Source organism: Kribbella sp. NPDC050470 (assembly GCF_044458365.1).
In the GTDB taxonomy this organism is placed as follows: domain Bacteria; phylum Actinomycetota; class Actinomycetes; order Propionibacteriales; family Kribbellaceae; genus Kribbella.
Map to the genome: position 1 here is coordinate 733,935 of NZ_JBITHV010000001.1, position 110,128 is coordinate 844,062.

At 68.9% G+C, this 110,128-nt stretch carries 110 protein-coding genes (1 of these 110 running past the window's edge); 53 read left to right on the forward strand and 57 right to left on the reverse strand.

Annotation, left to right across the window (positions count from 1 at the left end; translation table 11 throughout):
- Window positions 1-80: 80 nt before the first annotated feature.
- Window positions 81-452, forward strand: coding sequence for a hypothetical protein (locus tag ACIBGM_RS03440; RefSeq protein WP_360516978.1), 372 nt, complete (start codon window positions 81-83; stop codon window positions 450-452).
- Between the two features lie 76 nt (window positions 453-528).
- Window positions 529-1,713: an acyltransferase gene (locus ACIBGM_RS03445; RefSeq protein ID WP_360516981.1), complete on the forward strand. Its 1,185-nt coding sequence runs from the start codon at window positions 529-531 to the stop codon at window positions 1,711-1,713.
- Window positions 1,714-1,749: 36 nt separating this feature from the next.
- Here the strand turns inward: ACIBGM_RS03445 and ACIBGM_RS03450 are convergent, their stop codons facing one another.
- Window positions 1,750-2,166, reverse strand: a complete 417-nt coding sequence (locus ACIBGM_RS03450; RefSeq protein WP_396384354.1) for a hypothetical protein — start codon at window positions 2,164-2,166, stop codon at window positions 1,750-1,752.
- 146 nt (window positions 2,167-2,312) lie between these two features.
- Between ACIBGM_RS03450 and ACIBGM_RS03455 the strand changes: the two genes are divergently transcribed.
- The 11 genes from ACIBGM_RS03455 (at window position 2,313) to ACIBGM_RS03505 (ending at window position 10,933) form a co-directional block, all read left to right on the forward strand.
- Entirely contained in the window at window positions 2,313-2,876 is a 564-nt protein-coding gene (locus ACIBGM_RS03455; protein ID WP_360516987.1) for a hypothetical protein, read from the forward strand.
- Between the two features lie 124 nt (window positions 2,877-3,000).
- The gene (locus ACIBGM_RS03460) at window positions 3,001-3,447 is read left to right on the forward strand and encodes a hypothetical protein (RefSeq protein WP_396384355.1); all 447 of its coding nucleotides are present in this window, start codon (window positions 3,001-3,003) and stop codon (window positions 3,445-3,447) included.
- Window positions 3,447-4,373, forward strand: coding sequence for a hypothetical protein (locus ACIBGM_RS03465; RefSeq protein WP_360516993.1), 927 nt, complete (start codon window positions 3,447-3,449; stop codon window positions 4,371-4,373). Before ACIBGM_RS03460 ends, ACIBGM_RS03465 begins: the two co-directional genes overlap by 1 nt.
- Entirely contained in the window at window positions 4,360-5,679 is a 1,320-nt protein-coding gene (locus tag ACIBGM_RS03470; RefSeq protein ID WP_396384356.1) for a V-type ATPase 116kDa subunit family protein, read from the forward strand. Before ACIBGM_RS03465 ends, ACIBGM_RS03470 begins: the two co-directional genes overlap by 14 nt.
- Window positions 5,676-6,062, forward strand: coding sequence for an ATP synthase subunit C (locus ACIBGM_RS03475; protein ID WP_360516999.1), 387 nt, complete (start codon window positions 5,676-5,678; stop codon window positions 6,060-6,062). The genes ACIBGM_RS03470 and ACIBGM_RS03475 overlap by 4 nt, the downstream gene beginning before the upstream one ends.
- Window positions 6,059-6,280 (forward strand): hypothetical protein, encoded by a 222-nt coding sequence (locus ACIBGM_RS03480; protein ID WP_396384357.1) that lies wholly within the window; start codon window positions 6,059-6,061, stop codon window positions 6,278-6,280. The genes ACIBGM_RS03475 and ACIBGM_RS03480 overlap by 4 nt, the downstream gene beginning before the upstream one ends.
- A complete protein-coding gene (locus tag ACIBGM_RS03485) occupies window positions 6,277-6,804 on the forward strand; it encodes a hypothetical protein (protein WP_396384358.1) in 528 nt (175 codons plus the stop codon). The genes ACIBGM_RS03480 and ACIBGM_RS03485 overlap by 4 nt, the downstream gene beginning before the upstream one ends.
- Window positions 6,801-8,522 carry a V-type ATP synthase subunit A gene (locus ACIBGM_RS03490; protein ID WP_396384487.1) on the forward strand — a complete coding sequence of 574 codons (1,722 nt, stop codon included), beginning with the start codon at window positions 6,801-6,803 and terminating at the stop codon, window positions 8,520-8,522. Before ACIBGM_RS03485 ends, ACIBGM_RS03490 begins: the two co-directional genes overlap by 4 nt.
- A 16-nt stretch (window positions 8,523-8,538) precedes the next feature.
- Window positions 8,539-9,918, forward strand: coding sequence for a V-type ATP synthase subunit B (locus ACIBGM_RS03495; protein ID WP_396384359.1), 1,380 nt, complete (start codon window positions 8,539-8,541; stop codon window positions 9,916-9,918).
- The gene (locus ACIBGM_RS03500; RefSeq protein ID WP_396384360.1) at window positions 9,915-10,526 is read left to right on the forward strand and encodes a V-type ATP synthase subunit D; all 612 of its coding nucleotides are present in this window, start codon (window positions 9,915-9,917) and stop codon (window positions 10,524-10,526) included. The genes ACIBGM_RS03495 and ACIBGM_RS03500 overlap by 4 nt, the downstream gene beginning before the upstream one ends.
- Window positions 10,523-10,933, forward strand: a complete 411-nt coding sequence (locus tag ACIBGM_RS03505) for a universal stress protein (RefSeq protein WP_396384361.1) — start codon at window positions 10,523-10,525, stop codon at window positions 10,931-10,933. The genes ACIBGM_RS03500 and ACIBGM_RS03505 overlap by 4 nt, the downstream gene beginning before the upstream one ends.
- A gap of 24 nt (window positions 10,934-10,957) precedes the next feature.
- Here ACIBGM_RS03505 and ACIBGM_RS03510 read toward each other — a convergent pair whose 3' ends face one another.
- From ACIBGM_RS03510 to ACIBGM_RS03550, 9 genes are all read right to left on the reverse strand, one after another.
- Window positions 10,958-11,482 (reverse strand): DUF1579 family protein, encoded by a 525-nt coding sequence (locus ACIBGM_RS03510; RefSeq protein ID WP_396384362.1) that lies wholly within the window; start codon window positions 11,480-11,482, stop codon window positions 10,958-10,960.
- Window positions 11,483-11,487: 5 nt separating this feature from the next.
- Window positions 11,488-12,189 carry a hypothetical protein gene (locus tag ACIBGM_RS03515; RefSeq protein WP_396384363.1) on the reverse strand — a complete coding sequence of 234 codons (702 nt, stop codon included), beginning with the start codon at window positions 12,187-12,189 and terminating at the stop codon, window positions 11,488-11,490.
- Between the two features lie 23 nt (window positions 12,190-12,212).
- Window positions 12,213-12,974 carry an ABC transporter permease gene (locus tag ACIBGM_RS03520; protein ID WP_396384364.1) on the reverse strand — a complete coding sequence of 254 codons (762 nt, stop codon included), beginning with the start codon at window positions 12,972-12,974 and terminating at the stop codon, window positions 12,213-12,215.
- Window positions 12,971-13,879: an ABC transporter ATP-binding protein gene (locus ACIBGM_RS03525; RefSeq protein ID WP_396384365.1), complete on the reverse strand. Its 909-nt coding sequence runs from the start codon at window positions 13,877-13,879 to the stop codon at window positions 12,971-12,973. Before ACIBGM_RS03525 ends, ACIBGM_RS03520 begins: the two co-directional genes overlap by 4 nt.
- Window positions 13,880-13,957: 78 nt before the next feature.
- Entirely contained in the window at window positions 13,958-16,663 is a 2,706-nt protein-coding gene (fdhF, locus tag ACIBGM_RS03530) for a formate dehydrogenase subunit alpha (protein ID WP_396384366.1), read from the reverse strand.
- A complete protein-coding gene (locus ACIBGM_RS03535) occupies window positions 16,660-18,342 on the reverse strand; it encodes an NAD(P)H-dependent oxidoreductase subunit E (protein ID WP_396384367.1) in 1,683 nt (560 codons plus the stop codon). Before ACIBGM_RS03535 ends, fdhF begins: the two co-directional genes overlap by 4 nt.
- Complete coding sequence (locus ACIBGM_RS03540; protein ID WP_396384368.1) at window positions 18,287-20,962, reverse strand: cation-translocating P-type ATPase; 2,676 nt, start codon at window positions 20,960-20,962, stop codon at window positions 18,287-18,289. Before ACIBGM_RS03540 ends, ACIBGM_RS03535 begins: the two co-directional genes overlap by 56 nt.
- Window positions 20,959-21,837: a universal stress protein gene (locus ACIBGM_RS03545; RefSeq protein WP_396384369.1), complete on the reverse strand. Its 879-nt coding sequence runs from the start codon at window positions 21,835-21,837 to the stop codon at window positions 20,959-20,961. Before ACIBGM_RS03545 ends, ACIBGM_RS03540 begins: the two co-directional genes overlap by 4 nt.
- An 11-nt stretch (window positions 21,838-21,848) precedes the next feature.
- Window positions 21,849-22,724 (reverse strand): universal stress protein, encoded by an 876-nt coding sequence (locus tag ACIBGM_RS03550; RefSeq protein WP_396384370.1) that lies wholly within the window; start codon window positions 22,722-22,724, stop codon window positions 21,849-21,851.
- Window positions 22,725-22,904: 180 nt separating this feature from the next.
- On the opposite strand from ACIBGM_RS03550, the gene ACIBGM_RS03555 reads away from it, so the two are divergent.
- Complete coding sequence (locus tag ACIBGM_RS03555) at window positions 22,905-23,990, forward strand: DUF2157 domain-containing protein (protein ID WP_396384371.1); 1,086 nt, start codon at window positions 22,905-22,907, stop codon at window positions 23,988-23,990.
- A 34-nt stretch (window positions 23,991-24,024) separates the two neighbouring features.
- Here ACIBGM_RS03555 and ACIBGM_RS03560 read toward each other — a convergent pair whose 3' ends face one another.
- A complete protein-coding gene (locus ACIBGM_RS03560; protein WP_396384372.1) occupies window positions 24,025-26,127 on the reverse strand; it encodes an MMPL family transporter in 2,103 nt (700 codons plus the stop codon).
- Between the two features lie 243 nt (window positions 26,128-26,370).
- Here ACIBGM_RS03560 and ACIBGM_RS03565 point away from each other — a divergent pair, with 243 nt between their 5' ends.
- From ACIBGM_RS03565 to ACIBGM_RS03595, 7 genes are all read left to right on the forward strand, one after another.
- The gene (locus tag ACIBGM_RS03565; protein WP_360517050.1) at window positions 26,371-27,510 is read left to right on the forward strand and encodes a histidine kinase; all 1,140 of its coding nucleotides are present in this window, start codon (window positions 26,371-26,373) and stop codon (window positions 27,508-27,510) included.
- On the forward strand, window positions 27,507-28,163 hold the full coding sequence (locus tag ACIBGM_RS03570; RefSeq protein ID WP_360517053.1) for a response regulator transcription factor: 657 nt from the start codon (window positions 27,507-27,509) through the stop codon (window positions 28,161-28,163). Before ACIBGM_RS03565 ends, ACIBGM_RS03570 begins: the two co-directional genes overlap by 4 nt.
- A 106-nt stretch (window positions 28,164-28,269) precedes the next feature.
- Window positions 28,270-28,968 carry an ArsR family transcriptional regulator gene (locus ACIBGM_RS03575; protein WP_360517056.1) on the forward strand — a complete coding sequence of 233 codons (699 nt, stop codon included), beginning with the start codon at window positions 28,270-28,272 and terminating at the stop codon, window positions 28,966-28,968.
- On the forward strand, window positions 28,965-29,633 hold the full coding sequence (locus ACIBGM_RS03580; protein WP_360517059.1) for an arsenate reductase ArsC: 669 nt from the start codon (window positions 28,965-28,967) through the stop codon (window positions 29,631-29,633). The genes ACIBGM_RS03575 and ACIBGM_RS03580 overlap by 4 nt, the downstream gene beginning before the upstream one ends.
- Window positions 29,630-30,379 carry an MIP/aquaporin family protein gene (locus tag ACIBGM_RS03585; RefSeq protein ID WP_360517062.1) on the forward strand — a complete coding sequence of 250 codons (750 nt, stop codon included), beginning with the start codon at window positions 29,630-29,632 and terminating at the stop codon, window positions 30,377-30,379. Before ACIBGM_RS03580 ends, ACIBGM_RS03585 begins: the two co-directional genes overlap by 4 nt.
- On the forward strand, window positions 30,376-30,777 hold the full coding sequence (locus ACIBGM_RS03590; RefSeq protein ID WP_360517065.1) for an arsenate reductase ArsC: 402 nt from the start codon (window positions 30,376-30,378) through the stop codon (window positions 30,775-30,777). Before ACIBGM_RS03585 ends, ACIBGM_RS03590 begins: the two co-directional genes overlap by 4 nt.
- 52 nt (window positions 30,778-30,829) lie before the next feature.
- The gene (locus ACIBGM_RS03595) at window positions 30,830-31,813 is read left to right on the forward strand and encodes a three-helix bundle dimerization domain-containing protein (protein WP_360517068.1); all 984 of its coding nucleotides are present in this window, start codon (window positions 30,830-30,832) and stop codon (window positions 31,811-31,813) included.
- Between the two features lie 36 nt (window positions 31,814-31,849).
- Here the strand turns inward: ACIBGM_RS03595 and ACIBGM_RS03600 are convergent, their stop codons facing one another.
- A complete protein-coding gene (locus ACIBGM_RS03600) occupies window positions 31,850-32,203 on the reverse strand; it encodes a metalloregulator ArsR/SmtB family transcription factor (RefSeq protein ID WP_360517071.1) in 354 nt (117 codons plus the stop codon).
- A 72-nt stretch (window positions 32,204-32,275) separates the two neighbouring features.
- Between ACIBGM_RS03600 and ACIBGM_RS03605 the strand changes: the two genes are divergently transcribed.
- Window positions 32,276-33,673: an FAD-dependent oxidoreductase gene (locus tag ACIBGM_RS03605; RefSeq protein WP_360517074.1), complete on the forward strand. Its 1,398-nt coding sequence runs from the start codon at window positions 32,276-32,278 to the stop codon at window positions 33,671-33,673.
- 15 nt (window positions 33,674-33,688) lie between these two features.
- On the opposite strand, the gene phoU is transcribed toward ACIBGM_RS03605, so the two are convergent.
- Genes phoU through ACIBGM_RS03635 form a run of 6 tightly spaced genes read right to left on the reverse strand, consistent with a single transcriptional unit; the run spans window position 33,689 to window position 39,196 of the window.
- Window positions 33,689-34,621 (reverse strand): phosphate signaling complex protein PhoU, encoded by a 933-nt coding sequence (phoU, locus tag ACIBGM_RS03610; protein WP_360517077.1) that lies wholly within the window; start codon window positions 34,619-34,621, stop codon window positions 33,689-33,691.
- Window positions 34,618-35,406 (reverse strand): response regulator transcription factor, encoded by a 789-nt coding sequence (locus tag ACIBGM_RS03615; protein ID WP_360517080.1) that lies wholly within the window; start codon window positions 35,404-35,406, stop codon window positions 34,618-34,620. The genes phoU and ACIBGM_RS03615 overlap by 4 nt, the downstream gene beginning before the upstream one ends.
- 5 nt (window positions 35,407-35,411) lie before the next feature.
- Window positions 35,412-36,311 carry a phosphate ABC transporter ATP-binding protein PstB gene (gene pstB, locus ACIBGM_RS03620; protein ID WP_360517083.1) on the reverse strand — a complete coding sequence of 300 codons (900 nt, stop codon included), beginning with the start codon at window positions 36,309-36,311 and terminating at the stop codon, window positions 35,412-35,414.
- A gap of 25 nt (window positions 36,312-36,336) precedes the next feature.
- A complete protein-coding gene (gene pstA / locus ACIBGM_RS03625; protein WP_360517086.1) occupies window positions 36,337-37,233 on the reverse strand; it encodes a phosphate ABC transporter permease PstA in 897 nt (298 codons plus the stop codon).
- Window positions 37,233-38,225 carry a phosphate ABC transporter permease subunit PstC gene (gene pstC, locus ACIBGM_RS03630; protein WP_360517089.1) on the reverse strand — a complete coding sequence of 331 codons (993 nt, stop codon included), beginning with the start codon at window positions 38,223-38,225 and terminating at the stop codon, window positions 37,233-37,235. The genes pstA and pstC overlap by 1 nt, the downstream gene beginning before the upstream one ends.
- A 2-nt stretch (window positions 38,226-38,227) precedes the next feature.
- Window positions 38,228-39,196 (reverse strand): PstS family phosphate ABC transporter substrate-binding protein, encoded by a 969-nt coding sequence (locus ACIBGM_RS03635; RefSeq protein WP_360517092.1) that lies wholly within the window; start codon window positions 39,194-39,196, stop codon window positions 38,228-38,230.
- A gap of 277 nt (window positions 39,197-39,473) precedes the next feature.
- Here ACIBGM_RS03635 and ACIBGM_RS03640 point away from each other — a divergent pair, with 277 nt between their 5' ends.
- Together ACIBGM_RS03640 and ACIBGM_RS03645 are read left to right on the forward strand one after the other, a co-directional pair.
- Entirely contained in the window at window positions 39,474-39,851 is a 378-nt protein-coding gene (locus ACIBGM_RS03640; protein ID WP_360517095.1) for a metalloregulator ArsR/SmtB family transcription factor, read from the forward strand.
- A gap of 72 nt (window positions 39,852-39,923) precedes the next feature.
- The gene (locus ACIBGM_RS03645; RefSeq protein WP_360517098.1) at window positions 39,924-40,361 is read left to right on the forward strand and encodes a ribonuclease H; all 438 of its coding nucleotides are present in this window, start codon (window positions 39,924-39,926) and stop codon (window positions 40,359-40,361) included.
- Window positions 40,362-40,368: 7 nt separating this feature from the next.
- On the opposite strand, the gene ACIBGM_RS03650 is transcribed toward ACIBGM_RS03645, so the two are convergent.
- From ACIBGM_RS03650 to ACIBGM_RS03665, 4 genes are all read right to left on the reverse strand, one after another.
- Window positions 40,369-41,565, reverse strand: coding sequence for an NAD(P)/FAD-dependent oxidoreductase (locus ACIBGM_RS03650; RefSeq protein ID WP_360517101.1), 1,197 nt, complete (start codon window positions 41,563-41,565; stop codon window positions 40,369-40,371).
- A 73-nt stretch (window positions 41,566-41,638) separates the two neighbouring features.
- Window positions 41,639-43,246, reverse strand: coding sequence for a LuxR C-terminal-related transcriptional regulator (locus ACIBGM_RS03655; RefSeq protein ID WP_360517104.1), 1,608 nt, complete (start codon window positions 43,244-43,246; stop codon window positions 41,639-41,641).
- Between the two features lie 139 nt (window positions 43,247-43,385).
- Window positions 43,386-44,195, reverse strand: coding sequence for a rod shape-determining protein (locus tag ACIBGM_RS03660; protein ID WP_360517107.1), 810 nt, complete (start codon window positions 44,193-44,195; stop codon window positions 43,386-43,388).
- A 27-nt stretch (window positions 44,196-44,222) separates the two neighbouring features.
- Window positions 44,223-44,537: a TraR/DksA family transcriptional regulator gene (locus tag ACIBGM_RS03665; protein WP_360517110.1), complete on the reverse strand. Its 315-nt coding sequence runs from the start codon at window positions 44,535-44,537 to the stop codon at window positions 44,223-44,225.
- Window positions 44,538-44,836: 299 nt separating this feature from the next.
- On the opposite strand from ACIBGM_RS03665, the gene ACIBGM_RS03670 reads away from it, so the two are divergent.
- Both ACIBGM_RS03670 and ACIBGM_RS03675 read left to right on the forward strand, forming a co-directional pair.
- A complete protein-coding gene (locus ACIBGM_RS03670; protein ID WP_396384373.1) occupies window positions 44,837-45,820 on the forward strand; it encodes a sensor histidine kinase in 984 nt (327 codons plus the stop codon).
- Entirely contained in the window at window positions 45,813-46,481 is a 669-nt protein-coding gene (locus ACIBGM_RS03675) for a response regulator transcription factor (RefSeq protein ID WP_360517116.1), read from the forward strand. Before ACIBGM_RS03670 ends, ACIBGM_RS03675 begins: the two co-directional genes overlap by 8 nt.
- A 28-nt stretch (window positions 46,482-46,509) precedes the next feature.
- On the opposite strand, the gene ACIBGM_RS03680 is transcribed toward ACIBGM_RS03675, so the two are convergent.
- A complete protein-coding gene (locus ACIBGM_RS03680) occupies window positions 46,510-47,196 on the reverse strand; it encodes a helix-turn-helix domain-containing protein (protein ID WP_360517119.1) in 687 nt (228 codons plus the stop codon).
- Window positions 47,197-47,285: 89 nt separating this feature from the next.
- Between ACIBGM_RS03680 and ACIBGM_RS03685 the strand changes: the two genes are divergently transcribed.
- Window positions 47,286-47,714, forward strand: coding sequence for a hypothetical protein (locus tag ACIBGM_RS03685; RefSeq protein WP_360517122.1), 429 nt, complete (start codon window positions 47,286-47,288; stop codon window positions 47,712-47,714).
- Between the two features lie 3 nt (window positions 47,715-47,717).
- Here the strand turns inward: ACIBGM_RS03685 and ACIBGM_RS03690 are convergent, their stop codons facing one another.
- Both ACIBGM_RS03690 and ACIBGM_RS03695 read right to left on the reverse strand, forming a co-directional pair.
- Window positions 47,718-48,146 carry a hypothetical protein gene (locus tag ACIBGM_RS03690; RefSeq protein ID WP_360517125.1) on the reverse strand — a complete coding sequence of 143 codons (429 nt, stop codon included), beginning with the start codon at window positions 48,144-48,146 and terminating at the stop codon, window positions 47,718-47,720.
- Window positions 48,143-48,808 carry a helix-turn-helix domain-containing protein gene (locus tag ACIBGM_RS03695; RefSeq protein WP_360517128.1) on the reverse strand — a complete coding sequence of 222 codons (666 nt, stop codon included), beginning with the start codon at window positions 48,806-48,808 and terminating at the stop codon, window positions 48,143-48,145. The genes ACIBGM_RS03690 and ACIBGM_RS03695 overlap by 4 nt, the downstream gene beginning before the upstream one ends.
- 55 nt (window positions 48,809-48,863) lie before the next feature.
- Here ACIBGM_RS03695 and ACIBGM_RS03700 point away from each other — a divergent pair, with 55 nt between their 5' ends.
- Window positions 48,864-49,232, forward strand: a complete 369-nt coding sequence (locus tag ACIBGM_RS03700) for a hypothetical protein (protein ID WP_396384374.1) — start codon at window positions 48,864-48,866, stop codon at window positions 49,230-49,232.
- A gap of 144 nt (window positions 49,233-49,376) precedes the next feature.
- Here the strand turns inward: ACIBGM_RS03700 and ACIBGM_RS03705 are convergent, their stop codons facing one another.
- Complete coding sequence (locus tag ACIBGM_RS03705; RefSeq protein ID WP_360517133.1) at window positions 49,377-49,601, reverse strand: Atu4866 domain-containing protein; 225 nt, start codon at window positions 49,599-49,601, stop codon at window positions 49,377-49,379.
- Between ACIBGM_RS03705 and ACIBGM_RS03710 the strand changes: the two genes are divergently transcribed.
- From ACIBGM_RS03710 to glgX, 6 genes are all read left to right on the forward strand, one after another.
- Window positions 49,600-49,752, forward strand: coding sequence for a hypothetical protein (locus ACIBGM_RS03710; RefSeq protein ID WP_360517136.1), 153 nt, complete (start codon window positions 49,600-49,602; stop codon window positions 49,750-49,752). The two genes, ACIBGM_RS03705 and ACIBGM_RS03710, sit on opposite strands and share 2 nt — an antisense overlap.
- A 98-nt stretch (window positions 49,753-49,850) precedes the next feature.
- The gene (locus ACIBGM_RS03715; RefSeq protein WP_396384375.1) at window positions 49,851-50,714 is read left to right on the forward strand and encodes a helix-turn-helix domain-containing protein; all 864 of its coding nucleotides are present in this window, start codon (window positions 49,851-49,853) and stop codon (window positions 50,712-50,714) included.
- A 19-nt stretch (window positions 50,715-50,733) separates the two neighbouring features.
- Window positions 50,734-51,081 carry a GntR family transcriptional regulator gene (locus ACIBGM_RS03720; RefSeq protein ID WP_396384376.1) on the forward strand — a complete coding sequence of 116 codons (348 nt, stop codon included), beginning with the start codon at window positions 50,734-50,736 and terminating at the stop codon, window positions 51,079-51,081.
- Window positions 51,078-51,245: a hypothetical protein gene (locus ACIBGM_RS03725; protein WP_360517145.1), complete on the forward strand. Its 168-nt coding sequence runs from the start codon at window positions 51,078-51,080 to the stop codon at window positions 51,243-51,245. Before ACIBGM_RS03720 ends, ACIBGM_RS03725 begins: the two co-directional genes overlap by 4 nt.
- An 86-nt stretch (window positions 51,246-51,331) precedes the next feature.
- Entirely contained in the window at window positions 51,332-54,043 is a 2,712-nt protein-coding gene (locus ACIBGM_RS03730) for an MGH1-like glycoside hydrolase domain-containing protein (protein WP_396384377.1), read from the forward strand.
- Entirely contained in the window at window positions 54,040-56,157 is a 2,118-nt protein-coding gene (gene glgX / locus ACIBGM_RS03735) for a glycogen debranching protein GlgX (protein ID WP_396384378.1), read from the forward strand. The genes ACIBGM_RS03730 and glgX overlap by 4 nt, the downstream gene beginning before the upstream one ends.
- A 228-nt stretch (window positions 56,158-56,385) precedes the next feature.
- On the opposite strand, the gene ACIBGM_RS03740 is transcribed toward glgX, so the two are convergent.
- Entirely contained in the window at window positions 56,386-56,661 is a 276-nt protein-coding gene (locus ACIBGM_RS03740) for a DUF167 domain-containing protein (RefSeq protein ID WP_396384379.1), read from the reverse strand.
- Window positions 56,662-56,756: 95 nt separating this feature from the next.
- On the opposite strand from ACIBGM_RS03740, the gene ACIBGM_RS03745 reads away from it, so the two are divergent.
- Window positions 56,757-57,749 (forward strand): TolB family protein, encoded by a 993-nt coding sequence (locus ACIBGM_RS03745; protein WP_396384380.1) that lies wholly within the window; start codon window positions 56,757-56,759, stop codon window positions 57,747-57,749.
- 144 nt (window positions 57,750-57,893) lie between these two features.
- Window positions 57,894-58,670, forward strand: a complete 777-nt coding sequence (locus ACIBGM_RS03750) for a phytanoyl-CoA dioxygenase family protein (RefSeq protein WP_360517160.1) — start codon at window positions 57,894-57,896, stop codon at window positions 58,668-58,670.
- A gap of 34 nt (window positions 58,671-58,704) precedes the next feature.
- On the opposite strand, the gene recD is transcribed toward ACIBGM_RS03750, so the two are convergent.
- Genes recD through ACIBGM_RS03770 form a run of 4 tightly spaced genes read right to left on the reverse strand, consistent with a single transcriptional unit; the run spans window position 58,705 to window position 68,321 of the window.
- Window positions 58,705-60,471 (reverse strand): exodeoxyribonuclease V subunit alpha, encoded by a 1,767-nt coding sequence (recD, locus tag ACIBGM_RS03755; protein ID WP_360517162.1) that lies wholly within the window; start codon window positions 60,469-60,471, stop codon window positions 58,705-58,707.
- Entirely contained in the window at window positions 60,468-63,767 is a 3,300-nt protein-coding gene (locus ACIBGM_RS03760) for a UvrD-helicase domain-containing protein (protein WP_396384381.1), read from the reverse strand. The genes recD and ACIBGM_RS03760 overlap by 4 nt, the downstream gene beginning before the upstream one ends.
- The gene (recC, locus tag ACIBGM_RS03765; RefSeq protein WP_360517168.1) at window positions 63,764-67,078 is read right to left on the reverse strand and encodes an exodeoxyribonuclease V subunit gamma; all 3,315 of its coding nucleotides are present in this window, start codon (window positions 67,076-67,078) and stop codon (window positions 63,764-63,766) included. Before recC ends, ACIBGM_RS03760 begins: the two co-directional genes overlap by 4 nt.
- A gap of 43 nt (window positions 67,079-67,121) precedes the next feature.
- Window positions 67,122-68,321, reverse strand: a complete 1,200-nt coding sequence (locus ACIBGM_RS03770) for a heparan-alpha-glucosaminide N-acetyltransferase domain-containing protein (RefSeq protein WP_396384382.1) — start codon at window positions 68,319-68,321, stop codon at window positions 67,122-67,124.
- Between the two features lie 83 nt (window positions 68,322-68,404).
- On the opposite strand from ACIBGM_RS03770, the gene ACIBGM_RS03775 reads away from it, so the two are divergent.
- Window positions 68,405-68,602, forward strand: a complete 198-nt coding sequence (locus ACIBGM_RS03775) for a hypothetical protein (RefSeq protein WP_396384383.1) — start codon at window positions 68,405-68,407, stop codon at window positions 68,600-68,602.
- A gap of 112 nt (window positions 68,603-68,714) precedes the next feature.
- Here the strand turns inward: ACIBGM_RS03775 and ACIBGM_RS03780 are convergent, their stop codons facing one another.
- The gene (locus ACIBGM_RS03780) at window positions 68,715-69,239 is read right to left on the reverse strand and encodes a cyclophilin-like fold protein (RefSeq protein WP_396384384.1); all 525 of its coding nucleotides are present in this window, start codon (window positions 69,237-69,239) and stop codon (window positions 68,715-68,717) included.
- Window positions 69,240-69,784: 545 nt separating this feature from the next.
- Between ACIBGM_RS03780 and ACIBGM_RS03785 the strand changes: the two genes are divergently transcribed.
- Window positions 69,785-70,564, forward strand: a complete 780-nt coding sequence (locus tag ACIBGM_RS03785; protein ID WP_396384385.1) for a class I SAM-dependent methyltransferase — start codon at window positions 69,785-69,787, stop codon at window positions 70,562-70,564.
- A 549-nt stretch (window positions 70,565-71,113) separates the two neighbouring features.
- Here the strand turns inward: ACIBGM_RS03785 and ACIBGM_RS03790 are convergent.
- Entirely contained in the window at window positions 71,114-71,926 is an 813-nt protein-coding gene (locus ACIBGM_RS03790; RefSeq protein ID WP_396384386.1) for an antibiotic biosynthesis monooxygenase, read from the reverse strand.
- Between the two features lie 49 nt (window positions 71,927-71,975).
- A complete protein-coding gene (locus tag ACIBGM_RS03795; protein WP_360517189.1) occupies window positions 71,976-72,269 on the reverse strand; it encodes a putative quinol monooxygenase in 294 nt (97 codons plus the stop codon).
- Between the two features lie 169 nt (window positions 72,270-72,438).
- Between ACIBGM_RS03795 and ACIBGM_RS03800 the strand changes: the two genes are divergently transcribed.
- The 3 genes from ACIBGM_RS03800 to ACIBGM_RS03810 all read left to right on the forward strand — a co-directional run bounded on the left by ACIBGM_RS03800 (window position 72,439) and on the right by ACIBGM_RS03810 (window position 74,298).
- The gene (locus tag ACIBGM_RS03800; protein WP_396384387.1) at window positions 72,439-73,314 is read left to right on the forward strand and encodes a helix-turn-helix transcriptional regulator; all 876 of its coding nucleotides are present in this window, start codon (window positions 72,439-72,441) and stop codon (window positions 73,312-73,314) included.
- 327 nt (window positions 73,315-73,641) lie between these two features.
- The gene (locus tag ACIBGM_RS03805; protein WP_396384388.1) at window positions 73,642-74,007 is read left to right on the forward strand and encodes a hypothetical protein; all 366 of its coding nucleotides are present in this window, start codon (window positions 73,642-73,644) and stop codon (window positions 74,005-74,007) included.
- A gap of 141 nt (window positions 74,008-74,148) precedes the next feature.
- Entirely contained in the window at window positions 74,149-74,298 is a 150-nt protein-coding gene (locus ACIBGM_RS03810; RefSeq protein ID WP_360517198.1) for a hypothetical protein, read from the forward strand.
- A 25-nt stretch (window positions 74,299-74,323) separates the two neighbouring features.
- On the opposite strand, the gene ACIBGM_RS03815 is transcribed toward ACIBGM_RS03810, so the two are convergent.
- From ACIBGM_RS03815 to ACIBGM_RS03825, 3 genes are all read right to left on the reverse strand, one after another.
- Window positions 74,324-74,539, reverse strand: coding sequence for a hypothetical protein (locus ACIBGM_RS03815; protein ID WP_360517201.1), 216 nt, complete (start codon window positions 74,537-74,539; stop codon window positions 74,324-74,326).
- Window positions 74,540-74,941: 402 nt separating this feature from the next.
- Window positions 74,942-75,196: a hypothetical protein gene (locus ACIBGM_RS03820; RefSeq protein ID WP_396384389.1), complete on the reverse strand. Its 255-nt coding sequence runs from the start codon at window positions 75,194-75,196 to the stop codon at window positions 74,942-74,944.
- A 436-nt stretch (window positions 75,197-75,632) separates the two neighbouring features.
- A complete protein-coding gene (locus ACIBGM_RS03825; protein WP_396384390.1) occupies window positions 75,633-76,007 on the reverse strand; it encodes a VOC family protein in 375 nt (124 codons plus the stop codon).
- A gap of 136 nt (window positions 76,008-76,143) precedes the next feature.
- Between ACIBGM_RS03825 and ACIBGM_RS03830 the strand changes: the two genes are divergently transcribed.
- Both ACIBGM_RS03830 and ACIBGM_RS03835 read left to right on the forward strand, forming a co-directional pair.
- Complete coding sequence (locus ACIBGM_RS03830; protein ID WP_396384391.1) at window positions 76,144-77,163, forward strand: Lrp/AsnC family transcriptional regulator; 1,020 nt, start codon at window positions 76,144-76,146, stop codon at window positions 77,161-77,163.
- A 56-nt stretch (window positions 77,164-77,219) separates the two neighbouring features.
- Complete coding sequence (locus ACIBGM_RS03835) at window positions 77,220-78,083, forward strand: SDR family NAD(P)-dependent oxidoreductase (protein WP_396384392.1); 864 nt, start codon at window positions 77,220-77,222, stop codon at window positions 78,081-78,083.
- Here the strand turns inward: ACIBGM_RS03835 and ACIBGM_RS03840 are convergent.
- A complete protein-coding gene (locus tag ACIBGM_RS03840; RefSeq protein WP_396384393.1) occupies window positions 78,080-78,289 on the reverse strand; it encodes a three-helix bundle dimerization domain-containing protein in 210 nt (69 codons plus the stop codon). The two genes, ACIBGM_RS03835 and ACIBGM_RS03840, sit on opposite strands and share 4 nt — an antisense overlap.
- Window positions 78,290-78,477: 188 nt before the next feature.
- Between ACIBGM_RS03840 and ACIBGM_RS03845 the strand changes: the two genes are divergently transcribed.
- Window positions 78,478-78,843, forward strand: coding sequence for a hypothetical protein (locus ACIBGM_RS03845; RefSeq protein ID WP_396384394.1), 366 nt, complete (start codon window positions 78,478-78,480; stop codon window positions 78,841-78,843).
- A gap of 46 nt (window positions 78,844-78,889) precedes the next feature.
- Here ACIBGM_RS03845 and ACIBGM_RS03850 read toward each other — a convergent pair whose 3' ends face one another.
- The 6 genes from ACIBGM_RS03850 to ACIBGM_RS03875 all read right to left on the reverse strand — a co-directional run bounded on the left by ACIBGM_RS03850 (window position 78,890) and on the right by ACIBGM_RS03875 (window position 85,798).
- Entirely contained in the window at window positions 78,890-79,765 is an 876-nt protein-coding gene (locus tag ACIBGM_RS03850) for a universal stress protein (protein ID WP_396384395.1), read from the reverse strand.
- A gap of 48 nt (window positions 79,766-79,813) precedes the next feature.
- Complete coding sequence (locus tag ACIBGM_RS03855) at window positions 79,814-79,969, reverse strand: hypothetical protein (protein WP_360517225.1); 156 nt, start codon at window positions 79,967-79,969, stop codon at window positions 79,814-79,816.
- Between the two features lie 84 nt (window positions 79,970-80,053).
- On the reverse strand, window positions 80,054-80,695 hold the full coding sequence (locus ACIBGM_RS03860) for a sigma-70 family RNA polymerase sigma factor (RefSeq protein ID WP_396384396.1): 642 nt from the start codon (window positions 80,693-80,695) through the stop codon (window positions 80,054-80,056).
- A 205-nt stretch (window positions 80,696-80,900) separates the two neighbouring features.
- On the reverse strand, window positions 80,901-83,651 hold the full coding sequence (locus ACIBGM_RS03865; RefSeq protein ID WP_396384397.1) for an AAA family ATPase: 2,751 nt from the start codon (window positions 83,649-83,651) through the stop codon (window positions 80,901-80,903).
- Between the two features lie 74 nt (window positions 83,652-83,725).
- Window positions 83,726-84,421, reverse strand: coding sequence for an alpha/beta fold hydrolase (locus ACIBGM_RS03870; protein WP_396384398.1), 696 nt, complete (start codon window positions 84,419-84,421; stop codon window positions 83,726-83,728).
- 585 nt (window positions 84,422-85,006) lie between these two features.
- The gene (locus ACIBGM_RS03875; protein WP_396384399.1) at window positions 85,007-85,798 is read right to left on the reverse strand and encodes a class I SAM-dependent methyltransferase; all 792 of its coding nucleotides are present in this window, start codon (window positions 85,796-85,798) and stop codon (window positions 85,007-85,009) included.
- Between the two features lie 414 nt (window positions 85,799-86,212).
- Between ACIBGM_RS03875 and ppgK the strand changes: the two genes are divergently transcribed.
- Both ppgK and ACIBGM_RS03885 read left to right on the forward strand, forming a co-directional pair.
- A complete protein-coding gene (gene ppgK, locus ACIBGM_RS03880; RefSeq protein WP_396384400.1) occupies window positions 86,213-86,965 on the forward strand; it encodes a polyphosphate--glucose phosphotransferase in 753 nt (250 codons plus the stop codon).
- 700 nt (window positions 86,966-87,665) lie between these two features.
- Window positions 87,666-88,217, forward strand: coding sequence for a hypothetical protein (locus ACIBGM_RS03885; RefSeq protein WP_396384401.1), 552 nt, complete (start codon window positions 87,666-87,668; stop codon window positions 88,215-88,217).
- A gap of 57 nt (window positions 88,218-88,274) precedes the next feature.
- On the opposite strand, the gene ACIBGM_RS03890 is transcribed toward ACIBGM_RS03885, so the two are convergent.
- The 6 genes from ACIBGM_RS03890 to ACIBGM_RS03915 are packed head-to-tail and all read right to left on the reverse strand — an operon-like array spanning window position 88,275 to window position 93,225.
- On the reverse strand, window positions 88,275-89,285 hold the full coding sequence (locus ACIBGM_RS03890) for a cyclase family protein (RefSeq protein WP_396384402.1): 1,011 nt from the start codon (window positions 89,283-89,285) through the stop codon (window positions 88,275-88,277).
- Window positions 89,279-89,608: a hypothetical protein gene (locus tag ACIBGM_RS03895; protein ID WP_396384403.1), complete on the reverse strand. Its 330-nt coding sequence runs from the start codon at window positions 89,606-89,608 to the stop codon at window positions 89,279-89,281. The genes ACIBGM_RS03890 and ACIBGM_RS03895 overlap by 7 nt, the downstream gene beginning before the upstream one ends.
- Entirely contained in the window at window positions 89,605-90,423 is an 819-nt protein-coding gene (locus ACIBGM_RS03900) for an ABC transporter permease (RefSeq protein WP_360517264.1), read from the reverse strand. Before ACIBGM_RS03900 ends, ACIBGM_RS03895 begins: the two co-directional genes overlap by 4 nt.
- Before the next feature lie 14 nt (window positions 90,424-90,437).
- On the reverse strand, window positions 90,438-91,268 hold the full coding sequence (locus ACIBGM_RS03905) for an ABC transporter permease (protein ID WP_360517267.1): 831 nt from the start codon (window positions 91,266-91,268) through the stop codon (window positions 90,438-90,440).
- Window positions 91,265-92,134 carry an ABC transporter ATP-binding protein gene (locus ACIBGM_RS03910; protein WP_360517576.1) on the reverse strand — a complete coding sequence of 290 codons (870 nt, stop codon included), beginning with the start codon at window positions 92,132-92,134 and terminating at the stop codon, window positions 91,265-91,267. Before ACIBGM_RS03910 ends, ACIBGM_RS03905 begins: the two co-directional genes overlap by 4 nt.
- Entirely contained in the window at window positions 92,131-93,225 is a 1,095-nt protein-coding gene (locus ACIBGM_RS03915) for an ABC transporter substrate-binding protein (protein ID WP_396384404.1), read from the reverse strand. The genes ACIBGM_RS03910 and ACIBGM_RS03915 overlap by 4 nt, the downstream gene beginning before the upstream one ends.
- A 167-nt stretch (window positions 93,226-93,392) precedes the next feature.
- On the opposite strand from ACIBGM_RS03915, the gene ACIBGM_RS03920 reads away from it, so the two are divergent.
- The 4 genes from ACIBGM_RS03920 to ACIBGM_RS03935 all read left to right on the forward strand — a co-directional run bounded on the left by ACIBGM_RS03920 (window position 93,393) and on the right by ACIBGM_RS03935 (window position 98,995).
- Window positions 93,393-94,247: a fumarylacetoacetate hydrolase family protein gene (locus ACIBGM_RS03920; protein WP_396384405.1), complete on the forward strand. Its 855-nt coding sequence runs from the start codon at window positions 93,393-93,395 to the stop codon at window positions 94,245-94,247.
- A 107-nt stretch (window positions 94,248-94,354) separates the two neighbouring features.
- Window positions 94,355-95,248 carry a 3-keto-5-aminohexanoate cleavage protein gene (locus ACIBGM_RS03925; protein WP_396384406.1) on the forward strand — a complete coding sequence of 298 codons (894 nt, stop codon included), beginning with the start codon at window positions 94,355-94,357 and terminating at the stop codon, window positions 95,246-95,248.
- Between the two features lie 85 nt (window positions 95,249-95,333).
- Window positions 95,334-96,122 carry an IclR family transcriptional regulator gene (locus ACIBGM_RS03930; RefSeq protein WP_396384407.1) on the forward strand — a complete coding sequence of 263 codons (789 nt, stop codon included), beginning with the start codon at window positions 95,334-95,336 and terminating at the stop codon, window positions 96,120-96,122.
- A gap of 35 nt (window positions 96,123-96,157) precedes the next feature.
- Window positions 96,158-98,995 carry an FAD-binding and (Fe-S)-binding domain-containing protein gene (locus ACIBGM_RS03935; protein WP_396384408.1) on the forward strand — a complete coding sequence of 946 codons (2,838 nt, stop codon included), beginning with the start codon at window positions 96,158-96,160 and terminating at the stop codon, window positions 98,993-98,995.
- Here the strand turns inward: ACIBGM_RS03935 and ACIBGM_RS03940 are convergent.
- Both ACIBGM_RS03940 and ACIBGM_RS03945 read right to left on the reverse strand, forming a co-directional pair.
- The gene (locus ACIBGM_RS03940; protein ID WP_396384409.1) at window positions 98,982-100,034 is read right to left on the reverse strand and encodes an SDR family oxidoreductase; all 1,053 of its coding nucleotides are present in this window, start codon (window positions 100,032-100,034) and stop codon (window positions 98,982-98,984) included. The genes ACIBGM_RS03935 and ACIBGM_RS03940 overlap by 14 nt on opposite strands.
- Window positions 100,035-100,095: 61 nt before the next feature.
- Window positions 100,096-100,989, reverse strand: a complete 894-nt coding sequence (locus tag ACIBGM_RS03945) for a carboxymuconolactone decarboxylase family protein (RefSeq protein WP_396384410.1) — start codon at window positions 100,987-100,989, stop codon at window positions 100,096-100,098.
- 123 nt (window positions 100,990-101,112) lie between these two features.
- On the opposite strand from ACIBGM_RS03945, the gene ACIBGM_RS03950 reads away from it, so the two are divergent.
- The gene (locus ACIBGM_RS03950; RefSeq protein WP_396384411.1) at window positions 101,113-102,537 is read left to right on the forward strand and encodes an amidohydrolase family protein; all 1,425 of its coding nucleotides are present in this window, start codon (window positions 101,113-101,115) and stop codon (window positions 102,535-102,537) included.
- A 44-nt stretch (window positions 102,538-102,581) separates the two neighbouring features.
- On the opposite strand, the gene ACIBGM_RS03955 is transcribed toward ACIBGM_RS03950, so the two are convergent.
- The 5 genes from ACIBGM_RS03955 to ACIBGM_RS03975 form a co-directional block, all read right to left on the reverse strand.
- Window positions 102,582-103,457 carry an NAD(P)-dependent oxidoreductase gene (locus ACIBGM_RS03955; protein ID WP_396384412.1) on the reverse strand — a complete coding sequence of 292 codons (876 nt, stop codon included), beginning with the start codon at window positions 103,455-103,457 and terminating at the stop codon, window positions 102,582-102,584.
- Window positions 103,458-103,518: 61 nt separating this feature from the next.
- Window positions 103,519-104,940, reverse strand: a complete 1,422-nt coding sequence (locus tag ACIBGM_RS03960; RefSeq protein WP_360517297.1) for a four-carbon acid sugar kinase family protein — start codon at window positions 104,938-104,940, stop codon at window positions 103,519-103,521.
- Window positions 104,937-106,394: an MFS transporter gene (locus tag ACIBGM_RS03965; RefSeq protein WP_396384413.1), complete on the reverse strand. Its 1,458-nt coding sequence runs from the start codon at window positions 106,392-106,394 to the stop codon at window positions 104,937-104,939. Before ACIBGM_RS03965 ends, ACIBGM_RS03960 begins: the two co-directional genes overlap by 4 nt.
- Before the next feature lie 126 nt (window positions 106,395-106,520).
- A complete protein-coding gene (locus ACIBGM_RS03970) occupies window positions 106,521-107,237 on the reverse strand; it encodes a GntR family transcriptional regulator (RefSeq protein ID WP_360517303.1) in 717 nt (238 codons plus the stop codon).
- Between the two features lie 71 nt (window positions 107,238-107,308).
- A complete protein-coding gene (locus tag ACIBGM_RS03975; RefSeq protein WP_396384414.1) occupies window positions 107,309-107,824 on the reverse strand; it encodes a MarR family winged helix-turn-helix transcriptional regulator in 516 nt (171 codons plus the stop codon).
- A 91-nt stretch (window positions 107,825-107,915) separates the two neighbouring features.
- Here ACIBGM_RS03975 and ACIBGM_RS03980 point away from each other — a divergent pair, with 91 nt between their 5' ends.
- Window positions 107,916-109,385 (forward strand): MFS transporter, encoded by a 1,470-nt coding sequence (locus ACIBGM_RS03980; RefSeq protein WP_360517309.1) that lies wholly within the window; start codon window positions 107,916-107,918, stop codon window positions 109,383-109,385.
- A 13-nt stretch (window positions 109,386-109,398) separates the two neighbouring features.
- Window positions 109,399-110,128, forward strand: partial view of a cytochrome ubiquinol oxidase subunit I gene (locus tag ACIBGM_RS03985; protein ID WP_360517312.1) — the 5' portion only. 647 nt of this gene lie beyond the right edge of the window; 730 of the gene's 1,377 nt are visible here — the first part of the coding sequence; it begins with the start codon at window positions 109,399-109,401; the stop codon falls past the right edge of the window.

Genomic DNA, 110,128 nt, shown 5'->3' on the forward strand with positions numbered 1-110,128 from the left:
CGGCGCGAACGCGGACCTTCGGCCCTGCTTGCCGGATGCCTGCGGGCGGACGGTGAAGGTGCGGGAAGGAGGTGAGGTTGATGAAGCTGAAGGCGAGAGATCTTGTGGCGACGCTGCTGGTCGTCGCTATCGGCATCCCGTACGTCGGTTACCTGATCGACGGCGACATGCCGTTCGTGGAGGATGCCCGTGGTATGGCCGCGGTTGGGCTGCTGCTGGGCGTCCTGGCGTTCGGGGTGCTGCTGAGCGGCACCAAGCAGGATCGGCTCGGCAAGATCGAGATCGGGATCGCGGCGGTGTCCATCGGACTGGGCGTCGTCGCACTGGCCCTTGCGGAGACCGCCGCGGCGGAGGTGCTGCTGGCGATCTTCATGGGGTCGATCCTGGTCGTTCTGGCCATTGAGCTGATCGACCACGCCGGCTGGTTGGACCGCGCCGGCCACCCGGTCTGATCCAGCCGTGCCCCGCAACGGCCGGTGCGACGCGACGCCGCCGCACCGGCCGGACCCCGTGGGAACCGGAGGTGTCATGGCTGCGCACCTCGAAGGGCAGACATCCTCGCGGGACCGCGTCTCGCTCGAGGACTGGACATCTACGCGCCGGCCGTACCTCGACAATCTCAAGGTCGCACTGATCACCGCGATCATCGTCATCCACGCGGTGCTCGGTTACTCGACCCTGGAGGCGTGGACCTACACGGAGCTGCGGGAGGTCACCCTCGCGCCGGTGACCGAGATCGTGCTGCTCGTGCTGTTGAGTCCGTTCGCGTTCTTCCTGATCGCGCTCCTGTTCCTGGTTGCCGGACTCCTCACGGCGCCGTCGCTCGAGCGCAAGGGGACGGCACGATTCGTCCGCGACAGGTTGCTGCGCCTGGGAGTGCCCTTCGGGCTGTACGTCCTCCTCGTGCAGCCCGCACTCGCCTATGCACTGCGCCACCCGCTGGGTAGTGCACCGGGATCGTTCTGGGCGGAGTACCTGGCCGCCGGCCGACTCGACACCGGGCCGCTGTGGTTCGTCGGCGTACTCCTGATCTTCTCCCTCGGGTACGCCGGCTGGGCCGGCCGGCGCCGTGGCCATGGCCATGGTCAGGGCCACCGTCGCATCACCCTGCGCACGTTGCTGCTGGCAACTGGTGTCGTGGCGCCGGCCTCCTTCGCGATCAGGCTGATCTATCCCTACGGCTCGGAGAGCGGCGTCACGGACCTGAATTTCTGGGAGTGGCCGGTCTGCATCACCGCCTTCGCCGTCGGTGTTGCCGCCTCGGGTCAGGGGTGGTTGACCGCGGTTCCGGAACAGCTTGCCGGCCGATGCCGGACGCTGACCCTGGCGGGCGTGGTGGCGATGGCGGCGCTGCTGGCGACAGTCTCCGCCGGTCGGCCTGTCGACGAGGTCCTGGGCGGTTGGCACTGGCCTGCCGCGGTGTTCGCTGTCGTCGACGCCGTACTGACTGTCTTCGGGTCGGTCTGGCTGCTCAGCGTGGCGCAACACCGGCTGAATCGCCCGTATCGCTGGGGTCAGCGTCTGAGCCGCAGCGCCTACGGCGCCTTCATGCTCCAGACACTCTTCCTGCTGGGACTGGCACTCGCGCTGCGCCCGCTCGACCTGCCCGCCGAGGCCAAGGCGCTGATTGTCGCCCTCGGCGCCGTGACCGGCTCGTACCTGGCGGCCTGGTTCCTGATCAGCCGAGCTCCCGGCGTCGCCAAGGTACTGTGAGGCCGGCGGCAGGCGAGCGACGGTCGGCGGTTCGGTCTATCGGTTTGGCTGCGGGGTGCGGAACTCGTGGACCATCGCGGGTACGGCGAAGCAGAGCGCCGGCACGGACCACAGCCAGAAACCCCAGCCGAACAGCATCAGCGCGACGTGGAAGACGACCACGGCGACGTAGCCGATGCGCCGCGAGCGAACAAGGAGTACGGCGACGAGGAGCTCACCGGTGCCCAGCAGCAGCGCCCACAGGGTCGGTGAGGCCAGGAAGACGTTCTGCCAGGCGTCGTACACCCAGCCGAACAGTGCCTCGTCGGCGAACGGCTCGTAGGACTCGGGGCTGAACAGCGCGAGCCCGATGTGGACGAACGCGCCCACGCCGAACAACGCGAGGAAGCCCCAGTAGATCGCTCGCCAAGCCATCGCGGCGTTGGTCTCTTCGGTCTGCGGAGTTGTTGCCATCACGATCAGCCTCCCAGTTTCACCGTCATCCGATCGTGGGCCGGCCTGCAGGTCCCAATGTCCCGAAGACCGGGACATTGGTCCCTGCTCGGCCTGTGTCCACGCGGTCATGCTGGACACGCACGAGTCGCCTGAGGAGGTATGTGATGGCCGAACAAGGTCCGTTGCCCCGGGCCACCGCCTTCGGGCGGGTCGCGCGCTGTGTCGCGTCCACCGTCGTGCTGCTGGCGCGACGGCGAGTCCACCTGCCGCACGAGAACCTCGATCGGCGGCTGACCTTCGCCGACGGATCGCATGGCCGGGTCTACCGCGAGACGGTGGTCGAGCGGCCGGTTGCCGATCCGTGCGTCCTCGTGGTCACGTTCCGGCTGCGAGGCGTGCGCGGCTGGGGACACACCGCGTTCCGGTGGGAGTCCTGGTTGAACACTCCGCTGTTCGTCGGCTTCGACGGATTCGTCTCCAAGCTGTGGCTGGCCCACGACGAGTCCGGGGCGTACCGCGGTCTCTACGAATGGGACGGCCCGGACCGAGCGGAAGCCTATGCCCGCGCGCTGTGGCGGATTCTCGAGCTCGTCTCCGTGAAGGGCTCGATCCACTACAAGGTGGTCCCGGGCCTGCGACGAGACGAACTGTTCGCCGACCCCGGCGTCCTGACTGCGGTCGAGCCGACTGACCAGGAACCCTGGTGGCAGGTGGCCGCCACGACCTGACCAAGGATCCCGCCGGATCCGCGGGTCGGTTGCGGTGACAGACGGGACCTTGGGCCCTGGGAACACCCACCGGAACGCGGTGACGATCGTGCTAGGCCGGCCACTCGAACAACCGGATGGGGGGATGGCTGTGAGCGTCATGCTGGACCGCTTGCGTCGCTTTCGTCCCGTCGGCACACCGGGCGGTGCGGGGCCGGTCGGCGTCCCTGCGGACGACCCCTCCGGCGTGCCCGCCGAACTCGTCGCCGTCTTCGCCGCTCTCGACGAGGTGATCATCGAGTGCCAGGAGATCCGCACCCGCGCCGCGCAGCAGGCGGCTGACATCGCCGGGGGCGCGGAGCGTGACGCGGCCAGGTCGATTGCGGACGCCCGAACCCGGGCAGCGGGTGAGCGAGCCGACGCGGCTGCGGCTGTTCGGGCCCGAGGGGACGCCGCAGTGGACCAGACGCTCGCGGCGGCGTCGGCGGAAGCGGATCTGGTCTCCAGACAAGGGCTGCAGCGCATGGACGGCGTGGTGGCCCTGGTCGTCGACCGGATCCTGGCCGATGCGGACGCTGCTGGAGCCGGCTGATGAGCGCGGGCTGGGTCGCCGCCACCGTCCGGGCGAAGGCGATGGCACGTCGGCGGATCGGAGCCGGCGCCGCCCGGCGCATCGCGCTGGCGCCCAGCTTCGCCGATGCCCTCGGCCTGCTCGACGGCACGGCGTACGCCCGGGCGGCCGCTCCCGGCACGTCGTTGCCGGACGCCGAGTGGCTGATCACGGCCGCGGAGTTGTGGCAACTGCGGGTCCTGTCGGGCTGGTTGCCCAGGTCGGCGGTCGGTCTGGCGCGGGCGCTGGGCGGCCGGTACGAGTGCGCGAACATCGAGGTCCATGCACGAGCTCTCGCCGAGCCCGGCCGGCCGCAGCGGTACTACGAGCTCGGCAGCCTCGCGTTGTCCTGGCCGAGAATCGCGGCAACGACATCGGCAATCGAGCTCGGTTCGGCGCTCGGAGCTTCGCCGTGGGGTGACCCCGGTGACGGTTCGCTGCAGGCGCTGCACGACATGCTCACCCTGAGGTGGTTGCGGATGGTCGCGGCGGAGGCTCCGGCAGCCCTCGAATGGGCGACCGGTGCTGCGGCCCTGGTGGTCGCCAAGCAGTTGCTTGTGGCAACGACTGGTCCGGTCGAGTGGCTGGTTCGATCCGCGGCGCCGCTGCTTGGGCCGGACTGGACGCAGGCTCGATCGGTGTCCGCTCTGCGCGCAGCGTTGCCGGTCGCTGGACGCTGGGCTCTGGACGGAGTCGACTCCCCGGTGAGCCTGTGGCGGGCGGAGACCGGTCTGGCGCTTCGGATCGAGTCGGACGGCTTCCGCCTGTTACGGCGCGGGACGCCTGGCGTGGACCCGTTCCTGGGGGCTGTGGCTGTCCTCGCGGTCGATGGCTGGCGGGCACGTGTCGCTCTCGGCGACGCGGCGTACGGCGGCGGCCCGGGGGAGGTGCTCGATGTCCTGGCGTGACGCCGTACGGCCGGTCCGGATGCAGCGGGTCGCGCTGGTCGTACCGGTCGACCAGCTTCGCGAACTGCTGGAGCAGGTCAGTTCGTCCGGACTGGTCGAGCTGGACCCGGTCCGGTCCGAGGTCGATCTCGCGGTCGTCGGGAATCGGCAGCCGGACTGGTCGGCCCGCGAACTGGAACTGCGCCGGCGCACCGCGCAAGCGGTCGAACACGGTCCTGTGACGGCCATGCTGGGCTGGACACCGGCGGCGGCGTTGCCGGACCTGACGGATGCGGTCGTCGCAGTCGGCGGGGCCGCCGTACCGCTGCCACCCCCGCCCGGCGTCCAGCCACCGACGCTGTTGCGGCAGAAGGGCACGGGCCGGTCGTTCGAGCTGATCGTGCAGACCTACACCACGGTCCCGTACGCCGACGTCGACCCGTCGCTGGTCGCCGGGATCGCGTACGTGGCGATGTTCGGCATGATGTTCGGTGACGTCGGCCACGGTCTGCTCCTGCTGCTCGGCGCGCTGCTCGTCCGGAGCGGCCGTGTCGCGCGGCTCGCGAAGCTCCGGCCGGCCTGGCCGTTCCTCGCCGGCGCCGGCGCCACGAGCGTGGTCTTCGGTTTCCTGTACGGCGAGATGTTCGGACCGACCGGTCTGGTGCCAGTCGTGTGGTTGTCGCCGGTGGATGACGTGACCACCCTCCTGTTGACCGCGCTCGGAGTCGGGGCCGCGTTGCTCGGCGGCGCGTACGGACTGGGCATCGTGAACCGGTTCCGCGAGGGCGGCTGGGGATACGCCCTCTACGCGCGCACCGGAGTTGCGGGCAGCATGCTGTTCGTCGCATTGGCCGGCACTGTCGGCGGAGTCTACTTCGGCAACGACGGACTGCTGATCGCCGCAGTCCTGCTGGCGATCGCCGGCCTGGTGCTCACCTTCGCCGGACTGCTGGCCGCGTCCGGTGGCGGCGCGGCCGGTGTGCTGCAGGCAACGGTCGAACTGTTCGACGTGGTCGTCCGGCTCGGCTCCAACGTCGTCTCCTTCGCCCGGCTGGCCGCCTTCGGCCTGACGCATGCCGCGCTCGGTGGGATCGTCTGGCTGGGCGCGGTCGCCTTGTGGGACAGCGGGTCGGCGTCCGGCCGGCTGGGTGCAGGACTGGTCCTGGTCGTGGGTACCGCCGTCGCGTTCACGCTGGAGGCGCTGGTGGCAGGCATTCAGGCCCTTCGTCTGGAGTACTACGAGTTGTTCTCCCGGGTCTTCGAGGCGGACGGGCGGCCCTTCCGTCCGTGGCGGCTGCCCGCGGAGGAACTGGAGGTGACATCGTGAGGGACTTCCTTCGCCGCCATCCATGGTCGGCCGTTCTGCTGACTGTGGCGAACATCGTGCTGCTCACCGTCGCAGTGGTCCTGCTGATCGCGATCGTGACCGCGGACTGGGGGTTCGCCGCAGGCGCTCCTGAAGTGGCTGGCGCGCCGCGGGCCGCAGCGCAGACGGCCAACGGATCCGCGCTGCTCGGCGCCGCGATCGCTGTGGCCGGGTCGGCGATCGGCGCCGGCGTCGCGGTCGCCTACACCGGTGCCGCCGCACTGGCCGCGATGAGCGAACGTCCGGAGCTGTTCGGTCGCGCGATGGTGGTGGTCGGGCTCGCCGAAGGGATCGCGATCTACGGCTTGATCGTCGCCATCATTCTGGTAGGCGAGGCGCGATGACACAGATCGCTGTCCTCGGAGAGCCGATTCGAACGTCGGGCTACGGGCTGGTGGGTGTGCGGTTGCTCACGGCTACTACACCGGCGGAGGTGCGTCGGCAGTGGCACGAGCTGCCCGCCGACGTGGGCGTCGTGCTGCTCACCCCGGCGGCGGCCGAAGCGCTCGGTCCGCGATCGCTGACGTCGGCGTCCGTGCTGACTGTGGTGCTGCCGCCATGAGCCGACCGCTGCCCCCGACCGCCGACGCCGCGCTGGATCCGGTCCGCGGCGCGTTGCGGGCCGCGGCGCGCGCGGATGCAGCCGCGGTCCTGCGAGGTGCTGAGGACCGCCGGGACGCAATGCTCGCGTCTGCACGACGCACGGCGGACGAACTCGTCGCTGACGCCCGTCTGGAGGGTGAGGCTGAGGCCACTGCCGTCCTCACGGCGCGGATAGCGAACAGCCGGCGGGACGCGCGCCGTACCGTCCTGGCGGCGCAGCGGGAGCTGTACGTCGAGCTCCGGCGCCGTTGCCGGGTTGCCGCGGTGGCGCTGGTGGGGAGCCCGGACTACGAACGCGTCCGCAAGAGCCTGGTAGCCCAGGCCGAGGAACTGCTGGGCCCGGAAGCCACGGTGACCGACAGCCCGGACGGCGGCGTGCTGGCGTCGGCGGGGAGCCGGAGGCTGGACCTCAGTCTGCCCGCCATGGCCGAACGCGTCGTCGATCGATCGGGTGCGGAGGTGGCCGCGCTGTGGACACGATGACGTCGTCCGAGGGCCGCATCGGCCGGATCAACGGTCCGCTGGTCGAGGCGACCGATGTGGCGGGCGCGTCGATGTACGAAGTGGTCGAGTTGGGTGCGCGCCGGATCCCGGCCGAGGTGGTCGCGATCGACGGCACGGCCGTCACGCTGCAGGCGTTCGAGTACACCGGCGGCCTCACGGTCGGCGACCCGGTCCGTCGTACCGGTGGTCCGCTGTCGGCGCGGCTCGGGCCCGGCCTCCTCGGGCAGGTCTTCGACGGACTGCTGCGGCCGTTGTCGGCGGCACCGACCTGGCTGTCCCCTCAGCTGCTGTCTCCGGACGTGGCGTCGGCGGTCCGGTGGCATTTCGTGCCCCGTGCTGTCAGCGGTGAGCAGGTCGAACCAGGGGTGGTGCTCGGTGTGGTGACCGGCGCCGGTGCGGTAGAGCATCGGGTCCTGGTTCCGCCGGGCGTGCGCGGTCGGCTGAGATTCCTCGCCGGTGCGGGCAAGGTGTCGGCGGGGGAGGCGGTCGCCCGGGTGGGCGAGGTTGAGGTCGGCCTGTTCGAGCTGTGGCCGATCCGCCGACCGCGGCCGTACCGGTACCGGGAGGAGACGTTCGTGCCGTTGCACACGGGACAGCGCATCCTGGACCTGCTGTTCCCGATCGGTGCCGGCTCGAGCACCGCCGTACCGGGTGGATTCGGCACCGGCAAGACAGTCCTGCTGCAGCAGTTGGCGAAGTGGTGCGACGCCGACGTCATTGTGTACGTCGGGTGCGGGGAGCGCGGCAACGAGATGGCCGATGTCCTCGGCGAACTGGCCGAGCTCGCGGACCCGCGCACCGGTGGGCGGATGATCGATCGCACCGTCATCCTGGCGAACACCTCGAACATGCCGATGATGGCGCGCGAGGCGAGTGTGTTCACCGCGATCACGGTGGCCGAGTACTTCCGGGACATGGGGTACGACGCGGTGGTCGTTGCCGACTCGACGTCGCGGTGGGCGGAGGCGTTGCGGGAGTTCGCCAGCCGGACCGGAGCGCTGCCCGCGGAGGAGGGCTACCCGGCCGACCTGTCCTCGGCGCTCGCCGCCTTCTACGAGCGGTCCGGAAGGGTCCGTACCGACGGCGGCCGGACGGCGTCGGTCACCGTGGTCGGCGCCGTGTCGCCGCCTGGGGGCGACCTGACGGAGCCGGTCACGACCGCGACCGCACGGTTCGTCCGGGGCGTATGGAGTCTGGATCGTGATCTCGCCTACGCGCGGCACTACCCGGCGGTCAGCTGGTCCGCGTCGTACTCCCATGACGTCAGCGCCGCCGGGGTGTGGCACGCCGCAAACGACAACGCGGGCTGGGCCTCGCGACGTGCGCGGGCGATGACACTGCTCGCCGAGGCCGCGCGGCTGACCGAGCTCGCCGAGATCGTCGGCACCAGGACGTTGCCGGGCCGGGAACGCGTGACGATCCTCGGTGGCCGGCTGCTCCGCGACGCGGTGCTGGCGCAGAGTGCACTGAGCCCGGTCGACGCCAGTTGCTCCGTCGAGCGCGGCGCCCGGCTGCTGCAACTGGTTCTGGACGTCGTCGAGCGCTGCCTGACCCTGGTCGACCGCGGTGTGACCGCGACCGAGCTCGAGGAGTTCGACTTCGGTCCGCTGGTCAGGGCGCGGGAGGAAGCCCCTGCACCAGAGGATCTGACCGATCGCCGGACAGCGGTCATGCAGGCGTTGGAGGCGCTGCCATGAGCGAGCGAGGACCCCGATGAACAGGGGTGTGGAGTACGGCGCGGTGGAGTCGCTGCGCGGGTCCCTGCTGGTCGTGCGCGAGGTGCGTGGCGTCGGCTGGGACGAGTCCGCCGTGGTCCGGCTCGACGACGGCTCCGAGCGCCATGGCGTCGTCCTCGAGGTGGCCGGCGATCTCGCCGTGCTGCAGGTGCTCGAAGGCACCGGCGGCGTGCGTCCGGGTGGGGTCCGGGTCGAGTTCACCGGCAGCCCGTTCCGGATTCCGCTGGGTCGTGGCTGGCTCGGCCGGGTCTGCGACGGTCGCGGGGAGCCGTTGGACGGCGGCCCGCCGGTTCTCGGGCCGGTATCGGCTGCGGTCAACGGGTGGCCACTCAACCCGGTCCACCGGGAACCACCACGGGAGCCGGTGCTGACCGGGGTGTCCGGGATCGACGCGCTGACCACAGTGGTCCGTGGCCAGAAGCTGCCGATCTTCTCGGTGCCGGGTCTGCCGCACCTGCTGCTCGCCACGCAGATCGCGGCGCAGGCCACCGCGTCCGGTGACCCGTTCCTGGTGGTCTTCGCGGCGATGGGTCTGCCGCACGCCGACATCGACTTCGTCCGGGCAGCACTCGAGGCGCGCGCTGCCGAGGGGGAGTTGGTGATGTTGCTCAACACCGCCGACGACCCGGTGATCGAGCGACTGCTGACGCCACGGATCGCGCTGACCGTTGCCGAGCATCTCGCGTTCGACGAGGGCATCCATGTGCTCGTGGTGATGTCCGACATGACCAGCTACTGCGACGCGGTCCGGGAGGTGGCGGCGGCGCGGCGGGAGATTCCGGCGCGGCGTGCGTACCCGGGCTACCTCTACAGCGATCTCGCGTCCCTGTACGAGCGGTGCGGCCGGGTCCGCGGGCGTCCGGGGTCGGTGACGATCATGCCCGTGCTCACGATGCCCGCCGGCGACCTCACCCATCCGGTCCCGGACCTGACCGGGTACATCACCGAGGGACAGATCGTGCTGGCCGAGGACCTGCACGCGCGCGGTCTCTATCCTCCGCTCGACGTTCTCGGCTCGCTCTCGCGTCTGATGCGCAGTGGCGCCGGTCCTGGCCGGACTCGGGACGACCATCTGCACATTGCCGCACAGGCCATTGCGGCGCTGGCGCGGGCCCGGCAGGCGACCGACTTGGCCGACCTGATCGGTGCGGGTGCGCTCAGCGAGACCGACCGTTCCTACCTGACCTTTGCCACCGCGCTGGAGGACTCCCTGCTGCGGCAGCGCGCCGACGAAGCACGCGGCTTCGACGACACCCTGGATCGGCTGTGGCAGGCGGTGTCGGTGTTGCCGAGGCGTGAGCTCACGATGGTGTCGGACGCCTTGGCCGCCGAGCATCTCCCGAGGGCCGCCCGATGACCGGGCCGGCCACCGGACGTGCCGCACGGCTGGCGTTGACGGCCCGACTGACCACGGCGCAGCGGGCGGTCGCCTTGCTGGACCGCAAGCAGCGTGCGCTTGCCGCGGAGGGCGAACGGCTCGAGCTGGTCGCCGTACGGGCTGCCGAGGCGTTCGACGAGCAGGCCCGGGCAGCGTCGGGCTGGCTGCGGCGTGCTACGGCGCTGGACGGGACCCGCGCCATCAACAAATCGACGCCGAGGGCAACCACCGAGGTCGGGATCGGGTACGAGGTCACGATGGGCGTCCGGCATCCGACTCGGACCGACGTCCGGTTCGGGCCGCAGGCCGAGCCGGCCGGGAGCTCGGCCTTGGCCTACACGGCGCAGGCGCATCGTGCCGCCCTGGTCGCCGCGGTCCGGCTCGCGGCGGCACAGCGTTCGGTCAGCCTGGTCGCCGCCGAGTTGGCGCTGACTCGCCAGCAGCAGCGGGCGCTCGAGTTGCGATGGATCCCGAAGCTGGAGCTCCGGCTGGCGGAGCTGTCACAACGCCTCGACGAGACCGAGCGCGAGGAGAACGTGCGGCTGCGCTGGGCGGCGAGCCGGACCGGGACGGAGGATCGACGATGAGGCGGATGCTGGTCGTGGTGGACGACTCGGCGGCGTCGCTTCGAGCGGCGCAGCTGGCAACCGAGCTCGCGGCGGCGGTCGGTGCCGACCTCATGCTCGTCGCGGTCGTCGAAGACCATGTGCTCGACGCGAGGCTGCGGGCCGCGGCGATTCCGGAGGCGACCGAGCGGCGGGCTCGAGGCGCGGTCGCAATGCTGTCGCGGGTGGCCGCGCGGGCCGCAGACCTCGGACTCCGGACGGAGACCGAGGTGCTCTCCGGCCGTGGCGCCGAGCAGGTGCTCGCGGTCGCCGCTCGCCGTGGCGCCGAGCTGATCGTGCTGGCCCGCGAACCGCACGGGTCGGTGAACGCCCAGCATCTGCTGGAGTTCACCGACATCCCCGTGCTTCTCGTACCTCCGATCGAATGACCCGGATCCCACCCGGCTCCGTCGTCAGTTCTGCCGAGCCGGTGCCTTCGCGCGGCAGATGTAGCGTTCGACCAGCTGGAAAGGGCCTCCTTCGACTGAGACTTCGTTGCGCCAGATCATCTCGGTGTCGCTGGTCAGGTGCCAGAACATCCGGAGCCGGACCGGCGGCCGCCCGAGCGACTCGAAGGTGAGCAGGTCACCGTCGATTCGCCCACGGAGGACCTCGGCGTGGCCGTTGTTGTCGGCCACAGTGGCGCGGTACTCCTGTGCCTGTGGGTCCCATCCGGCCACCCAGTGCAGCTGCCAGCGGGCCACGAAGGTGCCGTCGGCAAGGAACTGGTCCTGCCAGTAGTCGCCGACGATCCACAGACCGTCCTGGATGAGGTGGTGCACACCCTCCCCGGTCGCGGTCAGTTCCGGGCTGTCAGGACCGAAGACCCCCGGCCTGATCGTCCCGGTCCAGGTGACGTCGCGGTGGAAGCGCGCGAGCGCCGTCAGTGCAGGCCCGGGCTGCAGCGGCCTCGGCAGCTCGTCTGTCCGGGTGTCCATGCTGATCACACCGCCTGCCGGCCTGCCCGCGGCACGGCCAGAACGATCGCGACCACGCCGAGCACGAAGAACGCGCCGGCGCTCACGAGTACGACGATGGACAGCCAGTCGAGCGCCGGTGCGGTGGCGCCGAGGTCCATCCGGACGTCGACTCCGGCGGACGCGTCCGACGACATGACGACGATCGTCCAGCCACCGGTTTCGACCGGCCAGGTGATCGACTGCGTCCCGCTGCCATCGGCTTGCACTCGCCAGATCGACAGCTCGCCCGGCGACGTCGCCGGTGCAGTGCCCCGATGGTCGACGTACTTGTCGCTGTTCGAGCCGTACCACGAGCGGACCGTCGAGTATGCGACTCCTCCGAGGTACTTGTGGACGTCGCTCGACCGGGCGATGCCGACGAACACCGGACTGCCGTCGGCAGCCTCGACGCGCAGCCGTGCGTCACCGAGCAGGCGACGCGGTACGCCGGGAGTTGCATCGATCGTCATGTCCTCGCTGACCAGGGCGTAGCCGTCGGTCCGGATCGACACGGTGTCGGACGTCAGGAAGCCGGCGCCGTCGCGCTGGGTCTGGTCGAACCAGAGCATCGTGCCCCCGACGACCAGCCCGAAGGCGGACATCAACGCCACCACGATGCCGAGGACGAGCGTGATCACCCGTCCTGCGGACCACACCTTCCGTGGATTTGTTGTCGTCGTACTCATGATGGGCCTCCTCTTGTCGGGTATCAGGTGATGTCGCGCCGTACGGCGAGGGCGATGCCACACGCCGCGAACAGCACGCCGTAGCCGGCCAGCAGCAGCCCGGACTGCCAGGCGGCCAGGAACTGGATGTCGGGCTGGTAGTTGTTGATCAGCCCGTTGAACGCGCCGCCGGGGAAGTACCTGTAGTAGTCCCGGATGTGCGGCAGCACGGAGACGAACGACTCGATGACGAGCGAGTAGACGAGCAGGCCGACCACTGCGGCGACCTGGTTGCGGACCAGCGCGCCGATGCCGACACCGACGACTGTGAAGATCGCGAGACCGACGCATACGCCGACCAACGTCTGCGGGAGGCCGTTGCCGGCCAGGTCGATGTCGATGCCCTTCGCGGCCAGCCAAGGCACCGCGATCGCGACCGAGACGCCGACGGTGGCGACGCCGTATCCGAGACCGGCCAGCGCGTAGGCGATCACCTTCGCGATGACGACGCGGCCGCGGCGCGGTGTGGCGAGGAAGGTCGGAGTGACAGTCCGGTGCCGGTACTCACCCGTCATCGCGATGACGCCGAGGACGGCGGTGAAGACCGAGGCGCTGCCACCGGCGCTGAAGAGGGCCCGCTGCCCTTCGGCGGAGTCCAGCGGCGGACCGGGGTTGCCTGCCTGGCCTTCCAGCCCGATCGTCAGGCTCGTGAACAGAGCGGTCATCGCGAGCGCGCCGATCAGCAGCCACAACCACAGCCTGGTGGTGAACAGCTTGGTGAACTCGGCCCGGATCAGCTTGGTCATGGTCGTGCACCCACCTCGTCCCCGGTCAGGGCGAAGAAGATCTCCTCCAGGTCGCTGCGCTGCTGCGTCAGCTCGTGCAGTTCGAGCCGTTCGAGGAAGGCGAGATGGCCGATCTCGGCTGCTCGCAACCCGGAGACCGCCAGCGCACCGTCATGACGCTGCACGTGGGCCCGGCGGCACAGCACCGACTCGAGCCCGTCCAGGTCGGGCCCGCGAACCTGCACCGTGCCACCCTGCCGATCGGCGAGCTCGGTCAGACTGCCCTGCTTGATCAAGGTGCCGTTGTCGATGATCACCACGTTGTCGACGGTCTGCTCGACCTCACTCAGGACGTGGCTGGAGATCAGAACGGTGCGACCCTCGGCGGCCATCCGGCGAAGAACGCGGCGCAGCCAGGCGATGCCTTCGGGATCGAGGCCGTTCGCGGGCTCGTCGAGCACCAGTACGCCGGGATCGCCGAGGAGCGCAGCCGCCAGGCCGAGTCGTTGGCGCATGCCGGCCGAGTAGGCGCGCACAGGGTGCTTCGCGGCGGGCATGAGACCGACGAGGTCGAGCACCTCGTCGGCACGCCGTACCGGATAGCCGTTGGCCGCGCAGAGTACGGCGAGGTGATTCCGGCCGGTGCGCGCGGGATGGAACGTGGCAGCGTCGAGGACAGCGCCCACAGTCGACGACGGATGCGGCAGATCCACGTAGCGCAGACCGCCGATGGTCGCCGTACCGGCGGTCGGTGTGACCAGTCCGAGCAGGCACCGTAGCGTGGTCGTCTTGCCGGCGCCGTTCGGGCCGAGAAACCCTGTGACGGTCGCAGGCTCGACGACGAAGCTGAGGTTGCCGACCGCCCGCACCGGCCCGAACACCTTGGTCAGGCCCGACACCTCGATCTGACCTGCGGCACCGATCATCGCCGCGACCGCCCTCCTGCGTGTGACAGGTCCTCCTCTTGCCAGCACACAGCGGTTGCCACGGCTGGGGCAGGGCGGTTATGTCCCGTTCCGACGGGACCAAGGGCCTGTCCGGGCAAGGTCCTCGGCTCGACGGAGCCGGACCGCGGTCAGCTTGTACTCCGGACAGTCGGTGATCTCGTCGCCGACGGGGGAGGTGAGGTCGTTGATGCCGGCAGCCGGGAAGTGGAACGCGCAGAACACCTGGCCGGGCGCGACGTCGTCGGTCAGGTGGACGGGAAGCGCGGTGCTGCCGTACCGGCTGGTGATCTCGACGGACTCGCCCTCGTGCAGGCCGAGCGAGGCCGCGTCGAACGGTTCGATGTCGAGGTGTTCGCCGTCCCGGAGCGAAAGATTCGGAGTGCGCCGCGTCATCTCACCCGAGTTGTAGTGCTCCGCACGCCGTCCGGTGACCAGAAGGTACGGGAAACCGGCGTCCGGCTCGGCGCCAGGCGGCAGGTAAGGCTTCGCGGCCAGGCGTGCCCGCTGATCCCGGGTCGCGAACTCCTCGAGGTAGAGCGTCGGGCTGCCGGAGTCGTCACCGGACGGACAAGGCCAGTGCAGTACGGCGCCCGCGTCGAGCCGTCGATGGGAGACGCCGCCGAACAGTGGCGCGAGCGAGTTGCACTCGTCGAGCGCTTCCGCCGGCGTGGCACAGCCGAGATCGACACCGAGCCTGGTCGCGATCTCCAGGAAGACGTCCAGGTCCGGGCGCACTCCGGAAGGTGGGTCGAGTACCGGCCGGACGCGCTGGAACCGGCGGTCGAAGTTCACGAACGTACCGTCCTTCTCCAGCCAGGACGCGACCGGGAACACCACGTCCGCGGCCTGTGCGGTGGCCGACAGGAACAAGTCGTTGCAGACGATCAACGGGCACGCCTCGAGAGCGGCCCGAACGGCAGCGGTGTCCGGGTCTGTGGACATCACGTCCTCGCCGACGACCCACAGCACCTCCAGCCGCCCGGCGCGCGCTGCCTCGAACATCTGCGGGATGCGTAGCCCGCGGGTCGTCGGCAGTGGTGCCCGCCACGCCGACTCGAACCGGGCCCGGGCCTGCTGATCGCCGACCTTCTGGTAGCCGGGCAGCAGATCGGGCAGCGCGCCCATGTCGCAGGCGCCCTGCACGTTGTTCTGTCCACGCAGCGGATTCACCCCACCGCCGCGGGCGGTTCCGACGGCGCCGCGGAGGATCGCCAGGTTCGCGAGCGTCCGTACGCCGTCCGTGCCGTGCAGGTGCTCGGTGACGCCGAGCCCGTAGAAGATCGCCGGTACGGCGGCCTCGCCGTACAGGTGGGCCGCCGCGACCAGGTCGTCGACGGCGACGCCGCTGATGTCGCAGACCCGGTCGGGTGTGTAGTCGCCGACCAGGTCCTGCAACTCGTCGTACCCGGTCGCGCGGTTGCACAGGAATCCCCTGTCGACGAGGCCGTCCCGGATCAGGACGTGGGCCAGACCGTTGAAGACGGCAACGTTCGTCCCCGGCCGGGCCTGGAGATGCACGTCGGCGTGCCTGGCGAGCTCGGTACGGCGGGGATCGATCACGACCAGCCGGGCCCCGTCGATGACCCGCTGCAGGATACGGGCGCCGACGACCGGGTGGGCGTCGGTCGGGTTGGCGCCGGCGAGCAGGATCGCGTCGCAGCGGTCGAGGTCGTCGAAGGCGTTGGTCCCGCCGCCGAGTCCGAACGTGGTCGCCAGGCCGGCCGCAGACGGGGCGTGGCACAGTCGCGCGCAGTTGTCGACGTTGTTCGTGCCGATGGCCACCCGGGCGAACTTCTGGATCAGGTAGTTCTCCTCGTTCGTGGCCCGCGCGGAGGAGATGACCGCGAACCGGTCGGGGGCGGCGAGCTGTCGCAGTCGTCCGGCGACGATGTCGAACGCTTCCTCCCAGGACGCGGGGACCAGTTCGCCGTTGCGTCGTACCAGTGGTGAGCGCAACCGATCCGGTGAACTGACGAAGCTGTGCGCGAACCGGCCTTTCACACAGGCGTGGCCACGGTTCACCGTCCCGTCGACGACCGGCCGGACGGTGACGATCTCGCGGTCGCGGGTGGCCACGTCCAGGGTGCATCCGACGCCGCAGTACCCACACGTGGTGCGGGTCCACTGCTCGATCGGCCGGGGGTCGAGCAGCCCCGGCTCGGACAGCGCTCCGGTGGGACAGGTGTCGACGCAGGCACCGCAGCTGACGCAGTCCGAGTCGGACCAGAGTCCGCCGGTGCCGGGGGCGACGACTGTGTCCGGGCCGCGTCCGGTGAGCGTGATGGCGAACGAGCCCTGGATCTCGGCACAAGCACGGACGCACCGACCGCAGGCAATGCAGAGATCGCGATCGAGCTTGACGTACGGATGTGAATGGTCGACTCCGCGAGACTCGGCCGGCAACGCCAGGGGCTCGCCCGTGACGCCGAGCTCGTGGCAACGCCGGACGAGCTCGCTGCGGTCGGCGGGGACGTCGAGAGCCCGTGCCGGGAGCCCGGCGACGATGGTCGCGAGCGCGTCCCGGCGCCACTGCTCGCCGATGGCGAGACCGATCCGGAGTCCGTCCCGGACCGGCGTCGTGCAGGCCGCGACCGGACCGTTGCCGTCTGCATCGACCAGGCACGTCCGGCAGGAGGCGGCCGGCGTCAGGCGATCGTCGTGGCAGAGCGCCGGAACGCTCCGGCCGGCGGCCCGGACCGCGTCGAGCACGGTGGCATCGGGACGAACCGCGACGGGCTGGCCGTCGATGAAGACCTGGATCATGGCCGGCCCTCGATTCCGTAGACGCGAGCGAGGCTGCGGACTGCGACCGGGACTCGCCGCCCGAAGGCACAAAGGCTGCCGGTCGCCATGGTGCGGAGGACCTGATCGCGCGCGGTCACCACGTCCGCCGACGGCACCAGGTGGGACAGCCGGAGGCCGCGTCGGGTGCCGACGCGGCAGGGTGAGCAGGCGCCGCAACTCTCGGCCGCTGCGAACCGCCAGACATGCCGCAGGATCTCCTCACCGGTCAGGCGGTCGTCGAAGGCGACGATCCCCGCGTGGCCGAGGGCCGCACCTCGCGTCGACAGGGCAGCGTCGCTGAGCGGCAGGTCGAGGTCGTCAGCAGCGAGGAATCCACCCAGCGGGCCACCGATCTGGATCGACCGCAGTACGGCGTCGTCGCGGAGACCACCGCCGAGTTCCTCGACGAGCCGGCGGACCGAGGTGCCGATCTCCACCTCGTAGGCTCCCGGCCGGGCGAATCGCTCCGACAGGCTCACCACCACGGTTCCGTTTTCCCCGGCGGTGCCGAGGGCGGCATAGCTCGCGCCGCCGTGCCTGACGATCCAGGGGACGGCGGCAAGGGTCTCGACGTTGTTCACCACCGTCGGCCGGCCGCCGAGGCCGTGCTCCACGGGGTACGGCGGTCGCGGCCGGACGACCCCGCGCAGACCTTCGAGCGCGTTGAGCAGGGCCGTCTCCTCGCCGGACACATACGATCCGGCACCAGGCTCGACCCGTACGTCGAGGGACTGCTTGCTGCCGTGCACCCGGTGCCCGAAGTGACCGTCCGCGTACGCGCGCCGGATCGCGGTCCGAAGTCGTTCCCGGGCGCGCGGGTACTCGGCCCGGACGAAGATCACCGCCTCTTCGGCCTGCACCGCGAAGCAGGCCAGCGCGAGCCCTTCGAGGAGCCGGTCCGGATCGCGTTCCATCAGCAGCCGGTCGACGTACGAACCCGGGTCGCCTTCGTCGCCGTTGGCCACCACCACGCGCGGTCCAGGATGGGTCCGCGCCGCGGCCCACTTGCGCGCGGTCGGGAAGCCCGCGCCGCCGCGCCCACGCAGCCCGGCGGTGCCGACCGCGGCCAGGACCTCGGCGGGATCGTCGCGCCGGACGACCTCGGGCCACACCGACCAACTGGCGTCGCCGGCGACGAGACCAGCTGTCACGACGGCCTTCCGGCTGTGCGCGTGGACGGGGATCGGGGGATCCTGCGGCGGGTGCTTCCCGGTGAGCTGCGCAGGGAGATCCGAACCGGCGTAGGCAGTGTCCCCTGCGAGAGCGGCAGGTCCGGCGTAGCAGTATCCGAGGCAACGCACCTCTTGGAGTGACACTGCGCCGTCGGCGCTGCAGGTGTCCATCGGCACACCGAGCGCATCCGCGATCTGCTGGAGATGGCCACCGCCGCTGGCCGCCATGCAAGCGGCGGCACCGCAGGCACGGACGTGCCGTCGGCCGTGTGGTGCGGTGAAGTCGGCGAAGAACGTGGCAGGCCCGGTCCCGGCAGCGGCCGGAAGGCTGTGGTCCCGCGCGAGGCCCCCGGCAGCTCCCGGTGACGGAGGACCCGGTACAGCAGGAGCGGTGTCGCCGGTCAGCAGTTCCGCCCGGACCGATCCGAGGTCACGGCCGAATCTGTCTGCGTACCGGCGTAGTGCGTCCGCCGTCCAATCGCTCATCGCCGTACTCCTTCGTTGTGCACCGTCTCCCAGCAGACCGCGCCGGATGGCGATCGGGACAGGGCAGAAGGGCCTGGTCCAGGTGGACCGGATGGCCCTGATCGCCGCAGTTGGGTTCAGGCCGACGTCGGAGGCGGAGTAGAGCGACCACCAGGCCAGGCAGTACTGCGAAGGCGAGGGACACCGCGAACTGGGTCATTGACAGCGGCTGCAGACTCAGCAGGTCGCGCAGGGGCGGCAGCAACAGTGGGGCGACCTGGGCGACGAGCGCTCCGGCGACGGCGACGTCGAGGAAGCGCAGCCGGGGTTCGCCGCGGGGGCGAGGCCGGCGCAGTGCGATCGCGACGCCGAGTTGGGCCAGTCCGAGGACGAGGTAGGTCATGGATTGCCAGGGGGCTCCGGTCGATCGGGCCCAGAGGGCAGCGGCGAGGCTGACAGCTGCGATCAGCGTTCCGGTCCAGGCGATGCGCTGCCACAGACCGGCGCCCAGGACCTGTTCGCCCGGAGAGCGCGGTCCACGGCGCATCGCCCGCGGGTCGGCCGGCTCCGCTCCGATCGCGACACCGGGCAGGCCGTGGGTGAGCAGGTTGATCCACAGGATCTGGGCCGGTACCAGCGGCGTGGCCAACCCGAGCAGTGGACCGATCAGCATCACGAGTACTTCGGCGAGCCCGCCACTGAGCGCGTACCGCAGGAACGTGCGCACGTTCGCGTAGATCCGCCGGCCCTCCTCGATCGCGGCCGCGACCGTGCCGAGGTCGTCGTCGGTGAGAATCAGGTCCGCCGCCTGCCGGGCGACCTCGGTGCCTTCTTTGCCCATGGCAACGCCGATGTCGGCACGCCGCAGTGCGGGTGCGTCGTTGACGCCGTCGCCGGTCATCGCGACCACGTGGCCGGCGTCCTCCCAGGCGCGGACGATGTCGAGCTTCTGCTCCGGGCGGATCCGGGCGTACACCCGGCCGCCGGCCGGATCCGCGCCGGCATCGATGTCGGCGCCCGTGACCACCTGGTCGGTGTGCAGGCCGATGCGGCCGGCCACCGCCTGCGCGGTCCCGGGCGCGTCGCCGGTGATCAGCAGCAGCCCGACACCGGCCTGACCGAAGGAATCGGCCACCTCGGCGGCGTTGTGGCGGACGGGATCGGTGATCGCGACCAGACCGGCCAGCCGCAGTCCGTTCTCGGATCGCTCCGCGCCCGGCGGCAGCACCCGGTCCGCGACGGCGAGAACCCGGTAGCCGTCGGCCGCGAGTTCCGCTGCGACAGCGCCGGCCGCTGCGAGATCGCCGTACGACGTGACGGAGGGGTCGAGGATGACCTCGGGTGCTCCCTTGCCGACCGCGAGTACGCCGGAGCCGTCGGGCAGCGGGTGGAAGGTCGTCATCCGCTTGCGGGTGCTGTCGAACGGGATCTCGGCGATGCGCGGGTATGTCGCGCGCAGCCCGGCCGGATCGGCGCCACCTCGGTGGGCGAGGACGAGCAGTGCGGCTTCGGTCGGATCGCCGAGCGGCAGCCACTCGGGTTGGCCGGCTGCCGGCGGGCGCAGGTCGGCGTCGTTGCAGAGGGCGAGGTCGCGCAGCAGCCGGTCCGGCGGCTGGGCCTCGCCGAGCGGCGACAGCTCGCCGTCGGGGGCGTAACCATTGCCGCCGGCAATGAACTCGCCGTGCTCGGTCCACAGCCGCTCGGCGAGCATGACATTCTCGGTCAACGTTCCGGTCTTGTCCGCGGCGACCATGGTGACCGATCCGAGTGTCTCGACGGCGGGGAGCCGGCGGACGAGGGCCGAGCGCCGAGCCATTCGATGGGCGCCGATGGCCAGGGCGAGGGTGACCACCGCGGGCAGCGATTCCGGTACGGCGGCGACCGTGAGGCTGACCGCGGTCACCACCATCTCGGCCGGCGGCAGTCCTCTGAGCAGGCCGGCGACGGCGACGATGCCGGACAGGACCAGCGCGACCAGGCTGAGGATCCGGCTGAGCGCCGTGAGGCGGTTCTGCAGGGGAGTCGGGCGTGGCCGCTGCGATGCGAGCAGGCCGGCGATCCTGCCCAGCGCGCTGTCCGGCCCGGTCCGGGACACCGTGCCTGAGCCACGGCCTCGGGTGATGACCGTGCCGGCGAACGCCTCGTCCTCGTGGTCCTTCTCGACCGGGACTGATTCACCGGTCAGCGCGGATTCGTCGGCCTGTAGCCGAACTGCACTGGACAGCTTGAGGTCGGCAGGCACGATGTCGCCGGCGTCCAGGACGACCAGGTCGCCGGGAACGACGTCCGCGGCCGGGATCACCGTCGTCCGGCCGCTGCGAACCACGGTCGCGTGGGGTGCCGCAAGGCTGTGCAGAGCGGCTAGCGCATGCTCCGCGCGAAGTTCCTGGATCACACCGACCGTGGTGTTGAGCACGATCACCATGAGGATCACGGTGAGATCCGTCAGGTCGTGCAGACACGCGGTGAGTACTGCGGCGGCGATCAGCAACAGGATCATCGGATCGCGCAGCTGCGCCAGGATGCGGCTGCGTACCGGGACAGGCTTGGGCGCGGCGATGGCGTTTGGCCCGTGCCCGGCCAGAGCGCGTGTGGCCTCGGCATCGGTCAACCCGCGGGGCGGCGAAACTTCAACGCTCATGCAGCCACGCGGGTTTCGTGGTGTACCACTGCCACCGGGCACTTGCTGTGGTGCAGCAGGCCGCGGGCCACTGATCCCAGCAGCAGTGGGCTGAACTGGGTGCGTCCCCGCCCACCGACCACGACGAGATCCGCCTCGGCGGACTCGACGGCCAGGGCCTGGACCGGATGCCCGTCCGTGCAGCGGGTCCGGACGTCGACGTCAGGGTACTTCTCCCGCCAGCCGGCGAGGGACTCGGCGACAAGGATCTTGGCGTGTGGGATCCACGGCTGCTGCTCGGGGTCCATCCACAGATCCGGCGGCGGATAGCTTTCCGGCACGTTGGCGGCGTGGACGGCCTCGAGCTCGGCTTCCTCGAGGGCTGCTGTGTCGAAGGCGAAACCCAGAGCGGCCTGACAGTCGGCCGAGCCGTCGACGCCGACCACCACCCGGCCCTTCGGGCTCGCCTCGGGATCCCACTCGTCGGGTACGACGACCAGCGTCCCGGTCGACAGCGCCGCACAGACCTGCGACGTCGACCCGATGACCAGCTCCGCGAACCCGCCCAGGCCGCGCCGGCCGATCACCAGCACGCTGCCGCTCTCGCTCGCGAGCTCCAGGAGTGTGGTCGCCGGATGACCATGCCGCACTTCGCCGGTGGCGTCGCGGAAGCCGAGCCGAGTCAGTTCGGCGGCGGCCTCCTCGATCTCGCCGGAGCCGTCGTCGTATGCGGCCGGTGGTGCCGGCGGCGACGGGCGATCGTCGTCGACGACATGGACGGCACGCAGAGTCAGCCCACGCCGCCCGGCGTACCGGACCGCCCAGGCGAGTGCGATCAGCCCGTCGCGGGAACCGTCGATCCCGACGACGAGGGCCGGTGGAGACTTGATGGACATCCCGAATCACCTCACCGCACGATGGCGACCGGACAGTGGGCGTGCTGCAGGACGCCCTGGCCGACGGAACCGAGCAGCAGGCCCGTGAAGCCGCCGCGGCCGCGGGAGCCGACCACCGCGAGTTGTGCAGACTCGGCCGCGAGCAGGATCGCCTGGGCTGGATGGCCGTTCGTCAGCCGGGTCTCACACTCCACGTCCGGGTGATCCTCGCGGGCGCCCGCGATCGACTCCGCGACAAGGAGACGGGCAGACTCCTGCACTGCCTCGTCGTCGAACTGCAGCATCGAATGCCCGTCCACGTGGGTCAGGAACGGGTTGGACCAGGCGTTGACGGCGACGACCGTGGCTCCGATCGCCTCCGCCTGGTCGAAGGCGAAATCGATGGCCTTCGCAGACGTCTTGGAGCCGTCGACACCGACGACGACGGTCACCTTCTCGTGCGCGCGGGGACGTAGGTCGGCCGGTACGACGACCACGGGGCACCGTGCGTGCGCGCTGACCTGTACTGCGACCGAGCCGACCAGCAGCCCGCTCCACCCGCCGAGCCCGCGAGAACCGAGAACCAGCACCCGGGCGTGTGCGGTCTCCTCCGTGAGCGCCTCGGCGGGGGTGCCCTCGACCAGCACGGTCTCCACTTCGAGGCCGGGATGCTGGGCACGCAGGGCGTCGGCCAGCGCAGTGAGACCGTGCTCCCGTGCGGTTCGAAGTGCAGCGAGCGGGACCACGGTGCTGGGCGTGGCGCGAAGCGCGACGATGAGTTCGAAAACCTCGACGACACGCAGGCGGGTGCGCAGCCGGTCAGCCTCGGCGGCGGCCCAGTGCAACGCGGTCCGGCTTGCTTGCGAACCGTCGTACCCGGCAACGATCGGGGCGGCCTGTGACGACATCGTTCCTCCTCGGAATGACCTGCTACGTCGACTGTCGCCCGGGAAGCCCCCGCACGGTCAGGGCCAAAGGTCCCGCAAGGGCGTGGCATCCGTGAGGTATGGCGGCTGCCGTCGTGCGACCCGGCACCGAGGTGACTTTGGACTCTGGGCAACAGCGCCGGGCGGAGCGATGGTGATGGTATGGGGAAGGACGTGGTCGTCGGTCCGGCCGACCTGCCGGCCTTGCTCGATCGATGGGTCGCAGCCGGTGTGATCACGCCCGCACAAGCTGAGCGGATGCGAGCCGACCTCGGGCCGGCGCGTCCGCTGTCTCCGGCCGCGCCCCGGGAACACCACGAGACCTCCCTCGCGGTCGAAGCGCTCGGATACCTCGGCAGTGTGCTGATCGTGGTGGCGTCGTTGCTGCTCGCCTCTCAGTACTGGAACGACCTCTCGACTGCCGGTCACCTGCTCGTCGTCGGCGCGGCAGCGGTCACGCTGTTGCTGGCCGGGTTCGCCGTACCCAAGCGTCTTGGGCCGGCCGGTCTGCGGATGCATGCTGTCCTGTGGCTCGGTGCCACGGTGTCCACGGCCGGCTTCCTCGGCCTGCTCGGCAACGAGGTGCTCGAGTGGCAGGACGAGGACCTTGCACTGCTGGTCTTCGCGGGCTCGACGGCCCTCGCCGCGCTGCTGTGGTGGCGGCTGCCCACGAGCCTGCAGCAGGCAGTCCTGGTCGCGGGGCTGGCCGGCACGGCAGGCGCCGCGGCCGCCCAGTTGAACGCTGCTGAGGACGAGCTTCCCGGGCTGGCAGTGTGGGGCGTCGGCGCGATCTGGTTCCTGCTCGGCTGGGGAGGCGTCGTACGGCCGCGCTGGAGCGCACTCCTGTTCGGCGGGATCAGCCTGATCATCGGCGCCGGCATGACGATGCCTGCCGACGGCGGGCTCGTGCTGGCTCTGGTCACAGCGGCTGCGCTGGTCTCGCTCGCAGTACTGGCACGGGATCTGCTCGTGCTGGCACTCGGAGGCTGGGGTGCCGTGCAGTTCCTGCCGATCGCGGTCAACGAGTGGTTCCCCGGTGAACTTGCTGCTGCGATCGCGCTGCTTGGCGCCGGCGGCCTGCTGGTCGCCGTCGCGATCTGGATCGCCCGTCGTCGCGACGGACATCCGGCGACTGGCGGCAGCGCGCACCGCCAGTACGGCGTGATCCCACGGCAGGTCGCGTGGACCGCAAGCGCCGGCGTAGCCCTCACGGTCACCGCCCTCCTGATCCTGCTCGGCACCACCTGACACGACTCCCACCTCCCTCCAGCTACGACAGGGGTCAGACGAGCGCGTGGTCGTCGGTCCGACTTGGTTCGGGCGGGCGGGAGGTGTGGGACTCGTGCGCTGCCGGTAGCAGGCGGGCGAGCCAGGTGGGGAGCCACCAGTTGGCTTTGCCGAGAAGCTTCATGGAGGCGGGGACCAGGATGAGGCGCACGATGGTCGCGTCGATGAAGACGGCGGTGGCCAGGCCGAGGCCGAACATCTTGATGCTCGGATCGTCGTTGATGACGAAGCTCAGGAAGACCGAGATCATGATCAGCGCGGCCGCCGTGATGACCCGTCCGGTGGCCGCGAGGCCGCGGACGACGGCGGTGTCGTTGTCGCCGGTGTTCACGTACTCCTCCCGCACCCTGGACAACAGGAACACCTCGTAGTCCATCGACAGCCCGAACAGGATCGCGAACATGAACAGCGGAATGAATGGGAGGATCGGCACCGTCGCCTCCAGTCCGATCAGCTCGGCGCCCCAGCCCCACTGGAACACCATCACCATCACGCCGAACGAGGCTCCGATGCTCAGCAGGTTCATCAGGGCCGCTTTGAGCGGTACGACGACCGACCGGAAGACGACTGTCAGGAGCAGGATGGAGAGCACGATCACCGCGCCGATGAACCATGGCAGGCGATCCTCGACCCGGTTGGCGACGTCCGCCAGGGTCGCAGTCTGACCACCGACGTGAGCCGTGGCGGGGCGCCCGCCGATCGCGGCCGGGAGCACGTCGGTGCGCAGACGCTCGATGGTGCGGACGGTTTCGTCGTCTTGCGGTCCGGTGGCCGGGAAGGAGACCACGGTGGCGACTCCGGCCTCGGCGTTCACCAGGGCAGGTGCGACGTCGGCTATGCCGTGGTCGGCGTTGACGGCGTCGACGAGGGGCTGGATCACGGTTGGGTCTTTCGAGATGTCGACGGCGATGACCAGCGGCCCGTTGATGCCGGGCCCGAAGCCCGCGGCGACCAGGTCGTAGGCCTGGCGTTGGGTGCGGTTTTCCGGGAGGGCGCCGTCGTCGGGGGTGCCGACGCGGAGAGCCAGCAGCGGTGCAGCGAGTGCGAGGAGCAGGACGGTGGCGCCGACGACGTACGCGACGGCGTTCCTCGCCACATGCTCGGCCCACCGCTGCCAACCCGGCCCGGCGGAGCGACGTTTGCGCCGCAGCCCCAGACGGTTGATCCACTGCCCGGCAAGGCCGAGGAACGCGGGGAGCAGGGTGATCGAGACGAGCACCATGGTCAGCACGATGAGCGAGACGGCCAGGCCGCCGGCAGTGATGAACGGAACGCCGGCGACGGCGAGCCCGAGGATCGCGAGGACGACCGTGCCGCCGGCGAGCACGACGGCCCGGCCGGCTGTGGCGACGGCCCGCCCGGCCGCCTCGTCGACGGGCATCCCCTGCGCGAGGTGTTCACGGTGCCGGGTGACGAGGATCAGCGCGTAGTCGATCCCGACTCCGATGCCGATCATGCTGCCGAGCACGGGTGCCCAGCTCGGGATGTCGATCAGGTGGGCGACCAGGGCCATCGAGCTGACGCCGAGCGCCAGGCCGAAGAGCGCCATACCGATGGGAAGTCCCATCGCGATGACCGATCCGAAGGCGAGCAGGAGTACGGCAACCGCGGCGAGCAGCCCGATGGCTTCGCCGAGTCCGCTAGCGGGTTCTTCGAAGGCGAAGAAGAGGTCGCCACCTGCCTCGACCCGGAGTGGGTGCTCCTGCGCAGCGAACGCTTTCAGTCTGTCGAGGTCCGACTTGTCCAGTTGTTCGAGCACCGGATACTGCAGCCGAAGGATGGCGACCCGACCGTCGGGTGACATGACTCCCGGGGCTGCCGTTGGCGTGGCGGTGGGATCGCTCGTCTCCAGCACGTTCGGCAGCTCGGAGGCCGCCGATCGGATCTGGGCGAGGGCTGCGCGCGCCTCGGCTGAGTCGAAGAAGGTCGTCTGGTCATCCAGCGGCGTGACGACGAGTTGGGCGGTGAGGCCGGCCTGATCGGCACCCGCGGCCGTCAGCAGGTCCGTTGCCTGCTGTGAGTCGGTCCCCGGTGCGCCGAAGGAGTCCTCGAGCTTCTGGCCGAAGGCGCCCGAGGCAATGACAACTAGCACGGACACGGCAAGCCACAGTCCGATGACTGTCCAGGCCCGTCGGGCGGCGAACCGTCCCAACCGGTACAGCGAGTTCGACATCATCTCTGATCCCCTCCAGCGCGGTGCGACCGATGTGGTCATAGCGTGGCGAAGACGCCGGCGGCGTCGCCTCAGGCGAACGGGCGGAGTTCGGTAGCCCGATCGGCCGACCGACGCGCCGTACTTTGGGCTGATCCGCCGTACGCCGGGAATCTCTACCCTGAGGACATGCTGACCAACGCCGTACGCGCGCTCTGGGCGGAGCCGCGGGCACCCGGGGCACCCGAGCGGGTGTGGCGGGACTGGGCGCTGCTGCTGGTGCTGATTCCGACGGCGATTCTCGAAGGTCTACTGCGCGATGCGTTGGTTTGGAGGCCTGTCGCGCTCGTGCTGGCGCTCGGTGTCATCACGTCTCTCCTGTGGCGCCGTACGCATCCGCTGGCCGTGGTGGCCGGGGCCTTCGGCGCTGTGATCGTCGCCGACGTCGCGAGCCTGGTCACCACCGGCAGCCCGGTCGGCTTGAACACGATGGCGTGTCTACTGCTGCTGCCGTACGCACTGCTTCGGTGGGGATCCGGACGCGAGATCGGGATCGGGCTGGCGATCATCCTCGTCACGTTGGTGCTGGGTCTGGCCGGAAACTTCACCGGGGTTGTCGATTCCATCGTCGGCAGCCTGGTCCTGATGTTTCCGGCCACGCTCGGTACGGCGGTCCGTTACTGGTCGACGTCGCGGCTGCGTGAACTGGACCAGGTGCGGCTGCGCGAACGCGAACAGTTGGCCCGCGAGCTCCACGACACGGTCGCTCACCACGTCTCGGCCATCGCCATCCGGGCGCAAGCCGGCCAAGTCGTCGGCGCTGCTCGTCCCGACGCCGCGCTGGACGCGCTCGCCGTGATCGAGGAGGAGGCGTCGCGTACTCTCGCGGAGATGCGCGTCATGGTCGGGAGTCTGCGCGGCGACGGGGCCGGTGCGCTGATGCCGCAACCGGGGGTCGCCGACCTGGAGCGACTGGCTCTCAGCGTCGGCTCGCCGCGGGTCGAGCTCGACCTGTCCGGTGACCTCGACAACCTCGGATCCCCGATCGGTACGGCGATCTATCGCATCGCCCAGGAGTCGGTCACGAACGCCGTACGCCACGCGCGGCACGCCACCCGGATCGACGTACGCGTGATCGGCGACGCGGACTGCGTGCGGCTGACGGTCTCCGACGACGGGGACGGCGGTGCGACGGCACGCAATCCGTTGGGCTACGGCCTGGTCGGGATGAGCGAACGGGCGATGCTTCTCGGTGGCTTCCTCGTGGCGGGGCCTGGTCAGGAAGGCGGCTGGACCGTCGAGGCGACCCTGCCCAAGGCGGCCCGATGACCATCCGCGTGCTGGTCGCCGACGACCAGGACCTGATCCGCACCGGGCTCACGATGATCCTCGACGCCCAGCCCGATATCGAGGTGGTCGGTCAGGCGGCGGACGGTCATGAGGCAGTGACCCTCGCCCGCCGGCTGCGACCCGATGTCTGCCTGTTCGACGTCCGGATGCCCGGTATGGACGGCATCGCGGCGACCCGCGAGCTCGCCGGCGCAGGTGTCGACGACCCGCTCGCGATCGTGGTGATCACCACCTTCGATCTCGACGAGTACGTGCACGGAGCGCTCAAGGCCGGGGCCAGAGGATTCCTGCTCAAGGACTCCGGGCCAGCGCTCTTGATCCAGGCGATTCATGCTGCCGCTGACGGCGATGCGCTCATTGCCCCGAACATCACCGCCCGGCTGCTTGCCGCCTTCTCCGACGTACGAGGCGGTCGGCGGCTGGTCCAGCCGGTCGAACCTCTCACGGATCGCGAGGAGCAAGTCCTGCTGACTGTGGCGCAGGGCCGGACGAACGCCGAGATCGCCGCCGAGCTCCATGTCAGCCTCAGCACCGTCAAGACGCACATCGCCGGCATCATGACCAAGCTCGACGCCAGGAACCGCGTCGAGATCGTCATGTGGGCCTACGAGACCGGCCGCGTCAGCCGCTGAACCAGGCAGCTGGTGCACGTCAGGTGAATTGACTTGCTCCGGGGGTGTGAGGAGGGTGCAGCTCATGTGTTGACAGGGGCGGAGTAGCTCAGCGATCATTGAGGCAATGAGCGTTGAGGGAAAGTCTCTGGTGGAGCGGGCCCGAGTGCATGCGGCGCTCGGGGATCCGGCTCGGTTGGCGATCGTCGATGCGTTGGCGGTGGGGGACGCGGCGCCGGGGGAGCTGGGGGCGTTGCTGGAGATGCCGACCAACCTGGTCGCGCATCATCTGAAGGTTCTGCAGGAGGCCGGCCTCGTGGTGCGGGGGAGGTCCGAAGGGGATCATCGCCGGACCTACGTGCGGCTGGTGCCTGAGGCGTTGTCGAAGGTGGGGATTCCTCCGCTGAGTGCGGTGCCGCGCGTGGTGTTCGTGTGTACGCAGAACTCGGCCCGGTCGCAGCTGGCGGCGGCGATCTGGGCTCGGCGTAGTCACGTCCCGGCGATATCGGCGGGGACTCGGCCGGCGGAGCGGGTGCATCCGCGGGCGGCGAAGGTGGCCAGGCGGCGCGGTCTGGATCCGGCCGGCTGGAGTACGGCGCACGTCGACGACGTGGTGAAGTCGGACGACCTGGTGATCGCGGTGTGCGACATCGCGTACGAGCACCTGCCGGCGGAGGTGCGGCCGCGGGTGCACTGGTCGGTGCCGGATCCGGCGCCGACGGACACGGACGCGGCCTTCGAGGCCGCGTACGACGAGATCGCCGATCGGGTCGACCGGTTGGCGCCACTGGTGTCCCATCGCAAGAAGAAGAGGACGGGATCATGACCGAAGTCGGTCGGTACCACCGTGAAGACTTGTCCATCGATCAGCATCTCGCGTTGCGTACGGCGGCCTCCCGGCTGGGGGAGCAGTTCGCCGGGATCTACGGGCCGGAGACGATCGAGCGGTTCCTGCACTCCAGCTACGACCAGTTCGCGACCGGCAGCACGGTGCCGAACTTCCTGCCGCTGCTGGCCGAGCGTTTCGCGCGTCAGCGGTTGACGGCGTTGGCCAGGGTCGAGGGGCATCACGACGACGGACGGCCGGTCGTGCTGTTCCTGTGCGTGCACAACGCCGGGCGCAGCCAGATGGCGCTTGGGTTCTTCGAGCATCTGGTCGGTGACCGTGCCATCGGGTGGTCGGGCGGCTCGGAGCCGGGTGCCGAGGTGAACCAGGCGGCGGTCGAGTCGATGGCTGAGCGTGGCATCGACATCTCGAGCGAGTATCCCAAGCCGTGGACCGATGAGGTGGTTCGGGCCGCGGACGTGGTCATCAGCATGGGCTGCGGCGACGCATGCCCGATCTTCCCGGGCAAGCGGTACGAGGACTGGGTCCTCGACGACCCGGCCGGCCTCGAGGTCGCCGACATCCGCCCGATCCGCGACGAGATCGAGCGCCGGGTCCGCCAGTTGCTCGACGAGATCGACGTATCTGTCGTGAGCGGCCGGTGAACACGACGCCGTTGTGGCGACGGGCAGTTGCCGAGGGCATCGGAACCGGTCTTCTGGTCACCGTCGTCATCGGATCCGGGATCGCCGCGGCCAGGCTGTCGCCGAACGACGTCGGGCTGCAGCTCCTGGAGAACGCGTTCGCGACCGCGCTCGGGCTCGCCGTACTGATCCTGATGATCGGTCCGGTGTCGGGTGCGCACTTCAACCCGGTGGTCTCGGCGGTCGACTGGTGGCTCGGCCGGAGCACCGGCAGCGGCCTGACCGCGCAGGACCTCGCCGCCTACGTCCCGGCGCAGATCGTCGGCGCTGTGCTGGGCGCCGTACTGGCGAATCTCATGTACGGCGAAGCGGCGGTGTCGTGGTCGACGACGGAACGCGCCACCGGGCAGCTGTGGCTCGGTGAGGTCGTCGCGACGGCGGCGTTGATCGTGCTGATCTTCGCGCTCGCGGCAACCGGGCGGGCGTCGGTCGCGCCGGCCGCAGTCGGCGCCTACATCGGTGCGGCGTACTGGTTCACCTCCTCGACATCGTTTGCGAACCCGGCGGTCACGATCGGGCGGGCGTTCAGCGACACGTTCGCCGGGATCGCCCCGGCGTCTCTGCCGGGCTTCGTGATCGCACAGCTCGTCGGCGCTGCCGTCGGAGTGGGCCTGCTGGCGCTGCTGTACCCGAGAGCCGGACGTGCTGCGGACGACGTAGTCACCCCTCACATCGACACCACTGCGAGTACTGGAGCTTCCAAGTGAGCAAGCCAACTGTTCTGTTCGTCTGTGTCCACAACGCCGGCCGGTCCCAGATGGCCGCGGGCTGGTTGCGGCACCTGGCCGGCGACACCGTCGAGGTTCGCTCGGCCGGCTCCGCGCCGCGCGACCAGATCAACCCGGTGGCCGTGGAGGCGATGCAGGAGGTCGGTATCGACATCACCGGCGCTGTGCCGCAACTGCTGGAGACCGAGGCCGTCCGGGAGAGCGACGTCATCGTCACCATGGGCTGCGGCGACGCATGCCCGATCTTCCCCGGCAAGCGGTACGAGGACTGGGAGCTCACCGACCCGGCCGGTCAGCCGATCGAGGTCGTCCGCCAGGTCCGCGACGAGATCCGCGGCCGGGTCGAGAAGCTCGTCGGCGAGTTGCAGGCGTCGTGAGGTCCGCGGCCGGCGCGTTGACCGGTATATAGATGGCTGTGAATATTGAGCTATGCCGAAGCCGGGGGGCCAGCAGGCGCTGGTGATTCCGCTGTCGCGCGAGGACGCCGAGCGGCGCGCGGCTCAGCTGAGCGTCGTCGCGGATCCGACCCGGCTGCGCCTGATGAGCCTGGTGCTGACACATCCGGCCGGGGAGGTCAGCGCGGGTCAGCTCGCCGGCGAGCTCGAGCAGTCGTCGACGACGATCGGCCACCATCTGCGGGTGCTCTGCGAGGCGGACCTGCTGACCCGGGAACGGCGGCAGGCGCACACCTACTACCGGCCGACGCACCACGCGGTCGCGCAGTTGGCGACCTTGCTCGGCGTCGAGTCGCCCAAGCAAGGGCCGGCCCGCGGTCGGGCATTCGACCTGGACACCGCCGTGGTCGATCGGCAGCTGCGGCGCATCTCTGAGCAGTTGGCGACCCGCTTCACGGGAGTCTTCTCGCCGGAGACAGTACGGCGCTATGTCGGCGAGAGCTACGACATGCTGGCGGCCCGATCCCGGGTTCAACGTTTCCTGCCGTCGCTGACGGCGAACTTCGCAGCCGAGCGACTGGCTGCCTTGGCGAAGGCGGAGGGCAGGACACAGGGCTCGGTGTCCGAGGTTCTCTTCGTCTGCGTCCGCAACGCGGGAAGGTCGCAGATGGCGGCGGGTCTCCTGAGTCAGCTGGCCGGCGATCGGGCGCTGGTCCGATCGGCCGGTTCGTTGCCGGTGGCCCTTGTCGATGCGAACGTGGTCACCGCAATGAACGAGGTCGGCGTCAACCTCGGTGGCGCGTATCCCAAGCCGCTGACCGACGAGATCGTCCGCGCCGCCGACGTCGTCGTCACGATGGGCTGCGGCGATGCATGCCCGCTCTATCCCGGCAAGCGCTACCTGGACTGGCAGATCGGCGACCCGGAGGGCCGGCCGCTCACAGAGGTACGGCGGATCCGCGACGAGATCCACCAACAGGTCAGGGAACTGGTCGACGAGCTGTTCCCGACTGCCTGACCAGGGGCCGGCGACCAGGTCGCGAGGGCGATTCGGTCAGACAGTTGCAGGTGTCGGGACGGACAGCAGGTTCGAGAGCCAGGTGAGGCGCTCGGGGATCGGCCAGTAGTAGACCCAGGTGCCGCGGCGCTCGCAGTCGACCAGGCCTGCTTCGCGGAGCACCTTCAGGTGGTGCGAGATCGTCGGCCCGCTCACATCGAAGTTCGGTGTGATGTCGCAGACGCAGACCTCGTCGCCGGCCGAGGCGATGATCGACATCAGCCGGAGCCGGATCGGATCGGCCAGTGCCTTGAACACGGCGGCGCCGTCCGCGGCCTGGCCGGGGTCGAGGGCGGCCTCGGAGATCGGCGTGCAGCAGGTGGTGAGAACGACGAGCTCCTGTTTCGACATGGATCTATCTTGACTCTTGTCGAATCAAGAGGCAAGCTTCGTGATTAGATGAACGTCTAGACAGCACGGAGGATGATCGTGACAGAGCCGGTGGTAGTCATCGGAGCGGGCCCGGTGGGACTGGCAGCAGCGGCGCACCTGGCCGAACGTGGCCTCGAGTTCGTGGTGCTGGAGTCGGGGCCGACGGTGGCGGCTGCGATCGACGAGTGGCGGCACGTGAAGCTGTTCAGCCCGTGGCGCTACGACATCGACGGTGCCGCGCGGCGACTGCTGGAGCAGACCGACTGGATCGAGCCCGACCTCGACGAGTTGCCGACGGGCGGCGACCTGGTCGACGCCTATCTCGCACCGCTGGCCAAGACGCCGCAGATCGGGGACCGGATCCGGTATGGCGCTCAGGTGACCGCGGTGACGCGGGTCGGCTTCGACCGCATCCGTACCGCGGGGCGCGAAGCGGTGCCTTTCCTGGTGCGGCTCGCCGACGGCGAGGAACTGCTTGCGAGCGCAGTCATCGACGCGACGGGCACGTGGCGCCGGCCGAACGTGCTCGGCGGGTCCGGGATCCCGGCGCGCGGCGAGGCCGACGTCGCCGACCGGATCGTGCCGGCGTTGCCGGACGTGCTGGTGCGCGACCGTGAGCGCTTCGCCGGTCGTCGTACGGCGGTGGTCGGTGCTGGTCACTCGGCTGCGACGACCCTGCTGGAGCTTGGTGATCTGGCCGCTCAGGAGCAGGGCACGCAGGTGCTGTGGGTGGTTCGCGGCGCGGACCAGGCCCGCACTTATGGCGGCGGTGAGGCCGACGAGTTGCCGGCGCGTGGCGCGCTCGGGTCCCGGCTGAGGCAGCTGGTGCAGTCCGGGCGGGTGGAGCTGGTGAGCAGCTTCCGGATCGAGGCGATCTCCCGTACGGCGGACGGCCGGGTGGAGCTGGTCTCGGGGGACCGGCGGGTTGCCGCGGACAACGTGGTGAACTCGACCGGGTTCCGGCCCGACCACGAGATCGTCGGCGAGCTGAGGCTGGACCTCGACCCGATCCTGGCGTCCACGCGGGCGCTGGCACCGCTGATCGACCCGAACCAGCACTCCTGTGGGACCGTTCCACCGCACGGCGTCGACGAGCTCACTCACCCGGAGCCGGGGTACTACGCGGTGGGTGCGAAGTCGTACGGCCGGGCGCCCACGTTCCTGCTGGCCACCGGCTACGAGCAGGCCCGCTCGGTCGTCGCGGCGATCGCGGGGGACTGGGACGCTGCGCGCGACGTCCAGCTGAACCTGCCGGAGACCGGGGTGTGCTCGTCGAACCTCGCGTACGGCGAGTCGTCCGACGAGGCTGCGGTCGGATGCTGCGGCCCGGCGCCGCAGGCCGTCACCATCGCGGCTCCGGCCGGCCGGGGACTGGCTACCGGGATCAGCGGTGGTCTGCTGACCGTGGTCGACGCCCAGCCGAGCACCCAGTCGGGCTGCTGCAGCTGACTGGGTGCGGGTTGCCTACTGGCCCGCCGGCATGTGCCCGGTGACGAGGAAGATGACGCGGCGGGCCATCGAGACCGCGTGGTCGGCGATGCGTTCGTAGTAGCGGCCGAGCAGGGCGAGGTCGACGGCGACCTCGACGCCGTGCGGCCAGGAGGGATCCATCATCTGCCGGAACTGGTTGCGCCGGAGCCGGTCCATCTCGTCGTCGGCGGCCTCGATCCGCAGTGCCGCGGAGACGTCCCGGGTGGAGATGACCTCGCCGGCCTGGTCGACCATTCGCCGGGTGGCGCGGCTCATCTCCTCGATCATGCCGTGCAACTCGGTGGGGATGGCCGGCGCCGGGTAGCGCAGGCGGGCGATCTTGGCGACGTGGGCGGCGAGGTCGCCCATCCGCTCGAGGTCGGCGACCATCCGCAACGCGGCGACCAGCATCCGGAGCTCGGCTGCGACCGGCGCCTGCCGGGCGATCACGTCGAAGATCTTCTCCTCGACGGTCTCGCCGGCGGCGTCGAGCTGGGTGTCGGCGCCGATGACCGCCTCGGCGGCACTGAGGTCCGCGGCGAGCAGTGCGCTGGTCGAGCGCTGCACGGCGGCGGAGACGACGAGCGTCATCCGTTCGAGGTCGATCAGGATGTCGTTGAGCTGCTCGTGGTACATCTCGCGCATAGGTGCCTCCGTGGCCGGATTACCGCGCTGCGAGCCAGTGCAGCGCGGCGAGTTGGATGGCGTCCCAAGGGCTCCGGCGATGCGGCCTTGTTTGTGTGCGGTGGTCCCCAGCGGCACGTACGTCGGCTCGGTGAGCAGGACGTGATGGGTGTGGACACAATCTCCGGCGGCCCAGACATCCGGGACGTTGGCGCGCATCTGCCGGTCGACGACGATCGTGCCGTGCTGATCCAACTGTACGCCGGTCGCCGCGACGAGCCCGGTCGCCGGCCGCGCGGTCATCGGGCGAACTTCTGGTCGACGGCAGGGGCTGTCGGTACCACGAACTGATACCCGAGGTTCCGGATCACCCTGATCCAGTCCGGTCCGTGGTCGCCGCGGAGCCGCTTGCGCAGCCGCATGATGTGGACGTTCAGCGTGTTGCTGCGTACGGCGGCCTCCCGGCCCCAGACCGCGTCGAGAAGTTCCTGCCGCGTGACCAGCTCGCCAGGTCGCTCCGCGAAGAACCGCAGCAGGAGGAACTCCATCGGCGGTAGCTCGATCTGGCGCCCGTCCAGCCACGCCTGCGGGACGGCGCCGTCGACCCGCAGCCGGCCGAGGTCGAGGGCCGGGGGCCGCAGACCGACTTGGTGCGGCGGTGGTGCGAGCGAGTTGATGAGTGCGAGGAGTTCGCGGACCCGGTACGGCCTGGGCACGACTGCGCTGGCGCCGGCGTCGCTGGCCCGGCTGGTGAACTCGTTGCTGCCCACCTCGGCGCCGACGACGATCGGCTGGTGCGGGTCGTCGGTCCGCACGATGCTCAGGAACTCGATCGGATCCAGGCGCCCGGCGCACGGGCCGAGGAGGACGACGTCCGGGCAGAGCTTGCCGACATGGAGGAGGGCCTCGGCTGCATCGGCGCAGACGTGCACGTCGAAGGGCTGATCGGCCGAGGCGGCCAGCAGTTCGTCGACGTCGTCGCCGTGGTCGACGACCAGGACCGAGATGCGGAACTGCGCCTTCCGGCCGGGCCGCCGGTGCGGCCGGACCTCGGCTGACTCCGGGGCGTTCATCGTCGGGGCGGTCATCGCGCTCACCCGAACCGGCCGGTGATGTAGGCCTCGGTGCGTTTGTCCGACGGGTTGCCGAAGATCTTGCTGGTGTTGTCGAACTCCACCAGCCGGCCGGTGCGCTGGCCGTGCTCGTCGGCCGCCGCGGTGAAGAACGCGGTCCGGTGCGAGACCCGGGCGGCCTGCTGCATGTTGTGGGTGACGATGATGATCGTGTAGGTCTTGGCCAGATCGACCATCAGGTCCTCGATCTTCGCCGTCGCGATCGGGTCCAGCGCCGAGCACGGCTCGTCCATCAGGATCACCTCGGGGTTGGTGGCGATGGTACGGGCGATGCACAGCCGTTGCTGCTGTCCGCCGGACAGGCCGTACGCGCTCTGCTTGAGCTTGTCCTTGACCTCGTCCCACAGTGCGGCGCCGTGCAGCGCTCGCTCGACGACGTCGTCCATGCTCTTCGGCTTCAGGCCGGTGACGCGCGGGCCGTAGGCGACGTTGTCGTAGATCGACTTGGGGAACGGGTTCGGCTTCTGGAACACCATTCCGATCCGGCGGCGGACCTCGATCACGTCGACGCTGTCGTCGTACATGTCGACGCCGTGGTACCGGATGCTGCCCAGCACGTGGGCGCCGGGGACGAGGTCGTTCATCCGGTTCAGGCACCGCAGGACGGTCGACTTGCCGCAGCCCGAGGGCCCGATCAGGGCGGTGATCTGCTTGCTGCCGAAGACCATGTCGACACCGGAGACGGCGAGGAACTTGTCGTAGTACACCTCGAGGTCGCGGAGCTCGATCACGCCGTCGGGCTCGGCCGGCGGCGCGTGCTGGTCGCCGCGTTCGCTGAGCTCGACGCGGATCTCGTGCGGGGCGCCGGCGGCGCCGACCGTCTCGGGAACGGTGGCGATGTCCGGTTCGACGTTCGTCATGGCGTGCTCTCCCGGGGTGGTCATGTCACCAGCGGCGCTGGTAGTGGTTGCGCAGCCAGATCGCGACGGCGTTCATGGCCAGCAGGACGACGATGAGCAGCAGGATGGCGGCGTACGCGAGGTCGCGGAACGCGTCGCGGTCCTGCGGAACGAGGTTGTAGATCTGCACCGGCAAGGTCGTGTACTTCGACAGCAGGCCGTCCGGGTTGAACGTGACGAAGGTGGTGGCGCCGACCAGGATCAGCGGTGCCGCCTCGCCGATCGCCCGCGACATCGCGAGGATCGAGCCGGTGGCGATTCCGGGCACGGCAGCGGGCAGCACCTGCTTCCAGGTCGTCTGCCACTCGGTGGCGCCGAGGGCGAGCGAGCCGTCGCGGATCTCCCGGGGCACAGCACGCATCGCCTCCCTGGTCGTGATGATGATGACCGGGAGGATCAGGAGAGCCAGCGCGACACCGCCCGCGATCACGACGCCGCCGACGGAGATCGGGCCTCGGACCACGAAGCCGAGGGTGAGGATGCCGTAGATGACCGCCGGCACCGCGGCCAGGTTCTGGATGTTGAGCTCGATCGCCCGGTTCCACCACCTCGCCGGGTTCGCGTACTCCTCCAGGTAGATGGCGGCCGCAATGCCGAGCGGCATCGCGATCAGGGCAGTCATCGCGCCGACCCACAGCGTGCCGAGCAGCGCGGACTGGACGCCTGCGGTCACGGGCCTGATCTTCGACGGCTGGTTGGCGATCAGGTTCCCGTCGAGCCGAGCCAGGCCCTTCTGCACGATCACGGCCAGGACGAAGAACAGGAAGACGCAGATCAGTGCCAGACAGGCCCACAGGACTGCGGCGAACACGGTCGAGGCGATCCTGTCCTTGCTCCGTCCGCGGGTCAGGGTCGGCGCTTGGGTCGCGCTGGCTGTGGTCATCAGTAGGCCTGCCTGTACTTGCGCACCAGACGAATGCTGGCCAGGTTGATGAGGAAGGTGATCGCGAAGAGCAAGGCGCCCACGGCGAACAACGAGTAGTAGACCGGCGAGCCCTGGGGTGCGTCGCCACTGGCGACCTGGGCGATGAAGCCGGTCATGGTCTGGGCGCCTTCGCGCGGGTCGAAGGTCAGCTCGGCGCGGCTGCCGGCCGCGATGGTGACGATCATCGTCTCGCCGACCGCGCGGGAGAACGCGAGCACTATCGCCGCGACGATCCCGGACAACGCGGCCGGGAACACCACCCGCAGGGTGGTCTTCATCCGGTTCGCGCCCAGCGCGTAGGAGCCCTGCCGCAGCGCCAGGGGGACGGCGGACATCGCATCCTCGCCCAGCGAGGCGACCGTCGGAACGATCATGAAGCCCATCACGATGCCCGGCGAGAGCAGGTTGTGGATCGTGTCGAACTGCACCAGGTTCCCGAGGATCGGCGTGAAGATGGTCAGCGCCAGGAATCCGTAGACCACGGTGGGGATGCCGGCCAGCACCTCGAGCACCGGCTTGAGCACCTTGCGGACCCGCTCGGAGGCGTACTCGCTCAGGTAGATCGCCGCGCCGAGCCCCAGCGGTACTGCGACGGCCAGGGCGATCAGTGTCACGATCAAGGTGGCGGCCACCAGGGGCATCACGCCCCACGCCTTGTCGGTCCAGCTGAACTTGTTGCCGAACCCTGCGGTCCACTCGGTGCCGAAGAGGAAGTCTCCGGGCCCGACGTGGGTGAAGAAGGTGACCGTTGGGGCCAGCAGTGACACCACGATCCCGATGGTGACTGCGACGGACAGCCAGGCCGCCGTGACCATCGTTGCTTTGATGAATCGCTCGCCACGCCGGGGGTCTTGCTGTGTCAGGTCGACCGCAGGCCCGCGCCAGACAGGCGGATGCCCCCGCCCCCCGGTGGCGGCACCCGTCGCCGTAGCTGCCGTTGGGTCCGGCATGGTCACTGGGCCTTCAGCTTGTCCAGTTCGGACTTCGCGGTCGCCTTCTGGGCGTCCGTCAGCGGCACGAACTTGGCCGCCTCGACGATCTCCTGGTTGTTCTCGAGGTAGAACTCGACGAACCCGAGGACCTGCTTCTTCTGCAGCCCCTTGTCCGACGGGTAGATGAACAGCGGGCGGGCCAGCGGCGTGTAGGTGCCGTCCTGGGCGGTGGCCACCGACGGCTCGACGCAGCCCTTGCCGCCGTCGATCTTCAGCGCCTTGAGCTTGTCCGCGTTCTCCTCGTAGTAGGAGAAGCCGAAGTACCCGAGAGCACCCTTGGCACCGGACACGCCCTGGACCGTCACGTTGTCGTCCTCGGTCGGGTTGTAGTCGGTCCGGCTGGCCCCTTCCTCGCCGTTGATCTCAGCGGTGAAGTAGTCGAACGTGCCGGAGTCCGAGCCGGCGCCGTACAGGGGGAGCGGCTCGTTCGGGAACTTGGGGTCGACCTGGTTCCAGGTCTTGACCTTGGAGCCGGGCTCCCACATCTTCTTCAGCTGGGCGACGGTGAGGCAGTCGACCCAGTCGTTGTCCTTGTTGACGACCACCGTGAGCGCGTCGTTGGCGACCTGGAGCTCGGAGAACTTGACGCCGCTCTTGTCGCACAGCGCCTTCTCCTCGTCCTTGATCGGCCGGGAGGCGTTGGAGATGTCGGTCTCACCGGCACAGAACTTCTTGAACCCGCCGCCGGTGCCGGAGGTGCCGACAGCGACGTCGACGCCGCTCTGCTCCTCCTTGAACAGCTCGCCCGCGGCCGCAGTGAGCGGCTCGACCGTGCTCGAGCCGTCGACGACCACCTGGCCAGACAACGCCTCGCCGCTGCCGCCTTCCCCGGAATTCTCGTTGTTGCTACCGCCGCAGGCTGACAGGGCTAGCAGCGCAGCCGTCGAAACGGCGAGGTAACGCAAGTGCTTGACCGGGCGGATGACCACCGGGCACCCCTCCTGAGTTGGGCCCCGCGAATCCGGGGCGCGGCGAGCTGTCGCACGTTCATGTGACAACTAGATCGAAGAAGTTCGATGTAAACGCCAGGTGAACAAACGGTGAGCACCAGGCTCCATATAGACGAATGTCGATGTAATGCAAGCCGGATGTGATGGGCCGGCCCCGCTCCGCAGTCCCGGTACGACGTTCACCTGGCGGTCACGCAGTGACTGGAGGCCTGGGCAGCTGTCAGCACCGGGCAATCGCACGATCTACACTGCTGAGGTGAGCCCCCGTCGAAGCGCCGCGGCAGCCGGCGCGGCCAGTGGCGACGGCGCTCAGCAAGTGGCCGGTGTCGCGATCGACCGCGATGAAGCCGAACGCCTGGCTGTTGTCCTGAAGGCACTCTCGGATCCGACCCGCCTGCAGCTCTTGGCGATGATCGAGTCGAGTGCGAACCGCGAGGCCTGTGTCAACGATCTGACCGAGCCGCTGGAGCTCAGCCAGCCGACGATCAGCCACCACCTGAAGATCCTCGTCACGGCAGGGATTCTGGCCCGTGAGAAGCGAGGACTGTGGTCCTGGTACTCGATCGTGCCGGACCAGCTCCAAACCCTTCGCGCCTTGCTCCCCGGCCCGAGCTTCCTCCAGAACGAGCGCTAGCGCCCCGGCCCAGCGCAGTACGATCTAGCTCTGATGCCTCCAGTTCGCGCTCGCCGTCCTCGTCCGGCGGATATGACAGTCCCTGTCGGCGCGCGCACGGTGTTCACCGACGGTGCCTGCTCGGGCAACCCTGGACCTGGCGGCTGGGCCTGGGCGCTGTCGACGAGCGAGTTCGCGGCCGGTCACGAGGCTGCCTCCACGAACCAGCGGATGGAGATCCGTGCCGCCCTCGAGGCGGTGCGGGCCAATGACGGTCCGCTGCTGGTCGTGTCGGATTCGACCTACGTCGTCAACTGCTTCCGCGACAGGTGGCATGCCGGCTGGCTCGAGCGAGGGTGGCTCACCTCGGCCAAGAAGCCGGTCGCCAACAGGGACCTCTGGGAGCCGCTGGTGGAGTTGGTGACCGAGCGCAGGAACGTCGCCTTCCACTGGGTCAAGGGCCATTCCGGCCACGAGATGAACGACTTCGTCGATCGCCTGGCCGTGGCCGCCTGCTTCCCACCGCACTGACCTGGATTCAGCGTGTGGGAGACGCCGAGGCTTCGGCGAGGATTCGTCGGACGTTGCCCTCGGCGAAGAAGTCTGTGGGAGAGAGTGCGCCCGAGATCACGCTGACGAACCCGTCCATTGCGTCCTGGTTGCCCTGGATGGCACCGAGGAGTTGCTGCATCGCCGCGGGTGCTGGTTCGAGGGTGGCCAGTTGGGCGGTGAACTCGTACAGCGGCGTCGCCTGGGCGTCGCGTTCCTGGTGCCAGGTGCCCATCACGTCCTCGAAGGGCTTGCCGCCGCCCAGCCAGTCGTCGACCGCGTTGCTGCAGCGTTCGGCGTCGTGGAAGGCGTCAGTGATTCCCTGGGCCGTGATCGGGTCCTTGTTGTAGCCGGCGTCGCCGACGAGTGCGTAGCCATCGCCATAGGGTGTGCGGAACCAGCCGGGCACGGAACCGCCGAGGAAGGGCGCTTCCTGCTTCGCGGCGCCGAGCCGGGCCGCGAACGACGGCACCAGGTCGAGGGTCCGGTAGAAGTTGCCGGCGACATCGGCTTTGAACGCCTGTGCTTCGGCGTGCGGCCAGCCCAGCACCACCATCGTCAGGCCGTCGTTCGTCGGCGCGGCGCCGAATCCGCGGTCCGGACGGATGTAGGTCTCGAAACCGCTGACCGGCAGGCCGCTGAAGTAGGTGAAGTAGGCGTACTGCAGCCGTGGCTTGGTGTTGTAGTCCTGCGCGCCGACGGCTTTGGCGACCTTGCTGTTGCGGCCGTCCGCGCCGATCACGATGTGCGCCCGCGCTTCTCTGTCGCCAGATCGGATGCCAGTCACCCTGCCGTCTTCGATCAGCACCTCGTCGACGTTGCAGGCCTCGCGTACTTCGACTCCAGCTTCGCGTGCGGCGTCGACGAGTAGCTTGTCGAGGACGGTACGACGCGGTGCGTAGGCGGTGTCGATGCCGTCGACCGGCAGGGTGGTCCCGCTGATGACGACCGGTCCGAAATCGAAGGAGTACTGCGTGATCGGTGGGCATCCCGTGGCCGTGAGCCGATCGAGCAGGCCCCAGCGGTGCAGTGCGGCCACGCCGGGTGCGTGGATGATGTGGGTCGACAGAGTGTCGCTGGGGAACGTCGCGCGGTCGACGGCGAGGACGCGGTAGCCCTTGCGAGCCAGCAGCATGGCGGTCGGTGCGCCCGCGGCCCGGGTGCCGATGACGATGGCGTCGTACATGATGGATCCTCCTGGTCGGGTGGTTCAGCACCACCGTCCCCGGCGGAGGCGGATCCGGTATCGGGGAGCTCCCCTATTTCGCGGCGGGTTCCCGGCGGACGGCGTAGGCGGCGGCCTCGGCGCGGTTGCGCAGGCCGAGTTTGACCAGGATGTTGCCGACGTGATGCTCGACGGTCTTCCGGCTGATGAAGAGCCGCTCGGCGATCTGCGGGTTCGACAGTCCGGCTCCGAGCAACCGGAGAACATCCTCCTCGCGACGGCTGAGCGGGTTGCCGGACGGGGCCGGTGGGCGGACCTTCTGGCCGAGCTGACGCAGTACGGCGGTCGCCGCGTCGACGTACCGTGCCGCTTCGAGCATTTCGAAGCTGCGGAGTGCGTTCCTGGCTTCCGCGATGGCGACTTCGGGGTTGTCGTGGCTGCAGGCGCGGGCGAGGTCCAAACGGCACAGGCTCGCCTCGAGCGGGAGCTGGGACCGGTTGAAGCCGTCGAGTGCGTCCCGAAGCCAGCGCTTCGGGTCGCCGTGTCCGGCTCGACCGTGGGCGAGGGCAACCAACGCGTTCGCGTACGGCGACGGGTGCAGGTCCGCGCAGGCGGCCATCGCCTCGATCGTTGGCTGCGGATCTTGGCCGGCTGCCAGTTGTGCATCGGCGAGCAGGGCCAGCAGCGGCAGGCATGAGCTGGTCCGAGGGTCGGCGCGGTGTGCCGCGTGTTCGAGCAAGTCGAGCGCGACGGCGTACTCGCCGCGTGCGAGGTGCAGCGCTGCGCGAGGCTGGACCGAGTCGTCGTCGGTCAGTCCGTCCAGGAGTGCTGCTGCCTCGTCGTACCTGCCTTGTCTCACGCGCAGGTCGGCGAGTCGGGCGAGTGCGCCGGCCTTCAAGGTTCGCCGCCCGAGGGCCCACAGCCGCACGGCCGCGGTCAGCGCCGCGTCGGCCTCCGGCCAGCGACCGGCGGCGGTGAGGATGCCGCCGTAGTGGGTATGGCAGTAAGCGCTCACCGCAGGGAGCCGACGGCGCTCGGCGACCTGCTCACCGATCCTGATCCATTGGTCGGCACGCGTTACGTCGTGGGCGTGTTCGCAGGCCGAGAAGAGTTGGCAGAAGATCTCTTCGACGACCAGGAAGCTGTCGACCTCAGCGCCGGCGACGGCGGCGCAGGCTTCGTCGAGCAGCAGCATGCCCTCCTCGGTGCGGTCGTCGTGCACCAGGCTCGCGCCGAGATAGGCCAGGGCCGCGAAGGTCAAGTCAGCATCCTCGGTACGGCGGCCGATCTCGACGGCCAGCCGGAAGTCGGCGTTCTTGCGTGCGCGGTCGCCGTCGAACATGCCTTCCGTCAGCGCAACCCAGCCGCGCTCGTTGCTGTCGGGGAGGTCGCTCAGCAACGTCTTCGCCCTCGCGATCCAGCCGCTGGCCACCGCCCAGTCGCCGGAGGTGGACCCGTGCATCCCGCCGAGCATCCGGGCGACCCGGGCTGCGCCGGCGCCGTCCCCGGCTGCCCGGTATCCGGCGTACGCCGTCTCCATCTCGTGGAGTGAGCGGTCGTACTCGAGCAGTACGAACGACGCCGAAGCCAGGACCTCCAGGACCTCCGGGCCACGCCCGGCCTGCTCGAGAGCAGCCCGCGCCGAGACTGCGTCGCCCCTGCGCAACGCCGCTCGTCCTTCTGCGATGAGCTCGGCGGCCATGTCCTGATCACCCCTCCAGCAAGTGCATGCGCCAAAAGCTCACCGGTCAACCCCCCGCCGGGTGCGAGGTCTTGGTCTGGACGCGGTTCAGCATGTCGTCGCCTGCGTTGCGAACGGCAACGTCCACTGAGCCGACGACCTACCTGTCACGGGGTTCTGTCAGCCGTCCGACGGTGCCTGGGTGGCGGCCGGCGGCGAGGAGAGCTGCGCAGGCGCCGCGTACGGCGATGGTCTGCGGCGCGAACGCGGTACGGATCGAGCACGACAGTCGCTCGGCGATGCGACAGGTGATGGCCGGTCGCAGAGCGCCGCCGCCGGTGAGGAGGGGACCTCGGTCGAGTGCGTCGACTACCTGGGGACCGCAGTTCTGATGCAGGAGGTCGGTCACCATTGCGCAGGTCGAGTCGACGAGATCGTCAGCTGTGATCGAGCCGAAGTCGCTGGTACCGAGCGGGACGCGGCGTGCTTCGAGAATCGAGTCGTTGCCCAGGACCCCTACCTCGGTCAGGTCGGCGCCGAGGTCGATCACGAGCAGAGGTTCGGTGAGATCGGCCTTGGCTCCGAGGGCAGCCGCTCGGACGGTGTCGATGGTGAGCACAGCGCGTGGCCGGAGTATCTCGACGGCGGCCAGGGCCGCGCTGCGGTCAGCGTCGCTCGACAGCACAGGAAGGGTCATGACGACCAGCTCCGGCCGCTGCGTCGGCGGAACGTGGCGGCTCAGCAGCCGGGCGAGCAGCCGGGCTGCCACCGCGGCGTCGGCGATGCTGCCCCGGCGAACGGGGTAGCCGAGGACGTCGGGTGGACACGCGATTGTCGGTGCGTCCGCGACCAGGCCGAGGCTGGGTATCCAGGCCCGGGTTCGGGCGCTACCGAGATCCAGCGCGAGCCCCGGGCTGCCCCGGGAACCACGACGGCGCAAGGCGGCCCCCAGGCCTGGCAGCTCGATCATCGTGATCCTCTCTGCACGGATGGCAGCTCAGAGGGAGCGCTGCTGGCAGCTGACGCAGAGGGCGACGTAGGGGAGGATCTCCAGCCGTTCGACGGGGATGATCCCGTGGCAGCTCTTGCACGTTCCGTACGATCCGTCCGCGAGGCGCTGCCCCGCGGCGTCGATCTCCTCGAGAACGCGTCGGATTGCCGCCGTCTGGGCCGCCTGGAGGTCCGCGTCCGCGTGCGGGGCGCTGTCCTCGATCGCGCGGAGCTGAGCGAGCCGCGAACTGCGTTCGTGTTCGAGGCGCTGCCGTGCCTCGTGCTGGGCGAGGTGCTGGGTCCGGCCCACATCCGTGGTCATCTGGATCCGGGTCCTTTCGAACTGCTCGGGAATGATGAGAGCCGGCGTGCGCGAGGAGGTGTTCGCGCACGCCGGCCGGCGTCGGACGCATCAGGCTGGTGACTGCGTCGTGCCACCCACCATGACCGACGGCCGGGAGGTTCACCATCGGGCCTGGCACCCATTTCGGCGGGTGATCGGGCTGTAGGCGACCGCGACCGGTGGCTGCCTGCCACCGCGTCGACTTGGCGGCTGGGGGCACGCTGTACGGTAGGCAATTCGGCCGCCTGCAGAGAGTTTGTGGAGTAGCGGTGACAGTGATGAACAGGCCCGGTCCGGTGCCGTTGTTCTGGCGGATCTTCGGTCTGAACGCGATGGTGCTCGCGGCTGCGACGGCGCTGCTGCTCTGGGCGCCGGTCACGGTGTCGGTGCCGGTCCTGTTCACCGAAGCGGTCGTTCTCGTGGGCGGCCTGGCGGTGATGCTGGTGGCCAACGCCGTACTGCTGCAGGTCGGGTTGGCTCCACTGGACCGGTTGACCCGGCGGATGGCGACTGTCGATCTTCTCCGGCCCGGTCAGCGTCTGCCGATCGCGGGGCAGGGTGGCGTGTCGCAGTTGATCCGAGCCTTCAACGACATGCTCGCGCGGCTGGAGGCCGAGCGCGCAACCAGCAGCGCGCGGGCACTGTCGGCGCAGGAATCGGAGCGACGCCGGATCGCGCAGGAGTTGCACGACGAAGTCGGTCAAAGCCTCACGGCAGTGCTGCTCGAGCTCAAGCGGGCAGCCGATCGCGTGACCGAGCCGGAGGTGCGCGCCGACCTGCAGCATGCTCAGGAGACGACTCGCGCGAGTTTGGACGAGGTACGTCGACTCGCTCACCGGCTGAGGCCAGGTGTGCTCGAGGACCTCGGCCTGGTCAGCGCTCTGGCGGCGCTGGCCGAGGAACTGTCCACCCACACCGGGCTGCTGATCCATCACCGTTTCCAGCCGGGCCTGCCGCCGCTGGATGCGCCCACCGAACTGGTGCTCTACCGGGTCGCGCAGGAAGGACTGACGAACGTTGCGCGGCACGCCGACGCCACCCGGATCGACGTACGGCTGAGCCATGACGAAACCTCCGTGCGCCTCTGCATTCGCGATGACGGCCGGGGACTCGGGCTCAGTCACGAAGGGGCGGGGATCAGAGGGATGCGCGAGCGCGCGCTCTTGGTCGGTGCGGCGCTCGACCTCGGTGCCGGGCCGGACGCAGGCACCGAGTTGAGTCTTGTGGTGCCTGTCGGAGCCGCGGGGGCCGACCGTGTCTGAACCAGGTGGCACCACCCGCACCCGCATCCTGCTGGCCGACGACCATGCGCTGGTACGTCGAGGCGTTCGGCTCATTCTGGACGGTGAACCCGACCTGACGGTGGTCGCCGAAGCGTCCGACGGCAAGGAAGCCGTCGACCTGGCGCGAGCGGGCGGGATCGACCTCGCGATCCTCGACGTGGCCATGCCGCGGATGACAGGTCTCCAGGCCGCGCGGGAACTTTCGGCCGATCGGCCGGAGCTGCGCATTCTGATGCTGACGATGTACGACAACGAGCAGTACTTCTTCCAGGCGCTGAAGGCCGGGGCCGCTGGTTACGTCCTGAAGTCGGTCGCCGACCGGGACCTGGTGGAGGCCTGCCGGGCGGCGATGCGCGGCGAGCCGTTCCTCTATCCGGGCGCGGTCAAGGCGTTGATCCGCAACTACCTGAACCGTGTCCGCGACGGGCAGGACCTCCCCGAACAGGTGCTGACCGCTCGCGAGGAGGAAGTGCTCAAACTGGTGGCGGAAGGGCACTCGTCGAAGGCGATCGCCGAGATGCTGTTCATCAGCGTCAAGACCGTCGAACGGCACCGAGCCAACATGCTGCAGAAGCTCGGTCTGCGTGACCGCCTCGAGTTGACCCGCTACGCGATCCGCGCCGGCCTGATCGAACCCTGACCGGCCGGATGCTGGTTGGCCGGGCGTGTCAACTGGATGCAGGGGAGCGCGTGAGGCGGACACAGCACTGGCCGGGCTCAGGCTCGAGGCGGGCCTGCAATTCGGTCGCGTGAAGGCCGGTCAAGAGACCTTCGATCAGGCAGAGGTTCATCGCGCAGACCAGCGTCGTGTGCTGCTGCGCGAGTGCGTGGAAGGGACAGTTGCCGAGGACGATTTCGTCTACTTGAACTCTCGGCTCGAAACCGTGCTCTTCGAGGATGCGCAGCACCTCGCCGGAGCCGGTCGCCACGGTACGGCCGGCGGCGAGTTGGCTGCCCAGTTGGCGGGCGCGCCGGTTGAGAGCTGCTCCTGACGGCTCACCGGTGGCCTCATTGTCTTCGATGGCGGCGGCCAGCAGGCGTCCGGCGAGTTCGTAGCGACGGTCCGGCAGTGACACCTCGATCTGTCGGTCAGACCGACAGTAGAGCTTCGACGGCCGACCCGCTCCCGGGCCGGAGCGGCCGGTACGGCGCTCGAAGACGACTGCCAAGAGGCCCTCGTCAGCCAGTCGGTCGAGATGGAACGCCGCAGTGGCCCGGGCGAGACCGAGCTCCGCGGCAGCTTCGTCCCGGGTGACTGGGGCGGCCTGACGTACGACGTACTCGTACAGCCGCCGCCGCGTCGGCTCCTCCAACGCGGCCACCGCGGCGATCCGCGCTGCCCGGGTCTCGTCCATCACCACATTCTAAAGCTAAGCACCGTTGACTAAAACCTGGAATGGCTTCTAAAGTCAATATAGATCTATTTTAGAAGGAGCTGATGGCGATGACTACCGAGCTGCCGAACACCGGCACACCCAGCCGCGCGCTGTCCGACCCGGCCTACCAGGCCTTTCTGGCGCTGCGAACGGTCTTCACGGTGGCGCCGATCCTGTTCGGGCTGGACAAGTTCGCGAACCTGCTGACCGACTGGCCCGGCTACCTGGCCTCTTGGATCGACGGCATCGTTCCGGGCACGGCACAGGACGCGATGTACGCCGTAGGTGTCATCGAGATCGTGGCCGGGATCGCCGTCGCCGTGGTGCCGCGGTACGGCGGCCTGCTCGTCGCGGCCTGGCTCGCCGGCATCATCGTCAACCTGCTGACCATTCCAGGCTTCTACGACGTCGCCCTTCGCGACTTCGGCCTGCTGGTCGCCGCCCTTGCACTGTCCCGCCTCGCGACGAAGTACACCTCAGCCGCGCGCGGCTCGTGATCGTCAGGTGAGGGAGAGCGTGACGCCCAGGGTCGCGAGTGCGGCGACCTTGGTCGTCTCGAGGGCGACGTAGTACAGGTGGAGGGTCGAGCGTGGCAGGTTCTCGCCGGCGAGGATTCGGTCCGAGCGGCGGTTGAGCTTCGGCCGGATGGCGATGAGTTGTACGGCGAGAACGGCGACCACGACACCGGTGAGTGCTGCCACGCCGGCGGTCGGGGCACCGGTGGCCACGGCTGCGAGCGCGACCAGCGCCCAAGCGATCTCGATGCGATTGAGTGCTCGAAAGACGATCCGGCCGATGCCGAGCCCGAGCGGAATCGTGACACCGGGGGCCCGGAACTTGAGCGGCGCTTCGAGGAACGAGATCGCGAGCACCATCCCGAGCCAAAGGAACACGACCGCGGTCGCGACGGCGACTGATTGGCTGTTCATGCTTCCTTCCGGCTTGCTCGGAGGTGGACCACGCAGGCATCGGGCTCGGCGAACGGCTCGAGGTCGGTCGCTGTGATCGGGGCGCGGATCTCGGTGAGCGCGCCTTGCATCAGGCCGAGGTGGAGCGGGCACAACGTGGACGAGTACTCCTCGGCGAGTTCGAGGAAGGGGCAGTGCCGCAGCCTGATCCGGTCCGGCGACTCGCCGGCGTACTCGGGAGCGAAGCCGAGATCGTCCATCATCGCGGCCAGTCGTCGGGTGGCCTCCGGACGGCCGGGCGTGCGGAACGGCGGGAGCTGCTCGATCAGGTGCCGGCCCCACGCGCGTCCGGCATCCTCGGCGCCGGATTCGCCTTCGGTTGCTGCGAGCCGGCCGAGCAGGATCTCGGACAGCAAGCGGTATTGCCGTCGCCCGGCCCGATCCATACCGGGGCGGGCCGAGTAGACGGTGCGCGGGCGGCCGCGGCCCGATGGCTCGTCGAGGGTTCGTTCGACGACGCCTTGGGAGGTGAGCGCGTCGAGGTGGAAGCGCACTGTGTTCGGGTGGAGATCGGTCCGCTCGGCAATCTCGACGACGCCGACCGGGCCATCCGCCGTACGCACCGCTTGGAGCACTGCAGTGCGCCGCGGGTTCTGCCCGCTGTCCTGTCCGGTCGCTTGCATTTAATACCAATAGCACATGTAATAATAGTTGGAGAAGAGAGGGGGAGGCGCTGCTGTGGAGGAACCCAGAGTTCGTGTGCTCGCAGACCTTCAGGCGCTGGCCGAGGACTCGCAGATTCCCTCCGGTGCTCGCTGGGCTTTGTCGGAGCCGGGTCGTCAGCTCGACGCGAACCTGGTGCATCTCCCGGCCGGCCGGCGAGTCGACACCCACGTCGAGCCGGACCTGGACGTCGTACTCGTCGTGGTCGCCGGCGACGGATCCATGGGTACGCCGGAAGGCTCGCAACCGGTCGCGACCGGCAGCCTCGTCTGGCTGCCTCATGGTTCGACCCGAGACCTCACCGCAGGCGCAGCCGGCATGTCCTATCTGACAGTGCACCGCCGTCGCCCCGGCATGCAGATCAGAACCCGCTCCGACAAATGACAGCCGGGTCGGCACCCGACAGTGGGGCGGACTACCCACTCCCAGTGCCGACCCGGCCCAGCACCCCAGCCCCACCGTTGTCGGGCTTGCGTTGGAGTGCGGTCGAAGGTTTAGCGTCGCCGGCATGACTGCGAAGACAAGGTGTCAGGAAGCGCGGCGGAGTTCGTAGGTGCTGATTTGCAGGTGGTCGGTGGCGATCGTTCCGTCGGTGGTGATTCCTGAGCTGGTGGTCAAGGTCAGCATCGACCCGGCAACCGTGTAGCGGCCGTCGTACGTGGTGCCGCCCAGGTTCTCCTCGAAGGTTCCGTCGGCCTTGAAGTCGATCCGCAGATTGCCGTCCGCGGTCGCCCAGGCGCCCGTCAGGGACATGGTGCGAGGGCTGGTTGCGGATGCCGAGGGCGTCGGCGTCATGGATGGTGTCGACGATGTGGAGGTCTCGGCCGGCGCAGCCGTTGAGCTGGTGTCGGTTGACGAGCAGGCAGTCAGCCCGAGTACGGCGATCAGTAGCAGGGCGACGTGATTCGAGTTCATGGCGACGAGGCTTCCACGGCTGCGACGCCCGAACGAGAGCCCTGCTTTTCCTGGATTCGCGCAACCTAGGTACTGGAGGAACCACCCTTGAGCACGTCGCACCGTCGTACCGTTGCCTTGAGCAAGCGCATGGAGCTCACCGAGTTCCTGCGTAGCCGGCGGGCGCGTCTCAAGCCCGAGGACGTCGGGCTGCGGAACCTGGGCGGTCGCCGGCGGGTGGCGGGTCTACGCCGCGAGGAACTGGCCCAGCTGGCCGGGATCAGCGTGGACTACTACGTACGGCTGGAGCAGGGCCGAACTCAGAATGTCTCCACCGAGGTGCTCGATGCGGTGTCCGGCGTACTCCGGCTCGATCATCACGAACGGAACTACCTGCGCAATCTCGCCAGGCCCGTGCTGCCGCGGCCGGGAGCCGGTGCCGGGCGGGATCAGGTGCGGCCTGGGGTGCAGCGGCTGGTCGACATGGCCGAGACATCCCCGGCGTACGTCGTCGACCGCCGACTGGACGTCCTGGCCTGGAACCGGCACGCGTGTGCGCTGTTCACCGACTTCGCGCGGCTTCCCTTGGTGGAGCGGAACTGGGCGCGGCTGATCTTTCTCGACGACGACATGCGCGCCCTGTTCGCCGACTGGGCCGGCAAGGCCCGCGACACCCTGGCGCACCTGCGAGTCAACGCCGGCAACCATCCTGAGGACCCGGAGATCGCCCGCCTGGTCGGTGAACTGTCGGCGAAGAGTGAGACCTTCCGCAGGTTGTGGGCGGACCACGAGGTGCGGGAGCGGAGCCACGGTCGCAAGGTCCTCAACCACCCGCTGGTCGGCGGGCTGGTCCTCGACTTCGAGTCGTTGAGAATGCCCGACGACCCCGACCAGACACTGATCATTTACACGGTGGAAGCTGGTTCGCCCTCCGAAGCCGCGCTCAGCCTGCTTGGCGGATCAGGTGCATAGTGCTAGCTTCATTAGCACTATGCACTGGCAGATAGATCACGACTCGCTGGAGCCGCTGCGCGATCAGATCGTGGCGGCGGTCCGGCGCGGGATCGGGGCCGGGGAGTTGGTTGTCGGCGACGCCTTGCCACCGGCCGCCGAGCTGGCCGAGGCCTTGGGTGTCGACCGCAACACGGTGCTGGCGGCGTACCGAGCACTACGCGACGACGGCATCCTCGACTTCCGCCGTGGCCGCGGCGTGCGCGTCGCGCGAGCGAAACAGACGGAAGAAGCCGTCATCGATGCGGCCCGGCGGCTCATTGCCCTCGGGCGCCGGCACGGCATGGACCGTGATGATCTGCTGCACCTCGTGAAGGAGCTGACATGAGCGAGCACACCCTCGGTGCAGGCACCGTCCTCACTGGCCGGGTGACCAACTGGCCGATGATCTGGCTGACCACCGCACTGCTCGTGCCGTTGGGTCTGACGGTTCGCAACGGCCCGGCGGTGACAGTCGAGCTCGACAACGGTCGGCGGGTGGAACAGGTCTGAATCACCAGCTGCAGACGAGGTGGGGGGTGGCCCGGCGGCGAACAATGGGCGGTGCCTTGCCCGATCGCCATCGCCGGGAGGATCGCGTGACGACACAGCCACCCACGCACGGAGCCGAGCGCGAGCGAATGGCGGGCGACAGTCCGGCGTCGCAGCGCAGCGATTGGTATCTCTGGGGTCCGTACCTCAGCGAGCGTCAGTGGGGCACCGTGCGGGAGGACTACAGCGCCGACGGCGAGGCGTGGGGTTACCTCTCGCACGACCGGGCCCGTGCGACGGCGTACCGGTGGGGCGAGGACGGACTGGCCGGGTTCAGCGACATCGAGCAACGGCTGTGCCTCGGGCTGGCGTTGTGGAACGGGCGCGACCCGATCCTCAAGGAGCGGCCGTTCGGGCTCACCGGTGCGGAGGCGAACCACGGCGAGGACGTGAAGGACTACTGGTGGTACTGCGACGCCGTGCCGAGCCACGCCTGGAACCGGTGGCGCTACCACTATCCGCAGCGGGAGTTCCCGTACGAAGACCTGCGAGCCGAGAACGGACGGCGCGGCAAACTCGATGCGGAGTACGAACTCCTCGACACCGGCGCGTTCGACGACGACCGGTACTGGATCGTCGAGGTGCGGTACGCGAAGGCGAGCCCGACCGATGTGCTGATGTCGGTCCAGGTCACGAACGCAGGACCCGCCGCGGAGACGCTGCACGTCCTGCCGACGGTCTGGTTCCGCAACACGTGGTCGTGGAGCACGGGTGCTCCACGGCCCGAGCTCGCCGCGACGGGTGACCTGACCGTGCGCGCGTCGCACCCGTCCCTGGGTGAGTTGGAGCTGCTGACGGCACCGGGTCCGGACGGGACCGCGCCGAGGCTCCTGTTCTGTGAGAACGAGACCAACACCCAGCGCTTGTACGGCGTCGCGGGGTCGACGACGTACCCCAAGGACGGGATCAACGACCACGTCGTGACGGGTGCGCCGACCGTCGATCCCGCGCAGCGCGGCACCAAGTGCGCGGCCTGGTACCGCGTGGACGTCGCACCGGGCGCGACCGCGGAGCTGCGACTGCGGCTGCGTCCCGCCGGATCAGGTGCGGACCTCGCAACCGCCCTCGGACCGGAGTACGAGGAGGTCCTCAGGACCCGGCATGCGGAGGCTGACGAGTTCTACGCCGAGCTGACTCCGGCGGCTGCCTCGCCCGACGAGGCGATGGTGATGCGGCAGGCCTTCGCCGGGATGCTGTGGAGCAAGCAGCTCTACTACTACGACGTTGCCCGTTGGCTGGACGGCGACCCGGGACAGCCGGTGCCGCCCGCCTCGCGGCACACCGGGCGGAACCACCGGTGGCGCACGTTCAACGCCTTCGACGTGATGTCGATGCCGGACAAGTGGGAGTACCCCTGGTTCGCCTCCTGGGACCTCGCCTTCCACTGCATCGCGCTCGCGCACGTCGATCCGGGGTTCGCCAAGGATCAACTGCTGCTGGTGTGCCGCGAGTGGTTCCAGCACCCGAACGGCGCGCTGCCGGCCTACGAGTGGGACTTCGGCGACGTGAACCCGCCGGTGCAGGCGTTCGCGGCCCTGGAGGTCTTCGCCATCGACGGCGGCCGCGACCTCGACTTCCTCAGCCGGATCTTCGACAAGCTGCTGATCAACTTCACCTGGTGGGTCAACCGGGAGGACGCCGACGGGTCGAACCTGTTCGAGGGCGGGTTCCTCGGGCTGGACAACATCGGCCCGCTGGACCGTTCGCACCTGCCGGTCGGCGGCGTGCTCGAACAGTCCGACGCCACCGGCTGGATGGCGGCGTACGCGCTGGCCATGACGACGATCGCGGCGATCCTGAACCGGACCGGCCACCGGCCGGCGCGCGACCTGGTCCACAAGTTCCTCGAGCACTTCGCCTCGATTCGCGCGGCGATGTCGCAGCAGGGGATGTGGGACGAGTACGACGGCCTGTTCTACGACCGGATCGTCACCCGCGGCGGCGGCGTCGTACCGGTGAAGGTGCACTCGATGGTCGGCATCATCCCGCTGCTGGCGGTCGCCGTGATCGACGACCAGCTCCTCGCGAGAGCCGTTGCCCCGGGCAAGCAGTTCGCCGAGTTCCTCGAGCGCCAGGGGCTGCGCGACCGCGAGAGCCTGGCGGCGGCCGGCGTACTTCGGGGCGAGGCCGGGCAGCAGCGCCTGCTGATGGGCACCGTCGGGGTCGACCAGGTACTCCGCCTGTTCGACAGGCTGTTCGATCCGGCCGAGTTCCTGTCGCCGTACGGTCTGCGCTCGATCTCCGCGTTCCACCGCGACCACCCGTACACGCTGGAGGTGGAGGGGATCCGCGCCACGGTGGACTACGAGCCGGCCGAGTCGACCACCGACATGTTCGGCGGCAACTCGAACTGGCGCGGGCCGGTCTGGTTCCCGCTGAACTTCCTGGCGGCCACCGCCGTACTGCGCTACCACCGCTTCTTCGGCGCCGACCTGAAGCTCGAGTACCCCACCGGATCGGGCCGGCGGCTCGCTCTCGACGCCATCGCCGACGATCTGTTCGCCCGGCTGGTGTCGATCTTCCTCGTCGGCCCGGACGGCCGGCGGCCCTGCTTCGGTGGCGTCGACCGGCTGCAGCACGACCCGAACTGGAAGGACAACCTGATGTTCCACGAGTACTTCCACGGCGACAACGGGGCTGGTCTGGGCGCCGCGCATCAGACCGGCTGGACCGGTCTGGTCGCCGATCTGATCCGGCGCCGGCACGGGTCGGTCCAGTCCATCGGCGACGTGCTCCGCGGGATGGGTGAGCGATCATGACTACGCAGGTCTCCACCCCGCTCGCCTTGCCCGGCGCGGCCGCCCCACTCGGCGCGACCCCCGGGCCGGACGGCACGAACTTCGCCGTCGCATCGGCGGCCGATGGTGTGCTCTTGTGCCTGTTCGACTCCGACGGCAAGGAGACCCAGATTCCGCTGCTGGAACGCGATGGCGACATCTGGCACGGTTTCCTGCCCGGTGTGCGGCCCGGTCAGGCCTACGGTTACCGGGCCACCGGACCGTACGAACCGCGTCGAGGTCTACGCTGCAACCCGGCGAAGCTGCTGCTCGACCCCTACACGAGAGCCGTTGACGGCGGAGTGCGGTTCGGGCCGGAACTGCTCGGCTACGCGACCGACGAGGTCGAGGCCCCGAGCATGCTGGACTCGGCCGGACACGTCCCCCGGAGCCTGGTGGTGGACAGTTCCTTCGACTGGAGCGACCGTCCCCGACCGGCCTACTCGTACGCCGACACGATCATCTACGAGGTCCACGTCAAAGGATTCACGGCCACGCACCCCGCCGTACCGGAGCCGCTGCGGGGCACGTACGCCGGACTCGCTCACGAGGCCGCGGTCGCACATCTTGTCGATCTCGGGGTGACTGCCGTGGAGCTGCTTCCGGTGCACCAGAGCGTGCCCGAGCGGTTCCTGGTCGAACGCGGCCTGACCAACTACTGGGGCTACAACACCATCGGGTACTTCGCGCCGCACGCCGGCTACTCCGCCGCGGTCCGGGCCGGTCGGCCCGACCAGCAGGTCGCCGAGTTCCAGGCGATGGTCGACACGCTCCACGGCGCCGGTATCGAGGTCATCCTCGACGTGGTCTTCAACCACACCGCCGAGGGGAACCACCTCGGCCCGACGCTGTGCCACCGCGGACTGCACAATCCGGCGTACTACCGGCTGGCCCCGGACGACCTGCGGTTCTACGTGGACACGACGGGCACCGGCAACTCGCTCAACGCCGACAGCCCGGTCAGCCTTCAGCTGATCATGGACTCGTTGCGCTACTGGCTGACCGAGATGCGGGTCGACGGCTTCCGCTTCGACCTGGCGCCGACACTGGCGCGCGAGGACGGCAGCTTCGACAGGATGGCGGCGTTCTTCGACCTGATCTCGCAGGACCCGGTGGTCTCCCGCACCAAGCTCATCGCCGAGCCGTGGGACGTCGGGCAGGCCGACAGCTACGACCTCGGCCGCTTCCCGCCGCTGTGGAGTGAGTGGAACGGCCGGTACCGCGACGTGATGCGCGACTTCTGGCGCAGCCACCCCGGCCTGATCGGCGAGTTCGCCTCCCGGCTCAGCGGTTCGTCCGACCTGTACTCCGTGGCAGGCCGGCGCCCGACCGCCTCGGTCAACCTGATCACGGTTCACGACGGCTTCACGCTGGCCGATCTCGTCTCGTACGACGCCAAGCACAACGAGGCGAACGGCGAGGCGAACGCCGACGGCAGCAACGACAACCGCTCGTGGAACTGCGGAGTCGAAGGGCCGACCACCGATCAATTGATCCTGGACCTACGAGCCAGGCAGAGCCGTGCCATGCTCACGACGCTGATGCTGTCGTTCGGGATACCGATGCTGCTCGGCGGCGACGAGCTCGGCCGGACCCAGCAGGGGAACAACAACGCGTACTGCCAGGACAACGCGATCAGCTGGTTCGACTGGTCCACATCGGACGAGCGGTTGGCAGCGTTCACCAAGAAGCTCATCGCGCTGCGCCGGGACCATCCGGTGTTCCGGCGGCGCCGGTTCCTCACCGGTGTGGAGGCCGGGGAGCTTCGGTGGTTCACCCCGGCCGGCACCGAGATGACTGCGGCGAACTGGGCCGACCCGGGCGCGCGGAGCATCGCGCTCTACCTCGACGGCGACGACGCACCCGATCGGGCCCCGGACGGATCCCTGATGGTCGACGACGACTTCCTGATCCTGGTCAACGCCTGGTGGGAGCCGCTCGACTTCGTCGTACCGGCGACCGAGACCGGCAAGACGTGGACCCGCGAGATCGACACCTACGAACTCGACGGCACCACACCCACGGACGACCTCACCGCCGGCGACCACGTCCCGGTCAACCCCCGCTCGATCGTCCTCCTACACGCCCACCACTGACGAGGACACCAAGTGTCAGAACGGGAGGGGGCGGCCTGACGGGGTGCGGAGGTCGAGGGCTTTGAGGCGTCTGCGCCTGAAGGTTCGTGTTGGCCTTGGTCGAATCAAGACTTGACGCATCGGTCTCGCCTCCTCGGGCTGCTGGTGGTGTGATGCGCTCATCAGTACGACGACGTACCCCGCCGGAATGTGACAACGGCGTCCGGATCGCGGAACTATGATCGTGCTTCAGCCGAGGAGGGTTTCGAGTCTGGGCTGAAGGTCCGCGTCGTCGCCGTCGATCTCGACCAGCTTGTCCCGGCTGGCCGCGCCGCGTACCAGCGTGACGGCCGAGCGCCGTACGCCGAACGCCGTTGCGACCGCCTCCAGGACCGCCTTCGTCGCCTGGCCCTGCACCGGACGGGCCGACACCGCGACCACCAGGGCCGGACCGGATGCACCGTCGTATCGGCCGCCGACGGCGGTTCGGGACGCACCCGGTTTGACGCGCAGCAGGATCCTCACGGCCCCATTCTCGCCCGCCGTCTGTCCGCAACGATTCGGACACGGAAGCGGGCCGCTGCTTGGCGGTCCGTCGCATCGGCCGTGACGCTCAGGACGTGTGGGCAGTCCACGGGCAGCGGCTGGTCAGCGGCGCGCTGTTGGCCGGGATCCTCGGCTGTGCGGCGCTCGGCGGGTGCACGTCGTCGACGCCCGAACCCGAGGCGTCGCAGCAGGCGTCGTCGCCGCCTGGGCTGCCACAGCCGCCGGCCTCGAACGCGGGTGGGCTGATTGCCTTCGTCTCCGATCGTGACGGCGTCGACGCGCTCTACCTGATGCAGGCGGACGGCTCGAACGTGCGGCGGCTGACCGGCGCGCTCCCGCCGGTCTCGCACCCGTCCTGGTCGCCGGACGGCCGACGGCTGGCCTTCAACGCAGGGTCGCCGCAAGCGAGCGACATCTACCTCATCTCCCAGGACGGGACGGGACTGACGCAGATCACCCGCGACGCGGCCGCGAACTTCTACCCGAGCTGGTCACCGGACGGACGTCGATTGGCCTTCAGTTCCAACAGGGACGGGGACTGGGACATCTTCGTCATGAACGTCGACGGGTCGACCGTCCGGCAACTGGTGAACTCGCCCGGGCTGGACGACAAGCCGCAGTGGTCGCCGGACGGTTCGCGGATCGGGTTCGCGACCACGCGCAGCGGCGCGCCCGAGCTCCACGCGGTCGATCCGGACACCGGCCTCGAACAGCCGCTCCTCCCGCAGCCGGTCCGCGGCATCAACCCGGCCTGGTCGGTCGACGGCTCGCAGTTGGCGTACAACATCGTGACGTCGTCCGGCTTCGACATCGCGGTAGTAGCCGCTGACGGCACCGGTCAGCGCTCGGTGGTGGCCGAGTCGGCGTCGGAGGAACGACCGCGCTGGTCGCCGGACGGCCGGTCCCTCGCCTACTACTCCGACGCAGAGGGCTCATGGGACGTCTACGTCGTAGACCTCGAGACCGGCGCCCGCCGATCCCTGGCGAAGGCCCCCGGCTTCGACGGACAACCAGCCTGGCAACCGATAGCCAGCACACCCACTCCCAGCTCGTCCGGCGAATCCTGAGTTGGATGCCAATCCGGGGGTATTGGCACTTTCGCCGGTGGCACGACGCGCGAAACCCTGAGAGCCACCATCCGCGGGTTGCCTCGAGGGGTGGCTGTTGCGCGAGCCAGGTCCGAGAAGCCGTTCCAACGAAAGGACACAGTGATGCTCGATCCCGTCGTCGACAAAGGCCGACTGACCGAGACCGACCGCTTCATCTTCGAGTCGTGGGGCTACTTCCTGATTCCGAACGTCCTGACGAAGGACGAGGCCGCGGAGGCGTACGACGTTTCGCAGCGTCTGCACGAGAGCCGCGACCGTGAGTTCGGGCAGATCGGGCGGACCTACGAGAGCGAGCCGGTTCTGGAGCGGCTCATAGATCATCCTGACGTCCTTCCGAAGGTGCAGGGTCTGCTCGGCGACCGGTTCGTGCTGCAGGCCGGCTGGAACACCATGCAGCCGGCGCACGCGGGGAACGGCCGCTGGCACCAGGACGGATCGTCCGCCTTCGAGTTCAAGGACCTGGGATTCCCGGTTCCCTTGCTTCAGCTCCGGGTGTCGTACCTGCTCACCGATCAGACTGTGCCCGGCATGGGCAACATGGAGCTGATTCCCGGCAGCCACCGCTCGCGGGTCGGGCTGCCTGATTCGATCCGGGAGAGCAACGACGACATCGCGATCGGCCATGTCGTGTGCGCCGAGGCCGGGGCTGCTCTGGTGTTCCACAACGGCGTCTGGCATCGAACCTTCCGCCACGACGGCGACTACGACCGCTACACGACGCACTACGTCTACAGCCCACCGTGGGTCCGGATGGCCGACCGTTTCGGCAACGACCCCGAGTTCCTCGAGCGCACCACGCCCTTGAGGCGCGCGCTGATGGGGGAGTTCACGAGGCCGGACGCCCCGTTCGGCGCCAACTACGATCCGCTGCCGATCTGACGCACGGACGCGACACCGGCCTGTCGCCATCCGCTCAGCGTTGTGCGAGGCGCTGGCGTAGGCCGGTGGCTCGTAGCGCTCGGTGGTCGAGGGCCCGGCGTACGGCGGCCTCGGGTCCGACGATGCGGACGTGGTCCTGGGAGCGGGTGACCGCGGTGTAGAAGAGTTCGCGGGTGAGGAGCCGGGAGTCTTCGCCGGGCAGCAGAACGGTCACTTCGGCGGCCTGGCTGCCTTGGGCTTTGTGGATCGTCATCGCGTGCAGAGTCTCGACGTTGCCGAGGCGGCCGGGGGCGAAGTCGAGCCGTCCGCGTGTGCTGTCGATGTAGACGCGCAGGGAGCCGTCTGGTCGGCGCACGGTGACGCCCAACTCGCCGTTGTAGATGCCGAGGCCGTAGTCGTTGGCGGTGACCAGGATCGGCCGGCCGACGTACCAGGTGTCCCAGAGTGGGTCTTCGGTCTCCTCGGTGATCCAGCGCTCGACGGTCCGGTTCCAGTACGTGACGCCCCACGGGCCGTCGCGGTGGGCGCAGAGCAGGCGGTGCCGTTGGAGTGCAGTCAGGGCGGCGTCGGCGTTGCCGGCTTCGGCGGCTGCCCGGATCGCGAGTGCATCGGGGAGCAGCACGGATCGCAGTTTCTCTCGCGGGTCTTCGTCCTCGATGAACGTGACCCGATCGCCACCACGGCGGAGCACGGCGAGTACGTCGTCCGGGCGGTTCTCGTGGACCGCGAGCGCCAGGTCGCCGATCTCGCTGCCGAACCGGTGCGACGTGCGCAGCTCGGCTGCCTTCGCGTGTCCGCCGGCGACCAGTCCTTCGACCAGATCTGCGAGGACCGCACCGGCTTCGATGGAGGCCAGCTGGTCGGGATCGCCGACCAGCACCAGCCGGGCGTCGGGCCGTACTGCCTCCAGCAGGCGCGCCATCATCGTCAGCGAGACCATCGAGGTTTCGTCGACGACGACGATGTCGTGCGGCAGCCGATTGTCGCGGTTGTGGCGGAATCGGGTCGACGAGTCCGGGCGCCGACCGAGCAGCATGTGCAGGGTACGGGCGTGGAAGTCGCCCAGTCGCGCAGTGTCCGCGTCGGAGAGCCGATGGCGCATCTCGTCGCGGACCGCTTCCTCCAACCGAGCCGCGGCCTTGCCGGTCGGTGCAGTCAGCGCGATCCACGGACGGCGTTGGCCGGCCTTCTCCGCCTGCTCGGCTAGCAACGCCAGCAGTGCTGCCACTGTGGTGGTCTTGCCGGTGCCTGGACCGCCGGTGAGCACGGTCGTCCATTGCCTGGCCGCTGTCTCCGCTGCGATCCGTTGCTCCTCGTACGACGTACCGGGGAAGAGCCGGCCGAGTCCTGCCTGCAGTGCATCCTCGTCGGCGATCACCGGCGCCGGCTGGCCGGATCGGCGGCGGAGATCCTCCTCGACCTGTTCTTCCTCTCGCCAGTACCGGTCGAAGTAGAGCCGGCTGCCTTCGAGCCGAAGCGGCTGCGGTGCCGCGAGCAGTGGGCTGGCCGCGACGGCTGCCAGCCACTCGTCGGGGTCGGGCCAGTCCAGGTCGGCGCCGTCCGGGCCGACCTCTTCGCGGACCTCGGTGAGGTCGAGGCAGACGGAGCCTGCGCGCACTGCCCGGACGACCAGCGCACACGCGAGCGCGACCGATTCGTCGCTCTCGCCCAGCATCGACGTCAGCCGAGTGGCCACATGGACGTCGGCCGCGACCAGCACTCCGGCCTGGTTGAAGTCACGCAGCCTCCCGGCAGCGGTGAGCGCCAGCGAGGCGTCGAACTCGTCGACGGTCGTAGTCACAAGGTCCTCCCGTCGAGCAGGTCCGACAGCTCGAGCACCAGAGCGGGCGGCACTGGCCAGCTGAAAACGCCGGCCGGGTGGTCGTCCTGGAGCGGCGTGTCCGGGCCGCACATTCCGCGCAGGTAGAGGTAGATGACACCACCGAGATGGCGGTCGGCGTCGTACGCCGGCAGCCGCCAGCGGAGGTACCGGTGGAGCACCACCGAGTACAGCATGGCCTGCAGGGGATAGTCGGAGTGCAGCATCGCGGCAGCGAGCTGGTCGCGCCCGTAGTCCGCCGAGGTGGCCGGCTGTTCGGGGTCGCCGAGCCGGTTGGTCTTGTAGTCGACCACGACGAAGCGGTGGCTGTCGCCGTACGGGATCCGCAGTACGACGTCGATCGAGCCGGAGAGGTAGCCGCGCAGGCTCTGCCGGCCGAGCAGGGGTTGTTCGAGGCGGTCGGCGTACGCGACGAGTGGGTCCGACGCCGGAAGGTGACGGCGCAGCAGCGGCGCCAGGTCGGCCAGCCGTACGTCGGCCGTGCCGCCCAGATCGCCCCCGGCCAGCGGGATCTCGAACTCCAGCTCGCGGAGCCGGTCGCCGAGGCCGAGGGCACCGAGGGTGAGTCCGGGCGCCAGCGGTCCGAGTGGCGTGGTGTGCAAGGGCAGCAAGGCCTCCGCCAGGACGTCCGGGGTCACCTCGACCCGCCACATGCGCAGTTGCTCACGGACCCGTCCGGCCAGCTCGGCCCGGAGATCAGGTGCATGCGGGTCGGCGTCCTCGAGCACAGCATGCACCAGCGAACCGAAGGTTGCCCCGACCGGCAGCCCTTCCATCGGAGACGGCAGCGCCTCGCGTGGTACGACGCCCGGTGCCGGCACCGAATCGATCGACTCGTCCTCCAGCCCACTGTCCTCGTGCTCACTGGCCACGCCGCTCACCTGTTGCTCGGCCGCACGGATCAGCCCGGAGTACGACGTACGACGCCAGGCGAGATCGACCTCCCGGGAGAACGACGCGACTGTCAGCCCGCCCGGCAGCTCCGCAGCCACCGGCTCGAGCTGCTCGCCGATCACCGACTCCTCGATGACTGGCCCACCGGCCTGCTGCCAGCGCCGCAGCCAGACCAGCACGTCGTCGTCGGACGCCGCCCGCGGCAAGCTCTCGGGCACCACCGGGTCGCCCTGTCTGCGACCACGCAGCAGCCGCGAGATCCCACCGTTGATCTCGTCCCAGGAGGGCGCCCACCAGGCGACCACCTGGGACTGCGCACGGGTCAGCGCGACGTACGTGAGCCGGATGTCGTCACCCGCGACCTCGGTCCGCCAGCGCCGCTCGTTGGCCGGGTAACCGCTGTGGTTCCGCCCACCGATGTCGAGGCTTCGGACGCCGTTCTCGTGGAACAGCAGGAGTTCCTCATCGTCGAAGATGTGGCGGTTGAAGCCGAACGGGAGGTAGACGACGGGGTACTGCAGGCCCTTGCTCACCCAGACGGTCATGATCTGCACGGCCGCGGCGTCACTGTCGAGCCGCCGCGTCCGCTCGGTCGTCCGGCCCTTGCCGGCGCGCTCGGCACGCAACCAGTCGAGCAGTGCGGGCAGCCCGAACCGCTCGCGATGTGCGGTCTCGTGCAGCAGTTCGGCGAGGTGCGCGAGGTCGGTCATGTCCCGCTCGCCGGCCCGCCAGGCCAGCACCCGCTCCGACATCCCACTGAGTTGCGCTGCCTCAAAGACAGCAGCGACTCCGCGCGTCCGCAAGTGGTCGGCCCACGCGCGCAACGTGTGCCCGATCCGGTCCGTGAGCTCGTCACCGCCGGCGTGCAGGCTCTCCGCGGTCTCCCCGAAGAACATGGTGGTCGCCGCGGCGCGTACCAGACCGGAGCGGTGCGGTTGTTCGAACGCCTCGAGGAGACACAGCCAGTCCTTGGCGGCCTGCGAGGCGAAGATGTCGAGGTCGCCCGAGTAAACCGCGGGAATCCCGGCGGCGGCGAGCGCCTCGCGGCAGGCCCGGGCGTCCTTGTGTGCCTCGACGATCACTGCGATGTCACCCGCGCGCAGGGGGCAACCGTCGTACGTCGCTCCGGCCGCGAGCAGCCGACCGATGTCCGCGGCGAGGTCGCGGGCGATGTGGTCGCGGAGATCGTCCATCGGGATGCTCTTGCGGGTGGCCGAGCCGAACTGCTCCCGACGGGCGACCCGCAGCCGGAACGGCGCGTCGGACGGCGCCCTGGTGAGCCGGCTGCCCTGATGATGCGCGGCGACCTTGTGGACGACGATGTCGTCGTGGCCGAGGCGGGCGTCGCCCAGCACGACCTGGAGGCAGTCGACGAGCGGCTGGTCGCTGCGCCAGTTCGTGTCGAGGGTGCGGCGCTCACCAGCGGTTCCCGCGGCCGTGAGGTACGTCGCGATGTCACCGCCACGGAAGGCGTAGATGGCCTGCTTCGGATCACCGATCAGCACCAGCGTGCTGTGCCCGTTGAACGCGGCGTCGACCACCTTCCACTGCACCGGATCGGTGTCCTGGAACTCGTCGACCATGACCACCGACCAGCGGCGATGCATCCGCTGACGTGCCGGCGCTGCGGGGTCCTTCAGCGCATCGGCGAGTCGCGTCAGCAGGTCGTCGTACCCGAGGATGCCGAGGCGGCGCTTGCGGTGCTCCATCTCGGTCAGGACGGCTCGCGCGAAGCCGACGCGGACGCTCTCGGGCGAGCCGTCGGAGGGCGTCTCGGGCACCAGCCGGGTGTGCGGGTTGCCGACGACCTTGGTGGCGATCTCGAGTGCGGTGGCTCGGGTGATGGGCGGTGGCTGCGCCGAGCTGCCGAAGTGCGCGAGGTACAGGTCGTCGACGACCTCGGCGACGAGCGGTCCGAGGTCGTCGACGAGCGTGACGCCGGCGTCGGTGTCACCGGCGACGCCGAGTGAGCGCAGTACGAGCTGGCAGAACTGGTGAGTCGTCGCGATGGTGGCGGCATCGAAGTTGGCGAGCGCGTCCCGGAGGCGGCTTCGGCGCTCCGCGACGTCGTCCGCGTTGCCGCGCACGAGGTGGCCGAGCAGGCCGGCGTCGTCGGTCCACAGGTCCGGCGTCGCGGTGGCCTGTTCGGCCTCCACCAGTTGGGCGCGCACCCGGTCCCGGAGTTCCTGGCTCGCTGCGCGACCGAAGGTGATCAGCAGCATCTCGTCGAGTCGGGCGGCGCCCTCCGCGACGTACCGGGTGACCAATCCGGCGAGCGCATAGGTCTTCCCGGTGCCGGCGCTCGCTTCCAGCACGGTGGTGCCGGTCGGCAGCGGTCCGAGCAGGTCGAACGCCTCGATCACGGCGCCCCCTGCTCGAAGCGCAGCATCGGTCCCCAGAGCCGAGCAGCGTAGGCCCCGAGCCGGGTCGACTCGCCTGGTTGCTCTTCACCTGGGCGCGTCGGTTGCAGCAGCACGTTCAGCAACGTGTTGGGACCCCAGACGCGGACATGAGCAGGATCGGCGTTCTCGCCGTCGTAGTTCGACGGACGCCACCGACGGCCGGCGGCGATCGTCGGGTCGTCGTGGGTTCGGCGCGCCTGGTACCAGGCGTACGACGTCTTGAGTGGCAGCGGCAGTGGTTCCCGGCGACCGGCGTCGTAGATTGCGACCAGATCAGCGAGCAGCGCAGCGGCCTCCGCCCCGACCGGACCGAACAGCCGGAGCGCGGGAGCATGGCCTCGCGCGGCCCGGCCGATGACGAGACTGGTCCAGTTGTGGTCCTCGTCGTTGGCGGACAGCGCGAGGAGTTGCACCCACGCGCTCAGCAGCTGCTTGGCATCCAGGCGCGAGTAGCTGATCGACACCAGCCGGTATGCGTACAGGCCGGGCACGGTGCCGGTGAGGCGCCGACCGTTGCCGAGGTCAACATCCACGTCGAACGCGCGCGGACTGCCCTGCCGATGGGGGTGGGCGCCGACGGCGAGCCCACGGGCAGCATCACGGATCTCGGTCGCGGTGCGCCAGCCCAGTCTCCCGGGCGGCAGCGTTCCTCGTCGCCACTCGGCGTTGAGCGCGGCGTTCGGGTGGATGCCGGCCAGCATGTCGCGGAGCATCCGGTCGCCGGCCGACCACTTCTCCAGGTTGTCGATCTCGACCGGCATCGCGTCCGACACCCCGTCGACCTCCCAGGGCAAGGTCAGGTCGAGCGCCCGGAAGAACCCCTTCACCGGATCACGGAAGAAGGCCAGCAGGTCGGCCAACCCCACGTCGTCGCCCGCGGGCAGCGACAGCGGAGCGGCCAGGAACTCCGGCCGCGGTGGCCGGGACCCCGCCGCGGCCCGCCCTGCGACCAGCGCGGCCGGGTCGAACGTGAACGGACCCGGCCGGCCGAGCCGGCCCGGCTCGAGGTTCTTGCCGTCGAAGGGCTGCAGTGGATGCCTGACCAGGACCGCGTCCCGGACCTCCGACTCGGTGCAGCCGTCGAGCGCATCGAGGAACTCGCCCAGCGGTACGGCGGGCGGCCGCGGCTGCCCGGAGTACTCGTTCGCGCCGGTGTAGGTGATCACCAGTGACTCGGTGGCGGCGAGGATCGCATCGAGCATGAGCTGGCGGTCCTCGCTACGGACGTCGCGTTCGCCCGTGACCGGGCACCTGGCCAGTACGTCGTCGCCGTCCGCGAGACCGAAGCGCGGGAACACGCCGTCGTCGAGCCCCAGCAAGCAGACCACACGGTGCGGGACCGAGCGCATCGGCACCATTGTGCAGACGGTCAACGTGCCGGTCCGGAAGTTGGCGCGGGTCGGTCGCCCGGCCAGGTGGGCGGACAACAACGCCCGGACGTCGGGCAGCCTGAGCGCCGTACCGGCGAGGCTGCCGGCACCGGCGGCGACGCCGGCGAACTCGCGCTGGACCTGGCCGGTCTGCCACGTGTCGTCGGGGCCGACCCGGGTCAGCTGCTCGATGCCGGCGCGGAGTGTGTCGAGCCATTCGGCGAGCGGCCGGGCGCCGTCCAGACGACTGGCGATCAGCTGCAGGCGGTCGACGTACTCCGCGAATCGGCCGGCCAGATCGATCCGGGTGCTGCCGACGTCGTCCAGCGGAAGCGCAGTGTCGATCCAGGCGTGCGCGTCGGCGGACATCGTCACGCCACTGACCACCCGGTCGACGCCGAACCGCCAGGTGTTCTGTGGGTAGTCGGCCAGGCCGAACTGCCGGCGGTCGGTGCGGTCGAACGCCCACCGGACGCCCGACTCGCGGACCCAGGCGGTGATGGTGTCCAGGTCGTCATCGGTGAACCTGAACCGGCGGCGGACCGGCTCGGCCTGGGCGAGGTCGAGCACCTGGCTGGCCGTGGCCCTGCTGCCGGCGAGGTCGAGCAGCTGGGACGCGATCCCGAGCAATGCATTCGTCTGGGTCAACGACCGGTCTGCCAGCTGCACCCGGAGCCGGTGCGCGGGATGACTGTTCCCGCCGAGGTCACCGAGCCCGAACCGGGCGGTGATCAGCGGGGCATAGGTCTCGATCTCGGGGCACATGACGAGAATGTCGCGCGGCTCGAGCGTCGGATCGGCCTGGAGCATCCCCAGCAGTAAGTCGCGCAGTACGTCGACCTGCCGGGCGGCGCCGTGACAGGCGTGCACCTGGACGCTCCGATCGTCCGCCGCCAAGCGCCGGCCAGCGGGGGAGACGGTGTTGGCGCGCAGGTCCTCCTGCAGCCAACCCAGCAGAGTGTCCGGCGCCGGAGGCGGCGCGGAGTGGTCGTCGACGGCCGATGTCGTTGCCAGCGTCAACTGCAGCTCGCGACTGTCCCGTCCAAGCGTGGCCAGCAGGGGGTGATCAGCCTCTTGATGGCTCTTGTCGAGCGATCGATCACCTGCTCTGGTCCCGGCGGCCGCGAGACGGTCCCACAGCGCGCCGCTGGGATGCGGCAGCCACAGGTGTACGTCGCGATGCTCAGCCAGCGCGGACAGCAGCTCGACCTCCGTGATCGGGAGCCGGGTGTGCCCGAACAGGGACAGGCGTTCCGGCAGGTCGAACGACGTGGGCCGATCGCGGAGCTCGGTGAGCGTCTCGATGTGCCGCGCGTTCGGTGGTGGCGCATCGATTCGGTCGGACATTCGTCGCCAGAGCTCAGGCTGCCACGCCAGGTCGTCGTCGACCGCTGCCCCGCGGCCGTCAGTGTTGCGGCCCGCGGTCCAGTCCGCGAGCAGCGTCGGCCGCTGAACGGCGTACGCCGCGAAGAGCCGTGCCAGCCGTGCCGCGACCGCATACCGTCGGCCGTTGCGCAGCTCGGCCTCGGTCCCAGTGTCGAAGTGGCCGAGGTGCCGGGCCACCGGCTCGCACCAGGCCTCGTCAAGTGACTCATCCAGTACGGCGAGCAGCGGCCAAGCCATCGCCTCAGCCGCCCACGGGTCGTCGTCGCCGAGCCCCAGCACTGCGGACACCAGCGACCGCGGCGACATGAACCGGACCCCAGCGCACACCCCGTCGCCACCCGCCGGCGCCGCCCCCAGCCGGTGCGCGAGCCGCTGCGACAGCCAACGCTCCACGCCCCGGGCCGGCACCACGACGAGTTCCTCGGCGAACGGGTCGGCCAACGGCTCGGCGAGCAGGTCACCCAATCCGCGCGCGAGCACGTCCGTGCGCTCGGCACGGTGGAGGAACAGCGTCACCGAGGCAGCATCCCACGCCCCATCGACGTGTCGTGGGACCCGGTCAGCGCTCGAGCCTGCTGGGGCTTCTCGATCGTCGCGCCCAGAGAGTTCGGATGGAGCGCTCGGTCGCGGAGACCACGGTTTCTAGGGGGCCGCGTCGGTGGCGGGCTCGCCAGAGCAGCGCGAACGCGACCGCGACGGCGATGTGGATCGTCAGTAGCGCTGCCCGGTCAGCGCTGTCTCCGGCGGCGCCGAGCGCGACGACGTGCGAACTGTAGAGCGTGAGGGTCATGCTGCCGGCGGCGATCAGCGGGCGTAGTAGGGGTGCTGCGCGGCGGGCAACGAGCAGACAGGCGCCGAGCATGGCCACTGCTGTGCCGATCGTGTGGAGCAGGTCGAGCGGCGTTCCCGAGTGCGGACCGGATACGGCGAGCCACCACCAGGATGTCGTGGGTGTGGTGCCGCCGAGCGACGTCGACAGCCTGCGTTCGAGGGCCGGACTACCAACGATCCGGTCGAGGCCGCCGGCCGGGTAGAGCAGTGCCCAGGACGCAGCCTTGCTGAGGACGGCCAGGCCCGCGCCGCCGACGAGTAGGCCGGCAGCGACTCGTGGTGAGTCGAGAGCGAGCCGGCCGACGGCCAACCCGGCCAGCAGGTACGCCATCCATGGCAGTACGGGGTAGTACCCGGTCAGGAAGAGTTCGGTGAGCAGGCCCTGGGGGTCGGTGAGTGTGCCGAAGGTTGGGTTGCCGCCGCCGGATTCGTCCAGCGAGGAGCGCACAACGTGGCTCAGGACCGGGGCGAGTAGCGACCAGCCCAGCGCGAGTGGGACGAGAGCTCGCGCGCCGAGCGACAGGAACGGCAGCGCGCAGACGAACAGCAGCGCGTAGTACACGAGGATGATCGCGACAGGGGTGTCGACCGCTCCGAGCGTCAGCCCCACAAGCGCGAGCAGACTCGCGCGGGCAACGAGTCCGCTTCGACGGAGCATTAGGCGCCCGTCCTGGTACGGGTGGCGCCCGCCGGTTGCCAGTGCGAGACCGACACCCGCGAGTACGGCGAACAACGCCGAGGCCCGTCCGCTCGCCAAGAGGTAGGCGGTACTCGTTCGTCCCGACTCGTCGACGGCCGGGATGATGTGCACCCACATCATCCCGAGCAGGGCGATTCCGCGGGCCGCATCCACGCCCGACACCCTGGCCCGGCCGTCGACAGACGAGCTGTCCTGCGAGCTATCCGTGCGTGCCTGATGCAGCACCACCCTGCCTCCTCTGCCTGTCGATGGCTGGGATACAGACAGCAAACACACCAAGACCGAAAACCTGTGCAAAATCAGCCAACGAGATGGACCTCGCCCGCCACGAGCCCCGACCCACCGCCCAACGCGCCAGGCCCAGCCCCATCAGCAGTCCTCCGGCGCCCCCAGCGGCGTACCACGTCGACGGCCCGTTCTCCCCGTTCTCCCGCAACCATCTCGCCCGCGCTGCCAACCTCGCCGCCGCCGCCGACGCCGACGCCGCGATCAGCGGCGCGCGTGGGTAGCGCGCCGCCTTCTACCGCGTTCGGCGGCGTGAGCACGAGTTCGTCCCCCTGCACAGGGACATTGGGTCCGGCGTGAGCCCATCGCGCTGACGTATACGACCGGGAGTGTCAGTCAGTGGATGACCGCGACGGTGACTCGGCCTTCGAAGCGGTCGATGTGCTCCAGGCCGGACTCGACTGTTCCCAGGGTGACGAGATTGTCGTCATACCCACCGTCGGCGTCGTAGAAGAAACCGATGTTGCCCCAGGGAACGTAGTAGATGAGGCTGCCGTTGCCCGGCGCGCTGCCCGGCGATCCGTCCCTGGTGAGACGCTCAGGCAGGTAACTGATCTTCTCCCTGCCGGCAAAGTCTTCGAACGTCAGGGTGAGCGGCAGCCTCGAGACCAGATCCCGGCTCGTGGGACTGTCGTTCAGCCGAACGACCATCCCAGCATCTCCCGTGGAGAACCGCAGCCGAGTGTCAGCCATAGGTGTCCTCGTCATCGTCGGGGTGGCCGTCGCCGCCGGGACTGCAGTCCGGGCGGGCGTCGGCGGCGCCGTAGTCTGCGCGATCGTTGGGGCATCCCGCGAGGTCGTACACGCCGCCAACGACATGAGCACGGCGGCTGTCACCGCGCGGAGAAATCTCTTCCTCATCGCGGTACCTCGTCAGCCAATGGCCGGCCGGCGTGAACGGGGACTGTGATCGTCATGGATGGTGTTGAGCCCTAATGGTCGGAGTTGACCGACCCAGACAATCGCTTCGCTCGGCGCTGGGGGAGTCTCTGACGAAAGGCGTACCACCAGTGCATCCTTCGCGGTCGCCACCACTCGAAATGAACCACGCCGAACGGACCCGAGCCCGTCCAGCGGCATCGCGACCAGCCTGCGCATCGCCGCCGACTCCAGTTGCGCGGGCTTGAGCAGCGGATTGGCCGCCGGCGTGGCGACGCTGGTCGCCTTGCCCAAGCAGCGAACGGCAGCAGACGCGGCGCGACGCGGCGCGCTGTCGAGACGTTCTCGGCATGATGCCTCCTCGAAAGGTTCCTCGCGACTGCGAGCAGTTCTGATGCCCTGGCGGGGTCGCGAAACGCATCGGCGCCGATCGCCTCGCTGCGTTCTCGACGCCGATCCGTGTCCCAAGCAGTCGCCGGAGTGTGACTCCTGTAGCTGATCTGGGACAGCGTGGATACGTTGATCGCGTGAACAGCGACGATCAGCTTCTGCTCAGCTCGGCGTTCGACGCGGCTGCGGTCGCGTACGGCGAGCATCGTCCGGACTACGCGCGGGCCGCGGTGCAGTGGGCGCTTGAGCCGGCACCTGGCGCGCGGGTGCTCGACCTCGGCGCCGGCACCGGCAAGCTGACCGCAACGCTTGCCGCGCTGGGAGTCGAAGTCATCGCGGTCGAGCCCGACCTGGCAATGCTGGCCGAGCTGCGCCGCGAACTGCCGGCTGTCCGCGCGCTGCCGGGTAGTGCCGAGGCGATACCGCTCCCGGACGGTTCCGTCGATGCAGTACTGGCGGGCAACGCGATGCACTGGTTCGACATGGGCGTCGCCGGGCCCGAAATCGCCAGGGTGCTGGCACCCGGCGGCGTACTTGCCGGTCTGTGGAACCTCATCGACGATCAGGTCGAATGGGTTGCCGGACTCGCCCGGGTCAGCGGGAGCGCAGTCGTCGGCCCCCGTGACACGCCCAGCAGTTGGCGCGCCGAGGTGGCGAACCTGCACCTTCCGAAGACGGGCGGTCCCGCCCTATTCGGTTCGCCGCAACAGGCGACGTTCCAGCATTGGCAGTTGCGCACCGCCGACTCCCTCGTCGCGACCCTCGCGACGCGTGCGGGACTACTGGTCATGCCGCAACAGGAACGCGAGGCCACGCTGGACCGGATCCGCGCGTACCTGGTGGGCGGACCGGAAACCGCCCGCGGCGAATTCACCCTCCCGATGCTGACCGGCACCTTGCGCCTGCGCCGGCTGTGAACCGGGAAGGTCCCGGACCATCAAACCGTTCCTATTCCGGGAGGAGCGCACCGAGCGGCTACTGGCCGCCGCGCGATGAATCGAGCAGGTGAGCGTTGGCGAGCCCGTAGAGGAAGTACGCCAGCCCCAACGGGTTCCCTTTGTCGAGCAGGGCAACGCGGGTTGTCCGAAGCGCCCTGCCCAGCCTGCTGCCGCCGAGTAGTGCATCGCGTGGACAGCTCGTTACCCGAAGGTGAAGGCGTTAGGCCTCGGCCCAGGCGCTTCGAATGTGACCTCGATGGTTCGTTCGTGGGCTTCGCCTTGCTGTCGGGTCAGTTGGTAGAGGCACCCTTCGTCGAGAATCCCGGCGGCGGGCACGTCGACTCCTGTGATACTCCACGACACTGGTGCCGGCGCCTGCTTCGAGACCGGCGACGGCGCGGGGCGGTTGGCCGCTCGATGCACGCCAACCGCCCCGCTGCGCTCGACGCGCAGCCGTCGGTACGAACCGTCACCCGCGCAGCTCGCCGAGGGCTGCTCCCGCTCGAACAGAATCTCTTCGACCAGGGATCAGGCGGCTTGGGCGAGTTCGATGATGTTGCCGCTGTTGTCGTTGATCATCGCGAGGCGTTGCCCGATCGGGGCGACTTCGAACGGCTCGGCGAGGATCTCGATGCCCTTGGCCTTGAGCCCGGCGACGGTGTGGTCGAGGTTGTCGACCCGGAGGCAGAGGTGGATGTAGCCGCCGCGACTGAGGTGGTCGGCGACATCGTCGGTCGGCTCGATCGGGCTGAGCCGGCCGCCGGCGATGACCTCGATCTCGAAGGAGCCGAGGGCGAGGTAGGCGAAGTTGGCGCCCGGCAGCGCATCGGGCAGCGTCCACTCCTGCTTGACCGTGAAGCCGAGCACCTCTGTGTAGAACTTGACGGTGCCGTCGTAGTCCGGGACTCGGACGGCGATGTGGTCGGCACGCAAAATGCCGAGTGTGTTCTGGGACATGGGTGTTCCTGTCAGGTGGCGGTTGAGTGTTGTCGGGGGAAGGGACCGCCGTCGGGCCCCTTCCCGCTGTTCGGGCAGGTCAGACCGGCTCGGGCGCTGCGTCAGGCGGCGGAGGGTGAACGGCGCCGCGAGGATCTCGTCGAGGACCTGTGCGACGTACTTGAAATGCGGTGTCTGGAAGTGGAACTCCAGCGCCGCCTCGTCGCGCCATTCCTCGAGGCAGATCATCGAGCCCGGCTTGACCGGATCGGCCAGCGGCCGGTAGCCCAGGCAACCGGCCTCTGCTTCCGAGGGGACGATCATCGCGACGAGCGCGTCGCGCAGTACGTCCTCCTGGCCAGGCTTGGCCTGGAACTCGGCCACGAGGACCAGCGTGTTGGCCATGCGTCGTGCTCCTTGCGTTGTCGAGGCCCGGTGGAGGTTCGGTGGCGGCTCAGGCCTCGACGCGGTTGCCCTTGATCAGCCAGGTCGGGCCCTCGACGTACGGCGTGATCGCGTCGAAGAACTCCTTGAAGTACGGGCCGCCGGCGTGCACCTCGAAGGCATCGAGGCTCTCGTAGCCCTCGTTGAGGTAGAACCGGTTGGGGTCGGTCTCGTCCTGGATCAGCTCGAAGCGCAGCGTCCCGGGCTCGTTGGCACCGGAATCGATACCGTCCTTGATGGCGGCGTCGATGAAGTCCTGGCGGTGCTCCGGCTGTACGTCGAAGTAGACGGCGATGTGGTACATGGGTTGCTCCTTGCAGCGGGGCTGGTTGGGGATCTGCCGTTCGGCTGTTCCGGTCGGCACACCAGAGTCAACCGCCGCGACAACACGAATTGGGGCCCGGAACAGGCCACGCTCTGCCTAGGAAAAGTTGACCTACCCAGCGCCGCGAGAAGCGGAGGACACTCGAGGCATGGACACCGCGTCGACTCTGGCCGACTTCCTCCGCGCCGCACGGGCCCGGCTCCGTCCCGGCGACGTAGGCCTCAGCGGGGCGGGCCTCAGTGCGCGGCGCGTCCCCGGTCTGCGCCGCGACGAGGTTGCCCAGCTTGCCGGCGTGAGTGTCGACTACTACACCCGGATGGAGCAGGGCCGCATCAAGCACGCCTCGGATGCCGTCGTGAGTGCGTTGTGCGATGCCCTGCGGCTGAGCCCGACGGAGCGCAGCTACCTGTTCTCCTTGTTCTCGCCGCCGACCGGGCGCACCGTGCAGGAGAAGCGGAGTACCAAGGTGCGCCCGATCCTGCGGCAGATGATGGAGCAGATGGACAACACCGCCGCGTTCGTCTTGGGCGTCGGCATGGAGGTCTTGGCGATGAACGAGCTGGCCAAAGCCCTCCTGCACGACTTCACGAAGGAGGCAGGTCTGGCGCGCAGCCTGGCGCGCTGGGCGTTCCTGGCGCCCGAGGCACGCGCCTTCTATCTCGAATGGGACGAGGTCGCGGCCGACATGAGTTCGATCCTGCGGCGCGACTCCAGCAGCCACCCGAACGACAGCAAGCTCAACGAGCTGATCGGCGAGCTGACCGTCAAGAGCGACGAGTTCCGCAAGTGGTGGCCGCAGCACACGGTCTATGAGTGCTCGTTCGGAAGCAAGCCACTGATGCATCCGTTGGTAGGGCGGCTCGAGATCGAGTACGAGACCTTCCCCGTTCCCGGGCAACCCGACCAACAGCTGTTCCTCTACACCGCGAAGAAGGGCTCGCCATCAGCCGACGCCCTGAAGATCTTGGCCAGCTGGAAGTCCGAGGCCCCTGCCGCGGCCGCCCCATCAACCAAATCGGACTGAGCACGACGCACCGCGCAGACCCGCGTTCGCGCAGCCTTCAGCGGGCCCGCGGGTGGCGGGTCTCCGGCCCAAGAGGGTCAGGTGGCCGGTACGACGACGTGCTTGACGTCGGCCACGTAGCGCTCGGCAGCCTCGTCGGGACTGCTGCCAGTCTGCCGATTCACCACGTACGCCGCGTACCAGTCCCACCAACCGTGGAGCGGCCCGACCGCGGTTCGACCGGACGATCACCGTGCACGCTCCCGACCACTAGGGCCGCGAGGCGATCCTGCGGGTGCACGCGCGGGAAGCCGCTGGCTGCGGATGTTGATCTGGCTGCGTTGTCGCGTGTGGTTACCACCGGCACTGTCGCCGAAGGCGCGACGCGCGAAACCGGCGCCGAGCGATCTGGAGACCGCGACCCGGATCGCCCGCGCAATGGTCGGCCGCTCGGGCATGTCCGCGGCGGTGGGTCCGGTCTCGGTGCTGCCGTCGGACGGGGATCCCCGGGCCGTCGCCTCAGACGCTCTTCTGAACACCGTCGACGTGGAGGTCCGCCGCCTGATCGACAAGTGCTACCAGGAAGCCGGGCGGCTCCTATGCGACAACCGTGATCGATTGGACGGGATCGCCGCGCAGCTACTCCTGCACGAGACCCTCGACGAGGCGGATGCCTACGCGGCGGCCGCCGTCCCACGTGAGGCGAGAACCTGACGCGGCCGCCGTACGCATTGCGCGTCCGCGAGTTCCGGTCGTGGGGCCGTGATGATAGGCAGCGAGCACGTCGTTCTGCACTGGCGTTAGAGAGCTGTGAGAAGCCCGCAACTGCGAATGCCAGCGGCCTACTGTGAATCGATGCAGCTCGCAACGGTGTTGGTTTTGATCGCGCTCGCGCTGGCGGTCGTGGGGATCGTCGCGGCCCTCCGCCAACGTGCCGTCGTGGCGAGCGTCCTGATCGTCGGCGGCTTGGTTCTCGGGCTGACCAGCGGCGCCTCGCTCGACTGAGCTGCTGATCCGCCATGCTGTTGCGCTATCGGGCGCCAGCGGGAATGGGTTCTGGCCAGGTGGTGCTTAGGTCGGCGGCGAAGGTGGAGAAGGCGGTGGCGAGGAGCCGAGGGTGCTCGCCGAAGGACCTTGCGTGGGCCTCGGAGAGCGGGATCTCGGCCGGTGCGACCGCCCAACCGGCCCCGGCGATCGCCTCCCGCAGCACCTGGGAGCCGGCCCCGACCTGGTTCAGCAGAACCAAGGATCGATGGTCGCGCGGCGCGTACTTCGAGAGGAGCGGTCTGACTGTTCCGAGTTCAACCAGCGACGGGCACGAGCGTGACGACCACGTCTGTCGACGCCCTGAGGATTGGCGCGGACCGCTCTGGGAAGCCGGCCGTCCGGGCGGTGTCCACGACGATCGCGTAGTACTCGTCGCGCGCAATGGCATCCCACTGACCAGGGTCGGCATGCACACCTCCACGAGCCAGAACAGGGACGTCCCAGCCAGAGATACGTTGCCAGCTCACCGCGTTCTGGTCCGGTGTCGTCTCAGCGAGTAGCACCCGCAGTCCCGTCTGGCGTAACGCCTCGGCGCAGCCAACCGCACACGTGGTTCCCGCCCTCACGGACGAAGGTCACAACACTCGTCATTCGGCCAAGGCTAGAGCACACTCTGGAGTTGCACTGTCACTGAACGTGCGCAACGCTGGTTGTCGAGGGTCGCCTGCTGTCTGGAGCTGGTTGGGGCCGACCAGCGGGCGTGTTCCACGGCCCAGGCCAGAGCGTCGTCGGCGACGTCCTCCCATCCCTTCTGCGCGGGCGACAGGTGCGGCATGCCGTCGTACTCCTTGATCTCGGTGATGGTCTTCGCCGACTTGTAGTGCTTGGCGTTGGACCGCTGGATGCTCGGCGGCATGAGGGTGGTCCTCGGCGCCGCAGACGAACAGCAGCGGCGGCCGGTCGTCGTTGTGGTAGTCGATGTGGACGTCCTGCGGGCCGGGCTGGAAGCTCGCCAGCACGCTGTTCCAGAATTGCGAACGTGTACTTCCACTGCTCGGGCGTCAGGGCGACGGCCTTGTGGTGGTTCGCAACCGGGAACGATGACTTGATCTGGGGCAACGGAGTGACGCGCACGCCCTCGGTCCACTCGGAGTTGATCGCCACGCCCGCGGCGCCGTACCCGCGGTCCAGCGGCGTCGGGTCGGCGTTGAGCGCGTCGCAGGGCCGAGTGCGGCCACCGGCCGATGACACCGTGCGAGCGATCACCGGTCGGTGACGGTGTTCCGGTACCCGTCGCGGGCTTTGACACACCAGGGCAGGCTGAAAGGCGTCGTCCTGGATAGCGGGCGGGCTCACAGTTGCGACTGGGAGCGGCGCATGGTCTCCGGGTCGATCTCCTGGATCTGGATGGTGACGCCGTCAGGGTCGGTGACGCGGATACTGCGGCCGAAGTCCTCGTCGACGAGGATGTGCTCGTAGCCGCGGTCGGTGAGCCGGGCGGCGACGTCTTCGAGTTTCTCGTCGGTGGCGAAGCCGAGTTCGACCGTGCCGATCGGCTTGCCCTTCGACACGGCTGCGTCGTGGATGCCGACGGCGCCGGCGGCGACGTCGAGGTGCGCCCAGACCGGGACGCTCACGTCGGCGCGGTACGTCAGGCCGAGCCCCTCGTAGAACCGGCGGGAGGTCTCCACGTCGGCGACGTAGCGGATGGGCAGAACCGTGAGCATGAGCATCTCCTGATCAGGTGGGATCGTCCGGGCTAGACCCGTGCCGCCGGGTCGCGCACTCAACCTGCCGCGTACGTCGAAGGTTGTCGCTCACCGGCGGACTACTTGGTGGATGCTGTCGCTAGAGTCGGTGGATATGGGGGAATCAGTCAGCCTCGACGAAGACGACCGGCGCGTGTTGCACGCGCTGCAGCTCGACGGGAGGGCGTCGTTCGCGCGGATCGCGGCGGTGCTCGGGATGCCCGAGCGTGCGGTCTCGCGTCGCTACCACCGGCTGCGTTCTCGCCTGGCGTTGCGCGTGGTCGGCATCACTCGCCGCGACCCGCGGGATCAGGAGGAGTGGTTCCTCCGGATCACGGCGCCCAGTACGTCGATCGACGGGGTCGCGCGTGCGCTCGCGGATCGCGACGACACCTCCTGGATCGCCTCGCTGGCGGGCGATGGCGGTCTGAGTTGCATCCTCCGGACGCTGACGTCGACCGGTGACGGCGCCGGCGCGGTCGAGCAGTTTCGCCGCAATACCAGCATCGCGACCGTGACCGCCCAACGGCTGCTTGCGCCGATCGCGGGCATCGGGGGATGGCCCGGCCGGCTCGAAGCGTTGACCACGGACGAACGCGAGGCCCTCACCCCGGATCGCCGCACCGCCCCGTCACAGGTCGGTGCACCGGGAGCCGCCGACGCCCGTCTCCTGAGGCTCCTCGCCGCCGACGGTCGCTTGAGTGTCACCAGCCTGGCCCGTGAGTCGGGCATGCCCGAATCGACAGTTCGCCGCCGCATCACCGAGTTCACCGGTAGCGGGATGCTGATGTTCGAGATCGAGGTCGACCCCAAGCTCTACGGACGACAGGTCGACGTGATCTGTTGGATGGAGGTGCGACCAGCGTCGCTCGGCGATGTCGCTGGCATCCTCGGCTCTCACTCCGAGGTCGCGTTCGCGTCGACTACCACGGGTACGACGAGCATCCTCGCGTTCCTCGAACTCGCTGACGCCGACGACCTGCATCGATACCTCACCGAACGCATCGGTGCCCTCCCGGGTGTGCACCGGGTCCAGACCGAGGTTGTCGCGCGGTGGATCAAGCGGGCCGGCCCAGTCGTCGTTCCTGGTGCCTGGTCTCGACGTACCGGCCGTTCCGCAGCGACGCCGACTTGACCGGTCCTTCCTTCGCGTTTGCCTTTGAGCGCGCTCGAATCCTTAGCGTCAGGTCCATGACGCAAACCAAGACATGGATCATCACGGGCGCGAGCGCAGGCCTCGGACTGGCGCTGGCCGAAGCGGCACTGCGGGCAGGCGAGCAGGTGGTCGGGACGGCGCGACGAGCCGGCCGGTTCGATGCGCTCAAGGATCAATATGGGGATCGACTGCTGGTGGTCGAGCACGACGTACGGGACAGGTCAGGGGCCGCGGCGGTGGTGGAGCGCGCCCTGGACGTGTTCGGGCGAGTCGACGTGCTGGTCAACAACGCCGGCGCCGGTCAGGTCGGAGCCGCCGAGGAGGTGACGGACCGCGAACTCCAGGACATGCTCGAGCAGCACGTGCTTGGCCCCGCGGCCTACGTGCGAGCGGTCCTTCCGCAGATGCGCGAGCGCCGATCGGGTGCGATTGTGCAGATGAGCAGTCAGGGAGGACGGATGTCGTTCCCTGCGGTCGGCAGCTACTCGGCCGGCAAGTTCGCGCTCGAAGGTTGGTCTGAGGCTCTCGCGGGCGAGGTCGCGCCGTTCGGCATCCGAGTGCTGATCGTGGAACCCAGTCGTTTCCGCACCGAGTTCAACGCGTCCGGGGTGATCAACAAGGCGGGTCAGAACGCGACGTACGACGACGTGATCGGTGCTGTGCGCGACAACATGGCCCAGGCCGACGGCATCCAGGAAGGTGACCCAGCGCGAGCCGCCGAGGTGATCCGCGACATGCTCGGCACCGCGGACGGGCCGCTACGGCTGCCGCTCGGCGCCGAAGCCGTCCGCAACCTCACCCGCGTCTACCAGCGCGCGCTCGACGACGTGCAGAGGTGGGCCGAGGTGAGTGAGTCGGCTGACTTCCCGGGCCTACCCCCAGCCGTGCGCGCGTTCTAGCCGGTCGGTGTCAGGCGGTCGTTCAGCTTGTGCTTCGCGCTGCGTTCCACGAAGAGTGGCACGAAGTCGCGGATGGGCGCGTCGTCGAACTCGGGCCGTGCAGCCGACACGGTGTCGGCGATGTCGGCGGGCGGGACCTGGGGGAACCGTTGGGCCAGGCGTTCCACGATCTCGGAGATGGCGCGTTCTTCCTCGGACCTGTCCATGCTGCGAGGGTTACTCGCACGGCAGCGGCCAGGCAAACGCTGGAGCCCGATGTTCGATATCCGCGCGAGCCCGAGGTTGTGGCATAGGGCGGAACCGTCTGATAACGAAGTTGCGTTTTCAATGACTTAGTTCTTGCCCTGCGTGTCACTGCTGCGGTAGTCAGGCCTCGACGCAGGAGGGAGTCCCCATGGATGTCGGGAGCAACGAAGTCACGGCCGCGCTGCAGAACGCGTACTCCGGACTGCTGCGGGCCGTCGAACTGGAGCGGCGCCGCCCGGACGACCACCTCGACATGCAGGTGGTGGTGTCCGACGTCCATGAGGTCCGCACACTCATGTCCGCCCTGGCGCAGATGATGCGGTCGTTCGACCTGAATCGCTACGGCGGCAGGGCGAAATGGGGCCCTGATGGAGAGCCCGACAATCCTCTCGAACTCACCCCGCAACAGTTCGTCGAAGCAGCGGACGCCGACCTCGTCGCCGCCTATGAGCACTTGCAGCGGGCCGCCGACAGCCTGACCGCCGTCCGCCGCCGCCTGGCAGTCCTAAGCTGACCAGCCGGCGGCGGTAGGCCGAAGGCATCCGGGTTCACCTCTGCTGTCAGGCGGAGCCGGAGCCGACCATGACGGCTGGGCCGCGGGCGAGGTGTAGGACGTTGTATGACGTGGCGCCGCCGAGGGACCGGTGGCGGTCGGGGCCCAGCACGGTCAGAGCGGCGGCCGCCGAGGCCGCGAGGATGGCGCCGTCGACCGGGCCGCGGGTTAGGTCCCATCGGACGTCGACGTCCGGGTAGGCCATCCTCCAGATGCGCACCGCATCGTCGATCGCGTCGAGTCGGCTCGAGGTCGTCGCATGCACGATCGTCAGCCCCGTCCCACGTCGCCGGGCTGCGCGAAAGGCGAATCCCAGGGCGGCAGGTGGGCCACCGGAGACGTTCACGCCCACGACCACCCGGCCGGTCGACGGCCCGACGGCGCCCGGCGAGGACAACCCGATCAACGCGAGTGATGCCGACGTACGACGAACCAGCCGTCGGGCCAGTGCCCGTTCGAGCCGACCGGACCTGCGGGCATGGTTGAGTACGACGAGGGACCGCTCGCTACGACGCGCTTCGTTCAGCAGCGCTGTGACCTGCCTCCCAGGGAAGATCCGGGTGGTGATCCGCAACGCGGGCGCGATTCGGCGGGCGCGCCGTACGGCTGCGTCTACGTGCATCTCGGCGGCTTCGCGAGCTCCCAGATCGATCGTCGTGTCACCCAGCGGGTCAAGCAGTCGCGGCCACCGCAACGCGTACACGATGCGCAGTTCCGATCTCCGTGCGTCCGCCTCGGCCGCGGCCCACTCCAGCGCCTCGACACCGGTGCCACGCTCGTCGACCAGAACGATCACCGGCCCGTTGTCGGGTCCCTGCTCCGACGAGTTCCGGCTGACAACTGCCTGCGATGGCGCTCCGCGAGGTCCACGAAACAGCTTCATTGAATGCCTCCTCTGTGATGCCACCACCGTCCCGCGGCGGCCGCCCACTCACACCAGGGACAACCACGGGTCCGCCACGTGCCCGGTCCCACTGGTCCCGTCGTCACCCACGTGGAGGACGAGGACGGCTGCGCGAGCGAGTTGTGTCACGTGACCGCGACTGCGGAGGATCCGCACCGGAACGTCGGTCAGCAGGTTCAGCATCGCGACGCCGACCCGGAAACGATCCGGCGGTGGCCCGGTCGTCAGGCCGAACGCCGTACCGAGCGCGTCGTACCGAGCGTGCGGTCAGGCGGCGACGTCGCCGGCCAGCAGCTCTTCCAGGCCGGCGAGCTCGCCGGCCCGGGCCGCGGCGATGAACGCGTGCAGGAAGGGTTCGTGGGGAGCCGGGTTCGCCACCGTCCGGCTGCCGGCGACCAGATGGACGCGGGCCCGGCTGACCAGCTGCCGGGCGTTGGCCACTCCAACCTGCAGACACTCCGAGATCTGCCGGTACGGATAGCCGAACGCCTCCCGCAGTACGTACGCCGCTCGCTCGCTCGGCGTCAGCCTCGTCATGATCAGCTTCACCGCCTGCTCCACCGCCTCCCGGCGCTCGGACCCGGTCGCCGGATCGTCGCTCGTGTTGGCGGCCTCCGGTACGGCGTCCAGTAGGGTTTCGCGACGCTTCCAGGCGGACTGACGCACGTTGATCGCGAGTCGCGTGGTCATCGTGGCCAGGAGTGCCTGTGGGTTCTCGACGACCGTGCGGTCCGTCTTCTGCCAGCGCAGCCAGGTCTCCTGGACGACGTCCTCGGCCTCGGCGCTGCTGCCGAGGATCCGGCACGCGATCGCCATCAGCCGGGGTCGCACGTCGGCGAAGATCGCCAATGCCTCGTCGAGGTCTCCGATGCCATGGTTCCGTTGTTCCTGCGCCACTCCCACGTTCACGCTTCCGCCTCTGTCCGCTCGGGCAAAACTTTCTTGCCTTCACGTTCCGCCGCGCGGCGCGTGGTCGCGCCACGGCCGACCCGTGGGCTCGACCGTGGTCGGCCAGGCCCCGTGATCGGCAGCAGCCACGGGATACCGTCGAGTGCTCCCGGCGCTACCGGCGGTCACCGTGCTGGGTCGGCCATGCACGGGGTCGGCGGAGCATCTATTCGTGCGGGTGGGGGAGGCGGTCGAGGGCGTCGCGAAGGGCGGCTCGGGTGGTGATGCCGAGTTTGGGGAAGATCTGGTAGAGGTGCGTGGAGACGGTGCGCGGGGAGAGGACCAGGCGCTCCGCGATCTGCTTGTTGGTGAGGCCGGCTGCCGCGAGCTCCGCGATCTGGCGTTGTTGGGTGGTCAGCTTGGCGTCGCCGGGGGAGTCGTGCGGGATGCCGGTGGCGCGGAGCTCGTTCTCGGTGCGGGTGGTCCAGGGGCGTGCGTTCAGGCGCTGGAAGGTTGCCGAGGCGGCAGTGAGGTGATGGCGGGCTCGGCTGGTGTTCTTGGTGCGGCGGAGATATGCGCCATAGGTCAATTGGATTCGGGCGAGGTCGAACGGCCAGCGGTCGTTGGTGGGGGAGGCGATCGCCTCTTCCAGACGGTCGTCGTCGACATCGGTCTCGGTGATGGCTGCGGTCGTGAGGACGACCAGACGGAGGCGGTCCGACAGCGTCTCGAGGCTGATCGCCTGGGCAGCCTTGACGTGGGCGACAGCCTCGGCGTGGCGTCCGGTGAGCATGGCCGCCTCGACGAGGTCGAGGAAGACCCAGAGCGCGTGCGGGCAGTACGGCGCGATGGTGCCGGCCGGACTGATCAGCGAGGCCTGGGTGAACGCGGCCTCGAAGTCGCTGCGCCCAAGGGCGGCCAGCGTCTGGATGTGGGCGGCGTACAACTGCGTGGTCCGTGCCCGCCGTGGCCCGGCCCAGGCGTTCATCTGCTGGGCGATCGTCGCCGGTGTGACGGTGTCGCCGCGGGCTGCGGCGAGGAGGCCGGTGATCAGTAGACCCGGCCAGCTGAGCAGCTTGTAGCCGTGCTTGTCACACAGCTGGAGTCCTTCGTGGACAAGGTGCTGCGCTTGGTCCCACTGGCCGGTGTGGAACGAGTCCTGGCCAAGGAGGAAGAGCGCTTCGATCGCCGAAGTGATCGCGCCGCCTTCGCGGCCGTGTTGCACGGCGCGGTAGAGCGCGTCGCGGCAGTCGGCGAGGCGGTCCAGGTACGCCGCGGCGATTCCGGTCCGGATGATGCGAGCCGGACTGACCTGATCGGTCAGTCCGGCGATCGATGCATCGAGCTGTGCCAGTGCCTGCTGGGATGCCCGTGCGGGATCGCTGAAGGTTCTGCTGAGGATTCCGAGTAGCTCGGGGACACGCGGCTTGAGCCGGGCGATCGCGGCATCGTACGGCGGCCACAGCGCTGGCCGTCCGCCGAAGAAGCAGATCATCAGCAAGGTGTAGAGGGCCTCGATCAGGACCTTGTTGTGTGCATCGCCGGGGTCGTCGAGATCGTTGACTGCGTCGACCAGGAGCCGGTGTGCCGTGTCGATGTCGCCGTCACTATGCAGCAGTTGGTAGGCGCCGGCGACCGCGAGGGACAGTGGTCCGCCGGCTCCTTCGTGGGACTGCCGAGCCGCGTCCAGGAGCCGCGGTGCGTCGCGAAGATCGCCGGTGACGATCGAGCCGAGGTATGCGGCCTCGGCGAGGCGCCCGCTGCGGGCGCTTCCTGTCGGGCTCAATTCGGCAGCACGGAGCAGTTGCGTGACGGCGCCGACAGAGTCGCCGCGCCGCAGGTTGGCGTGTGCGACACCTTGCAGGAGCGCCGCAACCTCCTCGTCGGGTTCCGTCGTGGCTTCGGCGAGGTGCCAGACACGTCGTTCAGGCTGGTCTGCGAGATGCTGCGCCAGTACGGCGTGCGCCTCGCGGCGCTGGCTGCTCGTGGAGAGGTCGACGATTGCCGACCGCATCAGCGGGTGCCGGAAGACCAGACGTTCGGTGCTGTTGTCGACTCGGATCACGTTTGCTCGCTCGGCCGGAGCGAGCGCGTCCCTGTTTCGGCTGGCGGCGATCCGCCGGATCAGCCGAAGGTCGCCGGTACCTTCGAGTGCGGCCAGCAACAGAACGCCGTACGTCGAGTCGGGCAGTCCCTTGATCCGGGAGGTGAAGGCGGACTGAAGCCGTCGGCCGAGTGGCAGCACCGCCGGCACCGAACCTGCGACGCCATCGAGATGGTCGCCCAGTGCGACCGGCAACTCCAGCAGCGCAAGCGGGTTGCCTTGGGCGTCGGCGAGCAACCGCCGACGTACCCGTGGGGCCAGAGCGGGATAGCGGGTCGAGAGGAGCTCGGCGGCCGCCTCGTCGGGAAGCGGCTGAATGTGCTCGATCGCGAGGTCACTGTGGTCGAAGAAGCTCGACTCACCCGTGCGCGCGGCACCGAGAAGTGCTGAGCGTGTGCCTACGAGTCGACGCGCCACCATGCCGAGCACGAGACCGCTGGCCCGGTCGAGCCACGGTACGTCGTCGACGACCATCAACACCGGCCGTTCCTTGGCCAACCGCTGCAGGAGTGCAAGCACGGCTCCAGCAACCATGAGTGGGGCCGGCGGTGGGCCGTCTGCGAGTCCTAGCGCAACCTTCAACGTGCCGGCATTGCGCGGGCTCAGACTGTCGAACTCGTCCAGACACGTTTGCAGGAGCTGGTGCAGAGACGCGTAGGTGATGTCGGCTTCGAACTGGACCCCTGCTGCACGCAAGATCCGTACGTCGTCCGCCAGAGCCTGACCAACCGCCGCCTCGACAAGGGCGCTCTTGCCCACGCCGGCATCACCTGACAGCAACAGCGCGCCGCCGTGCTCGCCAACGCCGGCGACGAATCTGCTCAGCTGTTCGAGCTCAACCTCTCGGCCGACAAGTCCACCCCACGCCTCCACCCAACCCCCTCACAAGCTGTACGGCGGCGGCCCCGGGAACGAGCATAAGCTCCCACGACCGCCGCACGTACCAGCTACCCGGACACGCCTTCGGCGGCCTGGACGATGATCGCAGCCACCGCGGCCGGCTGCGAAACGTAGACCGAGTGGCTGCCGGCGACCTCGGTGACGGTCGACCCGGCACGCTCGGACATCGCCCGCTGCGCCGGCGGCGGGATCATCCGGTCGTCGGTCGCGACCAGGTACCACGACGGCTTCACCCGCCACGCCGGCTCCGACACCGTTCCGCCGAGTGCGTCGACTCCCCATGGGGTCTGGGAATCGGCCATGAACGCCGCCTGCTGCGGCGGCAGGTCACCCGCGAACGACGCCGCGAACTGCTCCCGATCGAGGAACAGGAACCCGTTCTTCGGCGGCAGGATCGGCGGAACCGGCGCACCCGGTGGCGGGTCGGCGATCAGCGTGTTGACCGACTCACCCTTGTCCGGTGCGAACGCCGCGATGTAGACGACCGCCGCGACATTCGGGTGGTTGCCGGCTTCGGTCACCACCACTCCGCCGTACGAGTGCCCGACCAGGATCGCCGGTTCCTCCAGCTCGTCGAGCACCGCCTCGGTCGCGGCCACGTCACCGGCCAGTGAGATGGTCGGATTCTGTACGACGGCCACCCGGTAACCGTCCTGGGTCAGCTGGTCGTACACCCCCTGCCACCCCGACCCGTCCACAAAACCACCGTGCACCAGCACGACATTCTTAACCCCTGCAGTCATCCTGCACCTCCTCCACCCGCACCCGCGGGCCTCGTTCCGCTATCCCCCCGAACGTAGGCCGCGCCGCCCCCACCCGGCTTGCGTCAGATGACGTATCTCCCACGGGCTCCCCGTCCGGATGACAACGCAGACTCCCAGAGAACACACTCGTCGACTGCCGGCGTCGGGCGCGAAGCCGGTGAAACTCCCCGAATCCACTGCTGGTGAGTTCCGAGTCCAAGACCCCGACGGTCACGTCCTGAGGTTCTTCCCCTCCTCCAGACCGACGCAGTCACGACCTACCCACGCAACGAACTCGATGCAACCGGCGAACCCCGGCGACCCGAGTCGGCTACGGCTTCGGCCGCCCAGAACCGCTCGACGATCCCGACGGTCTGCTGCTGCAAACTCGACCTCGAACGACCGCCAGCCCCGCAGCGAGGTCCGCGACCAGGTCGCCGCCCGTCCGCGACCACCCGTCGGCGATCCGAACACGCGGAACGCCTACAGAATTCGGCGACCGCCGAACTCCTCGCCCTGCTCGCCTACGCTGCGCCTGCACGCGATCGGAGGTTGATGGCAAGGCCGTCTCGGCGGGTGCCGCGATCAGCCTGGCTTGACCGCCAGCGTCGCAAAATAGTGCGACATGTACTGGGCGGATGCATTGGAATGGTGCGGTGCTTCCGCGAAGCCGGTGAGGACGAACCCCGCGGCGAGTTGCCCGCCGATCTGGTCGGTGAGGGTGTGACTGTATTCAAGGGGGGAATCCGCGCCGAACTTGGTTGCGCGTTCCTCGGCGGAGTACTGCGTGACATCGCTGTAGGGCAGCTTGTGCACGACGACCAGCTCGCCGCGCTCGTCGAGGGCCTCGTGGTCGAACAGGTACACATCAGGGTTGAGGAAGCCCACGAGCAGAGTTCCGCCGGGTCGCAGTACGCGGAAGCACTCACGCCATACCGATGCCAAGTCGGGTGCGAACAAGTTCGAGACCGGGTTGAACACAACGTCGAATGCGGCGTCGTCGAAGGCGCTGAGGTCGCGCATGTCACCCAGGACGGTGCGAAGCTCGAGTCCGTCGCGCGCCGCCACCATCTGGTCCTGGCCGAGCTGGCCGGGCGAGTTGTCGAACACGGTGACCCGCGCCCCTGCGGCGGCGAGGATCGGACCCTGCTGGCCACCCCCGGAGGCCAGGCACAACACGTCCTTGCCGGTCAGGTCCGTCGGCAGCCAGGAGCGGTCGACAGGCTCACGCCCGATGAGAACGATCGACCAGTCGCCCCTGCGGGCGGCCTCGACCTCCTCAGCACTCACCGGCCTCGACCACTCATTACCCACCTGAACCAACTTGTCCCAGGCTGCCCGATTATGGGCACCGGGGTCGACGTCAACGTCCTGCACGTTCAACTCCCTACTCCAGCCAAGCGGACACCAGCGGTACTGACAGCTCGGTGCCGCCAGCCAACACGATCACAGCTCCGGGCTCAAGGAAATTGGCGTCGACGTGCCCACGGGCTCGCCGGGTGGTCCCGCAGCGGGTGCTGCGCTGCGCCGTAAACGGTCGTTTAGGAACACTCGGGCTGCAGGCCGCAGACGGATGACCAGCGAGTCGCTGCTTGTCGTACCAGAGCGCGGGGCACCGGACGAGAGTGATTCCGCCAGCCCGTCGCTGACGGCGTTTGAGGGGCGTGGCAGGCTGGCCATCATGTGTGGTCGATACGCGTCGGTGGCCGGTTGTGCCGCTCTGCTCGACGCCGGCGAGGACGCTGACACGGTGCGGCAACTGCGGGCGAGGGGAGAGATCAGATGCCGAGGATGAGTACGTCGACTGCTTTCGGGGTCGACATCGGCGGCAGCGGGATCAAGGGCGCCATCGTCGACCTGGAGAAGGGCGACCTGGCTACGGAGCGGGTGAAGTACCTGACGCCCAGCCCTTCCACCCCAGAGGCCGTCGCCGCGGTCGTCGGCCGGCTGGTCAAGGAGGCCGGGTGGACCGGTGACATGGGTGTGACGTTCCCGGCCGTCATCAAGAACGGGGTGGCCAGGAGCGCCGCGAACGTCGACAAGAGCTGGATCGGGACCGATGTCGACAGGGTTCTCACCGACATCACCCACTGCGACGTGACGGTGCTCAATGATGCCGACGCGGCTGGTATCGCCGAGGCCCGGTTCGGGGCGGCCAAGGGTGTCGACGGCGTGGTCATCCTGCTGACCTTCGGCACCGGTATCGGCAGCGCGCTGCTGCTCGACGGCCAGCTTGTGCCCAACACCGAGCTCGGTCACCTCGAGCTGGACGGGTACGACGCGGAGACGAAGGCCTCCTCGGCGGCGAAGGACAACGAGGGCTTGTCGTACAAGCAGTGGGCCAAGCGGGTGCAGCGGTACCTTCGGCACGTGGAGAACCTGTTCACCCCCGACCTGTTCGTGGTCGGCGGCGGGGTCAGCAAGCACGCCGACAAGTGGGTGCCGCTGCTCGAGATCTCCACCCCGATAAAGCCGGCTCAGCTCCTCAACAACGCCGGCATCGTCGGCGCGGCGATGGCCGCGCACGAAAAGTTCACCCAGTAGGACGACTACAACCCGGCGGCGGTACGGCGCGCGGCCCGCCCGCCGTACCGTTAGCGCCCGAGGCCCGCCGATTGCTCGGCAGGGCGGGATCACGCGACGGCTCGAAGTCGATCCCCAACCTGGACAGCTGTCTCGACGACCCGGTCCACACGGTGCAGCTGACCGGCACCATCCACGTCGCGGGCATGACGGCGCAACCGGCACCGGTCGAGGGTGCGACGTTGCACCTGCCGGCCAACGTCGCCGGTGGACCAGAGGCGACGATGGACTACCTGGTCCTGGCTGCTGCAGGGTTCGAAGTACCTCAAACGCGCCTGAGGCAACGATCCCTGGCGAGCGACCACCGTCCTGCACGTCGCGACCACCGCACCCGAGGGCCGGTACGAGGGAACGGTGCCGACCGGCATCGTGACGTTCACGTTCCGCGAGCCGGTGAAGATGATCCTCACCATCCGCCCCACCGGCACGCCGACGCTGCCAGCGCCCGGACGCTCTCCCGATTCACCCGGTTCTTCCTCGCCCAGACCGCCCGCCCGCACATCGTCCGAGAATCATGTTTCCAGTCTTGTGGTACGGAGCTGCGAGATGCTCAGCCAGATTGTTGCCGTCAGCACATTGCTCAGACGGTCGCGGGTATCCGATATTGCTCCCACGGCGCGACGCCGGCAGGCGTTGGTGCGTGCTTGCGAGGGGGCAGCGGATGGACGTCAAGGACCAGGTGTGGCGACGGCGGCAGCTCGACGTGGCTGTCCAGGAGATCAGCGAATTCGCTGACGGCTGTCGTGACAAGGAGTTGTGGTGTGCCCGGCGAGCCGGTCGGGAGAGGCGTCGTACCAGGGTGTTGACGTTGTCTGCCTCTGTCGTTGCGACGGTGGCTGGTGCAGGAGCCTTGTCTCAGCTGGTCAGTCCGGTGGTCAGTGGTGTCGTCGCGTTGGCGTCTGCCGTGCTGGGGACGGTTGCGACGTTCTTTTCTACGGATCCTGTCAAGCTCGAGCAGCTCGAGAGGATGGCGTCGGCATACGGTCTGCTCGTCACCGATATGCATCAGTGGGCTCGGGTGGACGCGCTGGATCCTCATCAACGGATCCTGGCGGTGGAGATGTTGAGGGACTTCAGCCTGCGTCAAGCCGACATCGAGGCCGGGCTCCCGCTTCGACGGGTCCCCGGCTTCGGCAGCCCCGGAACCTACGGAGAGGACCTGACCTGGGTCGTCGAGGGCCTGCCCGAGGGTCCTCAACCTCGACCGGCCTGAGGCGGTTTGCCCCGCTGTTGTGTGTCCGGGGGACAGGTCAGTGGTTGAGGGGGGCGGTCATTTGATGGCCAGGGCGTTGGGTGGGGAGCCTACGCCGCCGAGGAGGTTGAGGGGTTTGGCGGTGAGGAGGAATTCGTAGGTGCCGTCGGTGGCGCAGTCTTGGGCCAGGTCGTGGAGTTGCCAGAGTTCGCCGAGGTGGATGCCGAGGAGGGCGATGAGGTCGGGGTGCATCATTCGGCCGACGTTGCCGTGGAAGGGGGAGTCGGGGTCGCTCGGCATCACTTCGACTGCGACGGTGTCGGACGCCACCATCGAGAAGTGGTGGTCCCAGATCCAGGCGAGTGTCTCGGAGGACTGGCGCAAGCCGCAGAACTGGCGGCTGGTCGAAAGAGCGGATTTCTCCTCGGTGGTCAGCTCTTCGATCGCGTGCCAGGCCCAGCCGGTGTGGATCAGGAGGATGTCGCCGGGCTGCAGTTCGACGTTCTGCGCGGCCGCGACGTCGTCGAGAGTCTTTGTGTCGATGGCTTCGGCGCTGCGCAGATCGAGTGGCCGGCCGATGGCGGTGAGGTGGCGTGCGACGTCCAGGAGGACGCCCCGACCGACGATTCCCTTCGCGGCGGCGTGCTGGATGCCGAGTGCCGGTGAGCTCACTGCGACCGCGTCGTCGTTCACGCCTCCGTAGAACCCGTGTAAGGGGTGTCGATGGTGCCGGAGGCCGTCGATCTGGGAGCTGACCTGGAGGTAGTACTCGTCGAGCCGGTCGTCGCGGACGCAGCCGTCGTGGCGGGAGAACATGGTGTGCTTCGCCGATTGCCTGTTCGGGGAGACCGACGGTGTGAAGGCGTTGACCTCGTAGTCCAGGTTGAAGACCTTTCCGCGCCGGACCAGTCCAACGGCGGCGCGGGCCTGCTCCGGGCCGAGGAGGTTCAAGGTGCCCAGGTGATCGTCGGGGCCGAATACGCCCCACGACGAGCCCGGCGGCTGCCCGTCGTGGCGCTCGAGCAGTTCGGCGTACGTCGGAAGCGACGCGGCGTCCGCGGTGGACGCGCTCTCGCCGGAAGTCAGCATCCGTGCTCCGCCTCGACTCGGTCGATCCAGTACAACTGAGACAGCAGCGTCACGTTCTGCGCCGGCACGTCGAGCAGCACGACGCTCTGCAGGTCACCGCGGCTGCCGCCGTACCGCCCGTACCGCTGAAGGTCTTCGAGTTGTGTGGGGCCCGGTACGTAGGACAGCTTCACAACGACATTCTGCGGACTTGCGGTGCCGGCCAGGCAGTCGGCGAGCTTGTCGTCCGCCGTCGCGCGTCCGTAGAGGTACGGACCTCCGTACAGCAGGGCCAGAAGCAGGATCCCGAAGGCGATGCGGGCCAGCGCCATTCGCTTGGTCATCGACCGCCCCTTCCACTCGCGTCGGTGATGGTTCCCCATTTGACGACGGTGTGCTTGGCGATCTGGGACACCGTCACGCGTTCGAGGAACACCCCCAGTACGGCGACCGTGATGCAGCCGGCGAGGATCTGGTCCGACCGCTGGTTGAGGGCGGCCCGGTTGATCCACTGGCCCAATCCTTGAGGGGCGCCGAGGAGTTCGGCGGCGATCAGTGCGCGCCAGGCGAAGCTCAGCCCGACACGGACGCCGGTCAGAATGTCCGGCAGGGCGCCGGGGAGGACGACCGTGCGCAGGACCTCCCACCATCCGCCGCCCATGGTCCGAACGGACTGGGCCAGCGACGGTTGCACTCTGGAGACACCGAGCGCGGCATTGGCGAAGACCACGAAGAACACGCCGTTCCAAATGACGAAGGTGGACATCGCCAGGCCGGTTCCGAACCAGGCCAAGGCCAGTGGGATCCAGGCGATTCCGGCGATTCCGGACATTGCGTTGACGAGGGGTTCGAGGGATACCCGCACGGCGCCGCTCAGCCCGGCCAGGACGCCGAGCACGATGCCGGTCGCGATGCCGGCGCCGCCGCCGAGCAGCAAACGGGTCGCACTGATGAGGATGTCGGAGAAGAGGCCGCCACCAGCGGCCGCTTCCCACCACGCGCTGGTCACCGCTGTGGGGGTGGGCAACGTGAAGGCCGGCACTCCCAGGATCGTGGTGGCGAGGATCCACAGGCCCAGCATGATGAGCAGGGACACAGCGGTCTGCGCCCACGGCGACCGCCGGACGGCCGCTGACACGTTCACAAGAGTCGTACTCATGGTTGGCATACCCCCTACAGAGATGACCATCGGCCGGCGACGACTCGTTCCCAGGGGAAGAGGAACAGCCGGTCGATGACCAGGAAGAGGATGCTGATGACGATCATCACGGCGATGATCTCGTCGATCTGGTTCGTCGAGCGCGCGCGGGAGAGCATCTCGCCGAGGCCACCGCTGCCGATGATGAGTTCGCCGGCCACGACCGACCGCCATCCGTAGCTGAACGCCAGCCGGATGCCCACGACGATTCCCGGTGTCGCTCCCGGCAGGTAAACGGCACGGATCGTGTGCAGGGTGCCGGCTCCCAGCGGCTTGAGACCGTTGACGTACACCTGCGGGATCTTCTGTACGCCGGTCATGGCGGAGAACAGCAGCGGGATCGCCGCGGTGTAGACGAGGGTCGCGTACACGGCCCTGTCGGTGAAGCCGAACCACACGATGAACAGCGGGATCAGCGCGATGGCGGGGACATTGCTGATGAACCGGACCATCGGCTGGATCAACCCGGCGGCCGTGCTGTTCAGGGCCAGCAGGACGGCCAGCGGCAACACCACCGCGATCGTGATGCCGGTGCCGATGAGCAGGGTCGTGAAGCTGCCTTGGGCCGCGGCGGGAAGGATGCCGCGCTCGATGAGTTCGGCGGCGGCCCCGCCGACTCGGGCTGGACCGGGCAGGATGGTGTCGTCGTCGAACCTGGCCGCGGCCAGTTGCCACAACGGGAGCAGGACGGCGAACGGGACGGCCTGCAGGAGCCAGATGCGCGGGCGGCCCGACAAGCGGAATCGCCGCAGCGGAGCCAGTTGATCGCCGCCTCGCGTGTCCAGATGTGCGGTGGTCACCGTCATCGCCCGGCCCGCTTCCCGGCCTCGGGCGGAGCGGCCCGGCCGCGCACCAGTTCGAAGACGTGGGAGACGATCTCCTGCAGCCGGGTGTCGGTGGCCATGGCCTCCCAGGTCCGCTGACCGGGCGGGTGGTTCACCGGGACGATCTCCAGCACGCGACCGGGCCGCGCGGTCATGGCGACGACGTAGTCGCCGAGGAAGACGGCCTCGTCCACGCTGTGCGTGATGAAGACGACGGTGCGCTGCGTCGTCTTGGCGAGCCTGATCAGCTCTTCCTGGAGGGTCAGGCGGGTGATCGCGTCGACGGCAGCGAACGGTTCGTCCATCAGGATCACTGGTGGTTCAGGTGCCCAGGTCCGGGCGACCGCCACCCGCTGCCGCATACCCCCGGACAGCTCGCGCGGGTACTTGCTCTCGAAGCCTTCCAGCCCGATCAGCTTGACCAGTTCGGCGACTCGCCGGTTGCGTTCGGCCTTGGGGACGCCGGCGATCTGGAGTCCGTGGGCGATGTTGTCGGTCACGGTCCGCCAGGGGAGTACGGCGAGTTCCTGGAACACCATGCCCCGTTCGCGCGACGGACCTTCGATCGGCTTCCCGTCGTAGAGCACTTGGCCGCGGGTCGGCTTGATGAGTCCCGCGAACATGCTTGCCAAGGTGGACTTCCCGCACCCGCTCGGGCCGACGATCGTCACGAAGTCGCCTTCGCGAATGGTCAGGTTGACGTCGTCCAGCGCGGTGACCTTCGACCCGCGTACTTCGTACTCGTGGCTCAGACCGATCGCCTCGAGGAGCGGTTTCCGCGTCGAACTGGGTGCCTGAGTTGCCGGTTCCATGAGTGGCTGTCCGGTCATCGCCGTACCCCTGTTCATTTGCACTCGGACACGGTGGTCGGCAGCGGCGCCAAGCCTTCGGCCAGACTCGCGTCGTCCGCGAGCAGTCCGTTGATGAAGTCGGTGGCGACGACCTTGTCGTACGGCAGCGGCTTGGCAAGTTTCATGCTGTGGTCCGCGATCAGCTTCGCCTGTTCGGTCATCACGGCCTTCTCAGTGCAGGGCGAGATGCGCGGGTCGAACTCGGAGCTCATCTGCTTGAGTCCCGCGGCGACGTCCTCGACGTTGGCTCCGGAGATGTAGCGCTGGGCGATCGCCGCCGCCTCCTCGGGGTGTTCCCTGGTGAACTTGACGCCTTCCCAGGCTCCGAGGACGTACTGCTTCACGACATCCGGATGCTCGGCCAGGTACTTGTCGGTGACCATGACGCCGACGACGCTCGAGCCGTAGGGCCCGCCACGCTGCAGAACCACGGCCTTGTCGCCCATGGTGCGGATGATCTGGCTGACCGGCGGTTCCATCGGTACGACGACGTCGACGTTGCCCTGGGAGAGCGCCGTCGGCATGTCCGCGAGGCCGATGTTCACCGGCTTGATGTCCTTCATCGACATCCCGTGCGCCTCGAGGTAGGCGCGCAGGAAGTTCTCGTTCGTGTTGCCTTCGGTGATGGCGACGGACTTGCCGATCAGCGAGCGGGGGTCGCCGGCCCGGACGCCGGAGTCCTTCCCGGCGATGATCGCGACCCGCTCGGTGCCCGCGACCACCAGCGGGTTGTTGTGGTACGGCCCGACCATCACGAAGTTGTTCCCCGCGGCGCGTGACAGCGGGACACTCGAGGTCGCGTTCCCGGCGCCGATGTCGGCCGCGCCGGTGACCAGGGCGGTGGCGATCGCGGATCCGGTGTCGAGCACCTGGACGGACACGTCCAGTCCTCGCTCCCGCCAGTAGCCGTTCTCGGCGGCCACCATCATCGGCACGTTGTTCGAGGCACTCGCGAAGAGGCCTTTCACCTTCACCAGCTTGACGGCACTGCTTTGAGCCGTCGGGGCGACCGGCTGGCTGCAGGCGCCGGCTGCGACCGCGACCGTGACAACAGTGCCGGCAACCCACGCCCAGCGAGATCGGATCATCGTCGTCGTTCCTTCCAAGACCGATGGGGAAGAACTCCCCGACTCTTCCCCCAGGTGTCCCGATTGCCGGGACGCTGTCCCACAACGTATGGTTCGGGTCACACGGCTGTCAAGAGGTCGTTACGTGGCTGTCGAAGGGCCGACCAGAAAGCGGGAGAGGGAGCGATATGGCGCAGGCGCTGGTGCGTTTCATCAACAGCGGGCGACCGGAGATCGGCGTGCTCGAGCGAGGGCAGGTGCTGCCGACCGGGCTCGGCGACGAGGCCTGGGCCGAGTGCGTCGAACGGTGGGCTCACGCAGGGTTGCCCACTCAGGGTCCTGCGATTCCGGCAGAAAGCTTGTCGCTGCTGCCTCCTGTCACTGACAGTGCACGAATCTTCTGCGTGGCGCAGAACTACCCGGCCCACGCGGCTGAGGCGGGTGGCGCGAGCCCGCCGCGTCCGGCGATTTTCCTGAAGCCGCCGTCGGCATTCGTCGGTCACGCGTCGACGGTCGAGCTGCCGACGGCTTCGAGCTTCTTCGACTACGAGGGCGAGCTCGCTGTCGTCGTGGGCAGGTCTGGCCGGTGCATCATGCCGGAGGCCGCGGCAGCCCACCTTGCCGGCTACACGATCGGCAACGACGGTTCCGCGCGGGACCTCCAGCCGTCCGTTCTGGCTGATCGGTTCCAAGTCGACTGGTTCGCTGCCAAGGCATTCGATCGCGGCTCCGCACTGGGGCCAGGAGTGGTCCGGTGCTCGGATGTGCCGGACCCTGGCCGCCTGCGGATTCGCACCGTGCACAACGGCGACGTCGTCCAGGACGACCTCGTCTCGTCGATGCACCATCCGATCGAGGAGCTGATCGCCTTCGTCTCCGGCGTCGTGGGTCTGCTGCCCGGCGATGTCATCCTCACCGGCACGCCGGCGGGCGTCGGCAAGGCGCGCGGCGTGGCGTTGGTGGACGGTGACTCCGTGACCGTGGCCATCGACGGACTCGGTGAGCTCCGTACGGCGTACACCGTGTCGACCACTGTGCCATGAGTGACCGAACCGGCACCGGGGGATTGACGGGCAACGATCATCGAGCTACGTTCATGGGACATCGTCCCACTGAGCGGGACATGTCGAGCAGAGAACAGAAGGAACCCATGGACAAGCTGATCATCACCGCCGCGTGTGACTCGCGGGTCTCGTATCCGGCGAACCACTATTGCCTGCCGTCGACCCGGGAGAATGCGGTCGCCATCGCCGACGAGTACGTGCGGTGTCTCGAGGCGGGAGCCTCGATCGCGCATCTTCACGGCATCAGGGCGCTCGAGGCGGAGATCCAGGAGGACGGGAAGAAGCTGAGCCGTCTCGACGTCGACGGGTGGGAGGAGATGACCGTGTCCATCCGCGACCGGGCGGACGGCATCATCCAGTACGGCATCGCCGGCGCCCGGCTCGAGGATCGCGTCCCGCTGATGAAGCTTGGGCCCGACATGATGTCGGTGGCGTTCAACTCCCACGACGAGTACTTCCAGCCGGACCCGTCGTACCCGCCGAACGCCATCTACTCACTGCACCCGCTGGAGGAGTTGCGCGAGTACACGAAGGTGACCGCCGAGCACGGCGTGAAGATCGAGGTCGAGTCCTTTCACTCGGGGGCGCTCTGGAACCTTCGCCGTCTGCAGGACGAAGGGCTGCTGCCGGGGCCGGTGTGGACGACGCTCTTCATCGACTGGGACGGCGGGTCGTGGACGCCGCCGCAGGAGCGAGCGCTGCAGTTCATGGTCGACTCCCTGCCGACCGGAGTGAACTGGAACGTCAGTGTCATGAGCCCTGAGCGTCACTGGAACATCCTGGCCATGGCCATCGGCATGGGTGGGCACATCCGGGTGGGCTACGAGGACAACCCGTATCTGAGCCCGGGCGAGCTCGCGGACAGCAACGCGCGGCTGGTCGACAAGGCTGTCCAACTGGCCACGTTGCTCGGCCGGGAGATCGCCTCGCCCGACGAGGCGCGGGAGATCATCGGCCTGCACACCCGTGTGCCAGCATGAGCTGAGACCGTGATCACCGGTGCGCTGGTCGGCGGCAGCTACAGTGCGCGCTTTGGGGAGAGCACTCGAGGAGCAAGGACGGCCAATGACGACCGATCAGAGCGGCGAGGAGAAGGGCGGCCAGTCCGTCCCTATCTCCCAGCGTGTCACCGACACCTTGTACGCACTGACGCAGAGCGCAGGTGTGCTCAGCGTCCGCACGATCGCCGAGGCGACCGGGAACAGTCGCAGCTCGACCCACCGGATCCTGCAAGCGCTCGCGGAGAGTCAGTACGCCGAGCAGCGCGAGGACGGCGGGTACACGGTCGGCCGGCGGCTCGTCGAGTTGGCGGCGCGGGTCTTCGGGGTCGTCCCGTCGCTCAAGATCGTGGACGACATCATGTCCGCGCTCGTCGACCAGGTCGGGGAGACCTGCTACCTGGCGACGTACAACGAAGGAGAGACCTTCGCGACCTTCGTCCACCGGGTCGAGAGCAACCACTCGGTCCGGCACGTGCAGGCCCTCGGCACCAGGCTGCCCCTGCACGCCGGCGCGGTCGGCAAGGCGATCCTCTCCGCGACCGACATCGCCCTCGACAGCCTCGAGCTGACCGAGTTCACTCCGCGGACGCCGACCACGGTCGCCGCTCTCAAGAAGGACGTCGAGTCGGCTCGGCAGCTCGGCTACGCGACGTCCTTCGAAGAGCGCGTCGTCGGTGTCGACGGCGTCGCCGCTCCGCTCATCTCCGGTGACACCGTCGTCGGCGGTCTCACTGTTGCCATACCCACCTCACGCGCTCCCGAGGGCGGTTTCGATGCCATCGGGGAGCTCGTGCGCGAACGAGCGCACGAGCTTTCGTCGGCCCTCACCGCAATGGGGGTCAAGCACATCTGAGCCGCGGGCGCGCGTGAATCGAGAAAGGTTTACGTGTGCCTTCGAATGCAGCACGCTCGATCGCAGCACGGTTGCGTGCGGCCGGGCTCCACGACGTACGGGACGACACGACCACGCGCGCCGCTTACTCGGCCGACGCCTCGTTGTACCGCGTTGTCCCCGAGGCCGTCGCGTTCCCCGCCTCGGCCGCCGAGGTCGCACTGGCGGTCGGTGCGGCGCGTGAGCTCGGGGTGCCGGTCACCGCCCGCGGTGCCGGCACCTCGGTGGCCGGCAACGCCATCGGGCCGGGCCTCGTCCTCGATCTCAGCCGCAATCTGCACGGCATTCTCGACGTCGACCCGGCCACCCGGCTCGCCCGAGTGCAGCCCGGGGTGGTGCTGGCCGACCTTCAGCGAGCCGCCGGCGCTCACGGCCTGCGGTTCGGTCCGGATCCCTCGACGCACAGCCGCTGCACGATCGGCGGGATGGTGGGGAACGACGCGTGCGGCTCCCGCGCGCTCGGCTACGGCCGGACCGCGGACAATGTGGAAGCGCTGCGGCTGGTCACCGGCACCGGTGACGAACTGTTCGCCAGTCGTGGCGTCGGCGGTCCCCGGACCGATGGCTTCGCCGCCGGTGTCGCCGAGGTGCGGTCGGTCGTGGGGGACGGCCTCGCCGTCCTGCGCACCGAGTTCGGCCGATTCGGGCGGCAGGTCTCCGGGTACGCGCTGCACAACCTGCTACCCGAGAACGGGTTCGACCTCACCAGGGCGCTGGTCGGCTCGGAGGGCACGTTGGGCGTGCTCACCGAGGTGACCGTGCGCCTGGTGGCAGAGCCTGCCGAGCGTGTCCTGGTAGTGCTCGGGTTCGACGACATCGTCAGCGCGGCGGAAGCCACGCCGATGGTGCTCGAGTACGGCCCGACTGCGTGCGAAGGACTCGACGCCCGGATCGTCGACGTGGTCCGGCGCCGGCGGGGTGCGGCCGCCGTACCGAACCTGCCGCGGGGTGCGGCCTGGCTCCTCGTGGAGCTTCCTGGCGAGTCCCGCTCGGAAGTACTCGACCGTGCGCGCGAGCTGGCCGCGTCCGTCGATGCCCTCGAAGCACGGGTGATCGGTGACATCGAGCAGAGCGCCGCGCTGTGGCGGATCAGGGAGGACGGCGCGGGGTTGGCCGGCCGGGCTCCTTCGGGTGCTCCCGCGTGGGCCGGTTGGGAAGACGCGGCCGTACCGCCGGTGGCTCTGGCCGCTTATCTCAAGGAGTTCGAGGAGCTCGTGCGCCGGAACGGACTGACCCATATGCCATTCGGTCACTTCGGCGACGGCTGCGTACACACCCGGCTGGACTTCGCTCTCAGGGCCGATCACGGCGCGGACCGCATGCGTGCCTTCCTCACTGAGGCGGCCGAACTTGTCGTCCGTCACGGCGGTTCGCTGTCGGGCGAGCACGGCGACGGACGGGCGCGTAGTGAGCTGCTGCCGATCATGTACTCGCCAGAGGCGCTGCGGATCATGGCGGCGGTCAAGCATGTGTTCGATCCGGACGGCGTACTCAACCCTGGCGTTCTCGTCGAACCGGTGCCGCTAGTTGGCGCACTCAGGATGACATCGTCGCTCCCGCAGCTCCGCCAAGTCGGCTTCGCCTATGCCGAGGACGGAGGTGACTTCGGGGAGGCAGTGCACCGGTGTACCGGGGTCGGGAAATGCCGGGTGACGGCAAGCGCAGGCAGCACGGTGATGTGCCCCTCGTACGTCGCCACCCGCGAAGAGAAGGACTCGACCCGGGGCCGGGCGCGCGTCCTGCAGGAGATGGTGAACGGGCAGCTGATCGACGGATGGCGCAGTCCCGCGGTCCACGAAGCGCTGGATTTGTGCCTTTCCTGCAAGGGCTGTGCCACGGATTGTCCGACAGGCGTCGACATGGCGACCTGGAAGTCGGAGGTTCTGCACCAGACCTACCGGCGACGCTTTCGACCGCTCAGTCACTACTCGCTCGGTCGCCTGCCCCGATGGGCTCGGCTGGCCAGTCATGCGCCCGCGGTGGTCAATCGCCTCGGTCGGGTGCCTGGACTCCAGCGGCTGCTTCTCACGGTCGCGGGAATCGATCCGCATCGCAATGTGCCCAGCTTCCCGGCAGAGACGTTCCGCAGCTGGTACCACAACCGTGGTGCGAACGAGGGAGCGGCCGCAGACGTGTTCCTGTACGTCGACAGCTTCACCGACCTGTTCACGCCGGAGGTCGGCAAGGCGATGGTGACAGTTCTCGAGGCGGCCGGATACCGCGTCCGCCTCACTCCACGCGAGGTGTGCTGTGGGTTGACCTGGATCTCCACCGGACAACTCGACCAGGCAAAGCGGATCCTGGGTCGCACCATCGACTCGCTCAGCCGCACGACCGGCGAGCTGCCGATCGTCGGCATCGAACCCTCGTGCACCGCTGCGCTACGGCACGACGCGGTCCGTCTTGTGCCGGGTGATGTCACGCGTGAGGTGGCCGGCCGGATCGTCACGCTTGCCGAACTCCTGGCTGATCATCCGTCGTGGACACCGCCGGACATGTCGGACCTGCGAGTGGTGGCGCAGCCGCACTGCCATCACCACGCGGTGATGGGTTGGGACGCCGACGCCACCCTGCTCGCGCGGGCCGGCGCCGACGTCGATCGCGTGGGCGGGTGCTGTGGGCTGGCCGGCAACTTCGGCATGGAGCGAGGTCACTACGACGTCTCGGTAGCGGTCGCAGAGCAGCAACTTCTGCCGGCCATCGCGCGATCGGAGCAGGGGGACGTCGTACTTGCTGATGGGTTCTCGTGCCGCACTCAGGTGAACGACCTCGCGCACCGGTCCGCCCTGCATTTGGCGCAGCTCATCGCGCAGCGCCTCACTAGGACGGGATGACCCTCTCCGCCTGAAGGCGGCGCAGCCAGTACAAGACTGCGTCCTCGGTGTCCATGCAGCCTGGGAACCCTGCCAGACGTAGTTTGACCGGGCTCATGAGACGGTCGAAGGGGCGCTCTTTGCCGAAGCCGAACGTCAGGTCTGCGGTCTGCCAGGAGGAACCGACCACGTCGTGCATGGTTCGCGGTTGCAGCCCATGCTTGGCCACGATGTCGTCCCAGACGCCGGCCTGCCGTGGCATCTCCTCGGCCAGGCGCATCGGGACGTGCTCGCCGGCGGGCATGTCGAAGTGGGCCGCGATCGAGGGCCACAGGTCGCGCCAGACGATGGCGTCGCCGTTCACCACGTTGAAGGTCTCGCCCGATGCGGCATCCGTGGTCGCGCAGAACTCCACGGCCTGGGCGATGAGGCGGCTGTCGCTGCACGCCGTGACGTAGATTCCGCCTCCAGGGAAGTCCAGGGGACGGCCCATTTCCCGCAGTACGGCGGCGTAGACGCCGATCGCCGAGATGATGTTCATCGGGCTCGACGTTGCGCGCCCCAGAATGAGCTGGGGGCGCAGGATGTTGAACGACCATCGCCCGGCGGCGGCCCGCTCGCGGAGCAGGTCCTCCTGCTGCCAGTAGAAGATGCGGTGCGGCAATCGGGGCCAGCGTTCCTTGGCCGGCACCGGCACTCGGCCGAGATGTGAGCCGTACGCCTTTCCACCCTGCAGGACGGTGACGTGCTCCAGGGCTCCGTTACGTTCAACGCCGTCGAGCACGTGGCGGAGCATGGCCAGGTTGGTCTGCTGCTGTTGATCGCTGCGCCAGCCTGCCTCCAGATCGTCCTCCTCCTGCAGAGCCGCGTACAGCACATGGGTGATCGGCGGGCCTTGGCGAAACGCCGCTGCGCAAGCGTTCTGGTCGGTCAGATCGACCTGTAGGTGCGGACCTGTCCAGCCCAGCGGAGGCCGTCGCGACAGCGTGACCACCTCCCAGCCAGGTCGCGCGGCGAAGTGCTCTGTCGCCGCTGCGCCAACCAGTCCGGTCGCGCCCACGACCAGGATCCGTCCCTGCATGTTCCTGTCTCCCTCTTCGACGTCGGTCTGCGTCGCAAGCTCAGAAGCTCGCACCCTCGTCCTCGACGATCGCGACGAGATCGCGAATACGCTCTGGTACGACGTTCGGGTGGCCGACAAGCAGCACCGACTGGAAGAGCACCTCCAGTACCTCTCGGGGTGAGGCTCCCTGACGGATCGCGGTTCGCATGTGATGGCGAGTCTGGACGATCTCGCCGATCGCGAGCGTGTTGCCGACCATGCACAGCAGACGCGTGCGGTGGTCGAGGACGAGCCGGCCGTACATGTCGTCGTACCCGAGGTCGTAGAACGCCTTGGTGAATCCCTCGTCGAGGCTGCCTAGGAACTCTGCGTTGTCGAGAGTGTGCCGCGGTCGCAGGACCAGAGCGCTGCTGATCCCTTGCCAGCCGTACTTCGCGAGTAGCGCGTCGGCTCGTGGGTCCGCAGCATCCTCGGGGTGCCACCGTGAGCGCTCTTCGCCGAGATCGCGCTCGGATGCGCGCTGCCCGACCTGGAGACCGCGACTGCACAACTCGTCGAGCTGGCCAGCCTTTCCGAGTTCGTCGGCGAAGATCGACAACGCTTCGTCGACCAGCGGCTCGCCGCCGTAGATCGCGCATTGGAAGATGACCTCGAGAACCTCTTTGAGGTCGATGGACTCGGCGATCGCGGCCTGGACCGTCTCCCGGAGGCGCTCGTAGCGGCGCGACATCGTGAACTGCCCGGTCATCACCAGCAACCGGGTTCGCGGATCCAGGGTGGGACGGCCGAGAAGCCGGGCCGCGTAGCGGAGCCATGCGTGTGCGAAGGCGGGGTCGAGGCGAGCACGCTGTTCGAATCGGGCCCGGATTCCGGGCTGGTACCGGGCGACGACTGCCAGTGCGGCCGAGTGCTCATCGGCGAACTCGTCCGTCACCTGTGCTGGATGTCTCATCGAGCAGTTCCTCTCTGATGGATCCCTTGACGCCTTCGGATTGCTGCAACAGACTGGGACAGTGTCCCATGTATCGGGACAGAACTCTACATCAAGTCCGTCCGGTCGAGAGCAGGAGTGCTGATGGCGAACCAGGTGACGACAATCCGCGGAGGTCTGGTGATGTCGGCCGGCGCAGGATCGGCGACGGTTGATCACCTGGATGTCCGCTTCAGCTCCGACGGCTGGATCACCGAGGTCGGTCCCAACCTGCAGCCCGTGGCGGACGAGGTCGTCATCGACGCCGGCTCGATGGTGGTGATGCCGGGCATGGTCGACTCGCACCGGCACCCGTGGCAGGCGCTGATGCGGTGTGTCAGCACCGATCAGACCGTGGTGGAGTATCGCTCGCTGGCCAGAGGGCGGCTCGCGGCGCGCTACCGCCCGGAGGACGTCTACGCCGCGATCCTGCTCTCCGATCTGGAGGCCATCAACGGCGGTGTGACCGCGATCTCCGACCTCGCCCACATCATGAACTCACCTGAGCATGCCGACGCAGCGATCCAGGCTCACGTGGACAGCGGACTGCGGGTCCTGTTCTGCCATGGAGAGCCGAACGACCTCGAGGTCGACGCCTGGTACCACAACAGCAGCCGCAAGCACCCCGACGACGTCCGGCGGCTGCGAGACGATGTCCTGCGCGACGATGACGCCCGGGTGACGCTGGGGATGAAGGTGCGACCACCGTTCCTGGTCACTCCGGAAGTGCTGCGCTACGACTTCGAGCTCGCGCGGGAACTGGATCTGCACGTCGCGATGGACGGTGGGCTCGGGGGTGGCTGCTGGACCGGTGCCCGCTGGGGCGACGACGGACTTGTCCCGATCGAGGACATCCGGAGAATCGGGCAGCTCGGCCCACACCTGACGCTTGTCCACTGCAACAACCTGACCGACTCCGACTTCGCTCTGATCGCCGAGAGCGGGACGCATGTATCCATCTCTCCGGACCACGAGATGCTCTGTGGCCATGGGCTTCCGGCCACCATTCGGATGCGGCATCACGATCTCGAGCCGGCCCTGTCGACCGACAGCTTGGTGGCGGTCAGCGGCGACATGTTCGGTGCTATGCGCAGCCTTCTCGCCGCGACGCGTGGGGGCATCTCCGACGCGGCGTACCGGTCGGGTGAAGCAGTCTGGAGCTGGGAGATCACCTCGGAGGATGTCTTCCGCTCGGCGACGCAGTCGAGCGCTGCGGCCTGCGGTCTCGGCGACAAGATCGGATCACTCGAGCCGGGGAAGCGCGCCGACATCGTGCTGCTGAAGTCCGACCCGTTCAACCTCACACTTCTCAACAACCCGATCGCCAACGTCGTCACGTCGGCTCATCCGGGCAACGTGGACACAGTCATCATCAACGGCGAGGTGATGAAGTCCGGGGGAGCTCTCGCGTTCCCGGATGTGAACGCCGTCGTCGAAGCCGCCGAACGGAGCCGCGCTCATATCTTTGCCGAGACCGATCTGTCCACTCTCAAGAAGCCGCAGGTCGACAAGTGGGCCATGTTCGCCTGATGGCGATGGGTTCTCGCCGCGCAGAGCTGTCCCGGCTACGGGTGTCACGCACGACCGCGGAGTACGTCGTAGACGACGGAGTCGTCCTTGCGGCCGAGTCCCTTGCGGCGACCGGTGAGGTAGAGCTGTTCGGCTGTGGCGGCAAGCGGGGTGGGTTGCTCGACCGATTTCGCGGTGGCGGTGACGATGCCCATGTCCTTGACGAAGATGTCGAGGGCGCTGCGTACGTCGTCGAAGGCGCCGGCGACCATCCGGCCACCGCGGTCACTGAACATGAAGGAGCCGGCGGCTCCGGTTTTCAGCACGGCCCAGGTCGATGCGACGTCGAGGCCCATCGAGTCGGCGAGGGCCAGTGCCTCGCCGGCCGCAGCGATGTGCACGCCGCAGAGCAGTTGGTTGACCACCTTGACCTTCTGGCCGTCGCCCGGCTTCGGGCCGACCGTCGGCGCGGTCGAGGCCATCGCGTCGATGATCGGCCGGCACCGGGCCAGGTCCTCGTCGGAGCCCGACACCATCACGAGCAAGTCACCTGTGGCTGCCCGGGCCACACCGCCCGAAACGGGTGCATCGACGAGGCCCACGCCGAGCTCGCCGAGACGCTGGGCCCAGCCCTCGACCGGGCCTGGTCCGACGGTCGCCATGATGACAACGACTGCTCCGGCCTTGAGCTGACTGGCCGAGCAGCCGTCGCCGAACAGAACCGCTGCGACCTGGTCCGGCGTCGCCACCATCAGGACGAGGATTTCCGCGTTTGCCGCCGCGGCCTGGATCGAGTCGACGGCGGTCAGGCCTGGGCCGGCCAGTGACCGGGCGCGCTCGAGGGAGACGTCGTACGCCGTGACGGCGTGGCCGGCCGCGGCCACGCATTGGGCCATCGGGCCACCCATGGCACCGAGGCCGATCCATCCGACGGTGGTCATGTCATTTGCTCCTTGCGGGGAAGCGATGCTGGATCCTCAGCAGGTCGTAGATGGGCAAGAATTACCGGTCTCCTTCGGTGGCGGCCCGCAGCCGGTCGAGGACCAAGGCCAAGGCGTCGACTGCCCCGACGTTGCCAGGGAAGACGACGAAGGCGCAGCCGATGACATCGGGCGGGGCCTCGGCCGGGGTGAACAGCGAGATCTGGCCCGGCAAGAACTGCCCGGCGACAGTGGCTCGCCGGATCCCCAGACCACGAGCGGCGAGGTCGTGGGAGGTGATGCCGCCCTTGGCGACGACCCAGGCGGGGCGGGCCGCGCGGGCCTTCTCGACCACGGTGACGAGCGCCGTCGACACCGTGCGGGCGATGTCCAGACTCGCTTCCGGGTCGTTGTCCACGGCCACCAGATCGCGGCTGGTGCAGACCAGCACATCCGAACCAGGGAGGGCGGCGACGATCCGCGCCGCGGTCTCCTCGATGTGGGTCGCGGCGTTCGACGGGTCGAGCAAGGCAGGAACCTGCAGCTCGACCTCGACGAGACCGCCACGTCCCCGAGCCTCGTGCACCTGCCGGGTGGTCAGCCCGACGTGGCTGCCGACCGCGATGAGACCGTGCCGGGTGCGCGAGGCGTCGATGGCAAGGTCGGCCGGGCCGAGTACGTCCTTCGCCTCGATTCCGGCCAGCGCCCTGACGAACGAGGGCCCGGACCGGGTCAGGAAGGTCTTGCCGGCGTCCCGCGCCAGTTGCAGTCCGAGCGCGACCACTTCGAGATCGGCGTACGACGTGCAGTTGACGACGACCCAGCCGAGCCCGGACACCTCGGTGAGGATCTCGGCGACCCGCTCCGGGCCGCCGATCCGGATGTCGTCGAGGGACAGACTTCGGACGTCCGCCGCCGCGATCGTTCCGCCGGACCGTTCGGCGATGAAGTCCCGCAGGTTCGACGAGGTGTACCCGAAGGTCTTGTCTCTGGCGAACTCGGTGTCCCCGACCGGTGTCGGTACGCCGTCGACGACAGCGAAATGGACGTCGTCGACGGTGAAGCGGCCTGCCTCGATCATGGCCGGGCAGAACAGCACGCCGTCCACTGGGCGGCCGATGACAGCCAGGTGCTCGGCGGCGATGGCCTCGATCTCGGCGTGTACGTGGCCGCGCAGTGTGCTGTCGCTGCGGGAGACCACCTCGACGGTCGCCCCGGTGTCGGCGGCCAGGGTGTAGAGGTCGTACGCCACGGCGCGGTTCAGCTCGACGGCCTGAGCTTCGTCGAGCGCCCGGGTGTTGGTGAGAACGAAGCAGGTGTCCGCGGGTGCTGCCAGCCCGGCGGCGTACTCGGATCGTTCGAGCACCGTCACGACGGAGACGCCGTGCACGGCCTGGGATCCGGTCGGGTCGTCGTCCAGGACGGCCAGTCGCCGGCCGGTCCGCCGGTTGTGCTCGCGGATCCGGGCCGCGGCGCCGGCCTGCAGGGTGGCGGAGGCGGTCATGCCATGGCCTTCTCGGTCCGGGTGGGGCTGACCTTCAGTTTGCGGCCGACCGGCTCGATCTTGCCCTGGTAGCCCACGAAGGTGATGCAGGCGAACAGGACCATGCCGATCACGCCCACCCCGGCGATGGTGTACGTCGCCATGTCCTGGGCGTGAGCGTTGACGGCGAGTTGGGCGGCGTCGAGGGTGCCGGTCTTCGGCGGTGTGACGAAGCCGTAGGCGTTCAGGACGGCGGCCCGGATGTTCGGCGCGAAGAAGCCGCCGAGGTTGCCCAGAGAGTTGATCAGGCCGATGCCGGCGGCCGCGGCGGCGCCGGTCAGGATCGAGGCGGGGAAGGTCCACATGATCGGCTGGACCGAGACCAGGGATCCGGCGACGAGGCAGAGGAAGGCGATCGCGACGACTGGTTCGGCCTTGAACAGCACCGATCCGGTGAGGCCGATCACAGCCAGCGAGTAGGCGAAGACGGCCGTCCACCGGCGCTGACCGGTCTTGTCGGAGAACAGGGTGGTGTAGCGGGTGATCACCAGCGCGACCAGCCAGGGGATGGCGGTGATGACGCCGACCAGGAAGCCGACCTTCTGGCCGGTCAGCGCCTGGACCTGGCTCGGCAGGTAGAAGGTGAAGCCGTACATGCAGATCTGGACGGAGAACGAGCAGAGCGCGATGTACACCAGACGGGGATTGGTCAACGGCTTGTACCAGGGCTCGTGGTGGCCGCGACCGGCGGCCGCGCGCTCCTCGTTGTCCAGTGCGATGGCCGCGTTGAGGACCTTCTTCTCGTCGGCGTTCAGCCACTTCGCGTCGTCCGGCTTGGAATCCAGGTAGAAGTACACCCAGAACCCGAAGACCACAGTGAGCAGACCTTCGAGTCCGAACATCCACTGCCAGCCGGCCAGACCGAGGATGCCGTGCATATCGAGGAAGGCACCGGACACCGGTCCACCGAGTACGTACGCCAGTGGGATGCCCATCATGAACAGCCCGGTGAACCGCGAGCGGTACTCCGCCACCGCCCAGTAGGTGATGTACAGGATGACGCCCGGGAAGAGGCCTGCCTCGGCGACCCCCAGCAGCACGCGGACGCCGTAGAAGATCCACTCGTTGTGCGCGAACGCCATCAGCGCGGAGATGACGCCCCAGGTCACCATGATCCGGGCCAGCCAGAACTTGGCGCCGACCCGGTGCAGCAGCAGGTTCGACGGCACCTCGAAGAAGGCGTAGGCGACGAAGAAGATGCCGGCCCCGAGGGCGTACGCCGCCTCGGTGAGCCCGGTGTCGGCCATGTACTCGGTCTTGGCGAAACCGATGTTCACCCGGTCCAGGAAGGCCAGGGTGTACATCAGCAGCAGGACCGGCACCAGGCGCCACTGCACCTTGCGCATGATCGAGCCCAGCGTCGCCTCCGCGGCGCTGCCGGCGAGGGTGGCGGTGCCAGGACGTGGGGATGGCATGGTCGGACCTCGATTCGTCGGAGCCCTGGGCGTCGGACTCAGCGGGCTCAGCAGGTGGTGCGAAAATCTATATAAAATAGATTTCGAGGTCCAGAGGGAGTTTTGTGTGACCTGAGTCACACGGGATCAGCGGGGTTGGGCGGCCAGGTCCTTCAGGGACCGCCGGCGGATCTGGTTCATGTGGACGCGCATGGCCTCGACGGCGCCCGGCAGGTCGCCCTGCTGGAAGGCGGCCAGGATCGCCGCGTGCTCACGGACCGCGAACTGCGAGTCGTTCACACCGACCACGACACCTTGGCGTCGCCGGTGCAGGTGTCCGCCCAGTCCTTCGGCCATTTGGACGACGTACCGGTTGCTGGACCGGTGCAGGATCGCCAGGTGGAAGGACCAGTCGGCCTCGAAGTACTCCCGCTGCCGAGCCATGACCGACGGATCGCCGGCCGGCAGCTCGGCGAGGCGCTGAGCCGCTGCCGCATGCTTCTCCTGTGCGGCCTCGAGTTGGCGAACCAAGCTGTCCAGGTCGCCGGAGATCAACTCCATCGCCCCGAGTTCCAGTAGTTCCCTGGCGTCGACGAGCTCCGACATCTGGGCTTCGGCCAGTAGCGGGGCCACCCGATAGCCCTTCTGCGCGACGCGGGTCACCAGGCCGGTCGTCTCGATCCTGGCCAACGCCTCACGGACCGGCGTGGGGGACACGTTCAGCAAGGTGGCCAGATGCTCGATCCGCAGCGCCTGTCCCGGCTCGACCCGGCCGCTGATCAGCAGGTCGATGAGCGCCTCGTAGACCCGGTCGCTGAGGACGAGCCGGTCACTCTCGTCCAGCGGGCTCACCGGCAAGGACACGGCTGCCCCCTTCCGCGAAGTGTCTACCAACGATCAGTAGCCTAACCCGCCGTCGACTCCCGACGAGGTTGCTACGCCGGTGGGTGCTGGGAGGGGGACTGGGGGCGGGTCTTGACCAGACCGTCCCTGATGGCCGTGAGCAGCGTGAGGGCGGCGTCCAGGTGCGTGTCGTCGCCGCCGGCGGCGAGGCTGACGGCGGTCGCCCACTCGTGCCTCACCAGGGAAGAGTTGGCGCGGCCGTGTTCGGTTGGGCTGACGGTGACGCCGCGGCCGTCGGCCGGGCTGGCCTGCCGCTGGATCATGCCCTTGTGTTCCAGGCCGCGCAGCGTCGTGGACAGGTTGGTGCGCTGGAGTCCGGTGGCGGCGGCGATCTGACTGGGGGCGGCTGCTGCTTCGTCCTGGAGCAGGTAGCGCATCACCATGCCTTCGGACTGGGTCAGGCCGACAGCCTCGGCGTCGGCGTAGCCGCGGTACTGGATCTCCCGGCTGATCACCAGCGCCAGGTCGGCGAGGTCGGCCCAGCGCTTCTCGGCGGCTGATCTGCGGGCCGGCCGAGGGCTGCGGCGCGGCGATGGGTCCTTCGTCACATCGCCAGCATAGATGATTGCCTGTCCATAGTTATGAGCGCATACTAATTCTGTTCGAATAGTTATCGTCTCATAATTAGTTGGAGAAGCAATGGCCGTCACTCTCCCCGCACGGCAGGCTGGGCATCCCTCGCCGCGTGCGGTTGCGCTGTCCGGTGGGTTGCACCCGGCCGGTGTGTTCTTCCTGCTGGCGGGCGCGTTCCTGCCGATCATGGATTTCTTCATCACCAACGTCGCGCTGCCGAGCATCGACGCATCACTGCACGCGTCGGCGTCCGAGCTGGAGCTGGTGATCGCCGGGTACGGCGTCGCGTACGCCGCACTGCTCGTCCTCGGCGGCCGCATCGGCGACCGCTTCGGCCGCCACCGCGTCTTCCTCGGCGCCCTCGTCGGCTTCATCGTGGCCTCGGCGGTGTGTGGCTTCGCGCCGACTGTCGGCGTACTGATCGCCGCCCGCATCGTGCAGGGCGCGACCGCTGCGCTACTGGTCCCGCAGGTGCTCGCCACCTTCCACCACACCCTCGAACACGAACGCAAGGCAAGAGCCCTTGCCCTGTACGGCGCCACGTCCGGTATCGCGGCCGTGGTCGGTCAGCTGGTCGGCGGACTGCTGGTCAGCGCGGACATCGCCGGGGCATCGTGGCGGCCGATCTTCCTGGTCAACGTGCCGATCGGCCTGGTGGTGCTGATCGTCGCAGCCCGCATCGTGCCCAACACTCGTTCGGATCACCCGGTAGGCGTCGACCTGCCCGGCACCGTCCTGTTCGCCGCCACACTCACCGCCGTACTGGTCCCTCTTACCGAAGGCCATTCGCTGGGTTGGCCGTGGTGGACCTGGGCGATGATCGCCCTCGCGGTCGCGATGGGCGCCATCACCATCGTGGTGGAGCGGCGCGCAGAGCGCCGTGGGCAGATTCCGCTGCTGCCGCCGTCATTGCTCAAGCTGCCGTCGATGTCGCGGGGCCTGGTGATGGTGTTCGCCTTCAGCATCGGCTTCGGTGCGTTCATGTTCGTCTTCGCCTTGACCGTCCAGGACGGTCTGCACGCCGACGCGCTCCACGGCGGCCTGGCGATTCTGCCGATGGCGTTGATGTTCTTCGCCGGTTCACTGTTCGCGCCGCGGTTGATCGGCCGCTTCGGACGGGCGGCGCTGTCGGCCGGAGCGATCATCCAGTTCGCCGGTTTGGCGTCGCTGGTCGTCGTTGTCGTCGACCGCTGGCCGCACGTCCACCTCTGGGACATGGCCGTCCCGCTCGCGCTGTCCGGAGCCGGGGGGTCGATGCTGTTCGCCGGGCTCTTCCGCAGCGTGATGGCCGACGTCCCGACGCATCTCGGCGGGGTCGGCAGCGGCGTACTGATCACGCTCCAGCAAAGCGGCCTTGCGCTCGGTGTGGCCACCCTCGGCACGCTCTACCTCGCCCGTGCGGAGCACAGCACCCCGCACGCCTTCGCCACCGTCGAAGCCGTGCAGATGGTCATCATCGCCCTGCTCGCCGTCGGTGCCGCCGCGTTGCCCCGGTTCACCAAGGCGGCCGCGGCCGCGCCCGTCCTCGACGCCTGACCGGGGAGCCGACATGAGCCTGCTCGATCTGTCGCGGTGGCAGTTCGTCATCACCGTGATGTTCCACATGTCGTTCCCGGCCATCACGGTGGGGCTGTCGATCCTGCTGAGCGTGCTCTACGGGATGTACTGGAAGTCCCGCAAGGCGGTCTATCTGCAGATGTTCCGGTTCTGGCGGCGGGTCTTCGCGGTCGGCTTCGCGATCGGTGTCGTGGCCGGCATCGTCATCACCTTCGAGATGGGGCTGAACTGGGGCGTCTACGCGGCCAAAACCGGTCCGATCATCGGGCCGATCATCGGGATGGAAGTCGTGACGGCATTCTTCGTGGAGGCCGGGTTCATCGGCGTTCTGCTGTACGGCGACGGCCGGGTCCGGCACGCGACGATGTTCGTCTCGACGGTGATGGTTGCTCTCGGCACGGTCCTGTCCTCGACCTGGATCATCGCCGCCAACTCCTGGATGCAGACGCCGGCCGGGTTCGTCGTCCGGAACGGGCGGTTCGAACCGACCGACTGGGTCGACACGATCTTCAACCCGTCGTTCCTCTGGCGGTGGCCGCACATGGTGCTTGCCGTACTGATCTCCGCCGCATTCTTCGTGGCCGGCATCGGCGCGTACTACCTGGTCAAGGGACGGGCGTTGGCCTTCGCGCGCCGGTCCGTGTCGATCGCCCTGGGTGTCGCGGCGATGCTGGTACCGGTGCAGATCTTCGTCGGTGACCACACCGCCGGCGCGGTGTTGC

What these genes read in the sequence shown, in the direction of transcription:
- ACIBGM_RS03845 (WP_396384394.1), top strand. Translation starts at nt 78,478, where the DNA reads ATGGATGTCGGGAGCAACGAAGTCACGGCCGCGCTGCAGAACGCGTAC.
- ACIBGM_RS03750 (WP_360517160.1), top strand. Translation starts at nt 57,894, where the DNA reads ATGCTCGATCCCGTCGTCGACAAAGGCCGACTGACCGAGACCGACCGC.
- ACIBGM_RS03830 (WP_396384391.1), top strand. Translation starts at nt 76,144, where the DNA reads ATGGGGGAATCAGTCAGCCTCGACGAAGACGACCGGCGCGTGTTGCAC.
- ACIBGM_RS03820 (WP_396384389.1), bottom strand. Translation starts at nt 75,196, where the DNA reads ATGCCGCCGAGCATCCAGCGGTCCAACGCCAAGCACTACAAGTCGGCG.
- fdhF (WP_396384366.1), bottom strand. Translation starts at nt 16,663, where the DNA reads ATGATCCAGGTCTTCATCGACGGCCAGCCCGTCGCGGTTCGTCCCGAT.
- ACIBGM_RS03795 (WP_360517189.1), bottom strand. Translation starts at nt 72,269, where the DNA reads ATGTACCACATCGCCGTCTACTTCGACGTACAGCCGGAGCACCGCCAG.
- ACIBGM_RS03695 (WP_360517128.1), bottom strand. Translation starts at nt 48,808, where the DNA reads ATGCAAGCGACCGGACAGGACAGCGGGCAGAACCCGCGGCGCACTGCA.
- ACIBGM_RS03895 (WP_396384403.1), bottom strand. Translation starts at nt 89,608, where the DNA reads ATGACCAAGCGAATGGCGCTGGCCCGCATCGCCTTCGGGATCCTGCTT.
- phoU (WP_360517077.1), bottom strand. Translation starts at nt 34,621, where the DNA reads ATGACCGCGCGGCCGGCGACCGGGCTCGTCGCGGCGACCGGCGTACAG.
- ACIBGM_RS03515 (WP_396384363.1), bottom strand. Translation starts at nt 12,189, where the DNA reads ATGAGTACGACGACAACAAATCCACGGAAGGTGTGGTCCGCAGGACGG.
- ACIBGM_RS03690 (WP_360517125.1), bottom strand. Translation starts at nt 48,146, where the DNA reads ATGAACAGCCAATCAGTCGCCGTCGCGACCGCGGTCGTGTTCCTTTGG.
- ACIBGM_RS03445 (WP_360516981.1), top strand. Translation starts at nt 529, where the DNA reads ATGGCTGCGCACCTCGAAGGGCAGACATCCTCGCGGGACCGCGTCTCG.
- ACIBGM_RS03465 (WP_360516993.1), top strand. Translation starts at nt 3,447, where the DNA reads ATGAGCGCGGGCTGGGTCGCCGCCACCGTCCGGGCGAAGGCGATGGCA.
- pstB (WP_360517083.1), bottom strand. Translation starts at nt 36,311, where the DNA reads ATGACGAACGTCGAACCGGACATCGCCACCGTTCCCGAGACGGTCGGC.
- ACIBGM_RS03440 (WP_360516978.1), top strand. Translation starts at nt 81, where the DNA reads ATGAAGCTGAAGGCGAGAGATCTTGTGGCGACGCTGCTGGTCGTCGCT.
- ACIBGM_RS03570 (WP_360517053.1), top strand. Translation starts at nt 27,507, where the DNA reads ATGACCATCCGCGTGCTGGTCGCCGACGACCAGGACCTGATCCGCACC.
- ACIBGM_RS03790 (WP_396384386.1), bottom strand. Translation starts at nt 71,926, where the DNA reads ATGGCCAACACGCTGGTCCTCGTGGCCGAGTTCCAGGCCAAGCCTGGC.
- ACIBGM_RS03535 (WP_396384367.1), bottom strand. Translation starts at nt 18,342, where the DNA reads ATGAGCGATTGGACGGCGGACGCACTACGCCGGTACGCAGACAGATTC.
- ACIBGM_RS03460 (WP_396384355.1), top strand. Translation starts at nt 3,001, where the DNA reads ATGGCTGTGAGCGTCATGCTGGACCGCTTGCGTCGCTTTCGTCCCGTC.
- ACIBGM_RS03850 (WP_396384395.1), bottom strand. Translation starts at nt 79,765, where the DNA reads ATGAAGCTGTTTCGTGGACCTCGCGGAGCGCCATCGCAGGCAGTTGTC.
- ACIBGM_RS03980 (WP_360517309.1), top strand. Translation starts at nt 107,916, where the DNA reads ATGGCCGTCACTCTCCCCGCACGGCAGGCTGGGCATCCCTCGCCGCGT.
- pstC (WP_360517089.1), bottom strand. Translation starts at nt 38,225, where the DNA reads ATGCCGGACCCAACGGCAGCTACGGCGACGGGTGCCGCCACCGGGGGG.
- ACIBGM_RS03955 (WP_396384412.1), bottom strand. Translation starts at nt 103,457, where the DNA reads ATGACCACCGTCGGATGGATCGGCCTCGGTGCCATGGGTGGCCCGATG.
- ACIBGM_RS03855 (WP_360517225.1), bottom strand. Translation starts at nt 79,969, where the DNA reads ATGCTGAACCTGCTGACCGACGTTCCGGTGCGGATCCTCCGCAGTCGC.
- ACIBGM_RS03920 (WP_396384405.1), top strand. Translation starts at nt 93,393, where the DNA reads ATGGCGCAGGCGCTGGTGCGTTTCATCAACAGCGGGCGACCGGAGATC.
- ACIBGM_RS03685 (WP_360517122.1), top strand. Translation starts at nt 47,286, where the DNA reads ATGACTACCGAGCTGCCGAACACCGGCACACCCAGCCGCGCGCTGTCC.
- ACIBGM_RS03930 (WP_396384407.1), top strand. Translation starts at nt 95,334, where the DNA reads ATGACGACCGATCAGAGCGGCGAGGAGAAGGGCGGCCAGTCCGTCCCT.
- ACIBGM_RS03455 (WP_360516987.1), top strand. Translation starts at nt 2,313, where the DNA reads ATGGCCGAACAAGGTCCGTTGCCCCGGGCCACCGCCTTCGGGCGGGTC.
- ACIBGM_RS03825 (WP_396384390.1), bottom strand. Translation starts at nt 76,007, where the DNA reads ATGCTCACGGTTCTGCCCATCCGCTACGTCGCCGACGTGGAGACCTCC.
- ACIBGM_RS03800 (WP_396384387.1), top strand. Translation starts at nt 72,439, where the DNA reads ATGGACACCGCGTCGACTCTGGCCGACTTCCTCCGCGCCGCACGGGCC.
- ACIBGM_RS03650 (WP_360517101.1), bottom strand. Translation starts at nt 41,565, where the DNA reads ATGTACGACGCCATCGTCATCGGCACCCGGGCCGCGGGCGCACCGACC.
- ACIBGM_RS03905 (WP_360517267.1), bottom strand. Translation starts at nt 91,268, where the DNA reads ATGACGGTGACCACCGCACATCTGGACACGCGAGGCGGCGATCAACTG.
- ACIBGM_RS03965 (WP_396384413.1), bottom strand. Translation starts at nt 106,394, where the DNA reads ATGCCATCCCCACGTCCTGGCACCGCCACCCTCGCCGGCAGCGCCGCG.
- ACIBGM_RS03665 (WP_360517110.1), bottom strand. Translation starts at nt 44,537, where the DNA reads ATGACCACGGATGTGGGCCGGACCCAGCACCTCGCCCAGCACGAGGCA.
- ACIBGM_RS03600 (WP_360517071.1), bottom strand. Translation starts at nt 32,203, where the DNA reads ATGTCGAAACAGGAGCTCGTCGTTCTCACCACCTGCTGCACGCCGATC.
- ACIBGM_RS03945 (WP_396384410.1), bottom strand. Translation starts at nt 100,989, where the DNA reads ATGAGACATCCAGCACAGGTGACGGACGAGTTCGCCGATGAGCACTCG.
- ACIBGM_RS03520 (WP_396384364.1), bottom strand. Translation starts at nt 12,974, where the DNA reads ATGACCAAGCTGATCCGGGCCGAGTTCACCAAGCTGTTCACCACCAGG.
- pstA (WP_360517086.1), bottom strand. Translation starts at nt 37,233, where the DNA reads ATGACCACAGCCAGCGCGACCCAAGCGCCGACCCTGACCCGCGGACGG.
- ACIBGM_RS03555 (WP_396384371.1), top strand. Translation starts at nt 22,905, where the DNA reads ATGGGGAAGGACGTGGTCGTCGGTCCGGCCGACCTGCCGGCCTTGCTC.
- ACIBGM_RS03595 (WP_360517068.1), top strand. Translation starts at nt 30,830, where the DNA reads ATGCCGAAGCCGGGGGGCCAGCAGGCGCTGGTGATTCCGCTGTCGCGC.
- ACIBGM_RS03705 (WP_360517133.1), bottom strand. Translation starts at nt 49,601, where the DNA reads ATGTCCCTGACGGGCGCCTGGGCGACCGCGGACGGCAATCTGCGGATC.
- ACIBGM_RS03575 (WP_360517056.1), top strand. Translation starts at nt 28,270, where the DNA reads ATGAGCGTTGAGGGAAAGTCTCTGGTGGAGCGGGCCCGAGTGCATGCG.
- ppgK (WP_396384400.1), top strand. Translation starts at nt 86,213, where the DNA reads ATGAGTACGTCGACTGCTTTCGGGGTCGACATCGGCGGCAGCGGGATC.
- ACIBGM_RS03505 (WP_396384361.1), top strand. Translation starts at nt 10,523, where the DNA reads ATGAGGCGGATGCTGGTCGTGGTGGACGACTCGGCGGCGTCGCTTCGA.
- ACIBGM_RS03720 (WP_396384376.1), top strand. Translation starts at nt 50,734, where the DNA reads ATGCACTGGCAGATAGATCACGACTCGCTGGAGCCGCTGCGCGATCAG.
- glgX (WP_396384378.1), top strand. Translation starts at nt 54,040, where the DNA reads ATGACTACGCAGGTCTCCACCCCGCTCGCCTTGCCCGGCGCGGCCGCC.
- ACIBGM_RS03470 (WP_396384356.1), top strand. Translation starts at nt 4,360, where the DNA reads ATGTCCTGGCGTGACGCCGTACGGCCGGTCCGGATGCAGCGGGTCGCG.
- ACIBGM_RS03550 (WP_396384370.1), bottom strand. Translation starts at nt 22,724, where the DNA reads ATGTCGTCACAGGCCGCCCCGATCGTTGCCGGGTACGACGGTTCGCAA.
- ACIBGM_RS03655 (WP_360517104.1), bottom strand. Translation starts at nt 43,246, where the DNA reads ATGGCCGCCGAGCTCATCGCAGAAGGACGAGCGGCGTTGCGCAGGGGC.
- ACIBGM_RS03510 (WP_396384362.1), bottom strand. Translation starts at nt 11,482, where the DNA reads ATGGACACCCGGACAGACGAGCTGCCGAGGCCGCTGCAGCCCGGGCCT.
- ACIBGM_RS03580 (WP_360517059.1), top strand. Translation starts at nt 28,965, where the DNA reads ATGACCGAAGTCGGTCGGTACCACCGTGAAGACTTGTCCATCGATCAG.
- ACIBGM_RS03915 (WP_396384404.1), bottom strand. Translation starts at nt 93,225, where the DNA reads ATGATCCGATCTCGCTGGGCGTGGGTTGCCGGCACTGTTGTCACGGTC.
- ACIBGM_RS03775 (WP_396384383.1), top strand. Translation starts at nt 68,405, where the DNA reads ATGGACCTCGCCCGCCACGAGCCCCGACCCACCGCCCAACGCGCCAGG.
- ACIBGM_RS03660 (WP_360517107.1), bottom strand. Translation starts at nt 44,195, where the DNA reads ATGATCGAGCTGCCAGGCCTGGGGGCCGCCTTGCGCCGTCGTGGTTCC.
- ACIBGM_RS03450 (WP_396384354.1), bottom strand. Translation starts at nt 2,166, where the DNA reads ATGGCAACAACTCCGCAGACCGAAGAGACCAACGCCGCGATGGCTTGG.
- ACIBGM_RS03545 (WP_396384369.1), bottom strand. Translation starts at nt 21,837, where the DNA reads ATGTCCATCAAGTCTCCACCGGCCCTCGTCGTCGGGATCGACGGTTCC.
- ACIBGM_RS03565 (WP_360517050.1), top strand. Translation starts at nt 26,371, where the DNA reads ATGCTGACCAACGCCGTACGCGCGCTCTGGGCGGAGCCGCGGGCACCC.
- ACIBGM_RS03840 (WP_396384393.1), bottom strand. Translation starts at nt 78,289, where the DNA reads ATGGACAGGTCCGAGGAAGAACGCGCCATCTCCGAGATCGTGGAACGC.
- ACIBGM_RS03925 (WP_396384406.1), top strand. Translation starts at nt 94,355, where the DNA reads ATGGACAAGCTGATCATCACCGCCGCGTGTGACTCGCGGGTCTCGTAT.
- ACIBGM_RS03885 (WP_396384401.1), top strand. Translation starts at nt 87,666, where the DNA reads ATGGACGTCAAGGACCAGGTGTGGCGACGGCGGCAGCTCGACGTGGCT.
- ACIBGM_RS03480 (WP_396384357.1), top strand. Translation starts at nt 6,059, where the DNA reads ATGACACAGATCGCTGTCCTCGGAGAGCCGATTCGAACGTCGGGCTAC.
- ACIBGM_RS03495 (WP_396384359.1), top strand. Translation starts at nt 8,539, where the DNA reads ATGAACAGGGGTGTGGAGTACGGCGCGGTGGAGTCGCTGCGCGGGTCC.
- ACIBGM_RS03890 (WP_396384402.1), bottom strand. Translation starts at nt 89,285, where the DNA reads ATGCTGACTTCCGGCGAGAGCGCGTCCACCGCGGACGCCGCGTCGCTT.
- ACIBGM_RS03615 (WP_360517080.1), bottom strand. Translation starts at nt 35,406, where the DNA reads ATGACCGCCCCGACGATGAACGCCCCGGAGTCAGCCGAGGTCCGGCCG.
- ACIBGM_RS03870 (WP_396384398.1), bottom strand. Translation starts at nt 84,421, where the DNA reads ATGACTGCAGGGGTTAAGAATGTCGTGCTGGTGCACGGTGGTTTTGTG.
- ACIBGM_RS03670 (WP_396384373.1), top strand. Translation starts at nt 44,837, where the DNA reads ATGAACAGGCCCGGTCCGGTGCCGTTGTTCTGGCGGATCTTCGGTCTG.
- ACIBGM_RS03810 (WP_360517198.1), top strand. Translation starts at nt 74,149, where the DNA reads ATGCAGCTCGCAACGGTGTTGGTTTTGATCGCGCTCGCGCTGGCGGTC.
- ACIBGM_RS03835 (WP_396384392.1), top strand. Translation starts at nt 77,220, where the DNA reads ATGACGCAAACCAAGACATGGATCATCACGGGCGCGAGCGCAGGCCTC.
- ACIBGM_RS03525 (WP_396384365.1), bottom strand. Translation starts at nt 13,879, where the DNA reads ATGATCGGTGCCGCAGGTCAGATCGAGGTGTCGGGCCTGACCAAGGTG.
- ACIBGM_RS03900 (WP_360517264.1), bottom strand. Translation starts at nt 90,423, where the DNA reads ATGAGTACGACTCTTGTGAACGTGTCAGCGGCCGTCCGGCGGTCGCCG.
- ACIBGM_RS03680 (WP_360517119.1), bottom strand. Translation starts at nt 47,196, where the DNA reads ATGGACGAGACCCGGGCAGCGCGGATCGCCGCGGTGGCCGCGTTGGAG.
- ACIBGM_RS03485 (WP_396384358.1), top strand. Translation starts at nt 6,277, where the DNA reads ATGAGCCGACCGCTGCCCCCGACCGCCGACGCCGCGCTGGATCCGGTC.
- ACIBGM_RS03540 (WP_396384368.1), bottom strand. Translation starts at nt 20,962, where the DNA reads ATGAGCGTTGAAGTTTCGCCGCCCCGCGGGTTGACCGATGCCGAGGCC.
- ACIBGM_RS03725 (WP_360517145.1), top strand. Translation starts at nt 51,078, where the DNA reads ATGAGCGAGCACACCCTCGGTGCAGGCACCGTCCTCACTGGCCGGGTG.
- ACIBGM_RS03780 (WP_396384384.1), bottom strand. Translation starts at nt 69,239, where the DNA reads ATGAGGAAGAGATTTCTCCGCGCGGTGACAGCCGCCGTGCTCATGTCG.
- ACIBGM_RS03500 (WP_396384360.1), top strand. Translation starts at nt 9,915, where the DNA reads ATGACCGGGCCGGCCACCGGACGTGCCGCACGGCTGGCGTTGACGGCC.
- ACIBGM_RS03490 (WP_396384487.1), top strand. Translation starts at nt 6,801, where the DNA reads ATGACGTCGTCCGAGGGCCGCATCGGCCGGATCAACGGTCCGCTGGTC.
- ACIBGM_RS03910 (WP_360517576.1), bottom strand. Translation starts at nt 92,134, where the DNA reads ATGAACAGGGGTACGGCGATGACCGGACAGCCACTCATGGAACCGGCA.
- ACIBGM_RS03645 (WP_360517098.1), top strand. Translation starts at nt 39,924, where the DNA reads ATGACAGTCCCTGTCGGCGCGCGCACGGTGTTCACCGACGGTGCCTGC.
- ACIBGM_RS03960 (WP_360517297.1), bottom strand. Translation starts at nt 104,940, where the DNA reads ATGACCGCCTCCGCCACCCTGCAGGCCGGCGCCGCGGCCCGGATCCGC.
- ACIBGM_RS03950 (WP_396384411.1), top strand. Translation starts at nt 101,113, where the DNA reads ATGGCGAACCAGGTGACGACAATCCGCGGAGGTCTGGTGATGTCGGCC.
- ACIBGM_RS03710 (WP_360517136.1), top strand. Translation starts at nt 49,600, where the DNA reads ATGGTGCGAGGGCTGGTTGCGGATGCCGAGGGCGTCGGCGTCATGGAT.
- ACIBGM_RS03605 (WP_360517074.1), top strand. Translation starts at nt 32,276, where the DNA reads ATGATCGTGACAGAGCCGGTGGTAGTCATCGGAGCGGGCCCGGTGGGA.